The organism is Chimaeribacter coloradensis, from assembly GCF_002858715.1.
In the GTDB taxonomy this organism is placed as follows: Bacteria; Pseudomonadota; Gammaproteobacteria; order Enterobacterales; family Enterobacteriaceae; genus Chimaeribacter; species Chimaeribacter coloradensis.
On record NZ_PJZH01000008.1, the window covers coordinates 1 to 111,474 of the forward strand.

Genomic DNA, 111,474 nt, shown 5'->3' on the forward strand with positions numbered 1-111,474 from the left:
CGTTTGTTTGCATCACGCGAGAAACTAAAAGTCGAAATCCAGTGCACACCAAGTGATGCAGGTTTTTTAGGGGGCGTCAGCGCTCTCCCGAATTACTGCAATCAGTTTTTGTATGAAATAAAGCGCACATTCTGTTAACGGCGGACGTATCATATCCCTATAAAATTATCTTTATTGGTGGAAATCACTCCACCTGATTAAAAATTTTGGAATATAGCAAATGAAATATACATTGACGATGGCTGCTGCAGCCTTTTTTGTAATAATGTCAGCACCCTGTTATGCGCAGAGTATTACTGTGACATCAGGTACGCTGGATGAAGCTGAGGCGAAAATTGCAGAAAAGGCACAGCATCTTAATGCAAAGTACAAAATCACTGAAGCCAATATCCATAATCGCGTCCATATGACTGCCCGGTTATATTAATATTCAACCCGTATACTAAAAAGGCTGCCTGCAGGCAGCCTTTTTTATGTCTGTGCATCCGCTTTCCTGACAGCACTTGCCACAGAATTACATGCAAAAAACCCGAACAACGTGCTTGCATTGAACAACTGACGTGGACCAGCTTTGGCAAGACGTTATCCCGATGAACGCCGGGCTGCCAGACACCGGCGATACCGGTCGTCAGTAGACCAATAGACAGGCATAAAAAAGCCCCTGCAGTGGCATTCAGGGGCGAAAGGATATGATGCTCGTTATTTTTTGAGGGTAATACAGGTCTGTCTGAGTCAGGCACCTCTTTACCTGCTGGTACCTGGATACAATTAACGCTCTACGGTGATGTCCAGCGGCGCAGCAGGCAGACGCGGCTGCGAGCGCTGCCAGCCGGAGCCGTAGCGGGTGTACTGCGGCGGCACCGGCATGACCACTTTCAGGTCATCTGCAGCGGTACGCGCCCAGAACGGGTCTTTCAGCATTTCACGCCCTACCAGAACGATATCCGCGCGACCGTTCTGCAGGATCTCTTCTGCCTGACGGCCGGTTTCGATCAGGCCAACCGCGCCGGTTTTGATGTCCAGCTCACGGCGCAGCAGCTCGGCAGCTGGCACCTGGTAGTTCGGGTAGGTGTTCACCTGCACCATGGCGATACCGCCGGTCGAACAGTCGATCAGATCGATGCCTTGCTCTTTCATCCATTTACCGTAGACCAGGAAGTCTTCAGGACGGTTACCACCTTCAGCGTAGTCGGTGGAAGAGATGCGCAGGAACAGCGGGCCTTTCCACTCGCTGCGTACCACGTCAATCACTTCACGCACGATACGGTAGCGGTTTTCCTGGCTGCCGCCGTACTCGTCAGTGCGCTTGTTGGCCAGCGGGGACAGGAACTGGTTCAGCAGGTAGCCGTGTGCACAGTGAATTTCTACTACGTCAAAGCCGGCTTCACGTGCGCGGCGGGCACCCTGGCGGAATGCTTCAACGACTTCTTTAATCTGCTCAATGGTCATCGCCTGCGGCACGCGAGACTCAGCGGTGAACGGAATGGCTGATGGTGCGATGGACGGCAGGTCAATACCCAGCTGACGACCGGCATGACCGATCTGCGCACCGGCTTTCGCGCCAAAGCGGTGAATGGCCGCCGTCACGCGCTGCAGGCCTTCAACGTGGCTGTCGTCCCAGATACCAATGTCGCCTGGGCCGATAGGACCGTTTGGCAGTACGGCTGCGGTTTCCAGCATAATCAGGCCGGCGCCGCCCAGGGCACGTGAGCCGTAGTGAACAACGTGGAAGTCGTTGATGTGGCCGTCGTCAGAGGCAGAGTGCATGCACATCGGGGACATCGCGATACGGTTACGGAATTCTACGCCGTTGATGGTAATGGGTTCAAAAAGTAAGGCTGACATTTTTTCTCCAGAAGGTGTTTCATATTTGACCCGCTCAAAGTAGCATATAGACGTAATAAGTTAATACGCTAAAAATATGCACATACTTACCAAAAGGTAACCTAGAGAAGAAAATGAAAAAACTACGCAACTATGACTCGGCGCCCGGCTGCTCCATGGAGGCCGCCCTGCACATCATGGGGGGCAAATGGAAGGGCGTTATCCTCTACCACCTGTTTAAGGACGGCACGCTGCGGTTCAGCGAGCTGCAGCGCTTCATGACCAGCATCAACCAGCGGCTGCTGACCAAGCAGCTGCGCGAGCTGGAAGAGGACGGCCTGGTGGTGCGCGAGGTCTTCCCGGTGGTGCCGCCACGTGTGGAATATTCGCTCAGCGAGGAGGGCCGCGAGCTGAACAAGCTGGTGCTGGACCTGAGCCTCTGGGGCAGGAAGTGGTTGGAGAAACGCGGCCTGAAGACGGCCGTGGAGGAAGATCTGGACGAGCTGAAAAGAATCCTGGGAAATCCTGAGTCCTGATGAATGTGTGATTACAAAAAATATTTGAAGACAGAGGCGTTTCCCTTAAAACGGTCATGATGCGCAGCATGGTCTGTGACACGGTGAACTGGATTGTGGCTAACCTTCACAGCGATTTACATATCGACCAGCTTGCCAGCCGGGCAGGCTACACGCGCTGGCAGTTTTAGCGATCTTTTAAAAAGATCACCGGGCATTCGCTTTTAGAATATGTCCGCACCCGGCGTATCGTGAAGGCATCATACATATCCGGGATCGCATGATGGACATTGCCTATGATTCTGGCTACAGCAATCAGCAGCTGATGTCGCGCTTAATCCGCGCAACCTTTGGCATGTCGCCGACAGAACTGCGCAACTGTGCTTCTGTTGGCCCGTGCTCAGAAACGATCGGCCAGCAGGTAGCGACGCTCTTGCAATCCACCCTGCAGGCAGGCTGATGCTGAGGGCCGCCCTCAGAAATAATAACCACGTGGCGCATATCAGACACAGGGTATAAACCACAGTATTGTCAGTACAACCGAGCCCCGCTGCGGCGGGAAAAATAAAAGAGACTGGATTTACCATGAAAAAGATTAAAATCGCCTTTGTTAAGGCCAACTGGCATGCAGATATTGTGTCTAATGCTCTGGCAGGTTTTAAGAAAGAGTTAGAAGTACAGGATGTGGAAGCGGAACTGAAGATATTCGACGTGCCGGGAGCGTTTGAAATGCCACTGCTGGCAAAACGGTTAGCTGAAACCGGCAGGTACGATGCGATTGTTTGTGCTGCCCTGGTAGTTGACGGCGGAATTTATCGCCACGATTTCGTTGCTGCCGCGGTAGTTGAGGGTTTAATGAATGTGCAGCTCAGCACCAACGTGCCGGTTTACTCTGTGTCTCTGACGCCGCACAACTTCCAGCCGGTTGTGGAGCTGGAAAATTTCTACACTGAACACTTCATCAAGAAAGGTAAAGAAGCCGCGCGCGCAGTGCTGGCGATTCATACTTTGTCGATTGACTGAAAATTGCGTTATTTGATTAACGAAAAATCCGGCATGAGTATTCATACCGGATTTTCATATCAGACGTGCAGGCAAACAGGGGGTGCTCATTAGCAATATCTGAAGCTCCTGCATTTTGTCAGAAACGATTCTGATGAGAAGATGTTGCAATACACAGACGCCCGGTAGTCATGGCCTATATCCGCTTTTCGCTCAAAGCGGATGTAGGCCTGCGTGTCGGTCCGCTTTGTGCCAGAGGCGGTCATTTTCCGGATAAGCTATCAGCATGATGAAGCGTCAGCAGAGAGCATTGGGCTGGATATTCACAGTACACACTTTCACAAGTGACCAGCGGGTTTACTCTCTTTTCAGGCCGGCGGCCCTTAATGGATAGCACTTCATTTCAGTAGTAACTTCCGCATTTTATCGTCTGCTTTGCTCCTTCCCTTATATTTGTCTGCAACAAAGCATTACCGCATCATAAGCTGGGGAATTAAAATATCATTAATATTTTTATTGCGCCTGTTGAATAATGATCTTATTAATATTCAAGCGCTTATATCCATAGCGTTCCCACACGTAAATAAAAATAATGAAAAGGATAATTTATGATGATTAAACCCGCCGCTGAAGTCTGTGCGGCGCCGAGTCTATTGCAGACGCTTAAATCTTTCCCGATGACTGTCCATGCGCTGCTCTTTTTTACACTCGTCATTCGTTTCAGCTATTTTATGGCCTGGCCGTTTATCGCGGTGATCATGACGCAGAATTACCATATGTCGCCGGTTGCCATTGGCGTGGCTATGACCAGTAGCGCGCTGTTCTCGGTGGTGCTCGGTATGTATGGCGGGCAAATTTCGGACAGACTGGGAAGACGCGTTATTCTTCTGCTGGGCTGTGCCTTTTCCGCTATAGGCTATATCGTCCTGGCGCAGGCAACCGGGATGGCGCTGTTTATCATCGGTCTGATGATCATCGGCGTATCCTTTGCATGGGTTGATCCCCCTCTGCGTGCACTGGTGAGTGATTTGCTGGGTGACCGTCGTCGTCGTGCGCTGGCCCTGCAAATGCGCTACTACCTGATCAACGTCGCGGCGGTGTTTGGCCCACTGGTAGGGATGGTATTTGGCCTGACATCTCAGAAGGGAACATTCCTGATAACCGGACTCTCCTATCTCCCTTTCTTCGTCTACGTGCTGCTGTTTATCCCGGCAGGTAAGCTGCTGAGTGAGGAACAGGCTGACAGCAAGCCGGCGGTGAAGCTGCACCAGGTGATAGGTATCATCGCCAGGGATAAAACCTACATTGCGGCGCTGCTGTGCAGCATTTTGTGCAGTGTTGTTTTTATTCATTACGAAGCCGTACTGCCCCAGTACCTCCTTTTACTTGACGGCAACGCGGCGGTTAAGTTGATTACTCTGATACTTGTCACTAATGCCTGTACCGTGTTGGTGTTTCAGACTTTTATTATGCGGTTTCTGGCACGGGTCACCCTGCCAAAACGCATTCTTCTGGGTGGCGTAATTTTCGCTTTATCGCAGCTCGGCTTTTTTTCCATACGCTCGACGGAAATTTGGTTATGGCTGACGGTCACCGGTGTATTCAGTATGGGGGAAGCGATTCTGATGCCGAACCTGAACATTTTGCTCGATCAGTTGGCGCCGCCAGAGCATCGTGGTGCCTATCTTGGTGCCTCAATGCTGTCGACGCTGGGGATCGCTGCCGGGCCATTAATCGGTGGTGTGATGTTGGCGATGACGGGTTCAGGGGTATTTATCTGCACCGCATTGCTTAGCCTTTTGTTGTGCGCGATCATCTACGCCTGCCGGATTAACATGCTGACACGTCTGCAGGATTCATAATAAAAGGCGCTGCGGACATTCAAAGTAAACCGGGACATCGTCTGCCGATCCGGAATAAAGCCAAGACATGGATGCAGTGAAGTCCGCAAGGTCACTTTATTTAGAAAATAAAGGAAACGGCCCTGGCAGGGCCGTCTAAATAAAGTGCAACGGGCGCGACAAGCCGATGGCGAGGACAAGCCGGCCCGTCGCAGATTCACGCGCAGCGATTTCGGATGGGTAAGCCTCGTAAGCGTATTTACCGTGATAGTGACCCAGGCCTTCAGGCAGCAGCCTGATGAGGCGGCCATTATTCTCAATGTCCGCACTCAGTAACTGCAAGGGGCACGGAGCCGCCGCAGTTTCTATCTGGCATGGCGCTTTGTCCGCTGTAAAAACAGCAGCCATACGCCCATCGAGGTGACGATCAGCACCCAACCCATCTGGCTGATCACCGCTTCCATCATGCCATCCAGCGCGGGGGAGATCAGCGTGTTGAGCTGCAACACCGTTGACACTTCGTAACAGCCAATCGCAAAAGCCACCACAATCGAGAGCGATGAAATGGCGAGGGTGTAGTTGAGGCTACGCAATGGATCGAACTGCGACCAGCGATACAGTTTTAACATCATGACGCCATCAGTGGTATCGATCAGCATCATGCCCGCGGTGAATAACAACGGCATCAACATAATGTGTAGTATCGCTTCGCCACCCACAGCATGATTGGCCGACATGCCGAAAATGGCCACTTCAGTGGCGGTATCAAAGCCGATGCCAAACAGAAATCCAATCAGGAACAGATGATGGCTTTTGCTCACCATGCGAAACAGCGGGGCGCAAAGCCGGGTCAACACGCCGTGGTGGTGGCTTTCCTGCGGAACAGGCGTTGCATCACTGCGCAGCAACTTCTGACGTTGACGAAAACATTGCCACAGAGTTCGGCTGTTAGCCCAGGCGAGCAGCAATAGAAATGCGCCGGAGATCATCGTGCTGATCATGCCGCCGACTTCCTTAACGCCCGGAAACATCTGTTGAAGCGGTCGAGTGGTCAAGGCGAATATCAGGCAGGCGATCAGCACCACTGATGCATGCCCCAGCGAAAACCACATTCCTGCAGTGAAAGGGCTTTTACCCTCATTGCTCAATTTGCGCATAGCATTATCAATGGCGGCAATGTGGTCGGCATCAACGGCGTGGCGTAACCCAAACAGATACGCCAATAACGCCACGCTGAGCGCGGCGGGTGAATGTTGAAACGTTACCAGCGCCGTGCCGATCACCAGCAAATTAAATAACAGGGCGCCACCTATTACCGCCATGCCTTTCTGCTTATTACTCAGCACCTTCATAAAAGCTCCTGAAAGATTATCCAACGGCGGCGAAGACCCGCAGCGGCTGGATCGACGGCGGCGATGCGTGGTGATCGTGATGGTGATGGTGATGGTGATGATGGTCGTGAACATGACCATGCGGTTGATCGGGTGGACAGCTAGCGGCAGCGAGATCCACCGGGCTGCCGTGGGGTGTGTTGAGGAAAGCCTGTCGCCATTGCTCTTCACGAATCAATAATTCGGACACCGGGATTAAGCGATGCTGGGACAAGATCTTTTCCAGGCAGCTTAGCCATTGCCGATAGTAGGCGTTGTGAGCACTTTCATCGCTGCGTTGTGGGGAGTCATGAATCTCCTGCGCAAATTGTTCCACCCATTGCGGCCAACTAAAATAGCCGCGCTGCGATAGAGCCACAGCGATAACGAAGGCATCGGCTTCCCATGGTTGTGCGAAAGCAGGATCGGCCTCAGTGACGTGAGCGATGATGGCATTCAACTCATCCATGCGTCGCCTCCTCACTTTTGCCCTGAATATAGTCTGACCAGACGCTAAGATGAACGCTGAAATTGTCGCCAGTCTCCCCCCATAATTCAGCGGCGCTGAATTTCACCAGATAGACATACTGCGGCTTCTCCTGCTGGTGCGTGACCAGGGCATCAGGAAACACGCAGGCGCCATAATTCGCGACAATCACCCCTTTTTTATTGCGCGCATAGCGAGGCAGACGTGTATGGCTGAGCGGATTCATATTCTGCGTAATGATGGTATCGCCCGGCTGATATTGAGGAGCGACATCCACCGGACGATGATAATCAGGTGGAGTGGTGATTAAATCGAGATAGCCTTGCGGGGAATAGGTGTTCATCATAAGTCCTCAGGCAGAGAGTTCAGTGAGACGCTGTTGCAATTCCTGCTCGGTAAATACACCGGTCTTACACATCAACTGCTCAATCGCAAACAACCAGTGTTCGTAATAACTCGACTGCAAATAGTCGGTCACCGGCATTTTTTCGATTTCATAGCGAAAATCATCCAACACGATCTTACCGCTCATAAAAAATACCAGCGTGGTGGCGAAAATATCTTTTTCCCACTGGCTATGAAAATTAGGTTCGTCGGCCTCCATTTCAATGGGGCCAAAATTCTGCATGCCGCCGCAGTCGTGGATATTGTTCATGGCTGCTCTCCGCTTAAAGAATACGTGTACCGATCATTGAATCCCGGGTAACTAATTGTGCCAAGGCGTTTTCATCCAATCCCTCACTGTTAGCAGGCCGCTGTGGCAGTACGAAATAACGAATTTCAGCATTGCTGTCCCAGACGCGAATCTCTTTGCCGGCAGGGATATCCGTACCAAATTCCGCTAATACTCCACGTGGATCGATGACCACACGCGAGCGATAAGGCGTGGATTTAAACCAGATGGGAGGCAAACCTAATACCGGCCATGGGTAGCAGGAGCAAAGCGTGCAAACCACAATGTTATGCACGCTATCCGTGTTTTCCAGCACATGCAATGTGGCCCCTTCAAACCCGGCATAGCCCAGTTCTTTAACCGCATCGCGACCGTTCTGCAGCAAACGTGCTTTGAAGGCGGGATCGCACCAGGCTTTTGCCACCACCTGCGCGCCATTGCGTGGGCCGACTTTGGTTTCAAAATAGTCAACGATGGTGTCAGTGACGTCCTGACTCAGGAAACCTTTTTCTGACAACAGGGACTGAATAGCACGGATCTTTAATGCAGCATCAGAAGGTAATACGGAGTGGTCCGACATTTTGATTCCTCAATAAAATGAGAGTGGTGAGGACGATCAGAATTCAAGACGTTAATCCATCTGTAATTTTCTTCTTTGTTCAGGCTGCCATCTGCTGTGTTTTATTGGACAGAATCAGTGACCGGATTTAATCTGCACCGAAAGAGTGCCTGTTGCTGTATTTAAGTGCATGGAACAAGCGGGCGTATAATTAAAAGCATCGGTATTTTTTGTGCTCATTAATTTTTTTATCGGATTAATTCCAGTCCTGATCTTGCTGGCGGCCAGCGGAGTCCACCTATAATTAAGTAAAACGTACAGTCTTAACTTCTGGCCCGCTTATTGCTAATCTCAATGACATGCCCCAATGTTGTGGCTCTTGATTATCATTTTTAGACAGTGCGGTCTGCTGCTCATCCCTATTGCTTCCGGTTCCCGGAATACTCCATCTCTATTAATTCCAATAACTTCATTGCGAGGGTGCTATGGCTATTAGTCGTCGTTCATTTATTCAGGGAACTGCTGTATCGGCATTAGGCCTGGCAGCAGGGGTTACACCAAAATTCACGTTAGCCGCTGACAGCAAAGATGCCATTAAAGTAGCGAGTATCCTCGACCTCTCGGGCGGTTTGGATATTTACGGTAAACCTATGTCCAACGCCATCAATCTGGCAGCGGATGAGATCAACGCCGCAGGAGGATTGTTAGGCCGGCCGCTGCAAGTCATCAATTACGATGCGCAATCCAACATGCAGCTATACGCGCAATACGCCCAGCAGGCCGCGTTGAGAGACAAAGTGGCGGTGGTGCACGGCGGCATTACTTCAGCCTCGCGCGAAGTCATTCGTCCGGTATTGGATCGTTTCCGTTCCCTCTATTTCTATCCTGCGCAGTATGAAGGCGGTGTGTGTGACCGCAACTACTTCTCATCCGGCTCCACACCTGCACAGACCGTAGAAAAACTGGTGCCTTACGCCATGAAAAAGTGGGGCAAAAAAGTTTATGTATTGGCAGCGGATTACAACTACGGCCAGATTGTTTCATCGTGGGTGAAGAAATCGGTGCGTGATAACGGAGGGGAAGTGATGACGGTGGAGTTCTTCCCGCTGGATGTCACTGATTTTGGTGCCGCGATTTCAAAAATCCAGAGCGCTAAACCTGACATGGTATGGTCAGCATTGGTCGGTGGTGCGCATATCTCCTTCTATCGCCAGTGGCACGCCGCAGGTATGAGCAACAAAATCCCCATCGCTTCCACGGTGTTTGGCGGCGGCAATGAACACATCATCCTTTCACCCGAAGAGAGCAACGGTATTCTGGTGGCGGCAAACTACATGCAAGAGATCCCGTCTGCCGAGAACAGAGCCTTCGTGGATAAATTCCATGCACGTTACGGCGACATGACCATCAGCGACCTGGCGATGGGCGCGTATCAAGGCATGCTGATTTGGGCTGAAGGCGTGCGCAAGGCGGGTGATATTGATCGCATGAAAGTGATCGAGGCACTGGAGTCGGGCATCACACTGACGTCTCCAAGCGGTCAGTTGAGCGTTGATCCCACCACGCACCACTGCTCGCTGGATGTGCACATTGCTGAGGTAGAGAACCACCAGATGAAAATTCTGGAAACCTTTACTCATCAGGCTCCGGTCGATACCGCCATGGTGTGCGACCTGAAAAAAAATCCACGCGATACCAAACAGTATCAGATCGAACTGTAACGGGAGCCCTGTATGGATCTATCGATTATTTACGGCATTGAAATGCTGAATGCCATCGCGGTACTGGTGATTATGAGTCTGGGCCTGGCGGTGGTGTTCGGCATGATGAAAATCGTCAATATGGCGCACGGCGAATTTATGATGCTGGGCGGCTATAGCGCCATCATGGCCACCAACCACTTTGGCATGCCGATCTGGATTTCGATGCTGGTGATTGCACCACTCTGCGTCGGTGTCTTTGGCATCGTGATTGAGCGCGTCATTATTCGCCATCTGTATGGCCGGATGATCGACACCATGCTGGCTACCTGGGGTTTGAGTCTGGCGCTGATTGGTGCTGCCACCATGCTTTTTGGCAACACCACGCTGGGTATCAGTTCACCATTGCCGAGCGTCAGTGTCGGCAGCTACAGCACCAGCGGCTATTCACTGTTTATGATTGTGTTTGCGCTGTGTCTGGTGACGGCATTGTGGCTGCTGCTGCGCTATACCACGCTGGGTTTATGCGCGCGCGCCACCATGCAAAATGCGCGCATGGCGGCGGCTCTCGGCAGCAATCCCGGCAAGATTTACAGCCTGACATTTGGCCTTGGCGCGGCGCTCTCGGGTTTGGGTGGCGCCTTGCTGGCACCGATCACCGGGGTGATCCCAACGATTGGTGTCAGCTTTATCGCCAAAGCCTTTATTACGGTAATTGGTGGGGGTAGCGCCATCATTGCCGGCACGCTCTCCTCATCCACGCTGTTTGGCACCATCTCGCAACTGGTGACCTATCTCTCCACGCCGGTGTTTGGCGCGGTGGCGCTGCTGCTCAGTGCCATCGTTCTGCTGCGTCTGCTGCCGCAGGGCATCACTGGCCGCTTCTTCAGGAGATCGCTGTAATGAAACTGTTCTCAGAAAAAGTGCGCATTGTCCTCAGTGCGCTGATGCTGATCCTTGTGGCATTCTGGCTCTCTGGTGTGATTGAACTGTACACCTTGCTCTCTATCACGGTGTTTCTGGTCATGGGGCTCCTGTCACTCAGCCTGGCATTTATCTGGGGCTATGGCGGCATCCTCTGTTTTGGGCAGGCGGCATTTTTTGGCCTGGGTGCCTATACCTACGCCATTTGCGCTATCAACTGGGGTGATTCCACCTGGGCAGTGGTGATGGCGATCCTCTTACCCACGCTGTTCTCTTTGCTTCTCGGTTACGTGATCTTCTACGGCGGCGTCAGTGATGTATACCTCGGCGCTATCACTTTAGCCGTGAGCCTGGTGTTGTTTAACTGGGTGAATTCCACCTCGGGCAGTGAATACCATATTGGCGAAGCGCTGCTGGGCGGGTTCAATGGTATTCCGTCGGTGCCGACATTCAACGTTCCATTCCAGCCAGATGCAATTCTGTCACCGGAAGCGATCTTTATCGTAACGGCCGGTGCGTTGGCGTTCTGCTATGCGCTGCTGAAGTTTGTGCTGCTCAGCCGCTTTGGCAAAACGGTGGTGGCAATCCGGGAAAATGAACAGCGCGCAGGACTGCTCGGCTATAACGTGCCTGCTCATAAACTGGTGACTTTTGCTATTGGCGCGGCGATTGCCGGGTTAGCGGGATGTCTCTACGTCAACTGGGGGGCCTTTGTCAGTCCGGGCGTCTTTAGTATCAGCCAGTCGGCACAGATCATCATTTGGGTGATTGTCGGAGGACGCGGCACGTTGATCGGCCCGGTGATCAGCTGTGTGCTGTTGCAGTGGATGGTGACGCGGCTGGGGGCACAGCAAACGGTGGATGTCAATCTGGTACTGGGCGTGATTCTGGCGGTGTTTGTGCTGCTGATCCCCGGTGGCATTTTACCGACCCTACAACGGTTGTGGCGGCGTAAGCGCCCGACCACGCCAACACCATCCCGCACGCAGATGAGTGAGGTGAAGGAATGACGGCAACTGTCCTGTTAGAAACCCGCAAAATGGGCGTCAGTTTTGGCGGTGTGCATGCCGTCAAAGAAGTGGATTTCACTCTGCATCAAGGAGAGCTGCGCTGTCTGATCGGCCCTAACGGTGCGGGGAAGAGCACCTTTTTCAAAATGCTCAGCGGCCAGGTCAGGCCCACGCGCGGTGAATGCCGCTACCGCAATCAGGTGATCTCCGGCAAACGCCCCTGGGATATCGCGCGGCTGGGTATCGGCATCAAAACGCAGGTGCCGAGTGTGTTTGAAGGTTTAAGCGTTCGGGAGAATCTCTGGCAGGCCGCGGCGAACAAGCTGGAAAAAGCCGCATTGCCCGCCGCCATTGACCAGGTATTGCACGATATCGGGCTGCAGGATCATCAGGATGCTGTGCTCTCTGAATTGGCTCATGGGCAGCGGCAGTGGGTGGAGTTAGGGATGATCCTGATTTCACGTCCTCAACTGGTGCTGCTGGATGAACCTGCCGCAGGCATGACGCATCAGGAAGTACGCAAAACCGCCCAGCTGATTAAAGCGATCAATCAACAGAGCACGGTGGTAGTGGTAGAGCACGATATGGAGTTCATCAGCATGATCGCACAGCAGGTTACGGTGTTTAATCAAGGCGCAGTTCTGGCAGAAGGGAGCTTCCGCGAAGTGACGCAGAATCCATTGGTGAAAGAGGCGTATCTCGGCAATCTGGAGATTAAACATGCTTGAAATTAAAGAGATAGTCTCGGGCTACAATAAAATTCCGGTATTGCACCTGTCCGGGCTGTTTGTTGGGGCGAAATCCTTCACCGGCGTGTTAGGGCGTAATGGCATGGGAAAAACCACGCTATTGCGCACCATTATGGGAGAGCTACCGGCCTGGCAGGGAACCATTGCGCTCAACGGTATTGATATTACCCGCTATCAGGCTCACCAGCGGGCGGCGGCGGGCATCGGTTTTGTGCCGCAGGGGCGGCAAATCTTTCCGCTGCTGACGGTGGAGGAGAATCTGCGCATGGGCTGCGTAAAGCACTTCTCTCACGCGGGTCAAATCATAGAGCACATGCTGGAAATTTTTCCGCGTCTGAAACGTTTACTGGCCCAGCCGGGTGGCGCACTGTCTGGCGGCGAGCAGCAGTTGCTGGCTTTGGCACGCTGTCTCTGCGGACAGCCGCAGCTGGTGTTGCTGGATGAGCCAACCGAAGGCATTCAACCGAATATCTGCGAGGAGATCATCGAGACGCTGCAACGGCTTAGGCATGAAATGGATATCTCAATCATTTTGGTTGAGCAGGATATTGAATTTCTGTACGCGCTATCCGATCAGATACATGTGATTGAGAAGGGGCAGATTGTGCAGCGGATTGATCCGCGCACCCAACCGAGTGCGGCTGTCGCCGAACAATATCTCGGGTTTCATGCTTAAGGGTTCTCTCACCTGCACAGGTGTGCGGGTGAGGGGTACCGCTCCCGCTGTCGCTATCGACACACCATCCGGCAGTGACAACACAGCGCCGCAGCGTTGACTCAATTAACGTGATGCTTCTCCTTTCAGGATGCACACAGGTGAAACATGAATGAGTCCTCACTGCTGACCTCTCTTGCGGGTGTCCGGTTGCATATTTTCCATCCTGATTCACAAAGTATGCGGGCTTTCTGCGCCTCTCTGACGCAACTCGGCTGTCATGCACAACACAGCTGGCCGCCGGTGGCAGACCTTCCGGCAGATAGGCAGCTGCTGCTGGTAGCGATTGAAAATCATCATGAAGCGGTGCTGACGCGCCTGTTTAGCGCCCTGCAGCACCATCACACACCCACGATCGCTCTGGCGAATTGCCATGATGCACGGTTGTTTCCGCTGTTATTAAAGTTAAAGCCCACGGCGATTGCTGAGCGCGAACTCAATCCGTTTGCATTGATTGTGCAGATGATTGGCACCTGGCAATCCGCGCAGCAGCAGGTGCAATTGCGCCATGAACTGCAGGCACGTCAACAGCGCACGGCAAGAAATGAACGCCTGGCGCAGGCCAAGGGAGTGCTGATGCAAAACTTTGGTTTGGATGAAGCCGGTGCCTATCGGTTGATGCGCACAGAAGCGATGAACACGCGCAGCAGTCTTGAGTTTACGGCCGAGCGTATGATTAATCAGCTTGAGAAATTGTAGGGGCGTTGGGACATGCGGCCTGAAGGCCGCACCCGGCAGACTATCGTGACGCTTCGGTCTGTCGCAAAAGGCTGCTGGGGGTGTACCCAAAGGCTTTGCGAAACGCCAGACTGAAATGCGACATGTCGCTGAAGCCATGATCCAGTGCCACCTGCGTTATATTACGCGCTTTACCCTCGGCCAGTGCTTTGCGGCAGGACAGTAATCGCTCCTGCCAGACGAAATTCATCGGCGTTGTACCGTGCGCGGCAAACACCCGACTGATAGTGCGTGGGGAAACATGGTGTGCATTGGCAATTTGCGCCATTGTGAGATCAGCTTCGTGCAGATTCTGTCGTAGATAGCTCACGACACGTGAATAGAGATCCGGCTTCAGCGCATCATCCCCTTTCTGCAGATTGACGCTGACCGAAATCATATTGATTAATGTGTTAGCGAACTGCTCTGCGAGAAATCCATTTTCACATTCGGCGTTGAAAATAAAGGCTTCCTGCAACAGTTGCTTGAGAGATGTTATGCCGGGGCGTTGCAGATCCAGCGTTTTCCCTGCCAGCCGGGCAATAGCGGGTGCCTCTTTTTCAATCATTCGCCGCGGGAGATGGACAATATTGATCGCCACGTTATCCATGGTGAAATCAAAAGGCGTGGCGGCATCGTAGATCACGACATCGCCGACGCTGACGCGCGATTGGTTTTCATTCTGCCGCAACGTGCCACTGCCAGAACGCATGTAACCGAGGTAAAAGTCATGGTTAGGATGGCGACGAATGCACTCTGGTGTGCGTTGCCACACCAGCGCGGTTTGTGACATGTGATGGGCGATATCGACATGACCCAGCATGGAATAACTAAAGCTACCGGAGAACGCGCCCGCGTGGGTCTGCCGTACTTCTGCTTTAATCAGACGCGAACAGACAGCATCCCGCCAGGCATCAAAACGATGGCGATTATCCAGATGATCGGTAGTGAAAGTTTCTTTCATAGTTACGTCCCCTTAACCTGGCGAAAAAGAACGAAATCACACCAAATCAAGCAAGTTTCAGGCCATAACCACATGAAAAAGCCGCGTTGATTTATCAACGCGGCTGACGCGGGGAGCGTTACAGGGCAGGATGTTTTTTGTGCCATTCAGTGACTTGCTGGTACGCCCAGGCACCCTGAATCATCGCGGTCTCATTGAAATGCGCGGCAACTAACTGAAAGCCAATCGGCGCGCCCGCTGCCGTCAAGCCACAGGGCAGCGTGATGGTAGGATGTCCGCTGGCGTCAAATGCACTGGTATAGCGCAGCACGCCGTTAAAAAGTGCCTGATCGGTACCAAAACGGGTCATGGTGTCCCAGGTTAACCCGGCATAGGCGGTGGCCGGTGCGAGGATCAAATCAACCTGCGTAAACAGGGCGGAGATATCACCACGCAGCGCGGCACGGCTTAACAACAGACGTTGATACTCCAGCGCGGTCACCTGATGACCTAAATCGAGCAGCCCCGACAGGCCCGGGCCGTATTTCTCTTTCTGCGCTGGATACGTTTCCTCATGCGCCAGCGCGGTTTCGACGGCGCAAAGGGCGCTCCACTCGGCTGCGGCCTTTTCGGTATCCGGCACGGTGATTTCTACCATGGTCGCGCCCAGTGACGTCAGGGTCGCAATGGCTGACTCCAGTGCGGCGCGCGTTTCCGCATCCACCTTCTCCAGCGCCCAGTTTTTATCGATGCCGATGCACATTTTGCTGACGCCACGTGTCATCATCGCCAGATAGTCGGGTACTGGCTCGCTGCTCGAGGTCGGATCTTTATCATCACGTCCGGCGATGGCCTGCAGCATGGCCGCCGCATCGGCGGCAGAACGCGCCATTGGCCCGATATGGTCAAGCGAGGCGGCCAGTTCACAGGCACCGTGTCGCGTAACGCGCCCCCAGGTCGGTTTGATGCCGGTCAGGCCGTTGGCACTGGAGGGAAAACGAATCGAACCACCGGTATCCGTTCCGATCGAGCCAAAGCACAGGCCAGCGGCGGTTGCCACGCCAGAACCGCTTGAAGAGACACCGGTCCAGAGCGCACTGCCCCACGGATTAGTAGGGCGGGTGATCTCCGGATGATGATCGGCGAAGGCACTTTCGGTTTGCGTGAGTTTGCCGAGGATCACGGCGCCGGCAGCGCGAAAACGCTCAACCACCGTTGAATCTTCCGCGGGGTAATGATCTTTATGGATGATCATGCCGTGGCTGGTGGGGGCGTCTTTGGTCCAAATCAAATCCTTTAGGGCAATCGGTACGCCATGCAGCGGGCCGCGCATTTTACCGGCGGCAATTTCTTTGTCTGCTTCCGCAGCGTGTTTTAACGCGCTGTCTCGCATGACATAGAAGAAGCTGTGCAGATCGCTGTCAAGCATCTCGATACGCGCCAGCATCGCTTCCGTGACCGCCACTGAGGTGATGTCACCTGATTGAATCAGGCGTCCAATTTCCAGCAAGCTTTTGTAGTGCAGGTTGTTCATCGCGACCGTTCCTCCGGGGAAAAGGGCTGCCTGTAAGGCAGACAATGTGTTGATCAACAACCTAAATTAGACGTTAAACATCGGCTATGTTTATGCAGACAGATGCTGTGCCAGAAGTGCCAGACTAAGAAGATAGCGGTTAACAAGGTACAACCAGGGACGGTGTGACGAGGTGAATTTCGCGGCAACGCTCAGCGCTTTACTGTCGATTTTGCAGCGCGTCTAATGCGGTCAGCAACGCATTAACCTTTGGCAACAATGGCTTGCGGCATGGCCAAATCAGCGTCAGAGCCAGCCCGCTCCGTGCCATACCCGGACGTTCACGCGGATTGTAAACCCAAGGGCTTATTCCAACGCCGTGCTGAGTAAACAGCGTGTAATATGACTTACAGGCCGTGACTACTTCACAGGGATGTTAGGACGTGATTGACTTTATCAGTTTTAATGAACAGAGCGCGCAACTCGATTCTTCATTGCCACGCGCTGAGAAAATAACCGGGTGTCAGATTGACGGGCTATATATCCGCGTTTATGAACCCAAAGATGCCATCGAAGAGGTGCTTCTTGTCTATCACGGCGGCGGGGCCAACTCAGATGCCGGTTACGATATCCTTGCCCGTCAGGTGAGCCATGATGGGGCTGTGTGTGTCTGCCTGACCGATATTCGCGGGCATGGGCGCTCAACGGGCCAGCGAGGAAAAATTTCACATCCGCAGCAAATTTGGCGGGATGTGGATACTGTTCTCGGGCATGTGCGCGCAACCTTTCCTGGGGCCAGAATTCATCTGCTTGGCCATTCAAGCGGAGGGGGAATGCTGATCAATTATTTCACGCGTTACACCCCAACCCAAAAAAGCGACAGCTTAATCTTGCTCGCCCCGGAATTTGGCCCTTTTGCGCCCGCAAAAATCCGCAGAGGAGTATTGCTGCCCTTTGCATCGGTAAAAACATGGCCTTTCGTCCTGAATGCGCTCACTAGAGGATTACTGTGTGGTGACCAATTCGCGGTGACGCTCAATTTCCCTGAGGAGGTGCTGGCATTAAAACCGGGGTTCGTCAGCCGATATAGCGTGAACATGGCGAATGCGCTGACACCGCGTCACCCCGCCAAACAATTGACAGCGCTGCCACTGCCGGTTACCGCTCTATTTGCCGAACAGGATGAGTTATATGACGCCCGGCTCACAGCTGAGTTCGTGAAGGCGTGCGGCAACCAGAATCTACGTAGCGGGATTATTCAACACAGCCAGCACCTGGGCTGCATGTTTACTGTCAGCGAAGAGATACGCCAGCACGTTATGGGGATTGCCGGCAAAAGCGAGGCATGACCTGAACGTGTTTGGACATGCCATAAAGCAGCCTGATAAATCTCCGCGTCCTCACCGGCCTTTTTTACAGGCATTCACATTCTCCGCCCGCGGGCTCCCGGCCTGCGGTAATGTCTGGCACGATCAGGTGCGGCCTCTCCTGGGTAAGGTTGCTCAGGCATAGTTGCTGCGCCTAAATGTTCAAAGCGGGGCGGCAGGCGCGCTATATAAACGCCTGATCTGGAAAAGGGCTGTGCATACAGCAATCGATGGTTGATCAATGACTTTTTACCGTCCGGATAATGGGCGGCCCATATCCCCCGTAAACCCGGTATGGCGCTGCCCGGGCCACGTGCCGTTAATTTTGCCCCGCTTTACGCATCGGCATCCTGTCGATAGTGGAGAGCAAAACCTCTGCGGAGAGGGGAGACGTTTGCTGCTCAGGGCACCACGGCATGCCCGGCGATGGCATCAATGATGCCCCGGCGCTGGCCCGTGCTGATATCGGCTTTGCCATGGGGCGATGGGCACCGATACCGCTATTGAAACTGCTGACATGACGCTGATGGATGATGACCTGCGGAAAATCTCCGCCTTTGTCCGGCTATCCCGGCAAACTTACAACACTCTGGTTCAGAATATTGTTATGGCGATTGGCATCAAGGCGGTATTCCTGGCTCTAATAATTGCAGGCATGGTCACCATGTGGATGGCCGTGTTTGCTGATGTGGGCGTAAGCCTGCTTGTCGCGGCAAATGGCCTACGCCTGTTGCATAAATAGCCGGTTGATTTGTTGCCCCTGATTGACGGCGGGTAGTGCCTGCTTTTCGGGCATAGCAGGCGCACCCGTATTAGCTGGCCTGCCGAAAACTCAAAGCTGACATCAGTCAAAATAGGGTTTTAAAACGTCTTCCGTCCAGTTCATAAAGGCTCTTACACGCCGCGACAGATTTCGCCGGTGCGCGACGACAAACGAAGCATTGAGCGGCGCGGGGCGCAAATCCGCAAGGATTTCGACCAGCGCCCCGCGCTGGATATACGGCGCGAGCGCAGAGTAGCCTCCCTGGATCAGGCCTAACCCCGCCAGCGCCGCTTCGTGGTAAGCCGGTACGCTGTTGACCCGCATTGCGCCGGGCAGCATCAGGGACGTATAGCCGTCACTGGTTGGATACTCCCATCCGTCAGGCTTTGAGCCAAAATTCCGCATATAGTGGACCATCCTGTGCCCCTGGTTCAGAAGGTCATCAATAGTCTGCGGAACACCGACGCGGGCCAGATAATCCGGGCTTGCTACATTGATCATACGCAGTTTTCCCAGTGGCCGGGCAATAAGGTTTTCATCGACGATAGCCCCGAGGCGGATAACGCAATCAAACCCTTCGTGGACCAAATCCACACGGCGGTCAGTACTCGAAAGCTCAATCTCCAGTTCAGGGTGTGCTTCCAGTAGTGGCGGCAAGGCAGGAACCACCACGCTCTGTGCCAGTATGGTCGGCATATCAACGCGTATCCGCCCCCGCAGGGACATCCCGTCAGGCGAAAACATCGCGTGCAGTTCCTCCGCTTCTGACAGCAGGTCACGCGCGCGTGAATAGAAAGCCCGCCCGTCTTCCGTCAACTGTACGGTGCGTGTGGTACGGTGCAGAAGCGTGGCACCTACATCGCGTTCGAGCTTGCGGACCACTACTGAGACACGCCCTTTCTGGATACCCAGGCTTTCAGCAGCCTGGGTAAAGCTCTTCATCTCCGCCACGCGCGCAAAAATAACCAGCGCCTCAAGATCCTTCATTGTTTACCCCAGAAGTAACAGTGCGTTATTTTTTCCCCTATTTATGGCGATATTAATACTTAATAGACTGCTTTTACACCGTGCATTTCCTGTCACCTCACGTGAGGCGAGCAGAATGACGCATCCCCTGAAGAGATGCTTTCCGGTGACCCTGAGGCGCATGCGCAGCAGACAGTGCAGCGCAGTTTCATCCGTTGAACGTTGGCGAATCAATAAAAAAGGTGAACCCATTGAAATATAATCAGCTTGGCCGGACGGGCGTATTCGTTTCGGAACTGTGCCTGGGCACCATGACCCTGGGCGGTAATGCGGATGCCGGCATGTGGTCCTCAATCGGTGCTGTAGCGCAGGAAGAGGCGAACCAGCTTATCGCGCAGGCATTAGCCGGCGGCATCAACTTCATCGATACCGCGGATATTTACTCCTACGGCCAGTCTGAGCGTATAACGGGAGCGGCACTTAAAGAGCTTGGTGTGATACGCAGCGACATCATACTCGCCACAAAAACCGGTGGCGTCATGGGGCCTGGCCCGAATGATAAAGGAGCATCTCGCGGCCACATCATGGATTCAGTGCAGAGAAGCCTGGAACGTCTGCAGGTCGATCATATAGACCTGTTTCAGATACACGCGAGTGATCCGGTCACGCCCCTTGAGGAGACGCTGCGTGCGCTTGACGACCTCACGCGGCAAGGGCTGGTCCGTTATGTCGGCGTATCGAACTGGTCTGCAGGCAAGCTGGGGAAATCGCTCGGCATGAGTGAAATGCTTCACGCAACACGCTTTGAGACGCTTCAGGCCTATTATTCCATTGCCGGCCGTGACGTTGAGCGGGAACTTTTGCCCCTGGTCCGCGAAGAAAATATGGGGTTACTTGTCTGGTCGCCCCTGGCCGGGGGCTTACTCTCTGGAAAATTTGGCCCTGGTGGAGCAGCAGAAAGCGATGCCCGACGAAACACATTTGATTTCCCGCCCGTAGATCGCGACCTGGCCTGGAAATGCGTTGCTGCAATGCGCGACATTGCGGACACACATGCCGTATCGGTCAGCAGGATAGCGCTTGCATGGTTACTTGCCAGACCCGCTGTGACCAGCGTCATTATTGGCGTGAAGCGGAGCGCCCAGCTCGCTGATAATCTCGGGGCTACAGAGATTGTCCTGAGTGCGGAAGAACTGGCACACCTTGATGATGTCAGTGCGATGCCCCCTTATTACCCGGGATGGATGATTGATCACCAGGATGCAGAACGCTGTCCCAAACCTTTCAGCGCGTGATAGCAGCACAATAGCTTACCGTTTTAAAACCGAATAGCAGAGTAAGCCTGCGTATTTTAAAAGCGGCTTACGCTGGCTTTTATCACCCTTTATATAGGATGTCAGGAAAATGAATAAAGGTTATTTAATTGCCCACGTGACGGTATCAGACCCTGTTGCATACTCTGAATATGCCAGAGCGGCAGGGGAGGCAATGCAGAAATTTAATCCAAAGGTAATCGCCTGGTCCGGCCAATATGAAAATCTTGAAGGGGAATCTCATGAACGGCATGTCGTTTTTGAATTTACCTCTTTTGCTGAGGCAAAACGTTTTTATGATAGCCCGGAATATCAGAAAGCCAGGTTAATTCGTGCCGGTGCAGAGGCCGGAACCTTTGTGTTGGTTGAAGGGGCCGGCCTTTAATACGGTGAACGATCAGGCCCGCCTTTCGCAAAGATGAGACAACCCTAATCACCGCCCCTCAACCAAAGGGGATGGATCGTGAATATGTCCCCTGGAACAAAAGCCTGATTTTGACCAGAAACAGCCTCTTCAGGTATCTCACTGGCGGGGAATCCGTATCCGGTCCGGGCTGGAAGGAATATGCAGCAAAAAACGGACAGGCCTGTTCAGTGTGAACTGATTAAGGGTACCGGGGAGGTTATAAGGGTCCCGGGGAGGTTAATGCCCCGGGGATATCGGGCCGGTTGAAGTCAGACGTGTGAGGACTGCATCAGCAGCCCTGTGCCAGAACCGGGCGCAGAGGATGTTGACACCCTGAAAACTGACGGCGAGACAGCCAGGATATTGCGCTGCAGGAATTTCTTCCCGCCGTGCTGAACAGCGGATTTCCGCTATTCACCCGGCAGGCCTATCAGCTGATTAACCAGATACCTTAAATCCTCTTTGGCCTCCATGAAGCGTGACGCGGTGGGATTGACGCTAAGGATATCGGCATATCCATTCACCGCTGCGCCTAACATACGGGCAGTGCGCGCAACATTGACTTGCCGGTAAAGCCCCTGGCTGATGCCTGCCGCGATGAAGCTTTCTAAAAGACGCATCCAGCTGTCCATGTTGTCCATTGCCAAATCGGCATAGACCTGATCGTGCTGGGCCTGTGTCCAGACTGCATTGTACAGCAGCCAGTCAGCATCATGGGTTTCAGGCAAACTGGTGATAAAAGTATCAAGCGCGACGTCAGGGGGAAAATCAACGACAGCTTCTTTGAAAGCATCAAGATCGGCCTGCATGAAGCGCTCAATCGCCTGCAGCCTGAGCGTCCCCCAGTCGCGGAAATAGTGATAGATGTGGCTGCGTGAAATGCCGACATGCTCGGTAAGTTCCCTGGTGGTCACTTTATCCACGCCTTTATCAATGAAAAGCGCTATCGCACCGTCGAGGATTTTTGTCCGAAGATTTTCGGCTGACATAGTTTTCATCATTCCCCTGAATTGACTTTGAGCAACTGCTCAAATAGACTGATTTTTGATCTTGAGCAACCGCTCAAGAATAACATAAACAGATGTTAAACATGCCTACCCTTAAAACACCGGGGGCACCTGTGGCCGCCCGCAACGCCCTTCAGACCCTGAAAATGTTAGGTTATCGGCACCGTAAAAAACTGCTGCTCACTTTTCTGCTGGTCATTGCTGAAAACGTAACCTACTTGTCTTACCCGCTGCTGGCGGGGTTTGCTATCAATGCCATTCTGGCAGGCCAGGCGCTGCACGCCATGCTATACGCAGTTATGGTCTTTACCATGTGGGCGATTGGCGCGACACGTCGCAGCGTGGATACCCGGACGTTTGCCCGCATTTACGCTGAGCTGGCGGTGCCGGTGATCCTGGCCCAGCGCAATGAAAATCACGGCGCATCAACCATTGCGGCGCGCGTGACGCTCTCACGCGAGTTTGTGAATTTTTTTGAGCAGCATCTGCCGGTACTCATTACCTCCGTGGCGTCTATCACCGGGGCTGCCGTGATGCTGCTGGCCATTGAATTCTGGACCGGAGTGGTCTGTATCGCGATCCTCATTTTCTTCGGCTGTTTCCTGCCCGCCTTCACGCGTAAAAACGAAGCGCTGTTTATACGCCTGAATAACCGGCTGGAAAAGGAAGTGAGTTTTGTCAGCAGCGCCAGGGCACCTTCGCTGGCGAAGCATTACGGCGTGCTGGCCGGGCTGCGCATCCGCCTTTCCGATCGTGAAGCGATGGGGTATCTGGCAATTGGTTTAATGGCCGCACTGCTGTTCGCCATGACCCTTATCGGTATGGCGCTAAACGGCGTCAGCGACGCCGGGCACATCTATTCGGTGATGACGTATATGTGGATGTTTGCCATGAGCCTGGATGACGGCCCGCAGCTGTTGGAAAAATATTCCCAGCTCAAAGATATCGGCCGCCGCGTCAACACCGGGCAGATCTGATCACTACGCCCATATTACTCCTTCCTTCATAGCAACCGGACATTCCGATGCCGCATTTCTTTATTGAACGGCCTGTTTTTGCCTGGGTTATTGCCCTGTTTATTGTTCTGGCAGGCGTGATGGCCATTCCGCAGTTGCCGGTGGCGCAGTATCCTTCGGTGGCTCCCCCAAGCGTCAGCATCACGGTGACCTATCCCGGTGCCACGCCGGAAACCATGAATACGTCGGTGATTTCACTGATCGAGAGAGAGATCTCCGGCGTTGACAATATCCTCTACTTTGAATCTTCCGCTGATACGTCAGGCTCAGCCAGCATCACGGTCACCTTCAAACCCGGAACCGACATCAGGCTCGCCCAGGTTGATGTGCAGAACAAAATCAAGGTGGTGGAGCCCCGGCTGCCGCAAACCGTGCGGCAAAACGGCCTGGACGTGGAAGCAGCTAACGCCGGCTTTCTGATGATTGTTGGGCTGCGCTCGCCTATCGGGCAGTACACAGAACAGGATCTGAGCGACTACTTTGCGCGTAACGTCTCTGAGGAGCTGCGCCGCGTGCCGGGCGTCGGCAAAGTTCAGCTGTTCGGTGCGGAGAAAGCGATGCGTGTCTGGCTGGATCCGGCCAAACTGTTTGACTATAAACTGTCGGTCAGCGATGTCACCGCCGCACTCAGCCAGCAGAACGCACAGGTTGCGCCGGGCAGAATCGGTGATGAACCTGCGCTGCCCGGGCAGCCCGTGACCTACCCGCTCACCCTGCGCGGACAGCTCAGTTCCGTAGAGGATTTCCGCAACATTACGCTAAAGGCGCTGGGTAACGGCGCGCGCGTCCGGCTGGCTGACGTGGCGCGCGTGGAGCAGGGTCTGCAAAGCTACGCATTCGCGATCCGTGAGAATGGGCACGCCGCCACCGCCGCAGCGATCCAGCTGATGCCTGGTGCCAATGCCGTCAGCACTGCGGAAGGCGTGCGTTCACGGCTAAATGAACTCTCAACGGTGCTGCCGCAGGGCATGGCGTTCTCGGTGCCGTTTGATACCGCGCCGTTTGTGAAACTGTCGATTGAGAAAGTGATACACACCTTCCTTGAAGCCATGGTACTGGTATTCCTGGTGATGTTGCTGTTTCTGCAAAATTTGCGCTACACCTGTATCCCGGCGGTCGTTGCACCGGTAGCGTTGCTCGGCACCTTTACCGTGATGCTGATAAGCGGGTTTTCCATCAACGTACTGACGATGTTCGGCATGGTGCTGGCTATCGGCATCATCGTTGATGATGCGATTGTGGTGGTGGAGAGTGTTGAGCGCCTGATGGCGGAAAAAGGGCTTTCGCCGAAAGAGGCGACGCGCGACGCGATGCGTGAAATCACGCCTGCGATTATCGGCATCACGCTGGTGCTCACCGCCGTGTTTATCCCAATGGGGTTCGCCTTCGGGTCGGTCGGCGTTATCTATCGCCAGTTTACGCTCTCGATGGCCGTTTCCATTCTGTTCTCGGCTTTGCTTGCGCTGACCCTGACGCCCGCGCTGTGCGCGTCGCTGCTGAAGCCGGTTACGCAGCACGGCGGGGAGAAGAGAGGCTTTGCAGGCTGGTTTAACCGCCGCTTCAACGCCCTGACAACCCGCTATCAGCAAGGTTTGCATGTCACGCTGCGCCGCAGTGGCCGCGTCATGCTGATTTATGCCGCGCTCTGTGCCGTGATTTTTGCAGCATACCGGGCGCTGCCTTCCTCCTTTATCCCCGATGAAGATCAGGGCTACTTTATGACGTCAATCCAGCTGCCGTCAGATGCCACGCAGGAAAGAACGCGTCAGGTGGTCGACCGGTTTGAAAAAGCGATCATGGAAAGGCCCGGCATCGGCAGTAATCTCTCCATTTTCGGTTTTGGTTTTTCCGGCTCCGGCCCGAATACCGCAATGGCCTTTACCACGCTGAAAGACTGGGGTGAACGGCAAGGCGCAACCGCTGAGGGTGAAGCAGAATTTGTCCAGACGACAATGAGCAACGACCCTGCCGCCACGGTAATGAGCCTGATGCCGCCTGCGATCTCCGATATGGGGACGTCATCGGGCTTTGACCTCTATCTCGAAGACCGTGCCGGCCGCGGCTATGCCGCCTTGCTGCAGGCGGCTACGGCGTTGACAGAGAAAGCCAACCACAGTGGCGTGGCCAGTGACGTATATATTGAGGGGTTGCCTGCGGGCGTCAGTGCCGATCTGGTGATCGACAGGGAAAAAGCACAGGCGATGGGTGTCAGCTTTGAAGAGATTAACCAGACGCTGTCAGCCGCAGTTGGCTCAAATTACGTCAATGACTACGTGGATAACGGACGTGTGCAACAGGTCATTGTGCAGGCGGATGCCGCTTATCGCATGCAACTGGCGGATCTACTCAAACTCTATGTCAGGAATGCCTCGGGCGGGATGGTGCCGCTGTCATCTTTTGTCACGGCGAACTGGGCCCAGTCACCGCAGCAGCTCAATCGTTATCAGGGTTACCCGGCAATCAAAATCACCGGTAGCACCGCCGAAGGCTATTCCAGCGGAGCGGTGATGGCAGAAATGGACAAACTTGCGGCCTCGCTTCCGGCTGGTTATTTCGCTGAGTGGACCGGCTCCTCGCTGCAGGAGCGCAGCTCCGCGGCGCAAATGCCGCTGCTGATAGCCTTATCTGTTCTCGTTGTTTTTCTGGTGCTTGCCGCGCTGTATGAGAGTTGGTCGGTCCCGCTTTCCGTGATACTTGTTGTTCCTTTGGGCATGGCGGGTGCGCTGCTGGCGGTATTTATCGCAGGTATGCCCAACGATATTTTTTTCAAGGTCGGCATGATCACGTTAATCGGGCTTTCAACCAAAAACGCCATCCTGATCGTTGAGTTCGCCCGGCAGCTTTGCGCACAGGGCAAGCCGCTGCTTGAGGCAACCAGGGAAGCGGCCCGATTGCGCCTGCGGCCCATCATCATGACCTCACTGGCCTTTACGCTTGGCGTGGTTCCGCTGATGCTGGCGACCGGTGCCAGTAAAAGTACCCAGAATGCGATTGGCACAGGTGTTTTTGGCGGGATGATCAGCGGCACACTGCTGGCACTCTTCTTCGTACCGGTATTTTTTGTGATGGTCACCTCTGCTGTTCAAAAGCTTCGCTGCTCACTGAAAAAGGTTAAGTAAGGCGTGACCGGTCAGCCTCAGGGCAATCCTGAGGCTAAAGAGAGTGTGCAGGACAGATTTATGGCATGCCTCGGAAAAGGGCTGTGCATACAGCAATCGATGGTTGATCAATGACTTTTTACAGTCCGGATAATGGGCGGCCCATATCCCCCGTAAACCCGGTATGGCGCTGCCCGGGCCACGTGCCGTTAATTTTGCCCCGCTTTACGCATCGGCATCCTGTCGATAGTGGAGAGCAAAACCTCTGCGGAGAGGGGAGACGTTTCCCGCAGTTTTATGCCGCCATCTTTCCCCACCAGAACAATTTCAAAACCTTCAGGCTTTAACTGCGAACGCAGCATGCTTTTGGTATCCGGCGACGTATCTGTCAGCACAATAATATCGCGCTCCTCCAGGGCGGGCTGCTGCTGTTTGAGCATCCTGACCTGCTCAATATATTTCGCGTCCTGCTGTGAGGCAGCAAAGAGTATCACCGGCCTTTTTTTCCAGCGGTACGCATCCAGCGTGGCTGAATCCGCTGCCAACACACGAAACATTGCGTTTTCCGCGGCGTGAGCTGTATTGCCTAACACCAAACAGAACAGGGTCATAAGCAGGCTTTTGCCGGGCGCACGCAGGAGGTGTGAATATGCCGACATAAACATGTTCTTTTTCCTTATCCGTTAAAGACACCCTGGTAAGGGTAGAAGAACGAGGGCAAAGAACGTACAGATTCACTTTTCTTTACATCCGCCCTGTTCTGAGCGCATTTAACCAGTCGGGGCGGTTATTGCTGAGCGCAACCAAAGCGGCTGACTCCCAGTCATACTCAACCGCTTTCCATAACCCGTTATGTTGCTCGACAATTGCATAGCGGGCATGAGGGGAACCGCTTTCCATGGCATGCGCATAGGGGGTGTCATCATCATAGGCCTGCAACCCTACGCTGCCGGGGTTAACGATCAGCCGGCCATCAGCCAGCCGCAGTTTTCGGGGAATATGCGTATGACCGCACAGGATCAGCGATTCGTTTCTGCTTGCAATAAGTGCTAAAACGCGCGCTTCAGACGAGGGCCCCACGCCTGAAGCCGTGACCTCTTCAAGAAGGTAAATCAGGTCATCGCCCGGAACGCCGTGCACCAGCAGGATGTCTTCATGAAGAGTTAACTGCGCCGGCAGGGTTTTAAGCCATTCCCAGTGTGCAGCCTGAAGGCTTGTGAACGCATGCCTGTCAGACAAGCTCATCTCCGAAAACGCCTGTTCGAGGAGTTGTCGTTCGTGATTACCTTTTATCGTGGGCATGTTAAGCGGCATCAGCCTGTCAGCGGTTTCCGCAGGGAATAGCCCTCCCGAAACGATATCGCCCAGGTTCACGATCTGATCGACACCCTGAGACTGAATGTCCGCCAGCACAGCATCCAGCGCCGGAAGATTCCCATGAATATCTGATATCACTGCCAGTTTCATGCTGCATTCCCTTTTATGTATAAACTCACAGATTCACTTACCCGAGCGGCCTGCAAAGCGGACGATTTACCCGCGGCGAATGCGCTATACCAGACGCTGACATGATGTACGCCCGGATATTTCCATATGTTGGCTTATATCTGCCGATGGCGTGGCTAACGACTCTCCTTCGACGCTTATGACCAACCTTAGAGCCGATGTCTGTTAACATGTGACTATGTTTTAACACTTTTGAGTAACAATATAATGCCGCAAGTGACGCTTCACCTTTTGAATGCGCACGGGAAACTGACCTCCCATTGTGAATGGCTTCATACCGCACTGACGCAGACCTATGCACTCGCCAACCAAGTGATGCCGCTGCCCTCTGTCGATGTGGTGGTAAAAGCGGGTGCCTATGTCATCCCGGAAAAAGGGCATCTGGGATACTGCCCGGAGCCGGGCCTGGTGTATGTCACGGTTAATCCTGAACATCCTGCATTGTTTAAAAATGAAGACCATTCCCTTGAGCGGATGTTTGCTCATGAACTGCACCATGCAGCAAGGTGGGCCGGGCCGGGATACGGCGCGACCTTGGGTGAGGTGGTGGTGTCTGAAGGGCTTGCCGGGCATTTTGCGCTTGAGCTTTTTAAAGGGCAACCTGAGCCGTGGGAGAGCCTCAGTGCAGACGTTCTCCAACCCTCTATGCGGCAACTCAGCGAAAACTGGGATCGTGCTGATTATGATCACAACAGGTGGTTTTTCGGCACCGGTGATCTCCCCCGCTGGCTGGGATATACCGCGGGGTTCAACCTGGTGTCTGACTACCTCGCCGCTGCGCCACACCAGCGGGCCTCAACGCTTGCGGCGACAGAGGCCGAGGCGTTCAGGAAGTTTATTTAACTGAAGCCAGGCTCGTCAGGCAGCATCGCCTCAGCAGGTTGAAAAGAGACCGGTGAGGTGAACCCTTCATCCGCTGGATAAAGGATTCTGCTTCCCGCCTGGCCTGATTGATTTTCTAACCTGTCCCCTTCAGCCCGGCAGCCGCCTTTAACGCGTCTTCATCCATGACATAAGGTATCCACTTACTGTCAGGGCCGCCGCCATGTTTTCTGTAAAAAGTCTCTGCTTTCTGGTTCCCGGCCATCACATCCCATTTCAGCCGTCCCGCGCCCCCTGCGAGCGCCCAGGCCGCCACGTGGCGAAAAAGCGCAGAGCCGATGCCTTTTCCCCGGTAACCTGAATCAACGAAAAACTCTTTTAAGACCACCGTACTTTTTAAATCATAGGTGAAGGGGATAACCAGCCCAACCGCATAGCCAACAATGCCGCCACAGCACGCTGCGACAAAAATATGGCATTCAGGATCGGGCCCAAATGCGCGCGCTGACAGCGATTGTTCATCGACAGTAAAGTCGCTGAGATACTGCTCAAAATCCGCCAGGGAACGCATATGCCTGAGCAAATCAGGCACATCCCCGGGCAGCGCTGCCCGGAGAGTGAAAGAGGGGGTTAACATTCGCAGGAGAATCCATCGACAGGGGCGGGAACATGTTCTCCCTGCAGAGGAAGGCCTTCGTCAACCCAGCCGGTCAGGCCGCCAATCATCTCTTTTACCGGAAAACCCAGACCCGCCAGACGGACTGCGGCACGGTGCACGCCGTTACAGTGGGGGCCGGCACAGTAAACCACAAACAGGGTATCGCATGGGTACGCGGACATCCGCTCTTCAGTGATGGAACGCGTCGGGAGGGTGATCGCCCCCGGGACATGCGCTTTTGAAAAAGCTTCACTGCTCCTGACATCCGCTAACACATAGTCGACATCGCCTGTTTTCTGGCTCTGGTAAACATCGGAGCAATCGGTCTCAAAAGCTAAACGACGGCTGAAGTGCCGCAGGGATTCGGCAGGGGATGCCGGTGGGATCTCACTGATTAAACTTGGCATGGGCACGGTCTCCTTTTAAGTGTCTGATGATTGTAGGAAGCGGCACCAAACTGATAAAGTGGCGGCCCTGACAATAACTGGTAGTTTTCCGCCAATGTTGAAACATCCGGGTGTGGTCGCCATCCTGGCGTATGACGGGCTTTGCGCATTTGAGTTTGGGATCGCGATGGAGATTTTTGCGCTTTATCGCCCTGAATTTGATTTCCCCTGGTATCAGCACCGGATAGTGTCGGTCGATCCTTCCCCCATACAGGTGTCAGAGGGGATCCAGATTGTTTCACAGTATGGGCCGGCGTCCCTCTGCGAAGCGCAGACCATCATTATCCCCGGCTGGCGTAACCGTGATGAAACGCCACCGCAGGCACTGCTGGACGCACTATGTGAGGCCTCTCACCGCGGGGCGCGCTTTCTCTCTATCTGTTCAGGCGTGTTTGTCCTGGCGGCGGCAGGCTTACTGAACGGGAAACGCGCGACCACCCACTGGCGTTATACCAACGAGCTGGCGGCGCGTTATGCCGACATAACGGTTGACCCGAATGTCCTTTATGTCGATAACGGGCAAATCATCACCTCAGCGGGAAGCGCGGCGGGGATTGATGCCTGTCTTCATCTGATTTCCCGTGATTACGGTGCGCATGTCGCCAACGTGGTGGCGAGGCGTTTAGTGATGGCGCCGCAACGTTCCGGCGGGCAAATCCAGTTTATCCCTTCTCCTGTGGCGCAGAAGCCGCGTGATGAGATTGCCCCGGTGCTTGAGTGGGCGCTTCAGAATCTGGGCAGTGCGCTGTCAGTCAAACAACTGGCTGACCGGGCGTTAATGTCAGAGCGGACGTTTCTGAGGCGTTTCAGGGAAGCAATGGGGACAACCCCCAAAGCCTGGTTGCTTCAGGCCAGAATGAATCTGGCACGCGAGTTACTCGAAAGTAATCAGCTCCTTAACGAAGAGGTCATGGCGTATTGTGGGTTCGCGTCCATGGAGAGTTTCCGGGCCGCATTCCGTAAGTCTGTGGGGATCTCACTCTCATCCTACCGTAAGATGTTTGGCAGTAAGACGCCGGAAAGCGCAGGCATACAGGCAGCTCCGCTTCTCTGAATCCCTGCCGGTTATTTCCGGCCCCAGGTGAAGATTACGTGCAGAAGAAAGGGCGCTGGGCAGTGAGCCTGCTTTGTGCCGGAGACGGGCATCAGGCATTACGGGGAGGCAACGCAGCAGATCGCTTTCGCCGGTTACCTCGCCGGAGGAATCTGCCTACATCTCCCGGCGATCGGCACTGTATGCCACGGCTTTCATTGCCCGCAGTGCATCCAGCCGCATTTTTAATGCCGCTTCGAGATTGTCATACGCTGTGCTGCCCAGCGGTAAGCGCAGTGCCGGGCGGTCAGCATCAGCGGCTGCGATCATCGCCGTCACGCATTTTTGCGCATCGCCTTTAATCGCAAACTCACCACACATCAGCGCCGCCCGCAGTTTTCCTGCCGCCGTATCATGGTAAACGGGTAAGGCATCCGCAATATCCAGCCCCGCACCAAACTGCGTCGCCGTCGGCCCCGGCTCGACTAACAAGAAGTCGATGCCGAACGCCGCCACTTCCTGCCGGACGGCTTCGACAAAACCTTCTATGCCCCATTTCGTGGCGTGATACACACTGAAGCCGGGATAGGCAATCTGGCCTCCCTCTGAGGAAACCTGCACAATGCGCCCGCCGCCCTGCTGCCGCATAAACGGGATCACTGTGCGGATCAGCTGAATCGAGCCGGTAAGATTGGTCGCAATCTGCCGTTCAATTTGCCCGTCGCTCAGCTCTTCCGCTGCACCAAACAGCCCATAAGCGGCGTTGCTCACGACAATATCTATCCGCCCCGCTCGGGCGAACGCCGCCTCAACGATGGGCTTAATCGTTGCTGTCTTGCTGATATCAAGCACGATCACCTGCAAATGATCGCCATATTGCACGCGCATATCCTCTAAGGCAGCCTCACGCCGGACGCTTGCCACCACCCGATCGCCGCGGGCCAGCAGACTTTCACACATCAGGCGGCCCAGGCCGCTGGATGCGCCGGTAATTAGCCAGGTTTTCATGACGCTCATCTCCGTTTAGTGAACCGGCCTTCATCTTAAAACGAATGATTGATGGCATAATCTCCCCAAATCGGCATGAGATGGTGGGAAATATTCAACAATGAAACGCCCTTCCTGGAATGAATTACTGGCGGTGAAAACGGTTGCTGACCAGCGCAGTTTTCGTCACGCGGCTGATCTGCTCGGGCTTAAACGTTCTACGCTCAGCCACACGATTAAAGGGCTGGAGACGGCGCTTGGCGTGCGGCTTTTCCATCGGACGACGCGCAGTGTGGCGCTGACCAAAACAGGTGAAATGCTGATTGAGCGCCTGACGCCGCTGCTCACCCAGATGGATGAGCTGCTGAACGACGTGACCGGCAGCGACCATCAGCCCTATGGCTCCCTGCGCATCAGCGCCAGCGATGCGGCTATCAGCCTTCTGCTGGAAACGGTATTGCCGGCATTCATCCAGACCTATCCGGGGATTGAGATTGATTTAGTCGCGCAAGGTCAGCTGGTGGATATTGTCGAGCAAGGGTTTGATGCAGGCATCCGGCTGTTTGAGGATGTGCCTAAAGATATGGTGGCCCTTTCCCTGAGCGGGCCGTTGCGCTTTGTCACGGTGGCCTCACCGGGTTACTTAGCCGCGCGGCCAAAAATCCGGCATCCACAGGATGTTATGCAGCACACCTGCTTACGGCAGCGCCTGCCCAGCGGCAAACGTTACCACTGGGAGTATCAGCAGGATGCGCAGCGATTTGCACTGGATGTCCCGGGCAGCCTGACGCTCGACAGCAGCGCGTTAATGGCAGAAGCTGCCGCCGCCGGATTAGGGGTGGCCTATGTGCCGGAGCGCTATGCCCGGCACTGGCTGGACTCACAGCACCTGGTTACATTGCTGGATGACTGGACAATAGCCTCGCAGGGTATCGCGCTCTACTTTCCGCAGAATCGCCATATGCCCATCGCGTTACGGCTGTTTGTCGACGCAATCAAAGCCGCACCGTGCGGCTGATTTCTGCCCTGTATATCGCACCCAGCGGAGAACAGGGTGAGGCACTCAGCGCGCCGCCTGTGCGAGGTAGTGCTGCATCTCAGCGGCAGGCACCATGCCGCCGCCGGTCGCCCAGACGAGATGGGTAGCGTGCTGCATCTGTTCCTGGGTAATACGGTGCTGCGTCTGGTAAGCGTGGCTTGCCGTAATACGCTGTGGCCCGCTCATCCCGGCCAGCGCAGAAGGTTCCAGCTGAACGCCTTCTGTCTCATTGAGCAGCGACAGCAGGGCATACATGGCCTGATCGCTCAGCGTGTAGCAGCCATCGATCAGCAGCTCCATGGCGCGCCCGACAAACCCCGAGGCCCGGCCGACGGCGAGGCCGTCAGCGGCTGTTTTGTTATCAATACCGATATCCTGTACCGAGATGCGGTCATGGAGACCGGTGCTCATCCCCAGAAGCATGCAGGGTGAATGGGTTGGCTCTGCAAAGAAGCAGTGGACATGGTCACCGAACGCGAGCTTGAGGCCGAACGCCACACCGCCCGGCCCACCGCCGACACCGCACGGCAGGTAAACGAAAAGCGGGTGGGCAGCATCAACGGTGATGCCCTTCTCTTGCAATTGCCCCTTCAGGCGCAGCCCTGCCACCGAATACCCCAGGAACAGCGTCTGGGAGTTTTCATCGTCAATAAAGAAGCAGGACGGGTCAGACGCCGCAGCCTGACGCCCCTGTTCAACCGCGACGCCGTAATCCTGCTCATACTCAACCACGTTTGCGCCGTGGTTGCGCAGCATCTCTTTCTTCCACTGGCGGGCATCCGCTGACATGTGCACTGTTACATGAAAGCCGAGGCGGGCGCTGATGATGCCGATGGATAATCCCAGGTTACCGGTAGAGCCTACGGCGATCTTGTGCCGGCTGAAAAACGCACGGTGTTCCGGCGACAACAGCAGACGGTAGTCATCGTCTGTGGTGATCAGCCCGGCGGCCAGCGCCAGCTTTTCTGCATGCGCCAGCACTTCATAAATGCCGCCCCGGGCCTTGATGGAGCCTGAGATCGGCAGATGGCTGTCTTTTTTCAGCCACAGCCTGCCCGCGATCGGGGCGGTCTGCGCAAGCCTGGCCTGCATCGCCGGAATGGGCACCAGGTCAGACTCAATGATGCCGCCGGCAGCAGCCGTCTCCGGGAAAGCCTGGGCAAGCAGGGGGGCGAAGCGGCGAAGCCTGGCCTCCGCCTCTTCCGCCTCCCTGCGGGTCAACCCTGTGCGCATCAGGCCTTCTTCTGCCGTGGTCACCTTGCTGTTAAACCAGAGGGTTTCACGCAACGCGATCAGGTCATTTATCACCGGGGAAGCAAGGCATTCTTCATTCATTTCAGTCATGGCTACGCTCAATCGACAGGGTGTGGGCAGGGCTGTATTAATAAAAATATCCTGCAGAGGATTGCTGATGGGCCTTGAGGTGAAGACCCTATCCGGCACCATTAGACAGCATCCGCCCCGCTGCTGACAAAAGATGAATTTTCAGCTTTGCATGTGAACGAACATAAGCCAGAACTTACAGACAGCCTCTGTGTGCCGGAAGAGAAGCGGCCAGGGAGTAAGCCTTGTAAAAGCTTAGGGGGAGTTGCAGAGGGAAAAAGGGAGCTGTAGAGGGAAAAAGGGGAGGGATGGCAGGAAAAAAGTGAGTTATAGCGGGAAAAAGGGAGCTGGAGCGGGCAGCCAATGACATGCTTCCCACGTCAGCTCCCTTTTCAGAACGATCAGAACCAAAATATGCGTCAGAAGGCGGCGCGATAAGAAAGGCGACAAAAGATTTTCCCTCCCCAGCTCCCTTTCTGTAGAGAAGTTCTTTTACTGTGTAAGCCAGGAGGTTGATGATCACTCATGCGATAACACAGTCAATTTTTTACCAGTGATCCTGTGCCAGTTTTCAATGCTGCGCTTATCCGCAGCGGAAATGCTGAAAGCAGGATCATAGGCTCTGGCGGATTTCATATACCCCTCTATAAGCGTGAGGCACTTTCTTGCCCATTCACCTTCTGCTGCGCTCCCGGCGGTAACATGGGGCCGGTTCGGCATTCTTGGCCGTTTTGGTTTACCAGGCGCACGCATTCCCCGCGGCAGGTTTTTTTCATCAATGTAACTGAAAATAATAGCTTCGGTCTTTTTGCCTATTTTTACAGGCTCATATGCCAGGCTTAGCGTACTGTTGGCATTAATTGCGGTGATTGCAGGATCCAGGACACGTTTTTTGAAATCCTGAAAGATGGGGTATTTCCCGGTTAATCCTGTTCTTTCCTTCATCCAGTCAATAGTCAGAGCATTTGTGGTAATAACCCCATGCTGATTCTTACTTCTGCTTAAATTGCGGCATTTAAACAACCAGGCGTAAAGCCGGAAGGCAAAAGTAGAGTCGAGCCTGACCATGTCAGCCAGGTTCATCTGAGTAAATTCATACTTGAGTTCATAAAGGTATGCCCTTATCGACTCAGAAAAACGCAGGGTAATATCACTCGCGCCCCCGGACACGCTATAGCGGATAGACGAGAACCAAAAGCGCTGCACTTTTTCCAGCGTTCTGGATCGTTCATTCCACTCATAGATAATAATTGGTTTGCGGCCCAGGGAATCCACTGCCTTTTTCAGCTGTGTATAGCTATTACGGGAATCAAGCGAATACATCTCCTGATACTCCTTTGCATACAGGATGTACTCCCCTTCTGGCTGCGGATTCCGGCTATCCACTTTTGTCAGGGCCAGATACAACAAACGCATTTCGATCAGACTAATATCAAACTCGCCCTCTATAAGCGGATTCCCTTGGGCAACACTGTGTGTTTTTTCCTTTTTTCTCATCGAATCTTTCCTTTTTAACAATACGAAAACAGAAAGACGATCAAAAGAGAGCAGAATATAAACACCCCTGTTTTAAACATAACTCTGTCTTCTTTTGATTGTTTTGATATTGTTTGTTTATTAACAGTTATTGTTCTGTTAATACGCCAAAAAAGTTATCCACAGTAAATCTGCCCTTATGAAACCATAAATTCGCCCTATTCTAACCATAAATCTGCCCCCCATTGATTCACGTGTTTGCCATAAACCCGCCCTCTTATGACCATAAACCCGCCCTTTTTTTACCATAACCACGTCATGTTATGGCCATAAACCCGCCCTTTTTTTAGCAAAAAACACTTTAAATATCATTGGATTAAATAGGGTGAAAAAGAAAGGGAAAAGGAAAGGAGATCTATATAGGATCGAGGTTTTGTTTTTAGAAAAAGAAAAAAAGAAAAATAGACTAACGCGCTTCGCTTGTTAATCTTTTGGAATGAAAACCATCACTGATTCTGATGATAACCAGCGCTACCATAAATCCATCCTGACTTTCAGTGATGCATACTGAGAGAGAGGGGTTACCCCCTCTCCCGAATGCCCGGCGATAAGATCCCCCCCTTCAGTCAACGCCCGGTAGCGAGGCGTCACCTTCCCCAAGCGAACGTTGCAGGATCACCGTATCGAGCCAGCGCCCGTGTTTAAACCCCACAGACCGGAGTGTGCCGGTGATGCTGAAGCCTGCGGCACAGTGCAGGGCCAGGGACGCGCGGCCTTCACCGTTGCTCACCACGGCCACCATCTGGCGAAAGCCCTGTGCCTCAGCCCACGCGATAGCATGGGATAACAGCAATGTGCCGATGCCCCGGCCCTGAAAGGCGGGGTCGATATAGACGGAGTCCTCCAGCGTAAACCGGTAGCCATACCGCTCCCGGTAGAGTGAGAGATAGCAGTAACCCCGGACGCGCCCCTCATCCACCGCCACAAACCAGGGCAGCCCGCCTTCACGCACTTTTCTCAGCCGGGATGCGATGCCTGCTTCATCCGGCGGTTCGGTTTCAAACGTAGCGGTGCCATGCAATACGTGGTAAGCATAAATCTGTTGAATAGCAGGAATATGGATGTCATCTGCTTCGGTTATTTCCATCATGGCTGCTCCTTGTTGGTGAGATCCTGAGCCTACCCCAGATAACGCGTCACAGACAGTCAGCGCGGCTTATCCGCGCTATAAGGAGAATGTTGGCATGGCAACGCTGAACCTTGACCACCTGGCCACCTTCCGGCTGGTTATCAGCCGGGGCAGTTTCTCAGGGGCAGCAGAAGCGCTTGGCCTGTCGCAGCCAGCGGTGAGCCTGCAGGTCAGGCAATTGGAGCAGGCGCTTCAGGTGCGCCTGATTGAGCGGACCGGGCGTGGCGTGAAGCCGACCCCCGCCGGGCTGACGCTGGCTGAGCACAGCCTGAAAATCGATGCGGTGGTGAATACCGCCATTGAGTCCGTGTCCCTGCATTCAGAGGAGATAACCGGTACGGTCACCGTCGGCACCGGTGCCACGGCCTGTATCCACCTTCTGCCGCCCCTGCTCCGGGAACTGCGGCAGGCGTATCCCCTGCTGAAAGTGGACGTCCGGACCGGCAATACGTCGGAGATTGTGCGGGGCGTGGAGGAGAACCGCATCGATATAGGCCTGGTGACCCTGCCGGCCGCCGGTAACTGCCTGCGTGTTGATTCCCTGGGGAGTGATGAGCTGGTGATCATCATGGAACAAGGCCATGGCGTGCAGTCTGCCGCGCCCCCCGGCCCGGACGCCCTGCTCCCCTTGCCGCTGATTATCTTTGAGCCCGGCAGCGGCACGCGCGCCCTGATTGACGGCTGGTTCCGGTATGGCGGGCATACGGCGGCCCCGGTGATGGAACTGGGCAGTATCGAGGCGATTAAAAGAATGGTGCGTGCCGGCCTGGGTTACAGCATCGTCCCCCGGATGGCCGTTGCCACCCGCGAAGAGCGGGAAGGGCTGAGTGTGTACACAATGGCACCCCCGCTCCACCGTACGCTTGGGACGGTGATGCGGGAGGACAGGATGATCAGCCGTGGCATGGGCGAGGTATTACGCCGGTTACGCGGACAGTTTCCTGCTGATGCAGAGCCTTTTCCAGAAGCAGGCGGTATTCCAACGGCGGGCCCTTTTTTTCAAGCCCGATAACGTAATAGCGGTTTTTAATCAGCAGCTGCAACATGCCGGGAAAACTGTTCCGCGTTTTGACCTGGAGACGGTGATACCCCTCAGCCCGCGCCCATTGCTCCTGCGCCACCAGCAAACGTTGTGCAATGCCACTCTGCCTGTAAGCGGGTAAAACGCCGCCTAACCAGCTGTAAAACAGTTCTGGCTCTGTGCCATACCCCAGCTTAAAGCCTGCCGGTTTACCGCCGCTGTAGGCGATGAGCGCGCATGCAGGGCGATGGGCCAGACGTTGGTCTATTTCTGCCGGGCCAAAGGGCATATCAAACTCAGGAATGGCGTGATAGAGGGGCAAAATGTCTGCGGGTGGCACGGCAGAAATCCTCAGTTCAGGCATCATTCTCTCCTGTGACGCAGAATAGGGGGCTAACCCGGTTGTTTGTAGATATCGGGCCGGGCGATTTGCCAGACGTAATTTTCCCGGTTCACAGGCTCATAGCCAAACTTCTGGTAGAGCCACGGGGCGGTGGTGGTCACCAGCATGATTCTCCGTAAACGGGCCAGCAGAGGGTGGGCCTGGCAGCACTGGATCAGCCACCGGCCAAGGCCCTGTTGCTGATACGCTTCCAGGACATACACGTCACACAGATAGCCGAAGGTCGCAAAATCGGTCGCCAGCCGGGCAAACCCGATCTGTTGGCCGCCATCATACACACCAAAATTCAGGCTGTTCGCCACTGCTGTGCGCACCGTTTCGATGTCGATGCCCTCTGCCCAGCTTGAACGGGTGAGGTAAGCGTGAATAGCTGCAATATCGAGCCGGGCAGCGTCAGTGCTGATTGAGAAAGATCCCAGATGCCATGAAACAGGGGGGTGCGTCGTCATTGCCTTAAACCTTTTGTTGTTTGATATCAATGGTTGACATACTTCCCCCTCTATCCCATGAAAACGATCATTCCGGTAGCGAAATAAATTCATTTTTAGCCGGAAAGAAACGTAAGGGAAGAAATGAAGGCGAAAATAGTCCGAAAACGCGCGCAATTGCCCCTCAGAGCGATTTTATTGGCCCAGACCTTCCTTACCCCTGTTTATGCATAAAAATGGCTCAGAATCGCTTACAGGCGTTTTTTTGTGGTGAAGTGAGATTTAAAACAGTGGCAGGTATCAGATAAGCGGTTGTGATGATCGGGTTTTTGAAGGGCAGATTATCTCAGGCGATCCCCATTTTGGATCGATTTATAAAAGCGATCTGAACGTGCGATCCTTGATGAAAAGCCTGATTGCACAATGAGTTATCCACATATCCACTGACCAGATCAATTCTTTTAGTTCAAGTAAGATCAAGAAAAGATCAATAAAGATCACCAGCGCTGTATCCTCATGAATTCAAAAAGGAAAACGGCACTTCGGGTTAACACTTTCATGAAGAAGGTTAACACTTTCATGAAAAAGGTGTTTACTTTCATGATAAAGGTTACTACTTTCATGCAGTAAAGGTTAACACTTTCATGATAGCAGGACGAACCGGGCCCAGGGTGTGGATAAATGAGAAAAACCAAAGAAAACAGTGAGATGACCAGCCCTTTTGCTATTGTGAAAAAAGATTCAGACACAGTTTATGAACTGGTGCCCAATAGCAATAAGACTGTCCAGCCTGTTGCCCTGCTGCGCCTGAGTGTGTTCACCCCGGTTGCACCCCAGGAGAAGGGAAAGCGCGACTTTCTGATTGATGCCAGCGAGGAGTTGGGCAGTCTGGAGGTTGCCCGCCAGGAGGGGTACACCAATATCCAGATCCAGGGCGCGAAGCTGAGCATGTCCACTGATTTTAAAACCTGGATCGGTATCATCTCGGCCTTCTCGGTGTATGGCTATTCCAGCTCCACCATCAAGCTGCCCTTCACCGAATTTGCGAAGATGTGCGGCATCAAATCCTCAGATTTAAACCTCCGCTCGCGCAAGCGCCTGAACGAGTCCCTGTTCAATATCTCCGGCGTAACCCTCGGATTCAGCAGCAAAGATGGCCGGAAATTCATGACGACGCACCTGGTGCAGTACGCCATTCTGAATATGGATACCGACACCGTAGAGATCACCGGCGACCCCCGGCTCTGGGAGCTGTACCGCTATGACAACAAGGTGCTGCTGAGCCTGAAAGCCCTGTCTGAGCTCTCCAGGAAAGAGGCGGCGCAGTCGCTGTATATCTATTTTGAGAGTATGCCGCCCGGCAAGCTTTTCATCTCCATGAAGCGGCTGCGCGAACGCCTGGCCCTGGAGTCCCCGGTCAAGACACAGAACCTGATCATCCGGCGTGCGCTGTCCGACCTCACCCGCATCGGTTACCTGGACTATATCGAGCTGAAAAAAGGCCGCGAGATCCAGATCATCGTCAACAGCCGCTCCCCCAAACTGCAAGGGATGCTTCCCTGATAACGCCAGCTTTTTCAGAAAGTAAGCGAAAAGGTTAATAGATCCATGTATGGCTGTGCCCGCCGTACAGGCATTGCGCCAAAAGGTGAATAGTTCCATGTACCGCAGGCGCGGATGCATGAAAGTGTTAACCTTCTGTACCGGGATTTTAAATAACAGGGTGAATTGATCGGCAATCAGCCTGTTCTGTAGCCAACCCATCATACCTATCATGAAAGTGTTAACCTTTGGGCATGGCCATCATGCAAGTGTTAACCTTCTGCTAAGCAGGACGCAGCGTTGTTGCAGCAGGCCATTAAAAAATAACGGTTTGTGCTGCAGCTCCGCCTTTTCTCCCGTGTTTTGAACGCCCCGCCGCTGTCAGAAAAAAGGTTTCTACTTCCATGCAGCGTGACCGCAAAGGTTCGTTCTTACATGTAACCCGGCATTTTGGATGCAGTTCTGCAGGTAAAACACCCTGAATGGCCCCTTGTTTGCTCAGCTTACGACCAGGCTGCATGAAAGTGTTAACCCTTGCCAGACGGTTGCATGAAAGTGTTAACTTTTTCAGGCTGGCAACCACAGCCCATCATGTTATGGTTAAAAGCCTGTTAAATTGTGAGGATAAGAAAATGATCGTCAGAACATGGCATGGATGTGTACCGCGTCAACATGCAGAGGGCTTTGCCGGGCATCTTCAGAAGACCGGGGTTGATCATGCTGAGCACACACCCGGGAACAGAGGCACCTTTGTCCGCCGGGAGACGCAGGGCGACTGGGAGCATTTCTTTCTGGCGACTTATTGGGAAGATCTGGACGCCATAAAAGCCTTTGCCGGCGAGCACTATCAGGTGGCCGTGACTTACCAGGATGACGAGCAATTTGAGCTGCTCTCTGACCCCTATGTCTTCCAGCACAGGGTAGAGGCGATTACCGCGCTGTAATGCGGCACGGGCCGCCTGCGCGCGGCCCCCTCTCCTGCCCCACGCAGCCTGCGCCCCCTTTAAACGGAACTGGCAGCGGCAGCATCCACGCTACCGGGCGAAAGCCTGCACAATGGCTTGTGCGGTGCTTCAGAACAGGGTGTTTGGCCTCTCTCCGGTACCGTGGATCGGCTGACCGTACAGTAGATTTTTATTGGCGTGGGGGAATCAGAGCGCCTGCTGGTTAACGCAGAAAGCCATCCTGACAAAATCGCATAAGTATGAAATATTCTTTCATACAGAATAAGTATTACTTATTCTGTATGAAGTATGAATTATGAAGGGTGTGTTGTCGTGGGTTGAGTTGCTTTTAAATGCAAGAAACAGAAAGAAAAAGCCCCGAAGAAAATCCGGGGCTTTTTCTTTCTGACGGGAAAGGCAACGTCAGCGGACGTAGTCAGCGCCGGTGATATCGATAGTAGAACCTGTCGCATGGCGGCAGCGGCCGCTGGCGAGAAAAGCGATCATCGCCGCGACGTCAGAGGGCGGCGTCACCTCCCGCAGCGGAAGCGCAGCAGTGACCGCCTCTTCGCCCACATTGGCAATGTGCTCTTCTGCCATCGCGGTGCGCACCCACCCCGGCGCTAAGGCATAGGCCAGGATATTCTGGTGCCCGTAGCCGCGGGCGATCCCTTTTGTCAGCGCCAGCAGCCCGCCTTTGGCGGCACCATAGGCGAGGTGTTCCGGGCCGTCCCCGCGGTGGGAGGAGCGGCTGGCCATATTGATGATGATGCCGCCGCCCCGCGTTGAAAAATGGGCAATGGCCAGGCGGCATAAATCTGCCGGAGCCTTCAGATTGACCTGCAGGTTACTCTCCCAGCCCGCATCCCATGCCGCGGCATCCGCAACCGGGGACGCCGCATAAACACCGGCGTTATTCACCAGCACATCGATGTTCCCGGCCTGTTCTGCCGCCTGCTGCCACAGTTGCCCGGCCCCCTCAGGGTGCGATAAATCGCTTTGTATCAGCCGCAACCGCTGCGGGTAGCGCGCCAGCAGTTGCTCTGCACTCTGGCGATCGCGGCCGTAATGGCCGATGATGTCGGCCCCTTCCTCATGCAGTGCCTTGACGATCTCACTGCCGATGCCTTTTGTCGCCCCGGTCACCAGTACCGTTTTTCCTGTTAACGATGTCATGCTTCTCTCCTTACGTGATGACACGGCTTGCGCGCCGGGTTAGGTCTGCATGCAGCAGGGTGCCGATACAGGGGGTTACTGCAACTCCATGTCTTTTAGCAGATTGCGCTGCATAAACGTCAGAAAACGGCTCTGGAACAGCATGGTGTGCTCATGGGCCATCTTGTCGGCCAGCTCAGGATTGCCCGCTTTTATGGCGGCGATTAAGTCATCATGGTCGCGGCCCAGTTTCGACGGCGCATCCTGGCGGGTCATAAAATCAAATTGCAGATGCTGAATGCGCTGCCCCTCAGAGAGCAGTTTGTCGTAATAGCGCGCCAGATAGTTATTGCGGGCCGCCGCCGCGATCGCCAGGTGGAATTCTTTGTTGCGTTCAGTCATCGCGCTGAAATCGCCTTTATAGACCATCTCCATGTAGGCCTCATTGGCCGCTTCAATCGCGCGGATGTCCTCCTCGTTGCGGTGCATGGCGGCCAGCCGCGTCACGGCGCGCTGGACCAGATCCAGCGCGGTGATGTAGTTGGGGAACTCCTCGATCTCAAACGGCGTCACAATGGCGGTGCGGTTAGGCAGGATGGTGACCAGCCCTTCGCTGACCAGCCGCGCCATCGCATCGCGCACCGGCGAACGGGACAACCCAAAGGTAGTAGCCAGGGAAATCTCATCGAGCTGCTCACCGTGCTTTAACTGCAATGTCAGGATCTGGCGGCGCAACTCTTCATAGATATAACGCCCCCCATGACGACGGCCTGTGCCCTCTTCTTTTTCGTTCTTTTTGCTCATTTCTCTTTCTCTGGCTGTAGGTCGTGACAGCATGGTAGCGGCGTTAACCGGTCAGGACAACGCCGGCCCCCAGGTGTCGCTCAGCATAAAGCCCGCGGAGAGCGGGTCGTGGGGATCGACCCCAATCTGCTGGAAGCCGTAGATCCAGGCCCGGCCGGTGACGCGCGGCAGCACCGCCATTTTATCGCCGACCTGCGTGCGCCCGCGCAGCTCCACCTTAAACTCACCGTTGATGATGGAGCGTGACGTCAGCTGGTCACCCAGCGCCAGCTCGCCGCGCGCGTCCAGCACCGACAGGTTGGCGCTGCTGCCGGTGCCGCAGGGCGACCGGTCCACACGCCCCGGCGGCAAGGTGGTGCAGGTGCGCCAGAGGTTGCCCTCTTCGCGCTGGCGGAACATCACGTAGGCGATCTCATTGATCTGCGGCAGCAGCGGGTGCTGCACCTGCACCTGCTGATTGATGTAATGCCGGAACTCCACGCCGTAGCCGGCCAATGCGCGCGCATTGTCCGGCTCGATGCGCAGGTTGAGCTGGTCAACATCGATCAGCGCATAGTAGACGCCGCCAAAGGCGATATCGGCCTGAATAACGCCAAACCCCGGGATCTCAAACTCCCGCGCCAGGTGCTCAGCGAAGGCCGGCACCATATCGAGCGAGACGCTTAAACAGCGCCCATCGGCGCAGTTCGCGACCGCCGTGACCAGCCCGGCGGGCGTATCCAGCACCAGGGTGGTTTCTGGTTCCTGCATGGCGACCATGCCGGTCTCCAGCAGGGCGGTGACGACGCAGATGCAATTACTGCCTGACATCGGGTGCGCTTTGTCTGCCTGCAACACGATAAAACCGGCGTGTGCGCCCGGCACGGTCGGCGGAAGCAACAGGTTCACGGACATCTGCAAACAGCCGCGCGGCTCCAGGGTCACCAGGCGGCGCAGGCTGTCATCGACCTCGTTGATATAGTTCATTTTGTCGAGCATGGTCGCGCCCGGGATATCGATAACGCCCGAGGTGATGACCTTGCCGATCTCGCCTTCGCAGTGGACATCAATCAGCTGTAACGTTTTTTTCCAGCGCATCGCATCTTCTCTTAATTAAGGTACCAGCCCCAGGGCTCGTCACTGTCGTAACGGGTGATCTGCTTGGTTTCCAGGTAGTTATTCAGGCCCCACTCCCCCAGCTCGCGGCCGATGCCGCTCTGCTTGTAACCGCCCCAGGGCGCTTCGGTAAAGGTCGGCTGAGAACAGTTGACCCAGACGATACCCGCCCGCAGTTTACGCGCCACCCGCTCCGCCCGCGCCAGATCCGCGGACATCACCGCCGCCGCCAGGCCAAAGCGCGAACGGTTCGCTGACGCCACCGCCTCCGCTTCATCCTCAAAAGGCCGGACACAGACCACCGGGCCAAAAATCTCTTCGCGCCAGAGATCGCTCTCTTCGCTCATCTCAGTGAAGATGGTGGGTTGCAGGAAGTAGCCTTTCTCCAGGCCCGGCGGGCGTTTCCCGCCGCTCAGCAGCGTGGCACCCTGCTCTGCCCCGCGGGCAATGGCCTGCTTCACTTTCTCATACTGCGCGGCGTTGACCAGCGGGCCGAGCAGCACCCCCGCCTCCATGCCGTTGCCGGGGGTGATGCGTTCCGCCTCTTCTGCCAGCCGGGCCAGCAAGGCGTCGTAGAGATTACGCTGCACCAGCACGCGGGAGGTGGCGGAACAGACTTCACCCTTATTCCAGAAAATACCGAACAAAATCCACTCCACCGCTTTCTCTATGTCGCTGTCATCAAAAACGATAAAGGCGGATTTCCCCCCCAGTTCAAGGCTGACGTTCTTAATGTCTGCGGCGGCGGCCTGCATGATTTTCCGCCCGGTCGGCACGCTGCCGGTAAACGCCAGCTTATCCACATCAGGGTGGGCGGTCAGGGGGGAGCCTGCCTCCGCCCCCAGCCCCGTAATAATATTTAATACCCCCGGCGGCAGTTCCGCCTCCTGGGCGATCTCGGCCAGTTGCAGTGCGGTGAGGGGAGTCACTTCAGACGGTTTCAGCACCACCGTGCAGCCTGCCGCCAGGGCGGGCGCGACCTTCCAGGCTGCCATCAGCATCGGGAAGTTCCACGGGATGATCGCCCCGCACACGCCCACCGGCTCTTTGCGCGCCACCGAGCTGAACCGGTCGTCAGAAAGTGCGACGGCCTGCTCCTGCTGGTCATCCAGCTTTTCCGCCAGCCCGGCATAAAAATCGAAGCAGTAGGCGGTGTCGCCGATGTCCCAGAGCGCCTCAGGCAGCGGCTTTCCGTTATCACGCACTTCCAGTTCCGCCAGCCTCTGCTGTTTGTCCCGGATCAGGGCGGCAATCCGGCGCAGGTAAACGGCCCGCGCCTTGCCGCTTAACTGCGGCCACTCCCCGTCGTCAAACGCCCGGCGGGCGGCCGCAACCGCCAGGTTAACGTCCTCTTCTGTCGCGGCCGCGACCCGGGCAATCTCGGTTTCACTGGCCGGGTCGACGGTCGCGAAGCTGCCGCCTTTTACCGGCGCAACCCATTGCCCATTGATGAAAAGCGAATGGATAGATGTCATGCACGATCTCCTTGCGTAAAGCGGTAAGCGCTGAAAGGCGTCAGATCCTGGGCAGCGGTGCGCTGCCCGGCCAGATCCGCAATCAGTCGGCCGGTGGTCGCCCCCAGCGTCAGCCCCAGCTGGCCGTGGCCAAAGGCCATCAGCACATTGTTCAGGCGGCGGGAGCGGTCGATAACCGGTTTTGTGTCAGGCAGGAAGGGGCGATGGCCGACGCCGAACTCCTTCTGCGCCAGGTTGAGCTGCGGCAAAAGTCTGCGCGCTTTTTCCAGAATGATTTCAGCGCGCCGGTAGTTGGGTTTTGCATCCGGGCCGGCGAACTCGATGGTACCGCCGATTTGCAGCCCCCGCGTCATGGGCGTAAAGCAGAAGCCGCCGTCGGCATAGATCACCGAATGGCGGAATTCCACGTCGGGCTGGGGCAGCAGCGTCTGATAACCGGAGATGCCGGTTAAAGGGATGCGGACACCCAGCTGTTGGAAGAAGTGGCGCGAGCCGGTGCCCGCGGCGATCACGATGTGGTCCGCTGGCAGCACCCGGCCGTCGCGCAGGGTAACACCGCTTGCCCGCTGATGGGTTTCCGTCAGGGAGACGGCCCCGGTATCGATGCGCGTGCCGCCCTGGCGGAGGAAGGCCGCGGTCAGGGCGGCGATAAAGCCTTTGGTATCGCTGACGGCGCACCAGTCAGGGAACAGCAGGCCGTGGGAGAACTTGCCGGCCAGCGCCGGTTCCAGCGCCGCAATGGCGGCCGCATCCAGCGGCTCGGCGTGGAAGCCCAGCGCCTCGCGCAGGGCAAAATGCGCGCGCTCTGCCTCCAGCCCGCGCGGGGTGTCAAACACCTCAATCACCGGGCGCTGCCCCAGCAGGGCGTTGCCGGGGCAGAGTGCCAGCAGCGGGGCGTAATCCTGGTAAACGCCGTGCGTCAGCGTCGCCATCTCCCGCGCGATAGCATCGATACGGCTGTGGCGCGCGTTGGCCACAAAACGCAGGAACCACGGCAGCATCGCCGGCAGCGCAGAGGGCCGCAGTGCCAGCGGCCCTTTTTGATCGAGTAACCAGCCCGGAATACGTTTCAGAATGCCTGGTTTTGACAGCGGGATAATCTCACTCACCGCCATCTGCCCACAGCTCCATTTGGCGGTGCTCTCCCCCGGCTCGGCCGGGTCAATCAACCAGACCTGGTGCCCCTCCTTTTGCAGGTAAAGGGCGCAACAGACGCCGACGATACCGCCCCCTACCACCACTGACTTCGGTTTACTCTGCTGTTCAGACATGTTCGTTACTCAATAAAGGGCTGGTTTAACCCCGGCACCCTCCCTGGCGCCGGTGACATAATGCTCCGGGCTTACCCCTGCGACGCCTCAAAAATCCTGCGGAAGGCGGCTTTCTCTTCGGCGGTCAGCGGCTGCAACGGCATCCGGGCATTGCCCGGCTTAAAGCCCGCCAGCTCACAGCCATACTTCACTTTCTGGATGAATTTGCCCTCTTCCATGCTCGCCATCACCGGGAACAGGGCGCGCATTACCGCCTGCGCGCCCTGTACGTCCCCGCGGCTGAACTTGCGGTAGAAATCGACAATCTGGTCCGGGAAGCAGTTGGCCGGCCCGCAGATCCAGCTGCCGGCGCCCCACATAAAGAAGTCGAGGGCGACATCGTCGGAGCCGCAGGAGAGCTGATAGTGCTCTTTATAGGTATGGCCGATCTCCACGGCGCGCTGCACGCTGCCGCTGCTCTCTTTAATGCCGATCACGCGCGGGTGATCTTTAAACGCCTCCAGCACGCCAAACCCCACCTCGACGTTGGTGCGGATCGGGTAGTTATACAGGACGAGGTTTATATCACTGAATTCATTCAAAATCGCCTGGTAATGGCCGATCAGCTCCTCCTGCGTCGGCAGGGCGTAATAGGGCGGCGCAATCAGCAGCGTGTTATAACCTGCCTCTACGGTTTGCTTCACCTGCTCCAGCACTTCCCGCGTGCAGGAGCCGTTCGCCCCGGCGATCAGCGTGCCGCGGTCACCGACCACCGTTTTGACGGTCTTCAGCACCTGGCGGCGCTCCTCATTGGTCAGCGCGTAATATTCGCCGGTTGAGCCGAGCGGCACAAACCCGCTGACCCCCGCGTGCAGCTGGTACTCCAGAATGTCCGCCAGCTGGTCGTGGTCGACCGCGCCTGCGTCGTTAAACGGGGTCACCAGCGCCGGTAAAATACCTTTCAGTTGCATAGTTGTCTCTCCAGTTAGTCGTGTATCAAAGGGCATAGCGCCGTAACAATCGCGACTCGACCACGCCCACCAGGCGCGTTAAGGGGAATGCCACAACGAAGTAGATCACCGCCACCGCCGTGAGGAACTCCACCGGCCGGGCCGTGCTGTTAGAGATGTTCTGCCCGACAAACATCAGGTCAGCGACGCCCACCGAGGAGATCAGCGCGCTCTCTTTAAACAGGCTGATGACGTTCGAGAGCAGGGTCGGGATGGCGCGCAGCAGCGCCTGCGGGAAGATGACATAGACGATCTTGGCGGCAGGCGTCAGGCTCAGGGCGACGCAGGCGTCGTGCTGCTCGCCGGCGATCGACTTCAGCGAACCGCGGAAGGTTTCGCTGGTGATGGCGGCCATATAGAGCACCAGTGAAATGGTCACACAGAGCCAGGGCGCAATGTTGAGGTGAAACACCACCGGGAAGCAGAAAAACACCCAGAACAGCTGGATAAGCAGCGGCGTGCCGCGGAAGAACTCGACGTAGAGCGTCATGACCCAGCGCAGGGGCGCGACCGGCGACATCCGCAGCAGGCTCACCACAAACCCCGCCAGACTGCCCAGCAGGGCGCAGCTCAGGGTGAAGGCCAGCGTCAGTCCCAGCCCCTGCAACAGCACCTGCCAGTAAGGGAATACCTGTGAAAAATCAAGCGTCATGATCAGCGCCTCAACGTTCAGTGACGGCGTCCTGACGACGCTCAATAAGTGAAACCAACCGGGAAACCGGCAGCGACAGCGCAAAGTAGATCAGGGCGATCAGGGTGTAGGTCTCCAGCGGGCGGTAGGACTCGGTGGCGATGTTTTTACCGGCATACATCAAATCGGAAATTGCCACGATAGCGACCAGCGCACTCTGCTGCAGGATGGAGATGCCGTTGGTCATCAGCACCGGCAGCGCACTGCGGATCGCCTGCGGCAACACCACATAGACCGTCTGCTGGACGCGGTTAAGCCCCAGCGCGACGCCGGCATCGTGGTGCTCCCGCGGCACCGCCTGCACACCGGCGCGGTACGCTTCGGCATTGAAGGCGGCCAGATTGAGGCCAAGCGCCAGGAACCCCATATAAATGGGATCAACAAACAGGTTAAACAGCATCGGCACGCAGTAATAAAACCAGACGATTTGCAACAGCACCGGCGTGCAGCGGAAAAACTCAATAAATAATTTTGTCGGCCAGCGGATAATAGAAAAGGGGCTCATCGCCATCAGGCAGAGAATAAAGCCGACGGTCAGGCCAAAAATATTGGATAACAGCGCCAGCTCCAGTGTGACTTTTAAGCCATCCCAAAGGGCACCTGAATTTCCCAGCAGGAAATGAAAGTCAAATTGATAATCCATAACCGGCCTCGTTAATTCAGGTGCAGGACTTTTTCCAGGAATTCACGCGTGCGGGTTTCACGCGGGTGGGTAAATAACGCCTCCGGGTGGCCCTGCTCAACAATTCTGCCGTTGGCACAAAAGACCACGCGTGAGGCGATATTCCGGGCGAAGTGCATGTCATGGGTGACAATAATCATCGCCATTTTTTGCTCGGCCAGTTGCATCATCACACTCTGCACTTCCGTGACCATTTCCGGGTCAAGGGCGGAGGTGACCTCATCGAACAGCATCAGCTCAGGCTCCAGCATCAGCGCGCGCGCAATGGCCACGCGCTGCTTCTGGCCGCCGGAGAGCTGGCTGGGGTAGGCGTGTAATTTGCTCTCCAGGCCAAAGCGCGCCAGCAATGCCCGGGCTTTCTCCGTCGCCACCCGTTTCTCCATCTTATTGACTTTCACCGGGGCCAGGATCAGGTTCTGTAAAATAGAGAGGTGGGGGAACAGGGTATAATGCTGGAAGACCATGCCAATCTTTTTCTGGATAGTGCTGTCCAGGATTTTGGCGCGTTTATCCTTATCCCCTACGATATAGTCCTGCTTCTGGAAATGGATGGTGCCGCCCTGAATTCCCTCCAGGCCCATCAGCACCCGCAATAATGAACTTTTCCCGCTGCCGCTCGGGCCGATAATGACCAGGCGGTCATCATTTTTCATCGAAAGCGTGAAATCATTCATGACGACCAATTCGCCGTAGGCTTTATTCACGTTATTGAGCTGAATAAAACTGCCTTTATGGTAATCATTAATATATATCGGTGCTTCAGGTTGCAGGCGGGCAGAGGCCGCCAGGGTATGTGAGGCATTCATGGTTAGTTCTCCGCTGTGTGCACAGGGCACAGGGGTGAATAAAGGGCAGAATTACTGCGCGCCGGCTTTGCCCGCGTTGGCCTGGAGTGAGGCTTTGTTAACCAGCGCATCGATGTCGCCGGTGGCGCGGCGCTGGGTCAGGTAGATGTTCAGGACGTTCATGTCCGCTTCAGAGACGGCGCGCGGCAAGGCGAACGACACACCCTGCTTGGTCAGCGCCGGGGAAGGCAGCACCTCTTTGGCCCAGTCCGGGTTGGCGACGGCAAACAGGTGGTTGGTATCGCTGGCGTCCACCAGCACATCGGCGCGGCGGGCCATCAGCGCGAGGCGGGTTTCATCATTGCCGGGCAGGCGCATAATTTTGGCTTTTTTCACCACGCCGCTGATCGCTTTGTCCTGCGCCGTCCCTGACATCACGGCAAAAGTGACCCCCTCTTTGTCGTAATCGGCGATCTTATTCCCTGCGCCGCTCAGTTTGGGGTTCGCTTTATTCACCAGCAGGGAAAGCTGGTAATCCTGCGCCGGTGCCGAGAAGCCGATCGCCAGGGCGCGTTCCGGCGTCTGGTTGAGCGCCATTGCCATGTCCCATTTGTCACTCTGCAAACCGGCGACCAGCGTATCCCAGCTGGCATCCACAAACTGCACTTTCACTTTGAGGACGTTCTGCCCGAAATCGCGGCACAGCTCGGCGAAATAGCCGCTGTACTCGCCCGATTTCGGATCGCGCATCACGTAAGGGGCGGCGACAGCCGCGCCGCAGCGCAGCACCCCTTTCTGCTGGATCGTCTGCCAGTAGTTGTCGGCAGCCTGCGCCATGCAGGCGGAGGTTAAGAGTGCCGCGCCGATGGCGATATGACAGGTGATTTTCTTCATCCCGGATAAACAAACACTGACCATAGTGACCTCGTCCAAACGTTGATGTTGCGACAGAAGCAGACAGCGGGGTTAACTACCGCATGATGTATGCAATTTTGTATGCAGAAGCAATGTGAGAATAGAAGCACAAATTTAACAAAGTCAACCAATACGATTTACTTATGAGCAAACTTTGAAGCCGATCGCGCACGGGCTGTGATCAGCTTCAAAGATTGGTAACAGGCGGGGGATCACGAGGAAAGAGCGGAGAGAAAAAATTCCAGGATGGCGTTCGGGCGGCGGCCCTTGCGGGTCACGGCGGCGATGCTGCTGCGGTAATGGAGCCGTTCAGGGGCGATCGCCCGCATCATGTTTTTCCCGATCCACTGTGACGCATAGTGGTCGGGCAGGAAGCCGATAAAGCGGCCGGTCAGAATCAAAAAGGCGATCCCTTCGCGGTCAGAGGCGGTGGCGGTGCAGTGCAACATCTGGTGCATGCCGATGGTCTCCGCCGTCATGCGGAAACTGGGGGCGACCGCATCATAGGCCGCCAGGTGTTCGTCGTTGCTGTCATCCCCACAGGCAAACAGCGGGTGCTTGCTGCTGCAGTAAAGGTATGATTTTTCTTCATATAAGCGGATGTAATCCAGCCCTGAGACCGGGGAGGTCAACGGCAGCGCGCCGACGTGGAGCCGCCCGTCCATCAGGCCGCGCTCGATTTCTGCGGCGGTGCTCATGCTGAGGTTGATGCGGATCTCCGGGCCTTTTTCGCGCAGCATCTCCAGGGCGTTGGTGATCTGCATCATCGGCTGGGTCACCAGATTATTGATGATGCCGATGTTAAATTCCCCGCGCAGCTGCCGGTGCATCTGGTTCACCTGTTGACGGAACGTCTCTACCGCCGCCATCAGCGTGTCACTGTGCCGCAGGATGTCACGCCCCTCGTCAGTCAGGGCAAAGCCTGCCCGCCCGCGCTGGCACAGGCGCATGCCCAGCCGCTTCTCCAGGTCGCTCATGTGCAGGCTGATGGCTGACCGCGTGATCCCCAGCAGGCTTTCAGCGGCGGAGAAGCTGCCGCAGTCGGCCACGATTTTAAAAATCCGTAACAGTTTCAGGTCGAAATCCGTCACCTGCGCCAGCGATTTGTTTTTCATATAGGTGAGTTTTTCCATAACTAATGTTGCGTTTATTAGCATTTAACTTAACAACCCCCTGAATGCAAACTCTTCCTACACCCTGTGGAGGAATAACCATGTCTGACGCCGTGAACACTGCATCCCTGAATTTAAAAGCGCACTGGATGCCCTTCAGTGCCAACCGTAACTTCCACCGTGACCCGCGTTTCATTGTGGCGGCCCAGGGCCGCTGGCTGACGGATGATAAAGGCCGCCAGATTTTTGACAGCCTCTCCGGGCTGTGGACCTGCGGCGCGGGCCACACCCGCAGCGAAATCCAGGCCGCTGTCTCGCGGCAGCTCGGCACGCTGGATTACTCTCCCGGCTTCCAGTTCGGCCACCCGCTCTCTTTCCAGCTGGCGGATGAGATCGCCCGGCGGATGCCCGGCGACCTGAACCACGTCTTCTTCACCGGCTCAGGCTCTGAATCAGCGGATACCGCCGTCAAAATAGCGCGCGCCTACTGGCGTGCCAAAGGCCAACCCGCAAAAACCAAGCTGATTGGCCGCGCGCGCGGCTACCACGGCGTCAACATCGCCGGCACCAGCCTGGGCGGCATTGGCGGCAACCGTAAAATGTTCGGCCAGTTTATGGATGTGGACCACCTGCCCCACACGCTGCAACCGGGCATGGCCTTCACCCCCGGCATGGCGGAAACCGGCGGCGTGGCGCTGGCGGATGAGATGCTCAAGCTGATTGAGCTGCACGATGCCTCGAATATCGCGGCGCTGATTGTGGAGCCGCTCTCCGGCTCGGCCGGGGCGATTATCCCGCCGCAGGGCTACTTACAGCGGCTGCGCGAGATCTGCACACAACACAATATCTTGCTGATTTTTGATGAGGTCATCACCGGCTTCGGGCGCATGGGCCGCTGGAGCGGCGCCGAGTATTTTGGCGTGACGCCGGACATCCTGAACTTCGCCAAACAGATCACCAACGGGGCGATCCCGCTGGGCGGCGTGGTTGCCAGCAGTGAGATCTACAACACCTTTATGGCGCAGCCGCTGCCTGAACACATGGTGGAGTTCGGCCACGGTTACACCTACTCGGCCCACCCGGTGGCGTGCGCGGCGGCGCTGGCGACGCTCGGCCTGCTGGAGCAGGAGTCGCTGATTGCCCAGTCCGCCGACCTCGCCCCCTGTTTTGAAACCACGCTGCATGGCCTGCGGGGCTGCCCGAACGTGGCGGACATCCGCAACTGCGGCCTGGTCGGTGCCATCCAGCTGACGCCACGCGAAGGCGATGCGGCCGTCCGGCCGTTTGAGGCCGGAATGGCGCTGTGGAAAGCCGGGTTCTATGTGCGCTTTGGCGGTGACACGCTGCAATTTGGCCCGATGTTCAATACCACACCGGCTGAACTGGATCGCCTGTTCGACGCCGTGGGCGACGCCCTGCACCACATTCATTAAGGAGACGGTTATGACGACAATTACCCATTTGATCAACGGCGAGATGCGCGCCCCGGATGGCCGCACCAGCCGCGTATTCAACCCCGCCACCGGCGAGGCGATCCGCCAGGTGGGGCTGGCCAGCACGGCGACCGTCCAGGCGGCGATCGCCGCCGCCAAAGCGGCCCTGCCCGCCTGGCGTAACCTGCCCCCGGCGAAACGCGCCCAGGTATTGTTCCGCTTCAAGCAGTTGCTGGAGGCCAATGAGCAGGAGATTGTGCGGCTTATCAGCGAAGAGCACGGCAAAACCCCGGAGGACGCCGCAGGCGAACTCAAGCGCGGTATTGAGAATGTGGAGTATGCCTCGGCCGCGCCGGAACTCCTGAAAGGCGAGTACAGCCGCAATGCCGGGCCGGACATCGATTCCTGGAGCGATTTCCACGCGGTGGGCGTGGTAGCAGGCATCACGCCCTTTAACTTCCCGGCGATGGTGCCGCTGTGGATGTACCCGCTGGCAATCGCCTGCGGCAACACCTTTGTGCTCAAACCCTCCGAGCGCGACCCCAGTTCGACGCTGCTGATCGCCTCCCTGTTCCAGCAGGCGGGCCTGCCGCCGGGGGTGCTGAATGTGGTCAACGGCGACAAAGAGGCGGTGGATGCGCTGATCGACAGCCCGGATGTGAAAGCCATCAGCTTCGTCGGCTCCACCCCGGTGGCGGAGTATATCTACAGCGAAGGCACCCGCCGCGGCAAACGCGTGCAGGCGCTGGGCGGCGCGAAAAACCATGCGGTGGTAATGCCGGATGCCGATCTGGATAACGCCGTCAGCGCCCTGATGGGCGCAGCCTATGGCTCCTGTGGCGAGCGCTGTATGGCGATTTCGGTCGCGGTATGCGTGGGGGATGCGGTGGCCGATGCGCTGATCGCCAGGCTCTCCCCGAAAATCACCGCCCTGAAAGTAGGGGCCGGGACGCAATGCGGCCTGGATATGGGGCCGCTGGTGACCGCCGCCCACCGTGATAAGGTGGCCGGTTACATCGACGACGGCGTCGCGGCAGGGGCGAAACTGGTGGTTGATGGCCGGAACCTGCGCGTTGACGGCTATGAAAACGGCTTCTTCCTCGGCGGCTGCCTGTTTGACCGCGTCACACCGGCGATGCGCATCTATAAAGAGGAGATTTTCGGCCCGGTGCTGTGCGTGGTGCGTGCTGCCTCGCTTGAGGAAGCGATCGCCCTGATTAACCAGCATGAGTACGGCAACGGCACCTGCATTTTCACCCGTGACGGTGAGGCGGCCAGGCGTTTCGGCAATGAGATCGAGGCCGGAATGGTCGGCGTCAACGTGCCCCTGCCCGTCCCGGTGGCGTTCCACAGCTTTGGCGGCTGGAAACGCTCGCTGTTTGGTGACCTGCACGCCTACGGCCCGGATGGTGTGCGCTTCTATACCCGCCGCAAGACGATCACCCAGCGCTGGCCTGCCCGCCAGACGCAGGACGTGGCCCAGTTCGCCTTCCCGAGCCACCAGTAACCTGCGGCCCCGCACCGGCTTGCCCGGTGCGGGGCCACGCCTTGTCACTTACCAGACGCGGTACACCTTCCCGTTATCGATCCCTTCCAGGCTGCGCCGGTAAGCCAGCGCGACGCGGCTGGCCGCGGCGCTCTCGAACCCCGGAAAGAACGGGCCATATTTGTCCAGCGCCTCGGTCAGTACCGTCGGGCTGACGGCGTTAATCCGCTGCCCCGGCAGCTCGTTCGCTGCCGCCAGCACAAACCCTTCCAGCGCGGCATTCACCGCCGTGGCGTTGACGCCGGTGCGGATCGGGTGCTGAGTCAGGATGCCGGTGGTCAGGGTGAACGACCCGCCGCGGTTCAGGTAGTGCTGGCCAATCAGCACCAGCCTGACCTGCCCCATCAGTTTGTCCTGCAACCCCTGGTTGAACTGGGCGCTGGTCATCTCACTTAACGGGCCAAAATGCACGCTGCCGGTGGCAGAGATGATCGCATCGACTTTGCCGGTCTGCGTAAAAAGCTGCTGGACGCTGGCGTCGTCCGTGAGATCCGCCTGCACATCCCCCCGCGTTTTGCCCACGCGGATAATGTCATGGTCACGGCCAAGCTCGTCGACAATGGCGCGCCCCACGGTGCCGCCTGCCCCTATTACCATCACTTTCATTGCGCTCTCCTGATGAGTGTTAACCAAACCCCATACTGACGCATTGTCATGAGGCGGAAAACGGACTAATTCTTTACTCATCCCAAACCAAAAGTTAGGAATCATGAATAAGACGCGCTGGATGGAAATTTTTGTGGCCGTGGTGGAAAGCGGCAGTTTCAGTGAGGCGGCCAGACAGCTCTCCCTGTCTGCCGTGATGGTAGGCAAAGCCGTGGCGCAGACCGAAGCGTATCTGCAGACCCGTTTGTTGCAGCGTAACACCCGCAACCAGACGCTGACGGAGGCGGGCAAAGCCTGGTATGAGGAGAGTCTGCAGGTGCTCGCTGCCCTGCACAACGCGGAGAGCCGCATCGAGAGCCTGCGGCGCTTCCCGGCGGGCAGCCTGCGCATCAGCGCTGCCGCCACACTGGGGAGCTGCCTGGTCGCTACCCTGTGCAGCGAGTTCCAGCAGCAGTTCCCGGACGTGCATATCGAGCTGGAGCTGAGCGACCGCTTCGTGGATGTGATCGCCGAAGGGTTTGATTTTGTGTTCCGGGTAGGGGCGCTGCCCGCCGACATGCCGCTGGTGGCCCAGCCGCTTGGCGAGTACCGGATGGTGATCGCCGCCTCCCCGGCCTACCTTGAACGCCACGGCGCGCCGCAAACCCTGGCGGAACTCGCCTCACACCGCTGCCTGCGTTACAGCAACTGGAACAAACAGAACGCCTGGCGGCGCGGTGATGCGCTGCTCTGGCCGGAGAGCGTGACCTTCAGCTGCAATGACGGGCAGGCGTTACGGCTGGCGGCCCTCGCCGGCGCGGGCCTGATCCTCCAGCCCCGGCTGCTGCTGGCGGACGACATCGCCGCAGGCCGGCTGGTCTCCTTGCTCGAAGAGGAATTGCCCGCACCGCGCCCTGTGCATCTGCTGTGGCGACAGGACCTGCACCACAGCGCGAAGCACCGCAGCTTCCTGGCATGGATAAGCGACCGGGATCTGTCCGTGTTGAATCTCCAGGCCGGGGCGTAGGATAAGAACAGCCCCGTTTGTGTAACGCTCCCTGTAACCTGGGCAGGGAGCACAGTATTAAGATGCAACTGAGTGATTAACGGATAGCTGAAAGAATCTGGGCGCTGATAGTATCAATCAACTCAAAACGGCGGCGATATTCCGCTCGCTTTTTACTGGCTACTTCTTCAAGGTTCTTTCTTTGCGATGAGGAAGGCAACAGGTAATAGCCATCTCCCGTGGGGATACCGCCGGACATTTCCCAGAATGAGTCGTAATCAGCGTGCATATACTGTTTCCGGTTGGCATAACGGAGTGACTGATAAACATGGGCGTCATTAGCTACCGCATAAATTGACTGCACATTAAAATATTTTGCCACCACCATTAAAGATTCCAATACGACCCGCTTAGGGAATAACCCATGAAAACCTTTCGTCGCCTGCTGAATATTCTCCTGGGCATTTACGCCGTTCGGCCCCTGCAACCCGCCGATAATCAACGCGTTTTCGCCTTTCCGTTGGCACAATGTAAATGATAATTCGGCCAGCATCTGCCCGTTCTGGCGCCGCAGAATCAAGCTGGCTTCCCCTTCACGATCCAGTTTATAGGTTGACACCAAGGTCAGAAGATAGGTCTGCTCATCTTTTCCCTCGAACGCCGCCAGACAAAGTCCCTCTGCGCTAAGATGCGTCCGGAATCTTGACATGCCTAGCAGGGCCGTCACTGTAGTGTAATGGTGAATGATCGCATCAACGCCTTCACGCCGGCTTACCCTGTTACTGAGATACGGGCGGTGAATACGGCACGGTAGCCTCGGCTGTGAAAGAAGCAACTCTTTATAAGCCTGATGCCCTGCAATCATTTTCAACAACTTAAATGTCAGGCCGGGCATTAACATAGTACGCAGAAAAAACTTATTCCTGAAATGGGCTGAGTCCCAGAAGTGATGGGGACGGCAATTCCCCCAAAAAAGCGAAAGGTAGAGGCCAAACGGTGTGGCCGGGAAGTGAGGAATAAATTTTTCATTTAAAATCTGCGTCATGATGTCTGCCTTGGTGCTTTTTATAACGAATGCAGGTGTCGAATTAACACGCTCTTTTCTTCAAAAGAGGAAAGTACAGGCTAAACAGAAAGGGTTGAATTACCCTGTGAGTCACTGTACCAGGGCAGTGTACGCCTTATTTATCAATCGACTGTCAATGAATAATCAATAAATCAATTAGAAAAGGTTTTTTATTAATTCGTTTAAGTTTTGGATAGGTTGTATGAAAGAGCAATATGCTATGAACCGAAAGGGATATACGCCATGACCAGAAGGGGATACAGGTAAGAAAAGCGGGCTGGGTGAAAAATCAAGCGGCCTGTGAAGAAGGCCGCGAGTGGATTTTAATCAAGCTTTATTTAAAGGTATAAAGAACACCGGCTGTGAGGGCAGTGTTATTATCCCGGAAAGCAATAGGGCTATCTTTAGCTTTATTTGTTAGCTGGGAGTAGGTGACATTGGCGTAACTTGACCAGTTTTCACCAAAGAAGTGTGTCCAGGTAAGATCGGTGTCCACGCTATAGAGACCTCCCCCAGCATGATATTTTCTGAATCCTGAGTGCTCACTTTGGGATGAGGAGACGCCGTAGAACGTGTTAAGGTAGCGTGCATCACCAAAGTTTGCCTTTGAAGAAAGCACAATAGTGTCAGCGCTGCCGTCCATCAGGTTATATTTAAATCCTGCATTATATTGCATCCCTTGGCTATCAGTCAGAGGCGCAATAATATTACCTTCCAGCCAGAACGAAGATGAAACCTGCCAACCCAATGTCGTGGTAGAGTTTAAGGCAGACTTTATATTTCCCATCCCCTTCAGTTTATCGGAACCTAATTCCCAGTCAGAATCGCTCTCTTTACGGCCGGTGGTGTAGCCCAATAACTGGCTGACATAAATACCGTTATCCCAGCTATGCTCATAACCGATACCTTTCTCGGTATCCAGGAAGTAACCACCATTCTGTAGCCTTAAATAAGGAAGGACGTTGACGCTCTCCTCATCAGAACCACTATATTTAGCCGCTGATTGTACACCAACACCCAATGTCACCTCTGTCGAAGTGGGGTTTTTTGCATGGGCATCGAGAGAGAATAAAATAAAGGGGCTGAGGCATGTCAGGTAAAAACTTTTACGTTGTCTCTTCATTGCTTATCTTTTCTGACTTATACTGTGAAAATGAATGCCAATTATGCACGTGTAATATCAATATATTGACCAGTAATTATCAAGATTTATACAAGGCACAAAATGAAAAAAATCCTCATTATTGAAGACGATCTTGATGCCGCAAACGTTCTTGAAGCGTATCTGCGGCGGGATCAGTTTTTAACCGTAATTGCGAGTAACGGGCAACATGGTTTAGAAATGGCATTCACTGAAAAACCTGACCTCATCTTGCTGGATGTAATGTTGCCTGGAATGAGCGGGACAGATGTGATGCTATCACTGCGCCGTAAGTCAGACATTCCGGTGATAATGGTGACAGCAATCGGTGACGAGCCTGATAAAATCAGTGCATTACGTTATGGTGCTGATGATTATATCGTCAAACCCTATAATCCGGGTGAAGTGGTGGCCAGAGTACAGGCTGTATTACGCCGGACCCGCGCCGCAAACGTCAGCAAGTTGCTGGAATACGATAAAATCCGTGCTGATGTTGACGCGATGAGAGTGAACATTGAGTCAGATAATGGGGTGTTGACACCTGTTGAGCTGACCCCCACCGAACTGGGTTTTTTACTCACTTTCATGGCATTTCCACAGAAAGCATTTTCCCGGCAGGCCCTGCTTGATGCCTGTCTGCCGAATAGTGAGGCACTGGAACGCGTTGTCGACACCCATATCTATAATCTGAGGAAAAAACTTGAGGCAGCGGGCCAGACCAATGTCCTGGTAAACGTACGCGGCATTGGTTACCGGTTGGCCGCGCTATGACCAATAAATCATTCCTTCAAAAATTCCATGCCCGATTCTATGAAGGAAGAAATACGTTATGGAGTTGGATTTGTAAAAGATTGGTCTCCCTGGCAATAGGATGCATTGTTACCATTGTATTCTTCATGTGGCTTCGTTTTTTTATTGGCAATGTTATCGTTTTGCATGAAATGCCGGCCGCCGAGAAAGCCGAATTTTCCGCCCTGCGTAAAGACCCGGATAAAGACAGAGAACGCTTTCATGCCATTATCGATAAATGGTATGGCGTAGAATATTCAGATCCTTCTGTAGATATTTCAGACTGGATTCTGGTGTTTATATTAACGGCCATCTCTGTGCCGATAATGTTTTTCATCATTCTCCGGGCTGTCCGCCCGCTTTCCACCCATATAAGCAGACTGGCCGCTGCTGCGCGGGCAGTCACAAAAGGTAATTTTGGGGTGAACGTAGCTATACCCGAGCACCTCCCGGATGAATTAAGCGGCCTGACACAGGATATCAATGCCATGTCCCGCCAGCTTGCGCGTTACGATAAAGAGCTGAAAGCCTCACATGTTGCCCTGGCCCATGAGCTGCGTTCCCCGCTTACCGCCTCATTAGGGCGCCTGCAGGGGATGATTGACGGGGTGTTTGAACCGTCACAGGCACAGTTGCAGATGGTGATGCGTCAATTGCAGCACCTGAACCATTTGGTAGATGACTTGCACCTGTTATCCCTGGCGGATGCAGGCCAGCTTCACCTGAACCGTGTAAGGTGCAATATTGCTGACATTATCCGGGAAAAAGTCGCCTGGGCGACACCCCGGTTGGCAGAACAGGCTATTAACGTCAGGATCGTGTCCAGCGGGGATATTCTGTTCCTCGCGGATCCTTTTAGGCTGGGACAGGTTTTCTCTATTCTTATGGATAATGCCATCAGATACGCCGCAGAAGGCAAACGTATTGATATTTCATATAAAAAAATGGATGAGAAGCTGGTTGTTTCATTCAGCGACTACGGTGCCGGTGTAACAGATGAATTCCTGAAAGTGTTGTTTGTCCGGTTTTCCCGGGCTGATGCGTCGAGATCCCGGCATTCCGGCGGTTCCGGGTTGGGGTTGTCTATTGCAGCAGCAATTTGTGAAGCCCACGGGGGCACCATCAGGGCAGAAAAAAATGTGTCCGGAGGGCTGACATTTACCCTCTTTCTGCCTCTTGATGGCTGAGCAACAGACCATAAGGACAATGATAAGCATGATGACCACAAGGTCATCATGCAACGCACTGAAGCTAAAGAAAAGTTCTGCCGGTCGCATGTGCATTGGCCCAGCGGAGTTTATAATTCCAGTTTTCATCCAGCGCGCCAATGCAAAGCCGCATCGTCTTTCCGGAAATTTCACAATACTTCCTGGCAGCATTAATATTCATCCACATCAATATGCTGCCCGGGCTTAAATGAGAAAACTTCCGGTTGACACCGCCATTAGGAATATCGAAATAGACCTGATCTTTTGTTTCAGCCATAAAAATCAAATCTATTGCACAAGGCTCTTCATTGACAAAAAGAATATGGCCAAAAATTAAACCATTTAAATGAGTGAGAATGTCGATGAGATGCGATCTGGAAAAACAATGTACTGTCCCTTCAAATCTGGATTCGAAAAGCTGGATATAATAATCGGCAAGTTGTTCAGGAGAAAACTGATTCAAATCGTAATAGTGCCCCCCTGCGCGGATAAACCGGTTATATTCATTTCGCCGGTTTTTCTCTGTTTTTGATGAGTAGTCCCCTTTAGCAATACAGACTCTCTTTTTCCTTCCTAAAGAGAAATTTGCATTGACAATGTTGTCCCTGTTTAAGCAGGAAAGTTTATTCGAGTTTTCAGGGAAGAGGACTTTGCAGCCTGGTGCAATAGGCAACAGCACTTCGTCATAAGATAAAGGGTAATCATACCAATTTTTAACCCCTAAAGTATGATTGTCGATCAGTGCATAGGCTGCAATCACTTCTCCTTGTTTTTCCTGGTGATAATAGGAAACTTTCTGGCCAGTCTGCGCTGTTATAAATTCAAACACATCCGGGTGAACGTTGATACTGCCACCGTAATTATAAAAACATGTACGGTAAGTTTGCGGGTCAGAGCCGACCCATCCATATAATGCTCTTTTCAGATTTTTCATTTCTTTGGTTGCGTAATATAAGATGCTGGGAAGCAGGGGTATTGTTTTCTACTCTTAAATGTCATTCAAATTGCTTTGCGACAGTAGCTAAGTAACCGTATATCCTCCCAGCACCTCATAAAGTTGTACATTCTGTAAAAGCAACTGAAGCTTGCTGGTGATTTTATCCTCTTCTGCATCAATAAGGTTATTTTCTGCTTCAAGTGCAGCCAGCTTGTTTTTTTCACCGGCCCGGATGCTTTGCCTCGTCATTTCCAGATTTTTCTGCGCAGTGCTGAAAAGCTGGGCCGAAAGTGTGTATTGCGTTTGTTGCGCAATCCGGCCTGCCAGCGCATCAGAAACATCCCGGAAAGCCTGTTGCAGGGTTTTTTCATAGTCAGCCGCCGCTGCTTGCTGGGTAAGTTCTGCCGCCTCAAGATTGGCTTTATTACGGCCGTTATTGAAAATAGGCAGAGTGATGTCAGGAGAAAAACTCCAGGCGGCTGTACCCGCGCTGAACAGATTTTTCAGCGCTGCCGAGGAGCTTCCCCCTTCAGCCGTTAAGGTAATTGAAGGATAAAATGCGGCCCTTGCGGCACCCATATCGGCATTGGCCTGTCTCATCCGGTATTCCGCAGCGATGACATCCGGCCGTTTCAGAAGAATATTCGCCGGCAGTCCGGGCTTAAGGTTGCCAAATTCCCAGTCATGATCAAAAGCCTCGTCACTCATCAGCGCTTCCGGGATAGCGCCGCCAAGCATAAACTGGAGGGCATCGTACTCTTTCTGAACCGACAGTCTTAATGCGGCATCGTATTGGGCTGCACGTTGAAGATTATTTTCATACAGGGTTACCTCTTCAAGGCTGGTCTCACCGAGTTGATAACTTGCCTGGTACATGGCAAATATCGTTTTAAGGTTGGCAGTTTTCTTCTCTGAAAGCAGCAGTCGGTTTCTGTCCGCCAGGAGGGTCAAATAGGCAGACACAGACTGGCCGATCGTCTCGAGTTTCAGCGCGCGGGCCTGTGCACCATTGGCGAGATAATCATACAGTGCCGCGTCTTTTAAACTGCGGACGCGTCCCCAAAGGTCAAGTTCCCAGGAGGCCGACACCAGTTTGGCATCATACTGATGGTAGGTAATCGCCCCGGTATCCACCGTGTCCAGTAAACCGGCAGGCAGATGTGCCGACGTCTGCCCTAATGATGCATTCACCGACGGCAGTGAAGCCAGACGCTGCATACCATAAAGTGCGTAAACTTTCCTGAGGTTCAGGGCTGAAGTACGTAGATCCTGATTCTTCTCAGAAGTTAAATAAACGATATGACGAATTTTATCGTCCTTAAAAAAGGCGTCCGCCGAACTTATTATTTTCCCTGATTCTGATTCACTGTCATTGGCATTCCATGTAGCGGGAACGGGAGCTTCAGGAGGCTGATAATCCGGATGGATTTGGCAACCAGATAAACCCACACATGTCAGAAGAATAATTGATGTGCTTTTGCATTCTGTTATCATGGCCCTGATTTTTCTCAAAAGAATAGTGACATTAAGATGAGCGTATAAGTAAGGTTATATACAACGCGTTAAACAGTATGCCTTTTTGTTATCAATAAAACGCCAACGCATAATCAAGGAATGTACAAGGCGCACTTATTCCTCCACCATTTTCCCGTATTGACAATATCTTGATTTTACCTTCAGCATTTCTTGTTCTGTTCACCTTAAACTGGAGGTATTACTATTCTGGATAGACACCGATGCCTGATATTATTCACACCCTGCCATATTTGGATGAAAAAAACAGCGCCAAATATCCCCACCCCTTTCAAACCTTATCTTTTTTAATTGCTGCTGCTTTTATCACACTGCTTACCGGCTGTAATGATCCGGCGCCGCCGCCGTCGCCGGCTGTATTGCCGCGCGTCAAAGCGGTTACCACACCCGCGGCGACACCCTCCCGGCAGATAAATTGGGCCGGGAAATTGGTACCGGAAAGTGAGGTTTCCCTTGCTTTCCGTCTCCCTGGGCGCCTTTCCGCGCGTTATGCAGACGTCGGCTCCCATGTAAAAGCGGGTACCGTGCTGGCGGTGCTTGACGCATCCCTGAGCCGGGAACAATCGCAAGCGGCCAAAGCAGCGCTTAACCAGGCTTCTGCCCAGGAGCACAAAGCCCGGCTGGCGGTTGACCGGGTAAAACAGTTGATTGTCATCGGCACCGCATCACAGGCCCGTCTCGAAGAGGCGCAGGCAGCTCTTGCTTCTGCGCAAGCACAGAAAGCACAGGCAAGTGCCCAGGCAGCAGAGACGCTGAATGCCTCCGACCTGAACAGGATAAAAGCCCCTTTTGACGGCGTCATTACGGCAGTCATGGCGTCTCCGGGCCAGATGCTTTCCCAGGGGCAACAGGTAATGCAACTGGTGAGTGATGAAAATAAACAGGTTATGTTGAATTTGCCCCTGTCATACAGTGCGGGTTTGCACCCCGGCAACAAAATCAAAGTACGCTTCTCCTCAGGCAAGACCTCTGACGCCACTGTGCTTACCATCAGCCCGCAGAGTGATACCACGACACAACTTATTGCGGTCAAAGCCGCGTTTGAAAATCAGCGTATCGATCTGCCCTTTAATACTGACCTGACAGGGTCGGTTATCGATGGCCAGGATGATGTCATTACGATCCCTGCCTCAGCCCTGACCCGCAAAGTGGATAAACCGGCTGTCTTTGTTATTTCACCCGGGACTGGAAAACTGGCGCTCAAAACGGTCGCTATAAAATATTTCTGCCGGAACGAAGTGGCCATCTCTGCCGGCCTTAATCAGGGGGAAAAAGTGGTGGTTGCCGGGGTCAGCAGGCTTGAAGCCGGCATGAAAGTGGTTGAGCAGGATGGTACGTGGTAATGCAAAAAAATAAGTTTAACCTCTCCACCTGGGCTATCGAACATCAGCAGATCGTCAGTTTTGTATTACTGATGATCATGTCTATTGGTTATCTCTGCTACGTCTCACTACCGCGGGATGAGGATCCTGCATTTACGATAAAAACGGCGGTGATCAGTGCGCAATGGAATGGCGCAACACCGCCCGATATGGTTAACCATGTAACAGACCAGATTGAAAAAACCGCGCAGGCGCTGCCTTTCATCGACAGTATTGAAAGCCAGACCCGGCGGGGCTTTACCGAAGTTACAGTCAATCTAAAAGATGAGACGCCCCCTGACCAGGTGAAACCTGCCTGGGCGTTGCTGCGCAAAAAGATGCATGATTTAGCGCCGCAACTGCCTGAAGGTGTGGGCGAGCCTGCCGTCAATGATGAATATGATGCCACTTATGGCACTATTTATGGCATTACGGCCGAAGGCTATAGCGATCGCCAGTTGCGTGACAGTGTTGAAGCCATTCAAAAAGCCCTTTTGACTGTGCCCGATATTGGCCGGACCCAGCTCCTGGGCGTTCAGGATGAGCAGATTACGCTCAGTTTTTCGCCCAGACATCTGGCATTGATGGGCCTCTCCCCGGAAACCCTGGTCAGCGCACTCCGCAGCCAGAATGCGGTGACGCCATCAGGTGAATTACGCACTGATAAAGACATCATTGACATCAGCGTCACAGGCGCACTTTCGACAGTAGACCGGCTGAAGGATGAAGTCATTACCCTCAATGGAAAAGCGATTCCGTTGACCTCATTAGTCAGTATCGTTACCGAGGCTCCCCATTCGCCCAAACCGGTCTTTCATGTAAATGGCACGCGCGCGGCAGGTATCGCCATTGCCATGGCACCTGGCGGCAATATGCTGGAATTCGGCAATGCGCTGGACGACAAAATGGCTGCGCTTCAGGCGACGATGCCTGTGGGTATGAAGGTGACGAAAGTGGCCGACCAGTCTGCCGTGGTGGAAAAGGCCGTCTCGGGTTTCACTCACGTTCTGACAGAGGCTATCGTGATCGTCCTGGCAGTTTCCTTTGTCTCACTTGGCCTGCGCGCCGGTCTGGTGGTTGCCGTGGCGATCCCCGTGGTGCTGGCCATGACGTTTGCCGGCATGGCGCTGGCGGGCATTGGTTTGCAACGCATCTCGCTTGGGGCATTAATTATCGCGCTTGGGCTGCTGGTAGATGATGCCATGATCACCATCGAATCGATGGTGTCGAGCCTTGAACGGGGGGAGACACTTAAAAAAGCCGCGTCCAGCGCCTTCACCACGACAGCGTTTCCCATGTTAACCGGCACGCTGGTGATGATTGCCGGCTTCATACCCGTAGGGTTTGCCAGGTCTGCTGCCGGTGAATACTGTTATTCGTTGTTTATGGTGGTATTAATCTCCCTTCTTAGCTCCTGGGTGGTCGCAGTGCTGTTTTCACCGCTGAGCGGCGTCTGGCTGTTACCTAAAAAACGTTCCCATCCGCAGCATACGCAGGGGCGGCTCGCCACAGCTTACGCAGCCCTCCTCCGGTTTTCACTTACCCATAAACTGTCAGTGGTACTCTGTTCCTGTATGCTGCTGCTTGCTTCCATCTGGGCAAGCCAATGGCTGAAAACGGAATTTTTCCCCGCGTCTGACCGGCCTGAGTTGCTGGTCAGCCTGGCCCTGCCGGAGGGCACGACACAACAGGAAACCCAGCGCGTAACAGAAAAGCTCGAAACGTTTCTGGCTAAAGAGCAGGGCCTGGCGCGTTATACAAGTTACATCGGCACGGGAGCCATCCGGTTTTACCTGCCTATGGATGTCCAGTCAGAGGCTGAAAACAAGGCGCAGGTCATTGTGGTGGCAAAAAGCCTTGAAGCACGCTTTGCGCTACAGGAAAGATTGACCACGCTCCTCAATGAGCGTTTCCACAACTGCGTTACCCGTGTCTCACCACTGGAGATGGGCCCGCCGGTCGGTTGGCCGATAAAGTACCGGGTTGAGGGGCAGGACAGTAAAAAAGTGGGTATATACGCCCAGCAACTGGCCCAGGTATTGGCAGGCAATAACCATATCCGCGACATTAATATGACGTCCGGTGAGCCTCAGCGTGCGATTGTGGTGGATGTCGATCAGACCAAAGCCCGTGCCGCAGGACTGACCACCGAAAATATTTCCCAGGCCTTAAACCTCTATTACAGCGGCAATGAGATCACGAAAATCCGCAACCATGATCGTCTGACTGCACTTGTGCTCCGCGCCGGGCAGGAAGAGCAGCAAGACACCATGAATCTGGCCGGTATGCTGTTAAGAAACAGCACAGGCGCCAATATTCCTCTGGCACAGGTCGCCAGTGTGACATGGGGACTGGAATCACCGGTCATTGAGAGGCGTAACCGCGCCGCATTGATCACGGTTCAGGCGGACGTCACGCCGGGGGAGAATGCCGATGAGGTCAATGGGGAACTGGCGGAGGCGATGGGTGTGTTAAGCCGTACATTGCCGCCGGGTTACATGATCGCTGAGAGTGGTGCATCAGAGGGCTCAGACAAAGGTAATAGCTCGTTGTTTGACGTATTACCGGTAACACTGGCATGTATGCTGGGCGTGATGATGTTGCAGTTACAAAGTTACTCACGGGTCGTGCTGGCAGCCATGATGGCCCCCTTTGGTTTTGTTGGGGTGGTGATTGCGCTGGTTCCGACCGGCACGCCATTGGGCTTTGTTGCCATATTGGGCGTGATTGCCCTCAGCGGCATGATTATCAGGAATGCGATCATCATGATCAGCGAAGTGGATAACAACATCAGGCGGGGTATGGGCGTGGAAGAGTCGGTCACCCATGCGGCGCTCCACCGCTCAAGGCCGATTATGCTTACCGCCTGCGCCGCCATATTTGGCATGGTACCGATCGCCCGGCAAGTATTCTGGGGGCCAATGGCGTACGCCATCATCGGCGGACTGGTGGCTGCCACGGCCTTTACCCTGACGCTGCTTCCGGTTTTGATGATGTTCCTGCTGAACAGTGAAGAGAAACGAGCGCGTAAACGATCCTGCTAATACCATAGACTGCATAAAAAGGTGCGCCCGGCGCACCTTTTTTTTGCCCTTTACCCCCCCAACGCCTGCGCCAGCGGCACGGCCCCAAACACTATCGCCCCCGCCAGCATAGCGAACACTGTGCCCACCGCCCACTTCAGGCTGGCGCGCTGGTTCAGCCCGTAATCCAGATCGAGGATACCCACCAGCAAATAGGTAGAGGCGACCAGCGGGCTGAGCAGATGCACCGGCTGGCCAATCAGCGAGGCGATCGCCATCTGCATCGGGGTGATGCCATAGCTGGCGGCGGTTTGCGCCAGGATCGGCAGCACGCCAAAGTAGAAGGCGTCATTGGTCATAAAGAAGGTGAAAGGCATACTGATCAGCGCAGTGATGACCCCCAGCCACGGCCCGGCGGAGGCGGGCAACGAGTTCACCAGGCTGTTTGACATGGCATCCACCATGCCGGTGCCCGACAGAATACCGGTGAATATCCCCGCAGCAAAAATCAGGGAGACAATCGCCAGCACGTTGTCTGCGTGCCGGGCGATGATCTCTTTCTGCTGCTTCAGGTGCGGGAAGTTGACCAGCATCGCCAGCGCGAAAGCGATCATAAAAAGCGTCGCCATCGGCAGGGTGCCGAGGATCAGCATCGCCAGCAGCGCCAGCGTGAGCACCGCGTTGAACAGGTAGCGGGCATCCCCCACGGCACAGCGTTGCGCCATCTCGTCACTCAGGTCCAGGCTGACAATGCCCAGGCGGCGGCGCTCACGCAGGCCAAACAGCGCAGAGACCAGCACCACCCAGGCCAGGCCGCACAACATCACCGGCATCAGGTACATAAAAAGCTCGCCGACATCCACTTTCATGGCGCTGGCGGCCCGGGCGGTCGGCCCGCCCCAGGGGAGCATATTCATCACGCCAATCGACAACAGCAGCACGGTCGCCATGTACTGAAGCCGGATCCCAAGACGCCGGTAGAGCGGCAGCAGCGCGGCCGTGCAGATCAGGTAGGTGGTGGCCCCGTCGCCATCCAGCGCCACGCAGATGCCCAGGATCGCCGTCCCCACCAGCACTTTCAGGGGGTCGCCTTTTACAATCCGCACAATCAGCCGGATAAAGGGATCGAACAGGCCGGCATCGGTCATCACACAAAAATAGAGGATGGCGAAGGTCAGCATCACGCCGGTCGGGGCCAGCAGCTTCACGCCGTCCATCATCATCTTGCCCAGCTCCGCGTGGAACCCGGCAATCAGGGCAAACACCAGCGGCACCAGGATCAGCGCCAGCAACGCGGAGAGCCTGCGCGTCATGATGAGGAACATAAACACGCCGATCATGAGATAGCTGAGAATTGTCACAGGGGCACCTTCTTGTCGGGTTAGCAGAGTGTTCTTCTGGATAGAACATCGTTTTCTTTTTGATTACTGTTGCGGCAGGAGAAGGGTGGCGTCAAGGGCGGATGTAAAAGGAATGTAAAAATATTGAGCCAGATCGTCTTTTAACCGTATTTCACCAGGCCCGGCGCGTGCTGCCGGGCGGAAGGCGATGGGGCCGGCCGGTCAGCTATGGGAGTAGAGCCGCTTTCCGGGGGCCAGCGCCTGGAACGTCTGGATTGAACCGGTAGAAGAATCAGTGACATAGGCCGTCTGGTTGTCGGTGCCGCCGAATGCGATGTTAGTCAGCGTCGTGCCCGGCGTGCAGCTGTCGAACCGGAAAAGCGGCACGCCGCGGCGGCTGAATACCCAGACGCAGCCATGCCCCGCATCGCAGACATAGAGATTGCCCTCCTGATCCAGCGCCATGCCGTCCGCCCCGCTGACCCCGCCTGCCATCGCCGTGAAAATCCCCACTTTTGATGACGGGCCGTCAAAAGAGACCGGCAAACGCCAGACGGCGTTGCCGCGCGTCATCGCCACCAGCAGCGCCTTGCCGTCGTGATCCAATACCAGCCCGTTGGGGCTGGGGCCGTTGGAGAGCAGGCACTCAAGGTGAGGGGCGGCGGGGTGGTAGCGGTAGACCCGCCCGGTGGGGTCCTGCATGCCGGTCTGGCCCTGATCGGTAAAATAGAGGTAGCCCTCCGGGTCAAAAAACAGGTCGTTGACCCCTTTGAAACTCTCGCTGCGCACATGGGTTAACACCGGCGTTAACGCCCCGGACGCCGGGTCAAATGAGAGGATGCCCTGCTTGTAATCGGCAATGAAGATCCGGCCGTCACGGTGGATGGCCAGCCCATTTGGCCAGCCATCATACTCATGGGCCAGCGCCCACCGGCCTGCGGTATCGATACTGAAAATCCGGCCATAGGGGATGTCGGTGACATAGAGTTTCCCCTGGCGGTCAAACACCGGCCCCTCAATAAACGAGGCCAGCGGCTGGCCGGGCTTATTGGCCCGGACCCACTCTGACTCACCGTGGCGGAAAAACGCCTCCGGCAAGGTGGTGAAAAGTTCACATGTTCTGCCGGCGGGAGGGGGAAATAGGCTCATAGCGTGGTGCTCCTTGTCCTGAATGAATGTGGCTTACACGGTTCCTGGTCACCGCATCGCTGTACCGGCTTAACCGCGCGGTGAGTGTGACTCACCTCGCAGGAACGGCGGCTTTTGATAAACGTTGATTGACACCCAACAAAAATACAACAAATGTATAACAGAACAACGTTTCGTCAGAGAGAACATTCAGATGTGTGATCGGTGTATCTCTGCCATGCCGGGGAGGAAAAATGAGCAACCAGAAAACGAGTGATATTCTCATCAGTGAAGTGGGGCCGCGCGACAGGCTACAGAGCGTCAGCACGACGATGCCCACCGCACATAAAAAACAGTGGATCAGGGATTTAGCCGCAGCAGGGCTGCGCGAAATTGAGGTTGGCTCCTTTGTCTCCCATAAGCTGCTGCCGCAAATGGCTGACACCGGGGAGATTGTGGCGTTCGCCCGCACGCTGCCGGGCGTTTTCGTCACTGCACTGGCCCCTAACCTGCACGGGGCGCAGGACGCCTTTCAGGCCGGGGTACAGAAAATCACCATTCCGGTTTCCGTCAGCGAACCGCATTCACTCGCCAATGTGAATAAAACCCACGCGCAGATGTTTGAGCAGGTCAGGCAGATTATCGCCTGCCGCAATGCGCACTACCCGGCCGTGCTGGTCGAGGCGGGGCTGTCCACGGTCTTCGGCTGTACGATCCAGGGGGTGGTGGAGGAGGATGACGTCCTGCGCATGGCCCATACCATGGCAGAGCTGGGCGTAGATGAAGTTGGCCTGGCGGATACCGTGGGCTACGCAACCCCGTTGCAGGTGCACCGCCTCTTTACCCGCCTGAAGCATGACCTCGGCGAGCTGGCCGGCAGCGCCCATTTCCATAACACCCGCGGGCAGGGGCTGGCGAATGTGCTGACCGCCCTGGATGCGGGCGTCACCACCTTTGATGCCTCCCTGGGCGGCATCGGCGGCTGCCCCTATGCGCCCGGCGCATCCGGCAATATTGTGACAGAGGATCTGGTCTACCTGCTGGAATCGATGGGGCTGCGCACCGGGGTCTCGATCGAAAAACTGCTGGTGGCCCGTGAAACCCTGAAACAGGGGCTGCCCAATGAGCCGCTGTATGGCTTTATCCCGGATGCCGGTGTCGGCAAAAACTTCCATTACGCAGGAGAGAAAGCATGAGTACCCACGAAAACAGACTGCCGCTGGAAGGTATCCGGGTCATTGAGTTTGTGCATATGGTGATGGGGCCAACCTGCGGCCTGTTGCTGGCTGACCTCGGCGCTGAGGTGATTAAGGTCGAACCCGCGCCCGCCGGGGACAACACCCGCCGCCTGACCGGCTCTGGTGCCGGTTACTGGATGACTTACAACCGCAATAAGAAAAGCTTTGCCGTGGACATTAAATCGCCGGAGGGGCTGGAGGCGGTGAAAAAGCTTATCGCCACCGCCGACGTGTTTACAGAAAATTTCCGGCCGGGGGCCATGGCGAAACTGGGCCTCGGCTATGAGGACGTGAAAGCCATTAAACCCGGCATCATCTACAGCTCGATGAAAGGGTTCCTGCCGGGGCCGTACGAAAACCGCACCGCACTGGATGAGGTGGTGCAGATGATGACCGGCCTGGCCTACATGACCGGGCCGGAGGGGCGGCCGCTGCGCGCCGGTGCGTCGGTCAATGATGTGATGGGCGGGATGTTCAGCGCCGTGACCATCCTGGCGGCGCTGTTACAGCGCGGGCAGAGCGGCAAGGGGCAGTTTGTGCAGACCGGGCTGTTTGAAAACTCCGCCTTCCTGGTTGCCCAGCATATGATGCAGAAAGCGGTGACCGGCAAGTCGGCCGCGCCGATGCCGAGCCGCCTCTCCGCCTGGGCGGTCTATGACGTGTTCACCACGCAAGAGAATGAGCAGATCTTTATGGGCGTGGTGAGTGATACCCAGTGGAAAGTCTTCTGCGAGGCGTTCGGTATGCAGGACTTCGCCAACGACCCTGCCCTGCTGACCAATACCCAGCGCGTCCATGCCCGCGACCGTATCCTGCCGGCGATCCGCCGCCATATCCTGTCGATGAGCAAAGAGGAGGTGATGGCGTTGTGTGAGCGCTGCGGCCTGCCGTTCTCGCCGATCCGCCGCCCTGATGACCTGTTTGACGACGTGCATCTCAATGCGTCCGGCGGTATGACGGCAGTGACGCTGCCGTCGGGTGAACAGGTCAGCATCCCGATGCTGCCGTTTGAGATGGATGGCCGGCGCTTCGGGGCGCGTTTGGATGTGCCGTCCGTCGGGCGCGACAACCACGCCATCCTGTCGGCGCTGGGGTACTCCCCGGAAGCGATCCGCCACCTGGAAGAGCAGGGCGTGGCCCACACTGCCACCCCATAATAATAAGCCTGCCCCGCAGGCATACCGGTCTTTCCCCTGTCCCTACCGATTGAGGCACCGTATGTCAGTGACTTCGCACCCTGCTGAGGAGAACCGGGGCGGCATTGCGCCGCTCACGGCAGAAGAGAACCGCCTGTTAATGAAAGCGGCCTGGCGGCTCATCCCGCTGCTTGGCCTGGCCTATTTCTTTAACTACCTGGACCGGACCAGCGTGGGCTACGCCGCCCTGCAAATGAGCGCACAGCTTGGGCTGAGCGCCGCCCAGTTTGGTTTGGGTGCGGGCATTATGTTTGTTGGCTATTGCCTGTGCGAGGTGCCGAGTAACCTCGCCATGTACCGGTACGGCGCGCGGCTCTGGCTTGCCCGTATCATGATCACCTGGGGGCTGGTGGCGGCCGCCATGGCGCTGGTGACCGGCCCCTGGAGTTTTTATACGCTCCGTTTCCTGCTGGGGGTGGCCGAGGCGGGCTTTTTCCCCGGCGTGATCTTCTTTCTCAGCGTCTGGTTCCCGGTACAGTTCCGCACCCGCGTGCTGGCCTGGTTTACGGTGGCGACGCCGGTCTCCTTTTTGATCGGCGGGCCGCTCTCCACCAGCCTGCTGCAACTCCACGGCGTGCTGGGGATGGATGGCTGGCAGTGGATGTTCATTATTGAAGGGCTGCCGGCCTGTTTGCTGGGGCTGCTGACGCTGCGCTATCTGGCGAACCGGCCTGAAGAGGCCGCCTGGCTGACGCCCGCGGAGAAGAAGACTTTTACCCGGCTTCTGGCGGCTGAACAGACAGGCCGGGGTAAAAATGAGCACTTCCGTGCCGCGCTCCGGGACGTGCGCGTCTGGCTCCTCAGCGGCATCACTTTCAGCTTTACGCTGGGCACCTACGGCATCGGGATCTGGCTGCCGCAGATGATTAAAGCGCAGGGGATTGAAACCAGCCTGATTGGCTGGCTGGCCGCGATCCCCTACTTCTTCTCCACGCTGGGGCTGATTTACTGGGCGAAGCTGGTGGATAAATCGGGGCGCGCCGTGCTCCACCTGATCGGCGCGCTGGTGCTGGCCGCCGCGGCGCTGATCATCTCGCTCTATATTGAAAGCCTGCTGCCGGCAATGGTGGGGATCACCGTCGCCCTGGTGGGCACCATCTCCGCCAAAACCATCTTTTACACCTTGCCCGGCAAGTTTTTACGCGGGCAGGCCGCGGCGGGCGGCATCGCGCTGATCAACTCCATCGGTGCCTTTGGCGGGTTCGCCGGGCCGTTCATCATGGGGATGGCCAAAGAGGCCACCCACTCCTTCAGCACCGGGATGATGCTGATGGGGTGCGTCATTATCTTCGCGGCGTTTCTGGCACTCCTGTTGCTGTTTTACCTGGACGATAAACCCCGGCCGGCGGCCACAAACCCGGTATAACCCCCACTTATTGCACAGAACCGCGCGGCACCCTTGAAGTTCCATACTATGTTCATTAACTTATGGGCACTTTGCCCCGGTAACGGGGCTTTTACTGCGCCGGAGTCGTTTATGACCGCAAAGGGTGATGCCTCTTCATCAGAAAAAAAACCGGGCGTAAAAGCGCCGGGAGAAGGGGGCGCGGCCGCCGTGGACAGGGCATTTGCCATTATGTCCGCCTTTGACAAAGACGCGCCTTTCCTGACGCTGGCGGAGATCGCCAGAAGAACCGGCTTCTATAAAAGCACCATCCTGCGCCTGCTCAGCTCACTGGAGAAGGCAGGGTTTGTCAGGAAGTCCCTTGACGGGCGCTACAGCGTCGGGCCTGAGCCGTTGCGGCTGTCATCGCTCTATCAGTCCTCGTTCAGATTGCGGGATGTCCTGCTGCCCCATCTGGAACACCTGTCCAAAATCAGCGGTGAGACCTCCTCGTTCTATATCTATGACCAGGCGTGGCGCGTGATCCTCTACCGCGTCGAGCCGAGCCGCGCGGTGCGCGTCTCGATCCGCGAGGGGGATCGTTTTCCGCTGCAATATGGGGCCTCCGGCAAGGTGCTGAGCGCCTTTACCCATCCGGAAAACCCCCTTTTTGACGATGTGCGGGCGCAAGGCTGGGCGGAATCCTTTGGGGAGCGTGACCCGGAGACCTCGTCGGTGTCTGTGCCTGTGTTCGGCATCGACGGCGTGTTGCAGGGGGCGTTAACCCTGTCCGGCCCGCGGGAGAGGTTCACCCATAAAGAGATGCAAAAAATGCTCGGTGCGCTTTTCCAGAGCGCTATCCATGCCACGCAAGAGCTGGGCGGCGATTTTTCACGGCTGACGGAGGCGCGCCAGAAGCTCGAAGGGTAGTCTCCCCTATCCTGTAAGAGGCAGACCTGCCCCCCATGCCCGCCGGAACCCGGCGGGCTTTTTAATGGGCGAAATGCCCTCCCCTCTTATCCCCCGGGATATTTCCCGCTGCGCCTGCCCCGGCCCCGCCTGGCGGCTTCCCATTCAGCGCCAGTGTCAGGCACGACCGCCAAAGCCCAGGCTTTTCAAAACGATACATTCCCTGATAAGTAAAGGGGCTTGTTTTGACGAATGCGTAACAAAAAAACCCTTTAAAACCAACTGTTTTAACAATTGTTAACTTTTTATTGACTTGAAGAACGGCCGATCTTTATCATCCCCGCGCGTTGTATACAAAGATGAATACAACCGTGGCAATAAACATGATGTTGATTTTGCAGATGATAATTTTATAGGGAAACTTTATGGCTACCGGTAAACCGGGAAGACTGGCAAGAGTATGGACAGGGGCCGCGGGCATCGTCACCGCCCTGGCGGGCCTCTATTTTATTGCAGGGGGGGCCTGGCTGGCCTGGCTGGGCGGAAGCGGGTATTTCGTGATCGGCGGGCTGCTGCTGCTGGCGAGTGGGGTGCTGATCTTCCGGCGCCGGCTGGGGGGCGCAATCCTGTTCGGCATTACACTGATCTTCACCACTGTCTGGGCGTTGTGGGATGTCGGCCTGCAATTCTGGCCGCTATTCTCACGCCTGTTCGCGCTGGCCGCAGGCAGCGTGCTTATTGCGTTCACCGTGCCGCTGTTGACCCGCGACCGTAAAGCCCGGGCCTGGGCAAAAGGCGTGGGCACTGTGCTGGCGGTTGGGGTGGTGGCAGCGTTTGCCGGTGCGTTCCAGCCCCATGGCATCATCCGCAACAGTGATGTGGCGGCGACAGCGCCCGTGGTCAAAAAAGGCAATCCGGCGACGGAAAACACCCACTGGGGCGCGTGGTCGGGCGATAACCACGGTTCGCGTTTCTCCTCCCTCAGCGACATTACCCCGGATAACGTCAAAGACCTGAAAGTGGCCTGGACGGCCCATACCGGCGAGCCGGTCATCCCAGGGCATGGGGACGCCGCCGACCAGAATACGCCGCTCCAGATCGGCGATGACCTGTTCGTCTGTACCGCCTATACCTCGCTGATCGCCTATGACATCGATTCCGGCAAAGAGAAGTGGCGCTACACCGCAGGCCGCGGCAACTCGACCTACCAGCGCTGCCGCGGCATCGCCTATTTTGATGCAACGGCGGCGAAAGAGGTGACCGGCAAGCCGGGCGCGCTGGAGACCTCCGTCAGCCCGCAGCGCCTCTTCTTCCCGACCGGGGACGGCCGCCTGGTGGCGATTGATGCGCATACCGGCAAGCCCGCCGCCAACTTCGGCAATAACGGGATTGTTGACCTGAAAGGCGGGATGGGGGAAGTGAAACCGGGCTATTACCAGCAGTCCTCTGCGCCGCTGGTGGCCGGTAATCTGGTGATCGTCGGCGGCCGCGTGGTAGATAACTTTGAAGTCAGCGAACCGCCGGGCGTGGTACGCGCCTATAACGCCGTGACCGGCGAGCTGGTGTGGGCCTGGGACCCGGGTAACCCGGCCGTGACCCGCGAGCCGCTCTCTGACAAAGGCTATACCCGCGGCACGCCGAACGTCTGGGTGGCGATGTCTTATGACGCCAAACTCGGGCTGGTCTATCTGCCGACCGGGAACGCCACGCCTGACTTTTATGCGGGCGAGCGCACCGCAATGGACGACAAATATGGCTCGTCTGTGGTGGCGCTGAACGTGGCCGACGGCCGCCCGGCCTGGTCATTCCAGACGGTGCACCACGACCTCTGGGACTTCGACGCCACCGGCCAGCCGCTGCTTTATGACATCCCGAATGATGACGGTTCCGTTACCCCGGCGCTGGCAGAAGTCTCCAAGACCGGGATGATCTACCTGCTTGACCGCCGCACCGGCAAGCCGATCGCCGATATTGAAGAGCGCCCGGTGCCGCAGGGCAACGCCAAAGGCGAACGCTACTCGCCGACCCAGCCCTATTCAACCGGGATGCCGGGGATCGGCAATGACGTCCTGAAAGAGTCGGACATGTGGGGCGCGACGCCGTTTGACCAGCTGATGTGCCGCATCCGTTTCAAATCCAGCCGCTATGACGGCGTCTTCACCCCACCGGGGCTGGATACTGCCATCCAATACCCCGGCTCGCTGGGCGGGATGAACTGGGGCGGCGTCTCGGTTGACCCGACCACCAACCTGATGTTCGTGAACGACCTGCGTCTGGGGCTGTACCACTACCTGGTGCCGGCGAAAGATATTCCGCCGGGGCTGGGCAGCAGCGAAGAGATGGGCATCGTGGTGCAGAAAGGGCTGCCTTATGGCTCGATGCGCCAGCGCTTTATGTCGCCGCTGGGTGTGCCGTGCCAGGCACCGCCGTTCGGCACGCTGTCCGCCGTTGACCTTAAAACCCACAAGCTGGTCTGGCAGGTGCCGGTCGGCACCGTGCAGGATACCGGCCCGTTAGGCATCAGCGTCGGCCTGCAAATGCCGATCGGTATGCCGACCCTCGGGCCGTCGCTGGCGACCCAATCCGGGCTGGTGTTCTTTGCCGGTACGCAGGATTTCTACCTGCGTGCTTACAATAGCCGCACCGGTGAAGAGATCTGGAAGTCCCGCCTGCCGGTAGGCACCCAGAGCGGGCCAATCACCTATCGCTCGAAGAAAACCGGCAAACAGTATGTGGTGATCTTTGCCGGCGGTTCACCGCACTCCCCAAAAACCGGGGATGATGTGATCGCCTACAGCTTGCCGTAAGCGGCATTACGATCGTGATGAACCTGGCCTGGGCGTCTTAAGCCCAGGCCAATACGCCCGGCTTTTCTCCCCCCCCCCGCATTCCTACACCGCATAAGAATCATCGCCACGCGTGGCTGGCTCTGGCGGTATCGCTACCGCCCGGCAGCGGGCCATGCCTGCCTTTTCTCTCTGTTAATTTTTTACCGCCCGCCACGCCGCAACAACGGAACGAGCCGGTTATTAGTTACAACTTTCTATACAGATGTACACTTAACTGTTGCCTGCATGCCGGGAGAAATGTCTCGTGATGAGAGGGATTCTGGAAGCGCCCTGGAAGGTAAATAAGAGGTGTGAATTCATGGTTCATACTTCCTATGTCATAGTTCATACGTATTAAGTCATGGTTATTACGTAATAATTCATACTTAATAAGTATTTAATAGTTATACTTCAATGGCTTATTTTAACATGGCGAGCGGTTGGGCGTGACGATAGCTTATCTTCATCTTGATGCTGATCAAGAAGCCAGGTGTAGCCGGCACTTTGCACCGGCATCTTTATCACTCTCTTTGTGATTGACCAATCGATAGCGCTGGTCGCCGGGGGTCGTGAAGAGGAGAGCGTGCAGGGGCTATTCCGCCCGGTGGATGTTGACTGCATCCGCCAGCTGGGTGCGAGGCTGAACGGTTATGCGGAAACCCTGATCATCCTTCCCCCAGCGGAGAAATGACGGGTAGCGGTAGAGGAGATCACGGACGTTATCAGGCGCGTTCTATAACAGCAGGCACGGCCGCATACTTCATGGATGTGAAGTATGAATTCATACTTCACATTGCGTAATTATAAAAAGCTATTTACCCGTATGAAGCGTGACACCATAAGTATTACATCATAGTTATGACATCACACTTATTTCATCGTACGTATGAAGTATTACATCATACTTATGGCATCATACGTATGATGTGTTACGTAATAAGTCTCAGGAATCAAGGTATTGCTCAGTCGCCAGCCGAATTAACGCGCTGACGCTTTTCGGCTCACGCCCGGCGCGTTTGTTCTCCAGCGCCACATCTTCCAGCTTGATCAGCAGGGACTTGGGCAGGGAGATGGTGGTGCGGGTCACCACATCCTCTTCTTTCTTCTCTTCGCCGTAGGGGCGGTCGGCAAGTTTCCGGGCCAGCGCATCGGCATCGGAGGCGGAGACCGTCTGGCGGACAGGTTTTTTCAGGGCCATCAGAATATCTCCTCGATCAGGGCCAGCACTTCGCCTTTGGCTTGTTCATTAGGGGCCTCCAGAACGGACTTCCCTTCAGACATCACATCCCGGTAGACCTTGCGGTAACAGGCGACTGATTGCAGCGGGATGATGCCTTCAAACTCCGCGACGAAATCCAGGAACTCTTTGCGCTCGTTGCCACGCAACAGCGGGTTGGTGGTCGCCATGCTCTGGTAGCAGTAAGCCTTCAGCTCCGGGTTCAGGTCACGCATGCTTTCCAGCTGCTGCTGCAATTCAACCAGGGTGTCCAGATCCAGCTGAGAACACTGATGGGGGGCGATAATCTGGTGCGCCACGGTGCCGCCGGTGATCAGCTCCCGGCTGTTACGCCCGGCCACATCCACAATCACGTGGCTGTATTTCTGGTCGAGGCTTTTGAGCGTCTGGGAAATGTTATCGCGCTTCTCAATCAGCGTGATGGCCGGCGTCAGGCCGGCGTTTTCCCGCTCGGCATACCAGCGCGAGGCAGAGCGCTGGACGTCCGCGTCCACCAGGCACACATCTTCACCGCGCATCGCCAGGCCCACCGCCAGGTTGATGGCCGTGGTGGTTTTGGCGGCCCCACCTTTATTGCATCCGATAATCGTGATCATCGCTGTCTCTCATGGTTTGCATAATGGCATCAATATGACTTCATACGTAATAGGTGTCAACTAACACTTAACAAGTAATACTTATGAAGTGTGAGTTATGTTTTATAACTTAATTCTTTATTTTATAAGGATAAAGAGGAAGGGAATGCTACGGTGTGTGGAGAGGTTCAACGTTTTTCATCATACATAATAAGTATTACTTCTCAGGTAATACTTATTATTGTGATCTCTCCGGCAGGAAACGGCCCGCTTCTCTGCCGGTTTTCAGGCCGGGCCGGTCAGGGTGCCGCTTCTACGCCTTGCCAGAAGTCGGCCATCATCTGATCGATCTCCCCGGCATCCACGGCGTGCAGTTGCCGTACCACGGCATCCGTCAGGCGTTCCCTGTCCAGCCGTTTAATGTCCGCCAGCGCCTCGCCGGCGCTGATGGCCGCGAGGTCACTGCCGAGCAGAAACGCCCCCATGCGCGCCGGGTCCCACGCCAGCCGTGGGCCATCCACCGGCGGCTCGTAAATGCGGTCTTCCTCGATAGCGCCGTAGTCGCTGATGATTTTGTACAGGTCAGCCGCATCTTTGCCGTTCGCCGCGCCGCGATCGCGCCAGGCAAAAAGCTTCAGCAGTGCCAGCCCCGGTAATGAGCAGAACGAGATGGCCTCTCCGTCGGCGAGGGCGACCCGCACCGTATGGTGGTACGCCTCCTCGAACCCGTCGACGGCCATGATCACGTCCCGGTCGGGCGGCCAGGCGACATGCTTGCTTTCCGCCACGCCACCGAACGGGATGATGTCCAGCTCGACGCCCTCCAGCGTCATCCGGTGGGCATTGCCTGTGATGGCCTGGGCCCCCTCGTCGATAAACGCCTGTTTCAGGGCGTCAAAAGGTGCCCAACTGTTGACGAAAACCGCGAAATCGATGTCACGGGTTCTGCGCCCAATCGTTTTGCCGTACACGTGGTGGATCAGGATTTCACGGGCGGTCGCCCCGGCGATAAAGAACGGAACCGCCTGCGCTTTACACACCCGGTTGATGCTGTGAAGTAACCGCTCAGTAACCGAAGAGAGCGGATTCGTTAAGATTAAGGGTGTTGCCATTGATTATCCTCGCGACGTCGCGGCTTCTGTCATCACCATTGCCCAGCAGGTCGGCCAGGCATAACATCGCCTCGGCCTGCGGCGTTAAGGTGTACGATCCCCAAAAACGGGCGATGAGCTGTAACTGGCCCGCCCGCGCCGGTTTCAGGGCCAGCGCGTTACGGCGTTCCAGTAACGGGCAGGGGGTGTAAAGGATGCCCGACTCAGGGATCAGGTAGCCGCCGCTAAGCCTGGCGGCGGCCAGCTCCCCGCCCAGGTATTCGCCTTCTGCCGGTGCCAGCGCCGCCCAGGAGGAGGGTGCTTCCAGCGTCAGCTGATCCAGCCTGGGTTTGAGCGCACCGGCGTACTCCCTGATCCATAGCGCGTTTAACTCCTCAGTATTCATCAACCGCCTGCCGCTTTTGGCGTGGCGGTAGTAGCGCTGCCCCTCGAGGGTATCGAACGCTTTGCTGACCATCCCCAGCGAGATGCCCGCCCGTTCCGCCAGTTGGCGATAGGTGGCATTCAGCGCCGTTGGGTCTGAGAGCACCACGAACAGCAGTTTCATCACCCCTTCCGGAAACCGCCCGCCTGCCACAACGGGTTTCCTCTCCCGCTTGCCTTCCACCGCGACATACAGCCCCGGCACCCGGATATGCATATTCCCGGCGCTGTCGATGAAGTTGATGTTTTTCTCGCGGCAGTACGCAGCCAGTGCCGGGGTCAGGCGGTTGCAGATCAGCAGCCGGGGAACCGTTCCGGCAGCGCTGTCCATTCCCCCCAGCGACGCCATGCGATGAATCGGCTTCACCACCAGCGCAAACGCCACCTGTTCCCCATCAGGGCCGGTCAGCGATGCCCGGCTTTCTGCCTTTGTTTGCAGTGGGTTAAGCGTCACGTTCAGGGTAAACCCGTCCGGCAGGTGGCTTATCGCCTCTGAAAGAAGCTGTTCAGCTTTCATCTGTTCATACTCCCTGTTTGTTCATGAATCATGAACAAAGTAATTTTATGAACAAAAGGGGAGGGCGGCAATGGAAATGTGTGAGTTATGTAAGCAGCGCAGGAGGTGAGAGCAGCATTTAACGATTTTCATCATCCCGGAGAACGCCGGGCTGCCTGGAAAAGGGCGTGTTATTTGAACATCCGAAAGAATAAAAGCGTTGTGGAAGCGTTGTCGCAAAGCGCACGTGATATGCACCTTGAAGTGCCCGGGTAAGCAGGTTAGCCTGCGTGGATTGAACCTCACACTCTCTTCATAACAGGTAACATCAGCAATGGCTCTGATCCCAAAAAACTACGCGCGCCTGGAAAGTGGCTACCGCGAAAAAGCGTTAAAAATCTATCCGTGGGTCTGCGGGCGCTGCACGCGGGAATTTGTGTACTCGAACCTGCGTGAATTAACGGTTCACCATATCGACCATGACCACACCAATAACCCGGAAGATGGCAGTAACTGGGAGCTGTTGTGCCTCTATTGCCACGATCACGAACACTCGAAATATACCGAGGCCGATCAGTACGGCACCAACGTGGTGGCGGGGGAAGACGCGCAAAAAGATGTCGGCGCGGCCACCTACAACCCGTTTGCCGATCTGAAGTCGATGCTGAATAAGAAGTCATAACTGGCGTGCCCGTTTCTGATGCTACCGGGAAGCGGGCAGGGGCCTGTCACGTTAACGGCGCTGTTTTCCGGTCATCCTGGTGATGCGGAAGATGACCAAAGACGGATGGTTTCTGAAGGCGTGCCGGGAACCTTATTTCAGCAGCAACCGGATCCCGAGCCAGGCCATTACTCCCCCGCTTAATTTATCGATCAGTTTACGGTATTTAACGTAAGCCTGACGGGGGCCATCGGTGGAGAGCAAAACAGCGACCAGTGAGTACCAGATCAGATCAATAATAAACGCCATTAAGGGCAGGATAATATACATGGCGGGTTGGATATGCGAGGTCAGCGCTGCGGAGAAAATACCGGCAAAGACCAGCGCCGTCTGGGGATTACTGATTTGGGTCATCACGCCGGTGGCAAAGGCTTTTAACGCGCCCATTTCGCCGGCCCCGGTTGTGTCAATATGCCGCTGTGAAGGGCGGCGGAACATTTTCAATGCCAGCCACAAAAGATAACAACCGCCGGCGATTTTCAGGCCCGTGTAAAGTGAGGGCACCAACGTCAGGAGCGCATGCAGGCCCGCTAATGCGATAACGGCAAATATCAGTGCGCCAAAACCCATCCCGGCCGCCACGGAGAAGGCCGCCCGCCGCGAACTGGACATCGCGGTACGGGCAACGAGAAGAAAACTGGCACCCGGGCTCATCGCCCCGAACAGAATAGCGGCTCCAATAGCCAACAGCGCGATCATACTCTCCGTCATAAACCTCCCTATTACGTTAGTCAGCCTGGGCAGCAGAGGGGCAGAGGTGTCATCCTGACCCGCATTCCAAGGTTATCAGAGACGTGCCTGATAAAGATGCCATTCATTTTTGGTGACGTCCACTTAAGGCGGGGGAAGGCGCAGACAGGGGCTATGTGCGAAAAGCGGACGTACAATGACCCTGATGCGCAGGCAGCACGCTCAGGGTATCTGTACGCCCCACTGTTAATAACTATTGGTCACCGGAATTGTTCAGTGTTGCCCTCACGTGAGGAAGGCTCTGCGGATAATTTTGCTGAATGAACTCAATCATCCTTTCCCGCACGTAGCAGCGTAAATCCCAGGCCGTGGGGGAGTTCTGAGCAGTCATCAATAACCGGATAGTCATGGTTTTGTCATTTGTGTCGGTCACCTGGAGCACCTGGGTTTGCTGATCCCAGAGTGTTGTTTCACTGAGCACTTTTTCAAAATGCTTGCGGAGCGGATCTAATGGCATGGAATAATCAACGTACAGAAAAACAGAACCTAATATTTGTGCGTCATTACGCGTCCAGTTCTGAAAGGGCTTTTCTGTAAAATAGGTAATAGGCAGGACCAGCCGGCGTAAATCCCAGATGCGCACAACAATATAAGTCAGGTTTATCTCCTCAATCCAGCCCCATTCATTTTCAACCACCACGGCATCGTCAATTTTTATCGGTTGCGTAAAGGCAATCTGGATCCCGGCAAACAGGTTGACCAGCGACTTCTGAAGGGCAAAGCCAATGATTATCCCTGCAACCCCGGCACCGGCCAGGATAGTCGTGCCGAATTTCCGGACGCTGGGGAAATTGAGCAGAATCAGGGAAACACATAATGACACAATCAGTACAATGGCGACCTTTTTCACATAGATGATTTGGGTACGGATTTTACGGGCGCGAAGATTATTCGAAAGATTAATGTCATAGCGTATGAAGAGCATGTCCTGCACCACGTTAATCAACCGGATTAAAATGGAGCAGAGTGATAATATAATAAATATGTTGACGGCGGTCGTAATAAACGCAAGGGCGTCTGGGTGAATGTCAATATAATTAACCCCTACGTTTATCAACAGTAAGGGAATAAAAAGAAACATGGAACCACGAAGATGCTTTTCAAGTGATTTGAATAACTTTCTGTCACGGTTCTGCCAATAGCGGATGAACCTGAGAAGGATAAAACGGGCTAAAAAACCCACTGCGAACGAGAGAGTGACGAGCAATAAAGCCCCCACCCATGTTGGCGCGCCAGATAACTCACTAAATATCAATGGCATCATTTTCCCTTATATTCAGCTAACAACCTTGAGTTGTCAGATAAGTCACTAAAAACAGTAACCGTTGTCTTTTCGGTTATCTATGGATTACCTGTTTACGTACCTTCATTATTTTATGAAACATTTAGCCAACTGGCCTCCCTGGGGGGTAAAAAAACTCAGGCTGCCCGTTTCAGGCACAGCACAGCCCCAGAGCCCCTTGTTAAGGCATCAAAACGGCAACCGGCATTTTCGCGGGAGGCGATACCCTTATTCACAACGGGCAAAAAATCTGAGAGTAATTCACACCTCACATTTCATAAGTATGAACTGAGACGTAAATCAGGATGATTAATTCACACTTCACAAGTAATACTTCATCAGTATGAAGTCATAATGATACGCTCAGGGCATACCCACGGCCGCTGTCTACCTTGCCGGATACCGCAGCGCGGCAATCACTTCAGCAAGGGCCGGGGCCATCTGCCGCCGGTTGGCATAGTAGAGGTGATAGCCGGGGAAACAGGGCCACCAGGCTTTCAAAACGGGGATCAGGCGGCCGGATGCAATGTGGTCTTGTGCCAGATCCAGTGGGATATAGGCCAGCCCAAGGCCATCCAGTGCTGCCTGCAGCATCAGGTAGGTGTTGTTAAAAACCGCTTGCCCCTGCACACGTACAGAGAGTGTTTTCCCTTCTTTTTCAAAATCCCAGGCGTAAAGCCCCCCGTGTGTCGGCAGCCTCAGGTTGATGCACTGGTGCGCCGTTAACCCGGCGGGGGTATCAGGCTCTGTTTTCCCGTTCAGGTAGTCCGGCGAGCCGACCACCGCCATGTGAAAGTCCGGGCCGATGCGGACAGCGATCATGTCTTTGTCCACCACGTCACCAACCCGGACGCCCGCATCAAACTGCTGCGCCACGATATCCGTCAGCGCATAGTCCACGCTCAGCTCAATCTGAATATCCGGATACTGCTTCAGCAGCGCCTGAAGCCGCGGCCAGAGCACAGAGGAGATCGCGTGATCGTGTGCGGTAATGCGTACGGTGCCCGCAGGTTTTTCACTCAGGGCGCGCAGGGAAGCCAGTTCACTGTCCAGCTCACTTAACATCGGCATCAGTGTGTGATAGAGCCGCGTGCCTGCGTCGGTCAGGGAGACGCTGCGGGTGGTGCGCGTCAGCAGCCTGACCCCCAGCCGCGCTTCTAGCGCAGTAATGGCGTGACTCAGGCCCGAACGGGACATTCCGAGTTGTGCGGCGGCGCGGGTGAAGTTTTTTTCACGCGCGACGAGTTGAAAGGCGCGCAGATCATTCAGGTTTTCATAGGTCATTGTTGCATCCTGTGCACATAGCCGTTCAGATTTGCCCATCTTATCAACCAATCCCACGGGTTTTACACTGCATTATGTCGCCATGACCGGCATCTGTATCCCATACTGATAAACGGAGACCCGATGAAGAGACTTGCCGTTGCTGCTATCTCCCTTGCGCTTTCTGTTTCCGCTGTTTATTCAAAGGAGCACTCACCCATGATCACCATTATGCAAAGCGGCGCCAAACCTTCTGCCAAAGGCCCGGCGGACTATTTCACCGGCACCGTCCGGATCGATTCCCCGTTCCAGGGGACGGAGCCTGCCCGCATCGGCGGCGCGACCGTGACCTTTGAACCCTCGGCCCGCACCGCCTGGCATACGCATCCGCTGGGCCAGACATTGATTGTCACTGCCGGCCGCGGCCTGGTACAGGAGTGGGAAGGGCCGGTACGGGAGATCCGGCCGGGTGACACGGTGTGGATACCGGCCGGTGTGAAACACTGGCACGGCGCCGCGCCTGAAACCAGCATGTCCCACATCGCCATTGCCGAAGCGCAGGACGGCAAAGTCGTTGACTGGCTGGAGAAGGTCAGCGACGAGCAGTACAGGTCTGCGGAAAAAGGGTAAGGCGGGGCGGCGCATGTATGCTGTGCGCCGGCCATATCCGCATCAGGGCACCTGATGCGGTTTTATGGCTGAAAATCGGGTGGGGCAAAAAGTCTTACGATTGCTTCTCCATCAGGTCTACCATCGCGCCTTTGTGCGCATCGACGTTACGGATGTAGCGCATCAGGGTTTCCGGTTTTTTCCAGGTGCCCTCCTGCATGATCTGCGCAACGCTGTACCCCTGTTGCGCCATATCCTGCGCGGCACCGACGCGGGCGCTGTGGCCGCTCCAGCCGAGATAGCGATCTTTATTCGCCTTCACCTTTTTGCCCTGCCCGGCGGCCCGCCACGCCTGGGCGAAGATCGCTTCCAGCGCCGGGGTAGTGAGCGGGCTGCAGGTGTTCACGATCGCTTTGTTAATGCGGTGGACTTTGCAGAACAGGTAAGCATCCGGCTCGCCGGCCAACCCCGCCAGAGTGATCCACTCAGTGAGGCGCCGGGAAGAGAGCGTACTGAGCGCCTTCACCAGCCCGCCGGTCTGTACGATGGTTTTGGTGTAGCCGACATCCAGAATGAGGCGGCCATCTTCCGCGCGCGTGACGTCACTGACCCGCAGACGCGCCAGCTCACTGACCCGCAACAGCGTGCTGTAGGCCACATGCAGAAACGCCAGATTGCGCCGATCCTGCAGGCGCGCTGAACCTGACCACGCGTTGTCCAATACCCTCAGATCGGCCAGCCGGAACGGCACCGCCTGCCCGGTGCGCTCGCCGGTCACCACGGCCACGCGGTTAATTTTCTTCATCGTGCGTGATACCGAGGGTGACGCGTTCGGCGGCAGCAGCCCGGCGTGACGGTGTAACATCGAGATCAGCGAGGCATGGGTAGAAATGGTCGACGACGCCCGCCCGGCGGTTTGCAGGAAAGTCAGGTAATCCCGCAGGTCACCCGGTGCCATCGGCAAAAACGTGCGCTGGTGTTCTTGTGACCAGCGGTGGCAGCTGCGCATTACGCTCAGCAGTTGCCGCCAGGTATTCGGCGAAAAAGCCTCTTTATCCTGCACAAATTCCCGGAGCCGCGCGGCGATCTCTTCCTCAACGGAGAGTGCCGGTAACATGCCGTGGGACGAGGTTATCTTTGACATAACACGCCTGTTTTTTCGCCTTTTTGTGAGGGTGTCGCTACGTGAAATCTAAAGCCTAAGCAGGGGCCTTGCCTTGCAGATTTTACGTAGCGCGATCAGGTGGATTAGACGCCTGATGGAGTAAGTATAGCGGGGATAATAACTTTATATAAGTCCCATTATATAAAGTTACAGGCGTGTAGGCCGCGCCATTTTGAAATAGTTTACCCTTTACGTTATCACCGGGCGTACGGCCCGTCGGCGATGGAATCCCGGATAATCAGTTGCCCCGGCATCAGGGAGAGGGGGGCGACCTCCTCCCCGTCCAGCATGTTGGACAACTGCATCAGGGCGCTTGACACCATCTCCGCCATCGGGACATGGACGGTGGTCAGGGAAGGGATAAAAAAGGGCGCGACCGGGATATCATCAAAACTGAGCAACGAAATGTCGCCGGGGATCCGGAGGCCCGCCGCATGCAGGGCGCAGGCAGCGCCGATCGCCATATCGTCATTGCTGGCGACAATCGCCGAGAAGGTGACATCTCTTGCGAGCAGCTCTTCAGCCGCGCGGCGGCCGCTTTCACTCGTCCAGCAGCCTTCCAGAATCAGGTTTTCATCATATTCCAGGCCATTCCCGGCGAGCGAGGAAATATAACCCCTTAAACGGCTCTGCCCGGTGTGGGAACTGCCCATGCCTTTGATAAAGGCGATCTCCCTGTGCCCTTTTGAAATTAAATGGTTTACCGCATTCAGCGTATCGTTTTCATGATCGGCACAGACGGAATATTGCGGGAATTTTTTCAGCCGGCGGTTTAAAACAATTAATGGCTTACTGATGGTCGGGATTAAGGCGTCAATATCCTCAACGCTTAAATAGCGGGGGTAAATAATCACGGCATCACAGCAGCTGTCCACCAGAAAATTAATCGCCTGGCGTTCCTGTTCTGCGTTGTGTTTACCGTCCGCCAACACGAGCTGGGAGCCTAATTGCTCTGTTAATGTCGCGGCCTGAAATAAAAGCTCTGTAAAAAAGGGGCCGTGGTAAAGCGTATTGGGCACCATCAAACCGATGCTGTGCGAACGGTTGGTTGCCAGGTTCCGGGCCAGCAGGTTGGGCCGGTAACCCATTTCATCCACGGCCAGCATCACCCGGTCTCTCACGGTTTTCGATACATAAGAGTGCCCCGCCAGCACCCGTGAAACGGTTGCTTTCGAAACGCCGGCGCGTTTTGCAACATCGAGCATCGTAGTCATTCAGCTTCCTTTTCAGCGTCCCCCGGCATTGTAACGCAAAATCCACCGTTGAAAAATGACCATTTCCGGTAAGGGATAACACCAGGCGCAGAACGCCGATAATAAGCCCGGTGCCGCGTTGCGTAAATAGGATGATTTCCCTGAAAAATAATCTGTAACCGGTATCAGATTAATCTTCTATCGGCACTGAAAATAGGATTCATAGGTTTGAGTTATGGATCACAAAAGAAACAAAACGAATCTGTAACCGGTTGCAGACGCACGGCGTAAAGCGTACATAGTTAAAAAAACGGAGGATATCATGATGAAAATTCTATTGTGCTGTTCCGCAGGTATGTCTACCAGTATGGTCGTGCAAAAAATGCAGAAAGCCGCGTCACAGCGGGGCGTGGAGGCGGAAATTAATGCCGTCGGCATGGAAGAGTTTACCCGTCACATCGCAGAGTATGACTGCTGCCTGCTCGGCCCGCAGATTAAATATAAGCTGGCGGATTTCGAACGCGTTGCGCAGGAATATAAAAAACCGGTCGCCGTGATTAATACCATGGATTACGGCATGCTGAATGGGGAAAAGATCCTGACGTCAGCACTCGCCCTGATTGATGCCAATAAGGGGGCGTAATGAGCACACTGGCTGATTCCTTATTTGGAGTGATTGAGAACCGCATCAGCCCCATTGCCGCGAAACTCTCTTCGCAGCGGCATGTGGTGGCGATTAAGGATGGCTTTATCGCCTCCATGCCTTTCCTGATTGTGGGTTCATTTATGTTGCTGTTCTCCCACCCGCCCTTCAGTGAAAACAGCCAGTGGGGCTTTGCCCAGTGGTGGCTGGGCATCATCAAACAGTATAACGACCAGCTGATGATGCCCTACAACATGACCATGGGCATCATGTCGATCTTTATTACCGGTGCCATCGCCTACAACCTGGCACAAAGCTACAAGATGAACGGCCTGATGGCGGCACTGCTGTCGCTGATGGCCTTCCTGGTGGTGGCGTCGCCACAGAAAGATGGCACGCTCTCTGTGGCGTCCCTGGGCGGGGAAGGCATTTTCACCGCCATTCTGATCAGCCTCTACTGTACGGAAGTGATGCACCTGCTGGTGAAGTTCAACATCGGCTTCAAATTGCCGGAGCAGGTGCCGCCGAAGATCCGGCAGTCGTTTGACCTGCTGATCCCGATTATGGTGATTTTCCTGACCCTTTACCCGCTGAACCTGTTTATTGAGAACCACTTCGGACTGTTGATCCCTCAGGCGATTATGTCGGTGTTTGCGCCGATTATCTCCGCAGCGGACTCCCTGCCGGCGGTGTTGATTGCGGTGCTGCTCTGCCACCTGCTCTGGTTTGCCGGCATCCACGGTGCGGCGATTGTCGGCGGGATTTTGCAGGCATTCTGGCTGAGCAACCTGGGGCTGAACCAGGAGGCGTTAAACGCCGGCCAGGAGATCCCGAAAATCTTTATCGAACCGTTCTGGCAGTTCTTTATCACCGTGGGCGGCTCGGGCGCCACCATGGGGCTGGTGATCCTCTACCTGCGCAGCCGTTCCGCGCACCTGCGTTCTATCGGCCGCCTCGGCTTTGTGCCGGGCCTGTTTAACATCAATGAGCCGATCATTTTTGGTTCGCCGGTGGTGATGAACCCGCTGCTGTTTATTCCGTTTATCACCACACCGCTGATCAACGCCGTGATTGCCTGGACGGCCACCCGCACCGACCTGATCAACCATGTGATCGCCCTGGCCCCCTGGACCACTCCCGGCCCGATTGGCGCGGCCTGGTCAACAGGCTGGGACTGGCGCGCCGTGCTGCTGGTGGCGTTCCTGATCTGCTTATCCACGCTGATTTACTACCCGTTCTTCAAAATGTACGAACGCCAGCTGCTGGCACAAGAAGCTGAGATGGTGAATGAAAACCTGGTCGCGGAGGCGAAATGATGGAAGAGATGCAGGAACTGGAAAGCACGGTAATGGAGTTAATCATTCATGCCGGTGAGGCGCGTTCGGCCGCCATGCAGGCACTTCAGGCAGCAAGAAAACACCATTGGGCCGAGGCGGATGAGTACCTGGAAAACGCCAGCGCCGCCGCCCGCGAGGCCCATAAGATTCAGACAGCCCTGATCGGCGCGGATGAGGGCTGCGGCAAGATCGCCGTCAGCCTTATCCTCGTCCATGCGCAGGATCACCTGATGAACGCGATGCTCTGCCGCGATCTGGTGGAAGAGCTGATCTACCTGCACCGCGAAGTGCAGGAACTGTCAAAAACCCAAACGCATTAAGACGCTGTTAATCACAGAAAAGGATGGATTATGTCGACGTTACCGGCTGATTTTCTCTGGGGGGGTGCCGTGGCGGCACACCAGGTTGAAGGTGGGTGGAAAGAGGGCGGAAAAGGCCCGAGCATTGTGGATGTCTTAACCGGCGGCGCGCACGGGGTCGAGCGTGAAATTACCGACGGCATCGTCGAGGGTAAACACTACCCGAACCACCTGGCCACTGACTTTTACCACCACTACAAGGAAGACATCGCCCTGTTTGCGGAGATGGGTTTTAAATGTTTCCGCACCTCCATCGCCTGGACGCGCATCTTCCCCCAAGGTGATGAGCCGGAACCCAACGAGGCGGGGCTGAAATTTTATGACGACGTCTTCGATGAGCTGCTGAAATATGGCATCGAGCCGGTGATCACGCTTTCCCACTTCGAAATGCCGCTGCACCTGGTCAAACAGTACGGCGGCTGGCTCAACCGCGAACTCATCGATCTCTTTGTGCGTTACAGCGACGTGGTGATGCGGCGCTATAAGGGCAAAGTCAAATACTGGATGACCTTTAACGAGATCAACAACCAGCGTAACTGGCGCAGGCCGCTGTTTGGCTACAGCAACTCCGGCGTGATTTTCACCGACCATGAAAAGCCTGAAGAAGTGATGTACCAGGTGCTGCACCACCAGTTTGTTGCCAGCGCGAAAGTGGTGAAGCTCGGCCACCAGATCAACCCGGACTTCAAAATCGGCTGTATGCTCGCCATGGTGCCGCTCTACCCGTGGTCCTGTAACCCGGACGACGTGATGTACGCGCAAAAATCGATGCAGGAGCGCTACCTGTTTGGCGATGTGCACATGCGCGGCGCGTACCCCTCCTACATCCTGAAAGAGTGGGCGTTGCGCGGCTTCAATATTGAGATGGCCCCGGAAGATGCGCAGACCCTGCGTGAAGGCTGCACCGATTACCTCGGTTTCAGCTACTACATGAGCAACGCGGTGGAGTACGCGAGCGCCGCCGGGGGCGACAAGGAACTGGATGCATTCCCGGGCAGCCGCAAAAACCCCTATGTGCAGGCCTCCGACTGGGGCTGGCAGATTGACCCGGTGGGCCTGCGCTATACGCTGAATGCCCTGTATGAACGCTACCAGAAGCCGTTATTTATTGTCGAAAACGGCTTTGGCGCGGTCGACCAGGTCACGGAAAACGGCGAGATCCATGACGACTACCGCATCTCCTACCTGCGTGAGCACATCGTCCAGATGAAAAAAGCGGTGCTGGAAGACGGCGTCGACCTGATGGGCTTTACCCCCTGGGGCTGCCTTGATTGCGTGTCGTTCGGCACCGGCCAGTACAGCAAGCGCTACGGCTTTATCTATGTGAACCGCAACGATGACCAGACCGGCGACTTCTCCCGCTCGAAGAAGAAAAGTTTTGACTGGTATAAGAACGTCATCGCGACCCGCGGCGAGTCACTCTGAAGCCTGTCAGCGGCCAGTAAGGAGCGGAGCATGAAAATAGCAGCCTTTGATATTGGCGGTACGTCGCTGAAAATGGGGATTGTGACCGGGCAAGGGGATATTCTGCACAAAGATAAAAAGGATATTCCCCACCGCTCCGGCGACGCCATTCTTGCAGGCATTCTGGGCTGGCTGAAACAGCACCCGGAATCTGAAGGCATCGCCATCAGCGTGCCCGGCTATATCAACCCGCACAGCGGCTTTATTACCATGGGCGGCGCGATTCGTGATTTTGACCATTTCGATATCACCACCTGGCTGAAAAACAAGACCGGCCTGCCGGTCAGCGCGGAGAATGATGCGAACTGTGCGCTGCTGGCCGAACGCTGGCTGGGCCGCGCCCGGCAGATGGACAATTTCCTGATGATGACCATCGGCACCGGCATCGGCGGCGCGATCTTCTGTAACGGCGCACTGGTGAACGGCCACCGCTTCCGCGCGGGCGAGTTCGGTTACCTCCTCAGCGAACGCCCCGGCGGCGACCGGCTGATGAAGTCCACCATGAATGAGACCTGCACGCTGACCGTCCTGCGCCGCCGCTACGCCAGCCAGGTCGGGAAAGCGCCGGAAGAGGTAACCGGCGAGGAGATCTTCGGCCTCTATGATCAGGGCGATGTGGTCTGCTGCCGCCTGGTGAACCAATTTATGCAGGACATCTGTTCGGGCATCCATAACCTCGCCCATATTTTCGACCCGGAATGTATTTTCCTCGGCGGCGGTATTACGGAGCGCCCGCAATTCCTGGAAGAAATTAACCAGCATCTGAAATGGTATAACCTCCCGGCCGAGGTAAAAGGCGCGCAGCACGGAAACAGCGCCGGCCTTTTAGGGGCGGCACGGCACTATATTAACCAGCACACGTAACCTTTCCAGCCTGCCCGGCAGGCTGTTTTTATCTGTTTCGCCATGTTCAGGAAAATAGCATCCACCCGGTGAGGCGCACGGCTGCCCGGCGCGGCCGCGCCCTCACCTCACTGAAACCAAATGGAGTGATACCCTATGTCAAATAAGATCAAGATTGTCACCATCGGTGGGGGTTCCAGCTATACGCCGGAACTGATTGAAGGGCTTATCCTGCGCAAAGATCAATTACCGATTGCCGAGCTGTGGCTGGTTGATATTGACGATGGCGCCGAGAAGATGGAAATCGTCGGGAATATGGCGAAGCGGATGATCGCCGCGGCGAAGCTGGACTGGCAGGTGCATTTGACGCTGGACCGCCGGGAAGCCCTGAAAAATGCGGACTACGTCACCACTCAGTTCCGCGTCGGCTTGCTGGATGCCCGCCTGAAAGATGAAGTGATCCCCCTGGCCAACGGCCTGATGGGCCAGGAGACCAATGGCGCGGGCGGTATTTTCAAAGCGTTCCGCACCATTCCGGTGATCCTCGGCATCATCGACGATATGCGCGAATTATGCCCCAATGCCTGGCTGGTGGATTTCACTAACCCGGCGGGGATGGTCACAGAAGCGGCGATTAAGTACGGCAAATGGGAGAAAACGGTCGGGCTGTGCAATGTGCCCTTCGGCCATATTACCCAGGCGTGCAAAGTACTGGGGAAAGAGGAGAAAGATCTCTACTTCAAATTTGCCGGGCTTAACCACTTCCACTGGCACCGCGTCTGGGACCAGCAGGGCAATGAGCGCACCGCCGAGCTGATTGAGAAAATCTACTCGCCGGAGCAGCAGGAGAGAACCGACGAAGGGCTGAAAAACATCCACCAGATCCCGTTCCACTTTGACCAGGTGAAACATCTGGGCCTGCTGCCGTGCGGCTACCATCGCTACTACTACCTGCAGGAGCCGATGCTGGCCCACGCCATCGACGAATTCGAGCGCTACGAAACCCGCGCGGAGGTGGTGAAAAAAACCGAGGCACGCCTGTTTGAGCTGTATAAGGACGTTAACCTGAACTACAAACCTGAAGAGCTGAGCCAGCGCGGCGGCGCGCATTACAGCGACGCAGCCTGTGACCTGATTGCGTCTATCCAGAATAACAGCGGCAAACTGATGGTGGTCTCCACCCGCAACAACGGTGCCATTGCTGACCTGCCGTTTGATTGCGTGGTAGAGATCACCGCCGCCATTACCTCACATGGCCCGGAGCCGCTGCGCTGGGGGGCGCTGCCACCTGCTGCCCGCGGGATGATCCAGTTAATGAAAGCGATGGAAGAGACGGTGATTGAAGCCGCCGTCACCGGCGATTACGGTGCTGCCCTGCACGCCTTCACCATCAACCCGCTTATCCCGGCGGGCGACACCGCGGTCAAGGTGCTGGATGAGCTGCTCTACGCGCACAAAGCGTACCTGCCGAAGTTTGCGGAGAAAATCGCGCAGATCGAACAGGAGAAGCCGGACGTCGTGGCGTTCGTCGATACCTTGCTCGCTGACCGGAAAGCCCATGCCTGACGGCAGCCCTGCCCTGCCGCCTCCTCGTGAGGCGGCAGAACGCGCCCCCGGTTATTTTTTCCGCTCGCTGTAGAGCACGCCGCCGCGCGCCTTATTTTCCGCGTTGGTTTCGATAATCGAGACCACCACGCGATCCCTTTCAACCCCTAACGTCTCCACCACCGCTTCGGTGATGTTGACCATCAACGCTTTCTTTTGCGCGGCAGAACGGCCCTCTACCGCATACACCACAATCTCAGGCATCGTCATTTCCCTGTTTTATTGGTGGATCTGCGCAATCACTGCCGCAGTAAACGCCCGGGTGCCGGTGCTGCCGCCCAGGTCACGGGTGCGGTGCGTGGGATCAGCCAGCACCTTTTCCACCGCGTGATGGAGGGTCGCGCCCGCCTCTGCCCAGACCGGCAGCGCTTTTTTCTCGCCCATCCATTCCAGCAGCATCGCGACGGAGAGGATCATCGAGGCCGGGTTGGCTTTGTCCTGATTCTGGATGTCCGGCGCGGAGCCGTGTTGCGCCTGGGCGCAGCACTGGTGGTCACCCGCCATCACCGAACCGGCCAGCCCCAGGCTGCCGGACAGCTCACTCGCCAGGTCAGAGAGGATGTCGCCATAGAAGTTGGTGGCCACCAGCACATCGAAGCGCTCCGGGTTGCGCACCAGATGCGCGGTGGAGGCATCCACCAGCAGATCGTCCAGTTCGACCTCCGGGAACGCTTTCGCCACATGGCGCACCGCTTCCAGGAACAGGCCATCCGTCATGTGGAAGCTGTTCGCCTTATGAATGGCCGTGACTTTTTTCCTGCGTTTGGCCGCCAGCTCAAAGGCGCGGCGGGCAATACGCTCAGAGCAGTGGCGGGTAATTTTACGGGTCGAGAGCGCCATGTCCGGCGTCGGCATCACCTCCCCCCAGCCGCGGGACATGTTGCGGTCGGGGTAAAAGCCCTCTGTCGCCTCTCGCATGATCACCAGATCCATGCTTTTGCCTTCCCGCAGGTTGCTGGGGATATAAGGGCGCGTCCGGGCCGGGCGCACATTGGCGTAGAGATCCAGCCCGACGCGGAACGCGCTGGAGACGTTGATGCCGCCTTTGTCAGGCGGGGGATAATCGGCGTGGGAAATGGTGCCCAGCAGGATCCCCTCATAAGTGCGTGCGCTTTCCAGCAGCTCCGGGCGCAGCGTGGTGCCATATTTCTCCAGGCTGGCGAAGCCGATCTCCTGGTAGTCATACTCAATACCGAGGCCATGCTTTTTATCAACTTCTTTTAACACAGCGACGGCGGACTCAATGATTTCAGGGCCGATGCCATCCCCCGGCAGAACGAGAAATTTCATGACGTTTTCCTTACCTTACTCTGACGGATTAACGTTTGTGTTCTGCCGCAACCGGCCGCGTTTCGCCGGTCTCAACCAGCGTGCGAGTGGCGTCCCGTGAGCCGTAGATCCACATGATCTTCATCGGCTCGGTCTCAGATGCGTTTCTGAACCGGTGGGGCACGCCCGCAGGGATGAAGGTGACATCCTGCGGCCGGACAGCGAATTCCCGGCCATCAATATCAAAAATGGCATTGCCCTCCACCAGCAGCACGCTCTCTTCACAGTTATGGAAATGGAACGGGATCTTCGCCCCACCGGCGAACTCGGTATAACCGGTGATAAAGGCGCTGGCCCCCATGCCTGCCGTCACCAGCGGAGTGGTGCTGGCACCGCCGCCGCGGTCATACTTTTTGATATCCGCCGGGTGCAATAAATAGGCATTCGATTCAGTTTTCATCATGCGCATTCCTTTATCTGGCAAGAGGGCCCATCACGCGCCTGGGTACGGTTACGGCCCTTTAATGGTATATTGTTAAATCAAAGTACCATAAAAGAGTAACAGGAAAACGGACGCCGCCCCTTTTTGCTACCCGCATCACACCTGGGCCGTGGTAACAAATTTACGGATTTCACGCTCTCAGGGTAAAGTTGGCCATCTGCTATTCACAGGGTGAGCGGTTATGCCCCAGACGCTGTCAACGCAATTGGTTCAAAGCATTATTCACTACATAACCAGCCAGTCGCTGCCGGTCGGCGCACGTCTGCCGGAACGCGCCCTGGCTGAGCATCTCCGCGTCTCCCGCTCGCCGGTGCGCGCTGCCCTGGCCAAAATGGCTGACGACGCCCTGATCAGCCGCCACCCCGAAGGCGGCTATGTCGTGGCGGAAGGGGCGCTCGCCTGCCCGCCCTTTATCGAGCCGGTGAAAAGCAATGCCGATGAGATCTACTTCAGGATCGCTGATGACCGGCTCAACGGTGAGTTGCCGGAGAAGGTGACCGAGAACGAGCTGATGCGCCGTTACAGCGTCACGCGCAGCCTGCTGAATGACATTCTGATGCGCATCCACCATGAGGGGTGGATTGAGCGCCTGCCCGGCCACGGCTGGCTGTTCGCTGAGCCGATATCCTCCGGCAGTGCCTACAACGAGAGTTACCGTTTCCGGAAAATTATTGAGCCGGCAGGGATACTCGAACCCACCTTCCGGCTGGATGAGGCGCGTATCCTGCAATGCCGGGAAGAGCAGGCCTGGCTGTGCGACGGTGCCATCTTCTCCGTGACGCCCGCCCAGATTTTTGATGCCAACGCCCGGCTCCATGAAGCTATCGCGGCCTGTTCCGGCAATATGTTTATCCTTGACGCCCTGCGCCGCCTGAACAGCGTGCGCCGCCTGATGGAGTACACCAAAGCCGTGGACCGTGACCAGGCCCTGCGCCGCTGCAAAGAGCACCTGGTATTGATTAACCTGCTGCTGGAGGGCGAGCAGGAAGCAGCATCGGACTACATGCGGATGCACCTCTCTAACGCCTCGCGTGAGAAACAACTCAATTAGAACCCGATGCATAAGGCGCAAGGGTCAGCCCCCTTCCGGGTCTTTGAGGTAACAAAAACCCTGAAACGCAAAACCTATTTTCTGATAGCGAGCGCAGGCACTTAACAGAACTGCCCCATCAGCGCCGGTCGTGAACGAAAAGGCGGCTTAGCACTATGCGGAGACGCATAGTGATGCTGGGTTTCAGGCAAAAAGTATGCTGTAACTAAAAACCTATTATGCACATAAATCGTGATATTTACCGGGCAGGATAAAAGCGGCCGCGCAAATAGAGGGCGACATGACAACCCCCTGTTAACAATAAAGGCCTTTTGTACCGTGGCACTTCCGGTGGGCGTGGCCTGAAACAGGGTTCAGGCCGTTAAAATGAGGAATATGAGAACACACTACCCGCTTTTCGCGGGATCGCGGAAAACGGGTATACCCTTTTATCAATGAAACACACGGCTCAGTTATCGAGCCTCATATAGTGGGTATCTCCTACACACACGGCCATTGAGGTATCAAGCGTCATCTGTTTTATGTCCTCTTTACAGGCAGTAAGATCGTCATAGCCGCTGGGGTTCACTGCAATCATATGCCCGTTCCGTGACATAAGGCGCCAGTTCCATCGTTGGCGGGTGTCCTGATAGATATAAAAATAGGCGAGTCCTGACTGCTTCATAGCCATCCTTATTTGAGTAGAGGGTTATTTTGCCGCTCCTATAAACCAAGCGAAGCGGTAAAATAAGCATGGTCGTGTTTTTATTAACCCTCCAGTTTCCCTGATGAAACTGATAAAAAATGAGAACGTTTAACTCGCGTCCCGCCTGTAAATCCCCCATCATTTTTCTAAAAATAAACACAAAAAACCATAATTCTCATCAAAATGCTTCCGTATTCAACGATGTGAATGCAGGGTAATTATACTTTTACCCAAGGATGTAAAGTGAGTATGCCCAGGTACGGGATGAATTGATAAATCATACCGGGGGATTATCATTTCATTGCATACAGAATCAGGACATGACATAACGCGGCCGGGAATATCGCTTAATGATACCTGTCCGTACATTCACTGTTTCTTATTATGGGAAGGAGAGGATAATGTCTGCACAAAATAAATTCTTTGAGAAGCTGGGCAGCAGTGCCCGAAAGAAATCGGTAAATGACAGCCTGCAGGATGACATTCTCTTCTACAAAAAAGAGACCCAGCGCCTGTTGGATACGGTTGAGCGATGGTTTCGTGACACCCCTATCCGATGTAAAACCTGGGAAAACAGCCTGACCGAGCAGGTAGCGCCAGATGTCATTTATCAGATCCCTGGGATGACGCTGATTAACGACGATAAACATCTCCATATTACCCCGCTGGGGATGTATTGCTTTGGCGGGGTTAAGGGGCGGTTAATTGTGTCATTACTGATGAAGAATGAGGAGAAGAACCTGTTTGAATGCCGGCTCAACGACAGCCGGGCCGATTTTGACGAGTGGGCCCTGATTGACTGCTGCAAGAAAAAGAAAGTGATGCCGTTCAGGGAGGATACGTTTTTTGAATACATTTATGAGTTCGCGTAACCGCGCGCCGGGCCTGCCTTTTTGACCTCTCTCAGCCCGCCGCAAGGCGGGCTGGCTCTGCCAGGCCTTCTCCTGCCCGGTTATCTGGTTACAAGAGCGGGCTGAGGGTAAGAGCGCGTACGGGTAGACGCGTGCGCCACAGTGCCGCCCCTGTCAGGCACCGTTCTGGCGCGGTCAGCTGCCGCGATAGGTTGAATAGCCATACTGGCTCAGCAGCAGCGGCACGTGATAATGCTCGGCGGTGTTACTGATATGAAACTCCACCGGGATCTCCGGGAAGAAGCTCTCCTGTTTTTGCTCGCTGAAATAGCGCCCGGTTTTGAACACGACGCGGTAATCCCCGGCGGCTGCCGGCTGCGAAGGCCAGAACTGTTTGATGCGCCCGTCCCGGTCAGTGGTAGCCTGGTTTAACAATTTCCAGCCTGCCTCCTGCTTCTGTTCCAGCGTCACTTCAACATTGGCGGCCGGTTTACCGGTCTGCTGGTTCAGCACATGTACACTTAACAGGTTTTGCTCTGCCGCCATCGCAGTGGCCGAAGCGGTAAGGGCGAGCGCCAGGGCCGCCGCATGTAAATAGTGTTTCATCGTGAATCCCTCTGTTTGAATGTTTCCCTTGTTATAACCGGGAACCAGGGTCAAACACCTGACGCCAGCATGACAAAAATGTCAGAGTGGCTGGGGTACACGCCGGGGTATTCCGGCTATAGGTGTGTAAATGCTTCAGGCACGGCGCTTAAAACCTACCTATTGACTGAAATCAATCCTTACGCTGATTGCTGTTGTATGCCACGGGTTACCGGCCTATGTTCATTTCAGAACATAAATACTTCATTTCCTGATGCATGGAGCAGAGAGAGGGGCGCATCGGATTATTTAAGAGAAAATGCGAGGGAAATAATCAACATTTTCTGATGAACACCAAAAAAGCTTTGCAAGATGCACGAAATCAGAAATTAAAAACCCAGCAATTTTGTTAGGGTACTTTCAGTTTAACAAATAAATATTTACCCGTCATTTCTCCGCGGAAAAATTAAAATTTTAACTAAAAACCAACAAGGGCCGGTTATGTACTACAGCAATGAAATTATCAGTTATCTGCAGGCTAATAAAATTCTGTCATTAAAACTCGACCACGCATTAACAGATGTAGGAAAATCTGTATCAAATCAGGTTAAAACGATAGGTGCAGGCGCAACGCGCGCGCTTTATTACATATCCTGCTTTACTGATGAATATCAGGACGTCTGTCAAAGACAACAGATCGAGGACATCCGGTTCTCCAAGGGAATTTATCATATTCTGAGACGTGAAGATGTTATTTATGAAATGCTAAAAATCTACTTTGAAGAAACATTCCGATACAAAACATATGATCAGATAGAACAAATAAAACAAACATTAATGACAGTGAATGTTCATGTTGCTGCCAGTTCACTCACAAACGTAGGGTTTGCTTTAGCAATGGCATCATCCGTCGCTATTGGTATGAATTTAAGTCTTGAAATTAGCGCGTTAGTAGGCAACTGGTCATCAAGAGGAATCGCGTCACTTGGTATATATGGTGTCGTTCAAAAAGCTGCAGATAGCGCACGTCGCCTCCACTTTATGTACCCCGCTTACTATGTCGCGCTATATGGCCAAGAGTTGGAGATGATGTACTTCTTGATCGAACCGCTGTTTGAGCGGGCTGAGGCACTTACCGCGCAATGGGCATCGGATAGTGATATTGCAGACATCATCACTAAGATGATTCGGTAAATCATGATGAACTTTGTTAGAAGATTTTTTAACCGGCTGATTAAGTCATTATTTTCAATGTATAGCCCTGCATTATTAACTCTCTTATTTGCAGTCGTCTTGGTACAAATTTTCCCTAATGGTCCTATATGGCCTGTACCTGTTTTTCTCGTATTTATGCTAATTATCTTTGGGCGTTACATGAAATAGTTTTTTTAAAATTAGCGTTATCTAACATTTAATTATAAGGATATTGTATGTCTACTCCCGCACATTTATGGCTTGAAGATGAAAATGGTTCTCCTATTGTTGGCAGTTGTTTAATGCCGCGGCGCATAGGTTCTATCGAATTAAAATCATTCTCCCACGGTGTAACTATCCCGGTGGATCCGAACTGGGGAAAACTCACAGGTACGCGCGTTCATCGCCCTATCACGATAGTGAAAGAATTTGATCAGACAACACCAATACTGTACCGCGTTGTTTGCGAAGGCCGAACGATGAAGAAAGCGATAATTAAGATGTACCGTATTCTGGAATCAGGTATTGAATCCGAGTATTTCAATATTATCCTGGAAAACGTCAAGTGCACTACGATTGCGCCATATCTGTCTCCTAACGGTATGAGTCGTACTCACCTTGAAACGCTCGAATTACGTTATGAGGCAATCACCTGGAAGTATACGGAGGGAAATATACTTTATCGTGATTCGTGGAATGATCGTTGTTGTGCCTGATAACGCAGGGCACCAGAGGAGGCTAATGTCGCCTCTCATACTCGGATTCCGGTTTCACGTACAGTGCTGTGATCGGGGCATTAATGCGCTCTGCCCAACGCATGGCAGCGCGCATGCCTGGTTATGATCCGGAAAATGGTTTCGCTAGCGTTGGTAAGATGTAAAAAACGTCATCGCGACTGCACTCAGCAGTAACAGGCCACTCAGGCCAAATGCGCTTTGCCATCCAAGGCGGTCAAACAGCACCCCTCCTGCCGTTGAACCAAGCGCAATCGAGAGCTGGATAACCGCGACCATAAGGCCTCCGCCTGCCTCAGCATCTTCGGGCAGCGTCCGTGCCAGCCATGTCCACCAGCCTGTGGGGGCTGCTGTCGCAAGCATCCCCCACAGGCTTAGCAGTCCGGCAACCGCCCAGGGGTGTTGCCCGGCCAGAAGTAAGGCTCCGGCAATCGTCGCCATCAGCAAAGGGATAATCATTAACGTCTGGTAGAACCTGGCGTTCAGAAATGGCGTAATGATCAACGTGCCGGCAAACCCCGCGACACCGATAGCGAGCAAAATTAAGGAAAGGCCGGAGGCGTTGACTCTGGTCACCGTCTCCAGAAACGGCCGGACATAGGTAAACAGGGCAAACTGCCCCATAAAGAATAATCCGCAGGCCAACAGGCCGGTTGAGACGATGGGGAATCTGAACAGATGAAATACCGGCCCACGCGGCTTGTGGGCTTTATCGCTTTCCATCGCCGGCAGGCTCAGGTATTGCCAGATGAACGCAGCGATCGCCAGCGGCACGAGCGATAAAAAGGCGCCCCGCCAGCCCACCGTTGCCCCCAGGTAGCTGCCGAGCGGTGCCGCGACGACGGTTGCCAGTGCATTCCCACCGTTAAAAATGGCCAGTGCACGGGGTACCTGATGCCGGGGCACCAGGCGAATGGCGATGGCCGCTGACAGTGACCAGAACCCACCGATGGCGACACCGATCAGGGCGCGCCCCACCATATAACCCAGGTAACTTGACGCCAGGCCGATAAGCGCGCCCGACACAGCCATCAGGAGCGTCAGTCCCAGCAGCAGGTGTTTGCGGTTCATATTCCCGGCAATGCTGGAAAGAGTCAGGCTTGTCAGCACCGCCAGTGCCCCGGACAGGGCAATCCCCTGACCGGCCAGCCCCTCCGTAACGTGCAGATCCGCGGCAATGGGCGTCAGCAGGCTGACCGGCATAAACTCCGATGCGATCAGGATAAAAACGCAGAGCGACATGGCCAATACGCCGCCCCAGTGTGCGTCTGTTTTACTGCATGATGTTTTAACGTTCGTGGTGGACATAATTATCTTCTCTGGATATTGCCCAGCGGGTGTCAGATACAGCCAGGCAGACGTTATTCATAAAATAACGCCAAAAAACGCGGACAGGCGTAAAAGGCGGGGTAAACGCCGCCCGCAAAAGCCAGGCGGCGTGATTAAGGTTTCCGGCTTAACGGTTTATTTCAAATTGGTTTTGAAAAATTGCTCAAAGGTGGCAAAGGGTATTTTACCGGCGGCATTGTCATAGAGATCAACATGGTTTGCCCCCGGGACAATCACCAGCTCTTTCTCTTTGCTGCCGAGCGCCTGATAGGCGTCTTCAGCAAAATAGCGTGAATGCGCCTTTTCACCGGTCACGACCAGCGCAGGGATAGTGATCTCCTTTGCATAGCTCAGCAGCGGCATAGTCATAAACGACAGCGGCGTCGTTGCAGTCCATGCGCCGGTTGAGTTGACGGAACGGGCATGGAAGCCACGCGGCATCCGGTAATAATCGAAAAACTCTTTCAAAACCGGGTTGGGGTTCGCGGGTAATGTTTCCGGCAGAATACGTGCGGACGCAGTAACGTTGCCTTTATCATCGACATAAATATCATGCCCGCCGGGCGCGAACGTGCCGTTTTCCGCATCCTTCCAGCGCTGCTCGTTCAGGTAATGCAAAACCGCACGGCGGTCGACCGTTGAATACCTGTCTTTACCGTCGCCCACCCCATGCCCCATCGCACGGCTCATGTCGTACATAACACTGGTCGCCACCGCTTTAACGCGCGTGTCCATCGCGGCGTCATTTAGCGCCATACCGCTCCAGCCGCAGAGACCAAGCAGCCCGATCTTGTGACGATCCACCTCGCGTTGTAAGCCCAGAAAATCGACCGCCGCGCTGAAATCCTCGGTGTTAATGTCCGGGGAGGCGACATTGCGCGGGTAGCCGCCGCTTTCGCCGGTATAGGAGGGGTCGAACGCCAGGGTAACAAAGCCTTTTTCAGCCAGCGTCTGCGCATAGAGGCCACTGGACTGCTCTTTGACCGCGCCGAAGGGGCCGCTTACGGCAATGGCCGCCAGCTTGCGATCGCCCCGATCTTTGGGCAGGTAGAGATCCCCGACCAGGGTGATCCCGTAACGGTTCCGGAAGGTCACCTTACGGTGATCTACCTTCGTGCTTTCCGCGAAGGTTTTATCCCATGTTCCGACCATTGAGACAGGCGCGTTTGGGTTGGGTGTATCGGCATAACTCATCGTTGTAACTCCACTTAATGACGCACATAGCAGCATGGCAGCTGACAGTTTTCTGGTGAAAGCCCTCATCACTCGCTCCCCTGAAAATAGGTGGTATTTACCGGTCTGATACGGACAACACAGCGTTGCGTTATTGCAATGCGCCCATTGTAGCCAGCGGTAATCGTGCTGATTAGAGGGGAAAAACTGCTAGGATTAATGTCTTATTGTTATAAATAGCGGTACAACGGCGAGGGCAAGAGAGTGGCAAAACGGGAAAACTATAACGATCTCTATCTGTTTATGCTGGTGGTACGGGAAGGGAGTTTTACTGCCGCGGCACAACGGCTTGGGCTGGCGCAATCAGGGATTAGCCGGTCTGTCCGCGAACTTGAAGAGCGGCTGGGCGTACAGCTTCTGGTGCGCACCACGCGCCGGCTGTCACTGACTCAGGCGGGTGAGCAGCTCTATCAGACGGTGGCATCCGGGTTCGATGCGTTAGACCAGGGGCTTTCCACGCTGGCCTATTACCGGAATACCCCCTCCGGCACAGTACGTATCAACGCCAGTCAGCACGCCATTGATAAACTGCTCCTACCGAAGCTGGCAGTGTTTAAACGGCGTTACCCGGATATCAGGCTGGAGCTGATCAGCGAAAGCCGGTTTGTCGATATTATCGCGGAGAGGTTCGATGCCGGGGTGCGCCTCGGCCCGGAAGTGGGCAGCGGCATGGTCGCAGTGCGCATTTCGCCTGATATGGAGATGGCCGTTGTCGGCACGCCTGAGCACTTTCGCCGCTACGGTTTCCCGCAAACACCAACCGATCTGGTGGCACATCCCTGCATCGCTTACCAGTTCGGTGACGGCAGCCTGTACGCATGGGAACTCAATCAGGACGGAAAAAAGATTGCGCACCGGCCACAGGGGCAGTGGGCCTTTGCTGACAGCTATATGGAAGCCAAGGCCGCCAGGCTGGGCCTCGGCCTCGCGTATGTCCCTGAGGAGCTGATTGCTGATGATGTCGGGCAAGGCCGGCTTATCAGGGTTCTGCAACGTTACAGCCTGCGCCTGGACGGGTCTTTCCTCTATTACCCCCACCGCAATGCATCTCCTGCCCTGCGGGCGGTGATCGATACACTAAGAATATGAGCGTCAGCCTGAAACTTCTGCATGCCTGCCGAATCGGCTCCAATCATGAACAAAGTTCATGTTCATTGAAATTATATCACTTTTATTCAACCAGTGACTCAGGCATAAAAGAGGCATTGTTAGTAACTAATTAATATGAAGACACCGGAATGAAAAAGCAAGCAATGGAAATCGGGACATCCTGACAAGTAAAAAATTAACCGGGTTTTAAATCAGACATTAGGATACCAGATTACGATGACGACAAATTTCGCATTCACCATTAAAAGCCTCCGCTTTGACGAGCATTATAACCCCTCTGAAAATACGCGGATCACCACTAACTTTGCTAATTTGGCCAGGGGGGATAAGCGTCAGGAAAACCTGCGTAACGCCCTGGTGATGATTAATAACCGGTTTAACTCCCTGGCGCAGTGGGATAACCCGGAGGGGAACCGTTATTCCGTCGTGATTGACATCATCTCCGCAGAGCTGAATATTGAGGCGGAAGGTAATGCCAATGCCTTCCCGGTGATTGAAGTGCTGAAAACCACGATCGTTGATCATAAAACCAACGCGCATATCGAAGGCATTGTCGGTAATAATTTCTCCTCCTACGTACGGGATTATGATTTCAGCGTAGTGCTGCCGGAACATAATAAAGGCCAGGCGGAGTTCCGTATTCCGGAGCGCTTTGGTGAGTTGCATGGGCAAATCTTCAAGCACTTTGTTGATTCAGAAGCGTATAAAGCGAATTTCAGCAAGCCGCCGGTGATCTGCCTGAGTGTCTCCAATAAAAATACCTATCACCGCACCACTAACCATCATCCGGTATTGGGTGCCGAATACCAGCAGGATGCCCCTTCCCTGACGGATCGCTATTTCGCGAAAATGGGGTTAAAGGTGCGCTACTTTATGCCTGCCAACAGCGTTGCGCCCCTGGCGTTTTATTTCAGCGGGGATCTGCTGGCGGATTACACCAACCTGGAGCTGATCAGCACCATCAGCACTATGGAAACGTTCCAGAAAATTTACCGGCCGGAAATTTACAATGCGAATTCTCCGGCAGGAAAACGCTATCAACCGAGCCTGACGCAACAGGATTATTCGTTGACCCGCATTGTTTACGATCGGGAAGAGCGCAGCCGGCTGGCGATTGAACAGGGGAAGTTTACCGAAGCGCACTTCATCAAACCCTACCAGACGGTGCTTGAGCAGTGGTCTGCGACTGCCGTACTTTGATTAATTAAAAAGACAGGGTCATCTATTTATGAAAAAGTTATTACCAACCTCCACTGCCGGCAGCCTGCCTAAACCTTCCTGGCTGGCACAGCCAGAGACGCTGTGGTCACCGTGGAAATTGCAGGGTGAAGAACTCGTTGAGGGCAAACAGGATGCGCTGCGCGTAGGGCTGCAGGAGCAGCAACAGGCCGGGATTGATATCGTCAGTGACGGCGAGCAGACGCGCCAGCACTTCGTCACCACCTTTATTGAACACCTCAGCGGCGTGGATTTTGAAAAGCGCGAGATCGTAAAAATCCGCAACCGCTATGATGCCAGCGTCCCGACCGTGGTGGGCGAAGTGAGCCGCCAGAAGTCGGTATTTGTGGAGGATGCCAAATTCCTGCGCAGCCAGACTGACCAGCCGATCAAATGGGCGCTGCCGGGCCCGATGACGATGATCGACACGCTGTATGACAACCACTATAAAAGCCGCGAAAAACTGGCCTGGGAATTTGCCAAAATCCTTAACCAGGAAGCGAAAGAATTAGAGGCGGCGGGTGTCGATATTATCCAGTTTGATGAACCTGCTTTTAACGTCTTCTTTGATGAGGTGAACGACTGGGGCATTGCCACGCTTGAACGCGCCATCGAAGGGCTGAAATGCGAAACGGCGGTGCATATCTGCTATGGCTACGGCATCAAAGCCAATACCGACTGGAAAAAGACGCTGGGGTCCGAGTGGCGGCAATATGAGGAAATCTTCCCCAAACTGCAAAAATCCAATATCGATATCGTCTCGCTGGAGTGCCAGAACTCCCATGTGCCGATGGAGCTGATTGAGCTTATCCGCGGTAAAAAAGTGATGATCGGCGCGATCGACGTGGCAACCAACGCCATTGAAACCCCGGAAGAGGTGGCCGCGACGCTGCGCAAAGCGCTGCAATTCGTGGATGCCGACAAGCTCTACCCATGCACCAACTGCGGCATGGCCCCGCTGTCCCGCCATGTGGCCAGAGGCAAGCTGAATGCGCTGAGCGCAGGCGCAGAGATTGTCCGCAAAGAGTTGCTGGCGAAATAAGAAACGTGGGCGATCGCGATCGCCCTCTCCCCCGCTCTCTCAGCGCCGCCATGATCGCATTGTGGCGCTGCTCCCTCGTTCAATCTGCCCGGCACGTTGGCAATAACAATGGTTGCCTTTCCTTAATGCCACATTTCACCTGCAAAATAATTTTCACTTTCCGCTTACTCTGTCTTTACAGACCGCAATAACCTGGCCTCCATGGCAAAGATAATGAAAACGAAGGTTTTCTTTTCTTCAATTCCCGTTTCGGTTCCAAACAGAGTCACAGAATAAAATTTGTCCCTATACATGCCAAATGAACCCATACAAATATTGTGGTCATGGCGGCGGTATGCTAATTATGCATGTACCCTGCTAAACAGATAAGTGAATTGATGGAGGTAAAGAAGCCCACTCTCGATAAATATATTGATTCAACGAAATATATAATTTTGACCATTATCAAGATTGATGATTTATAAGGAAATAAAGAATGGCTATACCCGTGTACTTATGGCTCACTGATGATGCAGGAAATCTCGTAAAAGGCTCTGTTGATATAGTTAGCTCGAAAGGGTTTTACCTCAATGGAACCTACCAGTTTTCCGCAAAATACTCAGGAAAGCCGGGTTACAAAGACAACAGCGCAAATGAATGTATAAAGGGTAAAGGCCCGATCCCACGCGGCAGATACACAATCGGTGACCCTTTCTATCATCCTAAGACACGTGCATGGACGATGCGGCTCACCCCCTCAACCTCGAACTCTATGTGCGGCCGGGATGGTTTCATGATCCACGGAGATAGTTCAAAACATCCAGGCGAAGCTTCAGAGGGTTGTATCATTGTCGATTTACCAGGCCGAAAAGCAATTGCTGCAAGTGGTGATCACTCGCTGACTGTGGAGTAATTTTTATGAAAAAGGCGCTTATAGGTATTTTTATCACCGTGCCATTTTTTTCATATGCCGTAGAAAATAGATGTGCAATCGTCGGTAGTTGGATGGAGCAGTCTCTGTTTGATGCAGTCACGCATGATTTAAATATTGACGCTGCGGTTATCCAGCGCCACAAAATGAAAGTGAATGTTATGGATATTTCTCCTGTCTCTGAAGTGCTTGCGAGGCAGCTTGCCAGAACCGATAGTAATGCAGATAAGCAGAGAAATGGGGAAGCTCTCTTGCCTGAGGGTGATTATTTCGAAAGCTATTACACCAACGGGGCAAAAAACATCACGGCCAGATATATATTCGTGAACAATAAAGGCCAAAGCGATACGTTCATCGCTTCAAGCATTATAAATAATGATGAATGTTCTGTACGCTTTAATGGCTATCTGATTCTGTCACGTCAATTCTAGCAACCGCTCTCTAAGATTTTCATCGAAATCAGAATCACTCAGCAATAATAAAAGGATCCTTAGCGGATCCTTTTTTACGTGTTAATTTTCCTGCTCAGGCTTTTATCAGCAGCCCTGCCGTTATCCCCGCCCTTATACCACCGGCAGGCCGAGGTTTTCGCGCAGGGTGGCGAATTCGTACTCCTCACGGAACAGGCCGCGGCGGCGCAGTTCCGGGATCACCAGCTCCACAAACAGGTCCAGCTGTTCCGACATAATGGCCGGCATGATGTTAAAGCCATCGGCACCGCCCTGTTCCAGCCACAGCTCGAAATCATCTGCGATGTCCTCTGCCGTGCCGACAATCACGCGGTGCCCGCGCGACCCGGCTGCCACGGCCGCCAGTTCACGCAGCGTCAGGTTTTCGCGTTTCGCCATGTCTGTCATCAGTTTGACGCGGCTCTGGTTGCCCTCCCCCAGCGGCACCTCCGGCACCGGGCCATCCAGCGGGTACTGGCTGAGATCCATGCTGAAACGCAGCGACAGCTGGCGCAGGCCATTCTCAATATCCACCAGCGTGTTCAATTCCTTCCACAGCGCTTTTGCCTCTTCACGCGTGCGGCCGATGATCGGCATCACGCCGGGCATGATCACCACGTGGTCCGGGTTGCGCCCGGCGGCAATCACCTGGTCTTTCTGGGCGCGGTAGAAGGCCTGCGCCTCCTCAAGGCTGGCGGCAGCAGTGAAGATCACTTCCGCAGTTTCAGCCGCCAGCTTCTGGCCATCGGCAGAGGAACCGGCTTCGATAATCACCGGGCGGCCCTGCGGCGAACGGGTAATGTTCAGTGGCCCCTGCACCTGGAAATGCTCGCCCTGATGGTTGATCGGCTTGATTTTGTCATCGACAAAGTAGTCACCGGTCTCTTTGTTGGGCTGCACGGCACCGGCTTCCCAGCCTTCCCACAACTTGTACGCAACCTCGAGGAATTCACGCGCGCGGGCATAGCGTGACGCATGGTCAGGCATATCGCTGCGGCTGAAGTTGCGCGCCACATCGGTGGAAAACGAGGTCACGACGTTCCACGCTGCACGGCCACGGCTGATGTGGTCCAGCGAGGAGAAGCTGCGCGCCATGGTAAAAGGATCGCTGAAGGTGGTCGAGGCGGTCGCGGCCAGGCCAATGCGCGTGGTGTTGACCGCCAGCGCCGAGAGCATCGTCAGCGGCTCCAGGCGTGCCATGGTCGACGGCAGGCGGTACATGCTGGTGGCCAGCGCATCACCGACAAAGAACAGGTCGAATTTGCCCGCTTCCGCTTTTTTCGCAAGGGTGATCAGCCAGTCGATGTCAGTCGGGTCGCCCAGATGCTGTGTCAGACGCCAGCCGCTCACATGCTGGCCCACCGGTTGAACGAAAAGGCCGAGCCGCAGGCGGCGTGAGGATGTTGCGCGGTCCATAGAAGATTCCTGGTCTGTAAAAATGACAATGTGCGCCGCAGCGCACGCTTAAAAAGGGTTTTCGGTCGCCAGCAGCGCCTGTTCCAGCGCCGCAGCGGAAACGGTAAACGGCAGGCGTTCGGCGGCCCCCTGCGGGAAAGTGATCTGCTGCGCGATGCGGCGGATGGCGGCCTGGCGGTCGCCGTCCAGCGCGGGAAGCTGTAACGGCATGTCGTATTGGCGCAGCAGCGCCAGCAGCCCGGCGTCCGGTACGCCGTCATGCTCAATCAGCGACTGCACCAGCAGGCTGTAACCGACTTTCTCGCCGTGCAGCCAGGCGTGCAGCTCCGGCTGGCGGGTCAGGCGGTTATGGATGGCATGGGCAAAGCCCGGCGTGGGCACCACATCGCGCACGCTGTTCGCCAGCCCGGCCAGCACGATATTGGCATCAATGACGTTGACCAGTTCCGGCGTCACCTGCTGTTGCCGGTTGGCGGCGACGGCGGCGTCACCGTATTGCCGGTAGGTCTCCAGCGCCTGCTGCGCGGTCATCACTTTCAGGCCCAGGGCCAAATCATGCGGGTTCCGGCGCTGGTAGGGGCGGAACTCATAATATTTGGCGAGCGCATCCACAATGCCCGCCTTCAGGTAGCGCACGTCGCTTTGCGCGATCACCTCGCTGTCCACCAGCACCAGATCCGGCATTTTCTTCAGCGGCTGGCTGCGCACATAGCCCCCGTCGGCGGTATAGATGATGGCCACCGGTGACCAGGCCGCGCAGGTGGCGGCCAGGGTGGCGAAGTTCACCAGCCTGATGTCCGGGAGCTGGCCGGCGGCGGCTTTCGCGGCATCCAGCACGCGCCCGCCGCCGATTGCCAGCAGCAGTTCTGCGCCCTGTTGTTGCGTGTTCTGTGTTAACCCGGCGATGGCCTCATCGGTACATTCACCGTGGAGATACTCCAGCTGCCAGCGGATCCCAT

109 protein-coding genes and 2 pseudogenes (1 of these 111 only partly in view) are annotated in these 111,474 nt (G+C 55.3%); 53 read left to right on the plus strand and 58 right to left on the minus strand.

Annotated features, from left to right (window positions below; translation table 11 throughout):
- The first annotated feature begins 220 nt into the window (after positions 1-220).
- The gene (locus CYR32_RS09900) at positions 221-427 is read left to right on the plus strand and encodes a YdgH/BhsA/McbA family protein (protein ID WP_101824237.1); all 207 of its coding nucleotides are present in this window, start codon (positions 221-223) and stop codon (positions 425-427) included.
- Between the two features lie 341 nt (positions 428-768).
- On the opposite strand, the gene namA is transcribed toward CYR32_RS09900, so the two are convergent.
- Positions 769-1,845, minus strand: coding sequence for an NADPH dehydrogenase NamA (gene namA, locus CYR32_RS09905; RefSeq protein ID WP_101824238.1), 1,077 nt, complete (start codon positions 1,843-1,845; stop codon positions 769-771).
- A gap of 113 nt (positions 1,846-1,958) precedes the next feature.
- On the opposite strand from namA, the gene CYR32_RS09910 reads away from it, so the two are divergent.
- The 4 genes from CYR32_RS09910 to CYR32_RS09925 all read left to right on the plus strand — a co-directional run bounded on the left by CYR32_RS09910 (position 1,959) and on the right by CYR32_RS09925 (position 5,203).
- The gene (locus CYR32_RS09910) at positions 1,959-2,360 is read left to right on the plus strand and encodes a winged helix-turn-helix transcriptional regulator (protein WP_101824239.1); all 402 of its coding nucleotides are present in this window, start codon (positions 1,959-1,961) and stop codon (positions 2,358-2,360) included.
- A 262-nt stretch (positions 2,361-2,622) separates the two neighbouring features.
- Complete coding sequence (locus CYR32_RS09915) at positions 2,623-2,799, plus strand: helix-turn-helix domain-containing protein (protein WP_146000687.1); 177 nt, start codon at positions 2,623-2,625, stop codon at positions 2,797-2,799.
- A 125-nt stretch (positions 2,800-2,924) separates the two neighbouring features.
- Entirely contained in the window at positions 2,925-3,362 is a 438-nt protein-coding gene (locus CYR32_RS09920) for a 6,7-dimethyl-8-ribityllumazine synthase (RefSeq protein ID WP_101824241.1), read from the plus strand.
- A gap of 587 nt (positions 3,363-3,949) precedes the next feature.
- On the plus strand, positions 3,950-5,203 hold the full coding sequence (locus CYR32_RS09925; protein WP_101824242.1) for an MFS transporter: 1,254 nt from the start codon (positions 3,950-3,952) through the stop codon (positions 5,201-5,203).
- A 344-nt stretch (positions 5,204-5,547) separates the two neighbouring features.
- On the opposite strand, the gene CYR32_RS09930 is transcribed toward CYR32_RS09925, so the two are convergent.
- From CYR32_RS09930 to nthA, 5 genes are read right to left on the minus strand one after another with little or no spacing between them, the layout of a single operon-like run.
- Positions 5,548-6,648 carry a HoxN/HupN/NixA family nickel/cobalt transporter gene (locus CYR32_RS09930; protein ID WP_165698219.1) on the minus strand — a complete coding sequence of 367 codons (1,101 nt, stop codon included), beginning with the start codon at positions 6,646-6,648 and terminating at the stop codon, positions 5,548-5,550.
- Positions 6,551-7,021 (minus strand): nitrile hydratase accessory protein, encoded by a 471-nt coding sequence (locus CYR32_RS09935; RefSeq protein ID WP_101824244.1) that lies wholly within the window; start codon positions 7,019-7,021, stop codon positions 6,551-6,553. The genes CYR32_RS09930 and CYR32_RS09935 overlap by 98 nt, the downstream gene beginning before the upstream one ends.
- The gene (locus CYR32_RS22030) at positions 7,014-7,382 is read right to left on the minus strand and encodes an SH3-like domain-containing protein (protein ID WP_165698220.1); all 369 of its coding nucleotides are present in this window, start codon (positions 7,380-7,382) and stop codon (positions 7,014-7,016) included. Before CYR32_RS22030 ends, CYR32_RS09935 begins: the two co-directional genes overlap by 8 nt.
- Before the next feature lie 9 nt (positions 7,383-7,391).
- A complete protein-coding gene (locus tag CYR32_RS22035) occupies positions 7,392-7,694 on the minus strand; it encodes an SH3-like domain-containing protein (RefSeq protein ID WP_101824246.1) in 303 nt (100 codons plus the stop codon).
- A gap of 13 nt (positions 7,695-7,707) precedes the next feature.
- Complete coding sequence (gene nthA / locus CYR32_RS09950; protein ID WP_101824247.1) at positions 7,708-8,292, minus strand: nitrile hydratase subunit alpha; 585 nt, start codon at positions 8,290-8,292, stop codon at positions 7,708-7,710.
- 464 nt (positions 8,293-8,756) lie between these two features.
- Here nthA and CYR32_RS09955 point away from each other — a divergent pair, with 464 nt between their 5' ends.
- The 6 genes from CYR32_RS09955 to CYR32_RS09980 all read left to right on the plus strand — a co-directional run bounded on the left by CYR32_RS09955 (position 8,757) and on the right by CYR32_RS09980 (position 14,068).
- Positions 8,757-9,992, plus strand: coding sequence for an urea ABC transporter substrate-binding protein (locus tag CYR32_RS09955; RefSeq protein ID WP_101824248.1), 1,236 nt, complete (start codon positions 8,757-8,759; stop codon positions 9,990-9,992).
- Positions 9,993-10,004: 12 nt separating this feature from the next.
- A complete protein-coding gene (locus CYR32_RS09960; RefSeq protein WP_101824249.1) occupies positions 10,005-10,874 on the plus strand; it encodes a branched-chain amino acid ABC transporter permease in 870 nt (289 codons plus the stop codon).
- Entirely contained in the window at positions 10,874-11,905 is a 1,032-nt protein-coding gene (locus CYR32_RS09965) for a branched-chain amino acid ABC transporter permease (RefSeq protein ID WP_101824250.1), read from the plus strand. The genes CYR32_RS09960 and CYR32_RS09965 overlap by 1 nt, the downstream gene beginning before the upstream one ends.
- The gene (locus CYR32_RS09970; RefSeq protein WP_101824251.1) at positions 11,902-12,633 is read left to right on the plus strand and encodes an ATP-binding cassette domain-containing protein; all 732 of its coding nucleotides are present in this window, start codon (positions 11,902-11,904) and stop codon (positions 12,631-12,633) included. The genes CYR32_RS09965 and CYR32_RS09970 overlap by 4 nt, the downstream gene beginning before the upstream one ends.
- Positions 12,626-13,330 (plus strand): ABC transporter ATP-binding protein, encoded by a 705-nt coding sequence (locus CYR32_RS09975; protein WP_101824252.1) that lies wholly within the window; start codon positions 12,626-12,628, stop codon positions 13,328-13,330. Before CYR32_RS09970 ends, CYR32_RS09975 begins: the two co-directional genes overlap by 8 nt.
- A gap of 147 nt (positions 13,331-13,477) precedes the next feature.
- Positions 13,478-14,068 carry an ANTAR domain-containing response regulator gene (locus CYR32_RS09980; protein WP_101824253.1) on the plus strand — a complete coding sequence of 197 codons (591 nt, stop codon included), beginning with the start codon at positions 13,478-13,480 and terminating at the stop codon, positions 14,066-14,068.
- Between the two features lie 40 nt (positions 14,069-14,108).
- Here CYR32_RS09980 and CYR32_RS09985 read toward each other — a convergent pair whose 3' ends face one another.
- The 3 genes and pseudogenes from CYR32_RS09985 to CYR32_RS22090 all read right to left on the minus strand — a co-directional run.
- Positions 14,109-15,050 carry a helix-turn-helix domain-containing protein gene (locus CYR32_RS09985; RefSeq protein ID WP_101824254.1) on the minus strand — a complete coding sequence of 314 codons (942 nt, stop codon included), beginning with the start codon at positions 15,048-15,050 and terminating at the stop codon, positions 14,109-14,111.
- A 118-nt stretch (positions 15,051-15,168) separates the two neighbouring features.
- Positions 15,169-16,563 carry an amidase gene (locus tag CYR32_RS09990; protein WP_101824255.1) on the minus strand — a complete coding sequence of 465 codons (1,395 nt, stop codon included), beginning with the start codon at positions 16,561-16,563 and terminating at the stop codon, positions 15,169-15,171.
- A 199-nt stretch (positions 16,564-16,762) separates the two neighbouring features.
- Positions 16,763-16,861 (minus strand): annotated as a pseudogene (locus tag CYR32_RS22090) (LysR family transcriptional regulator); the annotation flags it as partial.
- Between the two features lie 124 nt (positions 16,862-16,985).
- Between CYR32_RS22090 and CYR32_RS10000 the strand changes: the two are divergent.
- Positions 16,986-17,891, plus strand: a complete 906-nt coding sequence (locus CYR32_RS10000; protein WP_101824256.1) for an alpha/beta hydrolase — start codon at positions 16,986-16,988, stop codon at positions 17,889-17,891.
- 419 nt (positions 17,892-18,310) lie between these two features.
- A pseudogene (locus tag CYR32_RS21865) lies at positions 18,311-18,651 on the plus strand (heavy metal translocating P-type ATPase); the annotation flags it as partial.
- 102 nt (positions 18,652-18,753) lie between these two features.
- On the opposite strand, the gene CYR32_RS10010 reads toward CYR32_RS21865, so the two are convergent.
- Positions 18,754-19,659, minus strand: a complete 906-nt coding sequence (locus CYR32_RS10010) for a LysR family transcriptional regulator (RefSeq protein ID WP_101824257.1) — start codon at positions 19,657-19,659, stop codon at positions 18,754-18,756.
- Between the two features lie 230 nt (positions 19,660-19,889).
- Here CYR32_RS10010 and CYR32_RS10015 point away from each other — a divergent pair, with 230 nt between their 5' ends.
- Both CYR32_RS10015 and CYR32_RS10020 read left to right on the plus strand, forming a co-directional pair.
- Positions 19,890-20,933, plus strand: a complete 1,044-nt coding sequence (locus tag CYR32_RS10015; protein WP_101824258.1) for an aldo/keto reductase — start codon at positions 19,890-19,892, stop codon at positions 20,931-20,933.
- 109 nt (positions 20,934-21,042) lie between these two features.
- Entirely contained in the window at positions 21,043-21,336 is a 294-nt protein-coding gene (locus CYR32_RS10020; protein ID WP_101824259.1) for a DUF1330 domain-containing protein, read from the plus strand.
- 431 nt (positions 21,337-21,767) lie between these two features.
- Here the strand turns inward: CYR32_RS10020 and CYR32_RS10025 are convergent, their stop codons facing one another.
- Positions 21,768-22,355 carry a TetR/AcrR family transcriptional regulator gene (locus CYR32_RS10025; protein ID WP_101824260.1) on the minus strand — a complete coding sequence of 196 codons (588 nt, stop codon included), beginning with the start codon at positions 22,353-22,355 and terminating at the stop codon, positions 21,768-21,770.
- Positions 22,356-22,447: 92 nt separating this feature from the next.
- Between CYR32_RS10025 and CYR32_RS10030 the strand changes: the two genes are divergently transcribed.
- Positions 22,448-23,341 carry an ABC transporter six-transmembrane domain-containing protein gene (locus CYR32_RS10030; RefSeq protein WP_101824377.1) on the plus strand — a complete coding sequence of 298 codons (894 nt, stop codon included), beginning with the start codon at positions 22,448-22,450 and terminating at the stop codon, positions 23,339-23,341.
- 47 nt (positions 23,342-23,388) lie between these two features.
- A complete protein-coding gene (locus CYR32_RS10035; protein WP_101824261.1) occupies positions 23,389-26,499 on the plus strand; it encodes a multidrug efflux RND transporter permease subunit in 3,111 nt (1,036 codons plus the stop codon).
- Positions 26,500-26,687: 188 nt separating this feature from the next.
- On the opposite strand, the gene CYR32_RS10040 is transcribed toward CYR32_RS10035, so the two are convergent.
- Together CYR32_RS10040 and CYR32_RS10045 are read right to left on the minus strand one after the other, a co-directional pair.
- Entirely contained in the window at positions 26,688-27,143 is a 456-nt protein-coding gene (locus tag CYR32_RS10040) for a DUF4174 domain-containing protein (RefSeq protein ID WP_101824262.1), read from the minus strand.
- A gap of 79 nt (positions 27,144-27,222) precedes the next feature.
- Positions 27,223-27,945: a metallophosphoesterase family protein gene (locus CYR32_RS10045; RefSeq protein ID WP_101824263.1), complete on the minus strand. Its 723-nt coding sequence runs from the start codon at positions 27,943-27,945 to the stop codon at positions 27,223-27,225.
- Positions 27,946-28,191: 246 nt separating this feature from the next.
- On the opposite strand from CYR32_RS10045, the gene CYR32_RS10050 reads away from it, so the two are divergent.
- Entirely contained in the window at positions 28,192-28,827 is a 636-nt protein-coding gene (locus CYR32_RS10050) for a DUF2268 domain-containing putative Zn-dependent protease (protein WP_101824264.1), read from the plus strand.
- 115 nt (positions 28,828-28,942) lie between these two features.
- Here the strand turns inward: CYR32_RS10050 and CYR32_RS10055 are convergent, their stop codons facing one another.
- Together CYR32_RS10055 and CYR32_RS10060 are read right to left on the minus strand one after the other, a co-directional pair.
- Complete coding sequence (locus tag CYR32_RS10055; protein WP_101824265.1) at positions 28,943-29,443, minus strand: GNAT family N-acetyltransferase; 501 nt, start codon at positions 29,441-29,443, stop codon at positions 28,943-28,945.
- On the minus strand, positions 29,437-29,871 hold the full coding sequence (locus CYR32_RS10060) for a rhodanese-like domain-containing protein (RefSeq protein ID WP_101824266.1): 435 nt from the start codon (positions 29,869-29,871) through the stop codon (positions 29,437-29,439). Before CYR32_RS10060 ends, CYR32_RS10055 begins: the two co-directional genes overlap by 7 nt.
- 94 nt (positions 29,872-29,965) lie before the next feature.
- On the opposite strand from CYR32_RS10060, the gene ftrA reads away from it, so the two are divergent.
- Entirely contained in the window at positions 29,966-30,964 is a 999-nt protein-coding gene (gene ftrA / locus CYR32_RS10065) for a transcriptional regulator FtrA (RefSeq protein WP_101824267.1), read from the plus strand.
- A gap of 156 nt (positions 30,965-31,120) precedes the next feature.
- On the opposite strand, the gene CYR32_RS10070 is transcribed toward ftrA, so the two are convergent.
- Entirely contained in the window at positions 31,121-31,951 is an 831-nt protein-coding gene (locus CYR32_RS10070) for an SDR family oxidoreductase (protein ID WP_101824268.1), read from the minus strand.
- A 100-nt stretch (positions 31,952-32,051) separates the two neighbouring features.
- On the opposite strand from CYR32_RS10070, the gene CYR32_RS10075 reads away from it, so the two are divergent.
- On the plus strand, positions 32,052-32,948 hold the full coding sequence (locus CYR32_RS10075) for a LysR family transcriptional regulator (protein WP_101824269.1): 897 nt from the start codon (positions 32,052-32,054) through the stop codon (positions 32,946-32,948).
- Between the two features lie 45 nt (positions 32,949-32,993).
- Here CYR32_RS10075 and CYR32_RS10080 read toward each other — a convergent pair whose 3' ends face one another.
- From CYR32_RS10080 to CYR32_RS10090, 3 genes are all read right to left on the minus strand, one after another.
- The gene (locus CYR32_RS10080) at positions 32,994-34,313 is read right to left on the minus strand and encodes a D-serine ammonia-lyase (RefSeq protein WP_101824270.1); all 1,320 of its coding nucleotides are present in this window, start codon (positions 34,311-34,313) and stop codon (positions 32,994-32,996) included.
- 498 nt (positions 34,314-34,811) lie between these two features.
- On the minus strand, positions 34,812-35,789 hold the full coding sequence (locus tag CYR32_RS10085) for a replication initiation protein (RefSeq protein ID WP_101824271.1): 978 nt from the start codon (positions 35,787-35,789) through the stop codon (positions 34,812-34,814).
- Between the two features lie 601 nt (positions 35,790-36,390).
- On the minus strand, positions 36,391-36,915 hold the full coding sequence (locus CYR32_RS10090; protein WP_101824378.1) for a GNAT family N-acetyltransferase: 525 nt from the start codon (positions 36,913-36,915) through the stop codon (positions 36,391-36,393).
- A gap of 97 nt (positions 36,916-37,012) precedes the next feature.
- Here CYR32_RS10090 and CYR32_RS10095 point away from each other — a divergent pair, with 97 nt between their 5' ends.
- A complete protein-coding gene (locus tag CYR32_RS10095) occupies positions 37,013-37,969 on the plus strand; it encodes a LysR family transcriptional regulator (RefSeq protein WP_101824272.1) in 957 nt (318 codons plus the stop codon).
- On the opposite strand, the gene CYR32_RS10100 is transcribed toward CYR32_RS10095, so the two are convergent.
- Both CYR32_RS10100 and CYR32_RS10105 read right to left on the minus strand, forming a co-directional pair.
- Positions 37,851-38,345 carry a GNAT family N-acetyltransferase gene (locus CYR32_RS10100; RefSeq protein WP_101824273.1) on the minus strand — a complete coding sequence of 165 codons (495 nt, stop codon included), beginning with the start codon at positions 38,343-38,345 and terminating at the stop codon, positions 37,851-37,853. The two genes, CYR32_RS10095 and CYR32_RS10100, sit on opposite strands and share 119 nt — an antisense overlap.
- A gap of 26 nt (positions 38,346-38,371) precedes the next feature.
- Positions 38,372-38,830 carry a GNAT family N-acetyltransferase gene (locus tag CYR32_RS10105; protein ID WP_101824274.1) on the minus strand — a complete coding sequence of 153 codons (459 nt, stop codon included), beginning with the start codon at positions 38,828-38,830 and terminating at the stop codon, positions 38,372-38,374.
- Positions 38,831-39,490: 660 nt separating this feature from the next.
- Here CYR32_RS10105 and CYR32_RS10110 point away from each other — a divergent pair.
- On the plus strand, positions 39,491-40,372 hold the full coding sequence (locus CYR32_RS10110; protein WP_101824275.1) for a RepB family plasmid replication initiator protein: 882 nt from the start codon (positions 39,491-39,493) through the stop codon (positions 40,370-40,372).
- Positions 40,373-40,667: 295 nt separating this feature from the next.
- Here CYR32_RS10110 and CYR32_RS21415 read toward each other — a convergent pair whose 3' ends face one another.
- Positions 40,668-40,934: a hypothetical protein gene (locus tag CYR32_RS21415; protein WP_146000688.1), complete on the minus strand. Its 267-nt coding sequence runs from the start codon at positions 40,932-40,934 to the stop codon at positions 40,668-40,670.
- A gap of 49 nt (positions 40,935-40,983) precedes the next feature.
- Here CYR32_RS21415 and CYR32_RS10115 point away from each other — a divergent pair, with 49 nt between their 5' ends.
- Positions 40,984-41,295, plus strand: a complete 312-nt coding sequence (locus CYR32_RS10115; RefSeq protein WP_101824276.1) for a hypothetical protein — start codon at positions 40,984-40,986, stop codon at positions 41,293-41,295.
- Positions 41,296-41,718: 423 nt separating this feature from the next.
- On the opposite strand, the gene CYR32_RS10120 is transcribed toward CYR32_RS10115, so the two are convergent.
- The 11 genes from CYR32_RS10120 to CYR32_RS10170 form a co-directional block, all read right to left on the minus strand.
- Complete coding sequence (locus CYR32_RS10120; RefSeq protein WP_101824277.1) at positions 41,719-42,471, minus strand: SDR family NAD(P)-dependent oxidoreductase; 753 nt, start codon at positions 42,469-42,471, stop codon at positions 41,719-41,721.
- Between the two features lie 75 nt (positions 42,472-42,546).
- A complete protein-coding gene (locus CYR32_RS10125) occupies positions 42,547-43,254 on the minus strand; it encodes a GntR family transcriptional regulator (RefSeq protein ID WP_101824278.1) in 708 nt (235 codons plus the stop codon).
- 51 nt (positions 43,255-43,305) lie between these two features.
- Positions 43,306-44,331 (minus strand): proline racemase family protein, encoded by a 1,026-nt coding sequence (locus tag CYR32_RS10130; RefSeq protein ID WP_101824279.1) that lies wholly within the window; start codon positions 44,329-44,331, stop codon positions 43,306-43,308.
- Positions 44,332-44,342: 11 nt separating this feature from the next.
- The gene (locus CYR32_RS10135; RefSeq protein ID WP_101824280.1) at positions 44,343-45,824 is read right to left on the minus strand and encodes an aldehyde dehydrogenase family protein; all 1,482 of its coding nucleotides are present in this window, start codon (positions 45,822-45,824) and stop codon (positions 44,343-44,345) included.
- Positions 45,821-47,095: an NAD(P)/FAD-dependent oxidoreductase gene (locus CYR32_RS10140; RefSeq protein ID WP_101824281.1), complete on the minus strand. Its 1,275-nt coding sequence runs from the start codon at positions 47,093-47,095 to the stop codon at positions 45,821-45,823. The genes CYR32_RS10135 and CYR32_RS10140 overlap by 4 nt, the downstream gene beginning before the upstream one ends.
- A 71-nt stretch (positions 47,096-47,166) precedes the next feature.
- Complete coding sequence (gene dapA / locus CYR32_RS10145) at positions 47,167-48,045, minus strand: 4-hydroxy-tetrahydrodipicolinate synthase (RefSeq protein ID WP_101824282.1); 879 nt, start codon at positions 48,043-48,045, stop codon at positions 47,167-47,169.
- 25 nt (positions 48,046-48,070) lie between these two features.
- Complete coding sequence (locus CYR32_RS10150; RefSeq protein ID WP_101824283.1) at positions 48,071-48,736, minus strand: amino acid ABC transporter permease; 666 nt, start codon at positions 48,734-48,736, stop codon at positions 48,071-48,073.
- A gap of 10 nt (positions 48,737-48,746) precedes the next feature.
- Positions 48,747-49,418, minus strand: coding sequence for an amino acid ABC transporter permease (locus CYR32_RS10155; RefSeq protein WP_101824284.1), 672 nt, complete (start codon positions 49,416-49,418; stop codon positions 48,747-48,749).
- Positions 49,419-49,429: 11 nt separating this feature from the next.
- Positions 49,430-50,131 carry an amino acid ABC transporter ATP-binding protein gene (locus CYR32_RS10160; protein WP_241523802.1) on the minus strand — a complete coding sequence of 234 codons (702 nt, stop codon included), beginning with the start codon at positions 50,129-50,131 and terminating at the stop codon, positions 49,430-49,432.
- 183 nt (positions 50,132-50,314) lie between these two features.
- The gene (locus CYR32_RS10165; protein ID WP_101824286.1) at positions 50,315-51,160 is read right to left on the minus strand and encodes a transporter substrate-binding domain-containing protein; all 846 of its coding nucleotides are present in this window, start codon (positions 51,158-51,160) and stop codon (positions 50,315-50,317) included.
- Positions 51,161-51,369: 209 nt separating this feature from the next.
- A complete protein-coding gene (locus tag CYR32_RS10170; protein ID WP_101824379.1) occupies positions 51,370-52,272 on the minus strand; it encodes a LysR family transcriptional regulator in 903 nt (300 codons plus the stop codon).
- Positions 52,273-52,370: 98 nt separating this feature from the next.
- Between CYR32_RS10170 and aptA the strand changes: the two genes are divergently transcribed.
- Together aptA and CYR32_RS10180 are read left to right on the plus strand one after the other, a co-directional pair.
- Positions 52,371-53,702: an omega-aminotransferase AptA gene (gene aptA, locus CYR32_RS10175; RefSeq protein ID WP_101824287.1), complete on the plus strand. Its 1,332-nt coding sequence runs from the start codon at positions 52,371-52,373 to the stop codon at positions 53,700-53,702.
- A gap of 10 nt (positions 53,703-53,712) precedes the next feature.
- Entirely contained in the window at positions 53,713-55,209 is a 1,497-nt protein-coding gene (locus tag CYR32_RS10180) for a CoA-acylating methylmalonate-semialdehyde dehydrogenase (protein WP_101824288.1), read from the plus strand.
- 48 nt (positions 55,210-55,257) lie between these two features.
- Here the strand turns inward: CYR32_RS10180 and CYR32_RS10185 are convergent, their stop codons facing one another.
- The gene (locus tag CYR32_RS10185; protein ID WP_101824289.1) at positions 55,258-55,854 is read right to left on the minus strand and encodes a short chain dehydrogenase; all 597 of its coding nucleotides are present in this window, start codon (positions 55,852-55,854) and stop codon (positions 55,258-55,260) included.
- Between the two features lie 103 nt (positions 55,855-55,957).
- Here CYR32_RS10185 and CYR32_RS10190 point away from each other — a divergent pair, with 103 nt between their 5' ends.
- Positions 55,958-56,860 carry a LysR family transcriptional regulator gene (locus CYR32_RS10190; RefSeq protein ID WP_206602454.1) on the plus strand — a complete coding sequence of 301 codons (903 nt, stop codon included), beginning with the start codon at positions 55,958-55,960 and terminating at the stop codon, positions 56,858-56,860.
- A 76-nt stretch (positions 56,861-56,936) separates the two neighbouring features.
- On the opposite strand, the gene CYR32_RS10195 is transcribed toward CYR32_RS10190, so the two are convergent.
- Together CYR32_RS10195 and CYR32_RS10200 are read right to left on the minus strand one after the other, a co-directional pair.
- Positions 56,937-57,884, minus strand: a complete 948-nt coding sequence (locus CYR32_RS10195; RefSeq protein ID WP_101824291.1) for a VirK/YbjX family protein — start codon at positions 57,882-57,884, stop codon at positions 56,937-56,939.
- A 355-nt stretch (positions 57,885-58,239) separates the two neighbouring features.
- The gene (locus CYR32_RS10200) at positions 58,240-59,028 is read right to left on the minus strand and encodes a MipA/OmpV family protein (protein WP_101824292.1); all 789 of its coding nucleotides are present in this window, start codon (positions 59,026-59,028) and stop codon (positions 58,240-58,242) included.
- A gap of 102 nt (positions 59,029-59,130) precedes the next feature.
- Between CYR32_RS10200 and CYR32_RS10205 the strand changes: the two genes are divergently transcribed.
- Both CYR32_RS10205 and CYR32_RS10210 read left to right on the plus strand, forming a co-directional pair.
- A complete protein-coding gene (locus CYR32_RS10205) occupies positions 59,131-59,817 on the plus strand; it encodes a response regulator (RefSeq protein WP_101824293.1) in 687 nt (228 codons plus the stop codon).
- The gene (locus CYR32_RS10210; RefSeq protein WP_101824294.1) at positions 59,814-61,022 is read left to right on the plus strand and encodes a sensor histidine kinase; all 1,209 of its coding nucleotides are present in this window, start codon (positions 59,814-59,816) and stop codon (positions 61,020-61,022) included. The genes CYR32_RS10205 and CYR32_RS10210 overlap by 4 nt, the downstream gene beginning before the upstream one ends.
- Positions 61,023-61,086: 64 nt before the next feature.
- Here CYR32_RS10210 and CYR32_RS10215 read toward each other — a convergent pair whose 3' ends face one another.
- Positions 61,087-61,977, minus strand: coding sequence for a GNAT family N-acetyltransferase (locus CYR32_RS10215; protein WP_101824295.1), 891 nt, complete (start codon positions 61,975-61,977; stop codon positions 61,087-61,089).
- Positions 61,978-62,064: 87 nt separating this feature from the next.
- Positions 62,065-63,474 (minus strand): efflux transporter outer membrane subunit, encoded by a 1,410-nt coding sequence (locus CYR32_RS10220; RefSeq protein WP_101824296.1) that lies wholly within the window; start codon positions 63,472-63,474, stop codon positions 62,065-62,067.
- A 242-nt stretch (positions 63,475-63,716) separates the two neighbouring features.
- On the opposite strand from CYR32_RS10220, the gene CYR32_RS10225 reads away from it, so the two are divergent.
- Positions 63,717-64,856: an efflux RND transporter periplasmic adaptor subunit gene (locus CYR32_RS10225; RefSeq protein WP_101824297.1), complete on the plus strand. Its 1,140-nt coding sequence runs from the start codon at positions 63,717-63,719 to the stop codon at positions 64,854-64,856.
- Positions 64,856-67,918, plus strand: a complete 3,063-nt coding sequence (locus CYR32_RS10230; protein ID WP_101824298.1) for an efflux RND transporter permease subunit — start codon at positions 64,856-64,858, stop codon at positions 67,916-67,918. The genes CYR32_RS10225 and CYR32_RS10230 overlap by 1 nt, the downstream gene beginning before the upstream one ends.
- Before the next feature lie 50 nt (positions 67,919-67,968).
- Here the strand turns inward: CYR32_RS10230 and CYR32_RS10235 are convergent, their stop codons facing one another.
- Both CYR32_RS10235 and CYR32_RS10240 read right to left on the minus strand, forming a co-directional pair.
- Entirely contained in the window at positions 67,969-69,258 is a 1,290-nt protein-coding gene (locus CYR32_RS10235; RefSeq protein ID WP_277621946.1) for a CitMHS family transporter, read from the minus strand.
- A gap of 201 nt (positions 69,259-69,459) precedes the next feature.
- The gene (locus tag CYR32_RS10240; protein WP_101824300.1) at positions 69,460-70,386 is read right to left on the minus strand and encodes an SMP-30/gluconolactonase/LRE family protein; all 927 of its coding nucleotides are present in this window, start codon (positions 70,384-70,386) and stop codon (positions 69,460-69,462) included.
- Positions 70,387-70,619: 233 nt separating this feature from the next.
- Here CYR32_RS10240 and CYR32_RS10245 point away from each other — a divergent pair, with 233 nt between their 5' ends.
- From CYR32_RS10245 to CYR32_RS21685, 6 genes are all read left to right on the plus strand, one after another.
- Positions 70,620-71,561 carry a hydroxymethylglutaryl-CoA lyase gene (locus CYR32_RS10245; RefSeq protein ID WP_101824301.1) on the plus strand — a complete coding sequence of 314 codons (942 nt, stop codon included), beginning with the start codon at positions 70,620-70,622 and terminating at the stop codon, positions 71,559-71,561.
- Positions 71,558-72,760: a CaiB/BaiF CoA transferase family protein gene (locus tag CYR32_RS10250; protein WP_101824302.1), complete on the plus strand. Its 1,203-nt coding sequence runs from the start codon at positions 71,558-71,560 to the stop codon at positions 72,758-72,760. Before CYR32_RS10245 ends, CYR32_RS10250 begins: the two co-directional genes overlap by 4 nt.
- 61 nt (positions 72,761-72,821) lie before the next feature.
- Complete coding sequence (locus CYR32_RS10255) at positions 72,822-74,165, plus strand: MFS transporter (protein ID WP_101824303.1); 1,344 nt, start codon at positions 72,822-72,824, stop codon at positions 74,163-74,165.
- Between the two features lie 111 nt (positions 74,166-74,276).
- Entirely contained in the window at positions 74,277-75,053 is a 777-nt protein-coding gene (locus CYR32_RS10260) for an IclR family transcriptional regulator (RefSeq protein WP_101824304.1), read from the plus strand.
- A 404-nt stretch (positions 75,054-75,457) separates the two neighbouring features.
- Positions 75,458-77,839, plus strand: a complete 2,382-nt coding sequence (locus CYR32_RS10265) for a membrane-bound PQQ-dependent dehydrogenase, glucose/quinate/shikimate family (protein ID WP_101824305.1) — start codon at positions 75,458-75,460, stop codon at positions 77,837-77,839.
- Between the two features lie 553 nt (positions 77,840-78,392).
- Complete coding sequence (locus CYR32_RS21685) at positions 78,393-78,551, plus strand: hypothetical protein (protein ID WP_165698221.1); 159 nt, start codon at positions 78,393-78,395, stop codon at positions 78,549-78,551.
- 252 nt (positions 78,552-78,803) lie between these two features.
- Here the strand turns inward: CYR32_RS21685 and CYR32_RS10270 are convergent, their stop codons facing one another.
- The 4 genes from CYR32_RS10270 to CYR32_RS10285 all read right to left on the minus strand — a co-directional run bounded on the left by CYR32_RS10270 (position 78,804) and on the right by CYR32_RS10285 (position 81,724).
- On the minus strand, positions 78,804-79,058 hold the full coding sequence (locus CYR32_RS10270) for a hypothetical protein (protein WP_101824306.1): 255 nt from the start codon (positions 79,056-79,058) through the stop codon (positions 78,804-78,806).
- On the minus strand, positions 79,058-79,693 hold the full coding sequence (locus CYR32_RS10275) for an AAA family ATPase (protein ID WP_101824307.1): 636 nt from the start codon (positions 79,691-79,693) through the stop codon (positions 79,058-79,060). Before CYR32_RS10275 ends, CYR32_RS10270 begins: the two co-directional genes overlap by 1 nt.
- A 278-nt stretch (positions 79,694-79,971) precedes the next feature.
- Positions 79,972-80,784, minus strand: coding sequence for a nucleotidyl transferase AbiEii/AbiGii toxin family protein (locus CYR32_RS10280; RefSeq protein ID WP_101824308.1), 813 nt, complete (start codon positions 80,782-80,784; stop codon positions 79,972-79,974).
- Positions 80,738-81,724, minus strand: a complete 987-nt coding sequence (locus tag CYR32_RS10285; protein WP_101824309.1) for a type IV toxin-antitoxin system AbiEi family antitoxin — start codon at positions 81,722-81,724, stop codon at positions 80,738-80,740. Before CYR32_RS10285 ends, CYR32_RS10280 begins: the two co-directional genes overlap by 47 nt.
- A 313-nt stretch (positions 81,725-82,037) precedes the next feature.
- Here CYR32_RS10285 and yajD point away from each other — a divergent pair, with 313 nt between their 5' ends.
- Entirely contained in the window at positions 82,038-82,385 is a 348-nt protein-coding gene (gene yajD, locus CYR32_RS10290) for an HNH nuclease YajD (RefSeq protein ID WP_101824310.1), read from the plus strand.
- A gap of 132 nt (positions 82,386-82,517) precedes the next feature.
- Here yajD and CYR32_RS10295 read toward each other — a convergent pair whose 3' ends face one another.
- The 3 genes from CYR32_RS10295 to CYR32_RS10305 all read right to left on the minus strand — a co-directional run bounded on the left by CYR32_RS10295 (position 82,518) and on the right by CYR32_RS10305 (position 85,740).
- Complete coding sequence (locus tag CYR32_RS10295) at positions 82,518-83,135, minus strand: LysE family translocator (RefSeq protein ID WP_101824311.1); 618 nt, start codon at positions 83,133-83,135, stop codon at positions 82,518-82,520.
- Positions 83,136-83,367: 232 nt separating this feature from the next.
- Positions 83,368-84,435 carry a mechanosensitive ion channel family protein gene (locus tag CYR32_RS10300; protein WP_175578815.1) on the minus strand — a complete coding sequence of 356 codons (1,068 nt, stop codon included), beginning with the start codon at positions 84,433-84,435 and terminating at the stop codon, positions 83,368-83,370.
- A 408-nt stretch (positions 84,436-84,843) separates the two neighbouring features.
- Entirely contained in the window at positions 84,844-85,740 is an 897-nt protein-coding gene (locus CYR32_RS10305; protein WP_101824313.1) for a LysR family transcriptional regulator, read from the minus strand.
- 201 nt (positions 85,741-85,941) lie between these two features.
- Between CYR32_RS10305 and CYR32_RS10310 the strand changes: the two genes are divergently transcribed.
- The gene (locus CYR32_RS10310; protein ID WP_241523803.1) at positions 85,942-86,349 is read left to right on the plus strand and encodes a (R)-mandelonitrile lyase; all 408 of its coding nucleotides are present in this window, start codon (positions 85,942-85,944) and stop codon (positions 86,347-86,349) included.
- Positions 86,350-86,443: 94 nt separating this feature from the next.
- On the opposite strand, the gene CYR32_RS10315 is transcribed toward CYR32_RS10310, so the two are convergent.
- Complete coding sequence (locus tag CYR32_RS10315) at positions 86,444-87,472, minus strand: tyrosine-type recombinase/integrase (protein ID WP_101824315.1); 1,029 nt, start codon at positions 87,470-87,472, stop codon at positions 86,444-86,446.
- A 218-nt stretch (positions 87,473-87,690) separates the two neighbouring features.
- Positions 87,691-88,707, minus strand: coding sequence for a LacI family DNA-binding transcriptional regulator (locus CYR32_RS10320; RefSeq protein WP_101824316.1), 1,017 nt, complete (start codon positions 88,705-88,707; stop codon positions 87,691-87,693).
- Between the two features lie 301 nt (positions 88,708-89,008).
- Between CYR32_RS10320 and CYR32_RS10325 the strand changes: the two genes are divergently transcribed.
- The 6 genes from CYR32_RS10325 (at position 89,009) to CYR32_RS10350 (ending at position 94,898) form a co-directional block, all read left to right on the plus strand.
- Entirely contained in the window at positions 89,009-89,329 is a 321-nt protein-coding gene (locus CYR32_RS10325; RefSeq protein WP_101824317.1) for a PTS sugar transporter subunit IIB, read from the plus strand.
- Positions 89,329-90,645: a PTS sugar transporter subunit IIC gene (locus tag CYR32_RS10330; RefSeq protein ID WP_101824318.1), complete on the plus strand. Its 1,317-nt coding sequence runs from the start codon at positions 89,329-89,331 to the stop codon at positions 90,643-90,645. The genes CYR32_RS10325 and CYR32_RS10330 overlap by 1 nt, the downstream gene beginning before the upstream one ends.
- On the plus strand, positions 90,642-90,986 hold the full coding sequence (locus CYR32_RS10335; protein WP_420912830.1) for a PTS lactose/cellobiose transporter subunit IIA: 345 nt from the start codon (positions 90,642-90,644) through the stop codon (positions 90,984-90,986). The genes CYR32_RS10330 and CYR32_RS10335 overlap by 4 nt, the downstream gene beginning before the upstream one ends.
- 30 nt (positions 90,987-91,016) lie before the next feature.
- Positions 91,017-92,450, plus strand: a complete 1,434-nt coding sequence (locus tag CYR32_RS10340) for a 6-phospho-beta-glucosidase (RefSeq protein WP_101824319.1) — start codon at positions 91,017-91,019, stop codon at positions 92,448-92,450.
- A 30-nt stretch (positions 92,451-92,480) separates the two neighbouring features.
- Complete coding sequence (locus CYR32_RS10345) at positions 92,481-93,353, plus strand: ROK family protein (protein WP_101824320.1); 873 nt, start codon at positions 92,481-92,483, stop codon at positions 93,351-93,353.
- Positions 93,354-93,488: 135 nt separating this feature from the next.
- Positions 93,489-94,898: a 6-phospho-beta-glucosidase gene (locus CYR32_RS10350; protein WP_101824321.1), complete on the plus strand. Its 1,410-nt coding sequence runs from the start codon at positions 93,489-93,491 to the stop codon at positions 94,896-94,898.
- 51 nt (positions 94,899-94,949) lie between these two features.
- Here the strand turns inward: CYR32_RS10350 and CYR32_RS10355 are convergent, their stop codons facing one another.
- From CYR32_RS10355 to CYR32_RS10365, 3 genes are read right to left on the minus strand one after another with little or no spacing between them, the layout of a single operon-like run.
- A complete protein-coding gene (locus CYR32_RS10355; RefSeq protein WP_101824322.1) occupies positions 94,950-95,141 on the minus strand; it encodes a tautomerase family protein in 192 nt (63 codons plus the stop codon).
- A gap of 15 nt (positions 95,142-95,156) precedes the next feature.
- A complete protein-coding gene (locus CYR32_RS10360) occupies positions 95,157-96,227 on the minus strand; it encodes an isocitrate/isopropylmalate dehydrogenase family protein (RefSeq protein WP_101824323.1) in 1,071 nt (356 codons plus the stop codon).
- Between the two features lie 28 nt (positions 96,228-96,255).
- Positions 96,256-96,669: a cupin domain-containing protein gene (locus CYR32_RS10365; protein ID WP_101824324.1), complete on the minus strand. Its 414-nt coding sequence runs from the start codon at positions 96,667-96,669 to the stop codon at positions 96,256-96,258.
- Between the two features lie 220 nt (positions 96,670-96,889).
- On the opposite strand from CYR32_RS10365, the gene CYR32_RS10370 reads away from it, so the two are divergent.
- Entirely contained in the window at positions 96,890-97,759 is an 870-nt protein-coding gene (locus tag CYR32_RS10370; RefSeq protein WP_101824325.1) for a GntR family transcriptional regulator, read from the plus strand.
- 448 nt (positions 97,760-98,207) lie between these two features.
- On the opposite strand, the gene CYR32_RS10375 is transcribed toward CYR32_RS10370, so the two are convergent.
- Positions 98,208-98,423: a YegP family protein gene (locus CYR32_RS10375; protein WP_101824326.1), complete on the minus strand. Its 216-nt coding sequence runs from the start codon at positions 98,421-98,423 to the stop codon at positions 98,208-98,210.
- Between the two features lie 422 nt (positions 98,424-98,845).
- On the opposite strand from CYR32_RS10375, the gene CYR32_RS10380 reads away from it, so the two are divergent.
- Positions 98,846-99,316, plus strand: a complete 471-nt coding sequence (locus CYR32_RS10380) for a hypothetical protein (RefSeq protein WP_101824327.1) — start codon at positions 98,846-98,848, stop codon at positions 99,314-99,316.
- Between the two features lie 174 nt (positions 99,317-99,490).
- Here CYR32_RS10380 and hiuH read toward each other — a convergent pair whose 3' ends face one another.
- A complete protein-coding gene (gene hiuH, locus CYR32_RS10385) occupies positions 99,491-99,901 on the minus strand; it encodes a hydroxyisourate hydrolase (protein WP_101824328.1) in 411 nt (136 codons plus the stop codon).
- Positions 99,902-100,381: 480 nt separating this feature from the next.
- Here hiuH and CYR32_RS10390 point away from each other — a divergent pair, with 480 nt between their 5' ends.
- Both CYR32_RS10390 and CYR32_RS10400 read left to right on the plus strand, forming a co-directional pair.
- Complete coding sequence (locus tag CYR32_RS10390; RefSeq protein WP_101824329.1) at positions 100,382-101,074, plus strand: hypothetical protein; 693 nt, start codon at positions 100,382-100,384, stop codon at positions 101,072-101,074.
- 236 nt (positions 101,075-101,310) lie between these two features.
- Positions 101,311-101,790: an Hcp family type VI secretion system effector gene (locus CYR32_RS10400; protein WP_101824331.1), complete on the plus strand. Its 480-nt coding sequence runs from the start codon at positions 101,311-101,313 to the stop codon at positions 101,788-101,790.
- Between the two features lie 144 nt (positions 101,791-101,934).
- Here the strand turns inward: CYR32_RS10400 and CYR32_RS10405 are convergent, their stop codons facing one another.
- Positions 101,935-103,116: an MFS transporter gene (locus CYR32_RS10405; protein ID WP_101824332.1), complete on the minus strand. Its 1,182-nt coding sequence runs from the start codon at positions 103,114-103,116 to the stop codon at positions 101,935-101,937.
- 156 nt (positions 103,117-103,272) lie between these two features.
- Positions 103,273-104,400, minus strand: a complete 1,128-nt coding sequence (locus CYR32_RS10410) for an alpha/beta hydrolase (RefSeq protein WP_101824333.1) — start codon at positions 104,398-104,400, stop codon at positions 103,273-103,275.
- A 174-nt stretch (positions 104,401-104,574) separates the two neighbouring features.
- Here CYR32_RS10410 and CYR32_RS10415 point away from each other — a divergent pair, with 174 nt between their 5' ends.
- From CYR32_RS10415 to CYR32_RS10435, 5 genes are all read left to right on the plus strand, one after another.
- Entirely contained in the window at positions 104,575-105,459 is an 885-nt protein-coding gene (locus CYR32_RS10415; RefSeq protein ID WP_101824334.1) for a LysR family transcriptional regulator, read from the plus strand.
- Positions 105,460-105,696: 237 nt separating this feature from the next.
- Complete coding sequence (locus tag CYR32_RS10420) at positions 105,697-106,680, plus strand: DUF1852 domain-containing protein (RefSeq protein WP_101824335.1); 984 nt, start codon at positions 105,697-105,699, stop codon at positions 106,678-106,680.
- Positions 106,681-106,708: 28 nt separating this feature from the next.
- Positions 106,709-107,740: a methionine synthase gene (locus CYR32_RS10425; protein WP_101824336.1), complete on the plus strand. Its 1,032-nt coding sequence runs from the start codon at positions 106,709-106,711 to the stop codon at positions 107,738-107,740.
- Between the two features lie 475 nt (positions 107,741-108,215).
- On the plus strand, positions 108,216-108,632 hold the full coding sequence (locus CYR32_RS10430) for a tlde1 domain-containing protein (protein ID WP_101824381.1): 417 nt from the start codon (positions 108,216-108,218) through the stop codon (positions 108,630-108,632).
- Positions 108,633-108,637: 5 nt separating this feature from the next.
- On the plus strand, positions 108,638-109,081 hold the full coding sequence (locus tag CYR32_RS10435) for a Shiga toxin A subunit (protein WP_101824337.1): 444 nt from the start codon (positions 108,638-108,640) through the stop codon (positions 109,079-109,081).
- Between the two features lie 132 nt (positions 109,082-109,213).
- Here the strand turns inward: CYR32_RS10435 and CYR32_RS10440 are convergent, their stop codons facing one another.
- Positions 109,214-110,515 carry an LLM class flavin-dependent oxidoreductase gene (locus CYR32_RS10440; protein WP_101824338.1) on the minus strand — a complete coding sequence of 434 codons (1,302 nt, stop codon included), beginning with the start codon at positions 110,513-110,515 and terminating at the stop codon, positions 109,214-109,216.
- A gap of 48 nt (positions 110,516-110,563) precedes the next feature.
- Positions 110,564-111,474 carry the 3' portion of an iron-containing alcohol dehydrogenase family protein gene (locus CYR32_RS10445; protein WP_101824339.1) on the minus strand. 160 nt of this gene lie beyond the right edge of the window, so the window shows 911 of its 1,071 coding nt (coding positions 161-1,071); its start codon lies beyond the right edge, outside the window; its stop codon occupies positions 110,564-110,566.

What these genes read in the sequence shown, in the direction of transcription:
- CYR32_RS10370 (WP_101824325.1), top strand. Translation starts at nt 96,890, where the DNA reads ATGCCCCAGACGCTGTCAACGCAATTGGTTCAAAGCATTATTCACTAC.
- CYR32_RS10210 (WP_101824294.1), top strand. Translation starts at nt 59,814, where the DNA reads ATGACCAATAAATCATTCCTTCAAAAATTCCATGCCCGATTCTATGAA.
- CYR32_RS10180 (WP_101824288.1), top strand. Translation starts at nt 53,713, where the DNA reads ATGACGACAATTACCCATTTGATCAACGGCGAGATGCGCGCCCCGGAT.
- CYR32_RS10170 (WP_101824379.1), bottom strand. Translation starts at nt 52,272, where the DNA reads ATGAAAAACAAATCGCTGGCGCAGGTGACGGATTTCGACCTGAAACTG.
- yajD (WP_101824310.1), top strand. Translation starts at nt 82,038, where the DNA reads ATGGCTCTGATCCCAAAAAACTACGCGCGCCTGGAAAGTGGCTACCGC.
- CYR32_RS10150 (WP_101824283.1), bottom strand. Translation starts at nt 48,736, where the DNA reads ATGACGCTTGATTTTTCACAGGTATTCCCTTACTGGCAGGTGCTGTTG.
- CYR32_RS22035 (WP_101824246.1), bottom strand. Translation starts at nt 7,694, where the DNA reads ATGAACAATATCCACGACTGCGGCGGCATGCAGAATTTTGGCCCCATT.
- CYR32_RS10220 (WP_101824296.1), bottom strand. Translation starts at nt 63,474, where the DNA reads ATGATAACAGAATGCAAAAGCACATCAATTATTCTTCTGACATGTGTG.
- CYR32_RS10405 (WP_101824332.1), bottom strand. Translation starts at nt 103,116, where the DNA reads ATGTCCACCACGAACGTTAAAACATCATGCAGTAAAACAGACGCACAC.
- CYR32_RS09935 (WP_101824244.1), bottom strand. Translation starts at nt 7,021, where the DNA reads ATGGATGAGTTGAATGCCATCATCGCTCACGTCACTGAGGCCGATCCT.
- CYR32_RS09990 (WP_101824255.1), bottom strand. Translation starts at nt 16,563, where the DNA reads ATGAACAACCTGCACTACAAAAGCTTGCTGGAAATTGGACGCCTGATT.
- CYR32_RS10165 (WP_101824286.1), bottom strand. Translation starts at nt 51,160, where the DNA reads ATGGTCAGTGTTTGTTTATCCGGGATGAAGAAAATCACCTGTCATATC.
- CYR32_RS10100 (WP_101824273.1), bottom strand. Translation starts at nt 38,345, where the DNA reads ATGATGCCTGAACTGAGGATTTCTGCCGTGCCACCCGCAGACATTTTG.
- CYR32_RS10155 (WP_101824284.1), bottom strand. Translation starts at nt 49,418, where the DNA reads ATGGATTATCAATTTGACTTTCATTTCCTGCTGGGAAATTCAGGTGCC.
- CYR32_RS09970 (WP_101824251.1), top strand. Translation starts at nt 11,902, where the DNA reads ATGACGGCAACTGTCCTGTTAGAAACCCGCAAAATGGGCGTCAGTTTT.
- CYR32_RS10330 (WP_101824318.1), top strand. Translation starts at nt 89,329, where the DNA reads ATGAGCACACTGGCTGATTCCTTATTTGGAGTGATTGAGAACCGCATC.
- CYR32_RS10080 (WP_101824270.1), bottom strand. Translation starts at nt 34,313, where the DNA reads ATGACTGAAATGAATGAAGAATGCCTTGCTTCCCCGGTGATAAATGAC.
- CYR32_RS10160 (WP_241523802.1), bottom strand. Translation starts at nt 50,131, where the DNA reads ATGAATGATTTCACGCTTTCGATGAAAAATGATGACCGCCTGGTCATT.
- CYR32_RS10335 (WP_420912830.1), top strand. Translation starts at nt 90,642, where the DNA reads ATGATGGAAGAGATGCAGGAACTGGAAAGCACGGTAATGGAGTTAATC.
- CYR32_RS10280 (WP_101824308.1), bottom strand. Translation starts at nt 80,784, where the DNA reads ATGGCAACACCCTTAATCTTAACGAATCCGCTCTCTTCGGTTACTGAG.
- CYR32_RS10205 (WP_101824293.1), top strand. Translation starts at nt 59,131, where the DNA reads ATGAAAAAAATCCTCATTATTGAAGACGATCTTGATGCCGCAAACGTT.
- CYR32_RS10010 (WP_101824257.1), bottom strand. Translation starts at nt 19,659, where the DNA reads ATGAAGGATCTTGAGGCGCTGGTTATTTTTGCGCGCGTGGCGGAGATG.
- CYR32_RS10355 (WP_101824322.1), bottom strand. Translation starts at nt 95,141, where the DNA reads ATGCCTGAGATTGTGGTGTATGCGGTAGAGGGCCGTTCTGCCGCGCAA.
- CYR32_RS10085 (WP_101824271.1), bottom strand. Translation starts at nt 35,789, where the DNA reads ATGAGAAAAAAGGAAAAAACACACAGTGTTGCCCAAGGGAATCCGCTT.
- CYR32_RS10140 (WP_101824281.1), bottom strand. Translation starts at nt 47,095, where the DNA reads ATGTCTGAACAGCAGAGTAAACCGAAGTCAGTGGTGGTAGGGGGCGGT.
- CYR32_RS09955 (WP_101824248.1), top strand. Translation starts at nt 8,757, where the DNA reads ATGGCTATTAGTCGTCGTTCATTTATTCAGGGAACTGCTGTATCGGCA.
- CYR32_RS10300 (WP_175578815.1), bottom strand. Translation starts at nt 84,435, where the DNA reads ATGCCATTGATATTTAGTGAGTTATCTGGCGCGCCAACATGGGTGGGG.
- CYR32_RS10035 (WP_101824261.1), top strand. Translation starts at nt 23,389, where the DNA reads ATGCCGCATTTCTTTATTGAACGGCCTGTTTTTGCCTGGGTTATTGCC.
- CYR32_RS10425 (WP_101824336.1), top strand. Translation starts at nt 106,709, where the DNA reads ATGAAAAAGTTATTACCAACCTCCACTGCCGGCAGCCTGCCTAAACCT.
- CYR32_RS09985 (WP_101824254.1), bottom strand. Translation starts at nt 15,050, where the DNA reads ATGAAAGAAACTTTCACTACCGATCATCTGGATAATCGCCATCGTTTT.
- CYR32_RS10390 (WP_101824329.1), top strand. Translation starts at nt 100,382, where the DNA reads ATGTACTACAGCAATGAAATTATCAGTTATCTGCAGGCTAATAAAATT.
- CYR32_RS10245 (WP_101824301.1), top strand. Translation starts at nt 70,620, where the DNA reads ATGAGCAACCAGAAAACGAGTGATATTCTCATCAGTGAAGTGGGGCCG.
- CYR32_RS10190 (WP_206602454.1), top strand. Translation starts at nt 55,958, where the DNA reads ATGAATAAGACGCGCTGGATGGAAATTTTTGTGGCCGTGGTGGAAAGC.
- CYR32_RS10055 (WP_101824265.1), bottom strand. Translation starts at nt 29,443, where the DNA reads ATGTTAACCCCCTCTTTCACTCTCCGGGCAGCGCTGCCCGGGGATGTG.
- CYR32_RS09975 (WP_101824252.1), top strand. Translation starts at nt 12,626, where the DNA reads ATGCTTGAAATTAAAGAGATAGTCTCGGGCTACAATAAAATTCCGGTA.
- hiuH (WP_101824328.1), bottom strand. Translation starts at nt 99,901, where the DNA reads ATGAAACACTATTTACATGCGGCGGCCCTGGCGCTCGCCCTTACCGCT.
- CYR32_RS10430 (WP_101824381.1), top strand. Translation starts at nt 108,216, where the DNA reads ATGGCTATACCCGTGTACTTATGGCTCACTGATGATGCAGGAAATCTC.
- CYR32_RS10420 (WP_101824335.1), top strand. Translation starts at nt 105,697, where the DNA reads ATGACGACAAATTTCGCATTCACCATTAAAAGCCTCCGCTTTGACGAG.
- CYR32_RS10090 (WP_101824378.1), bottom strand. Translation starts at nt 36,915, where the DNA reads ATGGAAATAACCGAAGCAGATGACATCCATATTCCTGCTATTCAACAG.
- CYR32_RS10265 (WP_101824305.1), top strand. Translation starts at nt 75,458, where the DNA reads ATGGCTACCGGTAAACCGGGAAGACTGGCAAGAGTATGGACAGGGGCC.
- CYR32_RS10375 (WP_101824326.1), bottom strand. Translation starts at nt 98,423, where the DNA reads ATGAAGCAGTCAGGACTCGCCTATTTTTATATCTATCAGGACACCCGC.
- ftrA (WP_101824267.1), top strand. Translation starts at nt 29,966, where the DNA reads ATGTTGAAACATCCGGGTGTGGTCGCCATCCTGGCGTATGACGGGCTT.
- CYR32_RS10320 (WP_101824316.1), bottom strand. Translation starts at nt 88,707, where the DNA reads ATGACTACGATGCTCGATGTTGCAAAACGCGCCGGCGTTTCGAAAGCA.
- CYR32_RS10130 (WP_101824279.1), bottom strand. Translation starts at nt 44,331, where the DNA reads ATGCGCTGGAAAAAAACGTTACAGCTGATTGATGTCCACTGCGAAGGC.
- CYR32_RS10050 (WP_101824264.1), top strand. Translation starts at nt 28,192, where the DNA reads ATGCCGCAAGTGACGCTTCACCTTTTGAATGCGCACGGGAAACTGACC.
- CYR32_RS10225 (WP_101824297.1), top strand. Translation starts at nt 63,717, where the DNA reads ATGCCTGATATTATTCACACCCTGCCATATTTGGATGAAAAAAACAGC.
- CYR32_RS10115 (WP_101824276.1), top strand. Translation starts at nt 40,984, where the DNA reads ATGATCGTCAGAACATGGCATGGATGTGTACCGCGTCAACATGCAGAG.
- CYR32_RS10250 (WP_101824302.1), top strand. Translation starts at nt 71,558, where the DNA reads ATGAGTACCCACGAAAACAGACTGCCGCTGGAAGGTATCCGGGTCATT.
- CYR32_RS09920 (WP_101824241.1), top strand. Translation starts at nt 2,925, where the DNA reads ATGAAAAAGATTAAAATCGCCTTTGTTAAGGCCAACTGGCATGCAGAT.
- CYR32_RS22030 (WP_165698220.1), bottom strand. Translation starts at nt 7,382, where the DNA reads ATGAACACCTATTCCCCGCAAGGCTATCTCGATTTAATCACCACTCCA.
- CYR32_RS09915 (WP_146000687.1), top strand. Translation starts at nt 2,623, where the DNA reads ATGGACATTGCCTATGATTCTGGCTACAGCAATCAGCAGCTGATGTCG.
- CYR32_RS10270 (WP_101824306.1), bottom strand. Translation starts at nt 79,058, where the DNA reads ATGGCCCTGAAAAAACCTGTCCGCCAGACGGTCTCCGCCTCCGATGCC.
- CYR32_RS10350 (WP_101824321.1), top strand. Translation starts at nt 93,489, where the DNA reads ATGTCAAATAAGATCAAGATTGTCACCATCGGTGGGGGTTCCAGCTAT.
- CYR32_RS10255 (WP_101824303.1), top strand. Translation starts at nt 72,822, where the DNA reads ATGTCAGTGACTTCGCACCCTGCTGAGGAGAACCGGGGCGGCATTGCG.
- CYR32_RS10195 (WP_101824291.1), bottom strand. Translation starts at nt 57,884, where the DNA reads ATGACGCAGATTTTAAATGAAAAATTTATTCCTCACTTCCCGGCCACA.
- CYR32_RS09930 (WP_165698219.1), bottom strand. Translation starts at nt 6,648, where the DNA reads ATGTTCACGACCATCATCACCATCACCATCACCATCACGATCACCACG.
- CYR32_RS10060 (WP_101824266.1), bottom strand. Translation starts at nt 29,871, where the DNA reads ATGCCAAGTTTAATCAGTGAGATCCCACCGGCATCCCCTGCCGAATCC.
- nthA (WP_101824247.1), bottom strand. Translation starts at nt 8,292, where the DNA reads ATGTCGGACCACTCCGTATTACCTTCTGATGCTGCATTAAAGATCCGT.
- CYR32_RS10185 (WP_101824289.1), bottom strand. Translation starts at nt 55,854, where the DNA reads ATGAAAGTGATGGTAATAGGGGCAGGCGGCACCGTGGGGCGCGCCATT.
- CYR32_RS09980 (WP_101824253.1), top strand. Translation starts at nt 13,478, where the DNA reads ATGAATGAGTCCTCACTGCTGACCTCTCTTGCGGGTGTCCGGTTGCAT.
- CYR32_RS10285 (WP_101824309.1), bottom strand. Translation starts at nt 81,724, where the DNA reads ATGAAAGCTGAACAGCTTCTTTCAGAGGCGATAAGCCACCTGCCGGAC.
- namA (WP_101824238.1), bottom strand. Translation starts at nt 1,845, where the DNA reads ATGTCAGCCTTACTTTTTGAACCCATTACCATCAACGGCGTAGAATTC.
- CYR32_RS10070 (WP_101824268.1), bottom strand. Translation starts at nt 31,951, where the DNA reads ATGAAAACCTGGCTAATTACCGGCGCATCCAGCGGCCTGGGCCGCCTG.
- CYR32_RS10020 (WP_101824259.1), top strand. Translation starts at nt 21,043, where the DNA reads ATGAATAAAGGTTATTTAATTGCCCACGTGACGGTATCAGACCCTGTT.
- CYR32_RS10075 (WP_101824269.1), top strand. Translation starts at nt 32,052, where the DNA reads ATGAAACGCCCTTCCTGGAATGAATTACTGGCGGTGAAAACGGTTGCT.
- CYR32_RS09900 (WP_101824237.1), top strand. Translation starts at nt 221, where the DNA reads ATGAAATATACATTGACGATGGCTGCTGCAGCCTTTTTTGTAATAATG.
- CYR32_RS10105 (WP_101824274.1), bottom strand. Translation starts at nt 38,830, where the DNA reads ATGACGACGCACCCCCCTGTTTCATGGCATCTGGGATCTTTCTCAATC.
- CYR32_RS09960 (WP_101824249.1), top strand. Translation starts at nt 10,005, where the DNA reads ATGGATCTATCGATTATTTACGGCATTGAAATGCTGAATGCCATCGCG.
- CYR32_RS10230 (WP_101824298.1), top strand. Translation starts at nt 64,856, where the DNA reads ATGCAAAAAAATAAGTTTAACCTCTCCACCTGGGCTATCGAACATCAG.
- CYR32_RS10045 (WP_101824263.1), bottom strand. Translation starts at nt 27,945, where the DNA reads ATGAAACTGGCAGTGATATCAGATATTCATGGGAATCTTCCGGCGCTG.
- CYR32_RS10215 (WP_101824295.1), bottom strand. Translation starts at nt 61,977, where the DNA reads ATGAAAAATCTGAAAAGAGCATTATATGGATGGGTCGGCTCTGACCCG.
- CYR32_RS10295 (WP_101824311.1), bottom strand. Translation starts at nt 83,135, where the DNA reads ATGACGGAGAGTATGATCGCGCTGTTGGCTATTGGAGCCGCTATTCTG.
- CYR32_RS10120 (WP_101824277.1), bottom strand. Translation starts at nt 42,471, where the DNA reads ATGACATCGTTAACAGGAAAAACGGTACTGGTGACCGGGGCGACAAAA.
- CYR32_RS09910 (WP_101824239.1), top strand. Translation starts at nt 1,959, where the DNA reads ATGAAAAAACTACGCAACTATGACTCGGCGCCCGGCTGCTCCATGGAG.
- aptA (WP_101824287.1), top strand. Translation starts at nt 52,371, where the DNA reads ATGTCTGACGCCGTGAACACTGCATCCCTGAATTTAAAAGCGCACTGG.
- dapA (WP_101824282.1), bottom strand. Translation starts at nt 48,045, where the DNA reads ATGCAACTGAAAGGTATTTTACCGGCGCTGGTGACCCCGTTTAACGAC.
- CYR32_RS10400 (WP_101824331.1), top strand. Translation starts at nt 101,311, where the DNA reads ATGTCTACTCCCGCACATTTATGGCTTGAAGATGAAAATGGTTCTCCT.
- CYR32_RS10260 (WP_101824304.1), top strand. Translation starts at nt 74,277, where the DNA reads ATGACCGCAAAGGGTGATGCCTCTTCATCAGAAAAAAAACCGGGCGTA.
- CYR32_RS10200 (WP_101824292.1), bottom strand. Translation starts at nt 59,028, where the DNA reads ATGAAGAGACAACGTAAAAGTTTTTACCTGACATGCCTCAGCCCCTTT.
- CYR32_RS10435 (WP_101824337.1), top strand. Translation starts at nt 108,638, where the DNA reads ATGAAAAAGGCGCTTATAGGTATTTTTATCACCGTGCCATTTTTTTCA.
- CYR32_RS10275 (WP_101824307.1), bottom strand. Translation starts at nt 79,693, where the DNA reads ATGATCACGATTATCGGATGCAATAAAGGTGGGGCCGCCAAAACCACC.
- CYR32_RS10340 (WP_101824319.1), top strand. Translation starts at nt 91,017, where the DNA reads ATGTCGACGTTACCGGCTGATTTTCTCTGGGGGGGTGCCGTGGCGGCA.
- CYR32_RS09925 (WP_101824242.1), top strand. Translation starts at nt 3,950, where the DNA reads ATGATGATTAAACCCGCCGCTGAAGTCTGTGCGGCGCCGAGTCTATTG.
- CYR32_RS09965 (WP_101824250.1), top strand. Translation starts at nt 10,874, where the DNA reads ATGAAACTGTTCTCAGAAAAAGTGCGCATTGTCCTCAGTGCGCTGATG.
- CYR32_RS10380 (WP_101824327.1), top strand. Translation starts at nt 98,846, where the DNA reads ATGTCTGCACAAAATAAATTCTTTGAGAAGCTGGGCAGCAGTGCCCGA.
- CYR32_RS10110 (WP_101824275.1), top strand. Translation starts at nt 39,491, where the DNA reads ATGAGAAAAACCAAAGAAAACAGTGAGATGACCAGCCCTTTTGCTATT.
- CYR32_RS10095 (WP_101824272.1), top strand. Translation starts at nt 37,013, where the DNA reads ATGGCAACGCTGAACCTTGACCACCTGGCCACCTTCCGGCTGGTTATC.
- CYR32_RS10440 (WP_101824338.1), bottom strand. Translation starts at nt 110,515, where the DNA reads ATGGACCGCGCAACATCCTCACGCCGCCTGCGGCTCGGCCTTTTCGTT.
- CYR32_RS10360 (WP_101824323.1), bottom strand. Translation starts at nt 96,227, where the DNA reads ATGAAATTTCTCGTTCTGCCGGGGGATGGCATCGGCCCTGAAATCATT.
- CYR32_RS10030 (WP_101824377.1), top strand. Translation starts at nt 22,448, where the DNA reads ATGCCTACCCTTAAAACACCGGGGGCACCTGTGGCCGCCCGCAACGCC.
- CYR32_RS10040 (WP_101824262.1), bottom strand. Translation starts at nt 27,143, where the DNA reads ATGTTTATGTCGGCATATTCACACCTCCTGCGTGCGCCCGGCAAAAGC.
- CYR32_RS10345 (WP_101824320.1), top strand. Translation starts at nt 92,481, where the DNA reads ATGAAAATAGCAGCCTTTGATATTGGCGGTACGTCGCTGAAAATGGGG.
- CYR32_RS10410 (WP_101824333.1), bottom strand. Translation starts at nt 104,400, where the DNA reads ATGAGGGCTTTCACCAGAAAACTGTCAGCTGCCATGCTGCTATGTGCG.
- CYR32_RS10305 (WP_101824313.1), bottom strand. Translation starts at nt 85,740, where the DNA reads ATGACCTATGAAAACCTGAATGATCTGCGCGCCTTTCAACTCGTCGCG.
- CYR32_RS10025 (WP_101824260.1), bottom strand. Translation starts at nt 22,355, where the DNA reads ATGAAAACTATGTCAGCCGAAAATCTTCGGACAAAAATCCTCGACGGT.
- CYR32_RS10365 (WP_101824324.1), bottom strand. Translation starts at nt 96,669, where the DNA reads ATGATGAAAACTGAATCGAATGCCTATTTATTGCACCCGGCGGATATC.
- CYR32_RS10240 (WP_101824300.1), bottom strand. Translation starts at nt 70,386, where the DNA reads ATGAGCCTATTTCCCCCTCCCGCCGGCAGAACATGTGAACTTTTCACC.
- CYR32_RS10125 (WP_101824278.1), bottom strand. Translation starts at nt 43,254, where the DNA reads ATGAGCAAAAAGAACGAAAAAGAAGAGGGCACAGGCCGTCGTCATGGG.
- CYR32_RS10135 (WP_101824280.1), bottom strand. Translation starts at nt 45,824, where the DNA reads ATGACATCTATCCATTCGCTTTTCATCAATGGGCAATGGGTTGCGCCG.
- CYR32_RS10325 (WP_101824317.1), top strand. Translation starts at nt 89,009, where the DNA reads ATGATGAAAATTCTATTGTGCTGTTCCGCAGGTATGTCTACCAGTATG.
- CYR32_RS10315 (WP_101824315.1), bottom strand. Translation starts at nt 87,472, where the DNA reads ATGTCAAAGATAACCTCGTCCCACGGCATGTTACCGGCACTCTCCGTT.